We start from the raw sequence: 106391 nt of genomic DNA, 5'->3' as shown, positions 1-106391 counted from the left end.
GTTGGCGACGACGAACACGACGATCGTGCAGAAGAAGGATGTGTTGGCGGGGTTCCTGGCGGGAACGGCGGGGTTCGCGAACGAGGCGTCGGACTTCCTGGAGGCCAATGGGGGTCGGATCATCCAGGTGGGGCAGGTGCAGCGGCCGACGTTGGCGGTGCTGGCGAAGTACTCGCCGCAGTACCCGTGCTTCACCGAGGCGTTGGTCAACTGGCAGCCCCGCATCGACGAGGCGTTCCGGGACTCGCAGTTCCACATCACGGTGGAGGTCGCGCCGCAGCGTCCGGGGTACACCCCGGGGGAGGAGCCGCGCTGGGGCGAGAGCCGCGGGCCGAACTGCCTCGGGCTGCCCAACCCCGGTGGCAGCCAGGCCAACCCCCACCAGGGGCCGCACTTCGACGACGGCACCCGGTCGGGCGGCACCAGCGCAGGCAGTGCCCTGCCCACCGCCTTCACCGGTCCGTCGGGCTCCAGCATCGTCGGACCCGACGCGGGCCTGGCCGGTACCGAGGAGGAGCAGCGCGTCGTGGCGGCACTGCTGTCCGGGAACGGCTCTGCCGAGCCGTCCGCCATCACGACCCTGCTCGCCGGGCCGATGCTGCGCGGAACGGTGGTGAGCCAGCGATGAACACCACCCCACAAGGTTCTTCCCTCCTTCGTCGCTCCGATACTTCGCGGGGGCCCCGATGAGCACTCGCTCCAGCCTCGTGAAGTTCATCGTGTTCGTCGTGGCGACGCTGCTCGCGACGGGCACCCTGGCCGCGACCATCGCCAACATCCAGTTCGGTGAGAAGGCGACGTACACCGCCGTGTTCAAGGACGTCACCGGCCTGGCCGCGGGCCAGGAGGTGCGGATCGCCGGCGTGCGCGTCGGGGAGGTCAAGGCCATCAAGGTCGCCCGCGACCGGGTGCACGCCGACGTCCAGTTCAAGGTGCTCAAGACCAGCGTCCTCACCCAGGGGACCAAGGCGACGATCAAGTACCGCAACCTCGTCGGGGAGCGCTACATCGCCCTCACCCAGGACGTGGGGGGCGCCACCCCCCTCAAGGACGGCGCCACCCTCGGGCTCGACCACACCCAGTCCGCGCTCGACCTCACCGTGCTCTTCAACGGGTTCAAGCCGCTGTTCGCCGCACTCTCGCCCAAGGACGTCAACGAGCTGTCCGCCAACATCGTCAGCGTCCTGCAGGGCGAGGGCGGCAACATCAACTCGCTGCTGGCCAAGACCGCGTCCCTGACCTCGACGCTGGCCGACCGCGACGCGGTCATCGGGCGCACCATCAGCAACCTCAACACCGTGCTCGGCACGGTCGACGACCGCGACGCCGCGCTCAAGGAGCTGATCGACCAGCTCCAGCGGTTCGTCTCCGGCCTGGCCGCCGACCGCAAGACCATCGGTGCGTCGCTGACCAACATCAACTCGCTGACGGCCCAGACCGCGGACCTGCTCAAGGTGACCCGCTCGCCGCTGAAGTCGGACATCGCCAACCTGCGGTCCCTCGCGACCAACCTCAACGAGCCCGCCAACACGGCCACCTTCGAGAAGTTCCTGTCGACCTCACCCGGGAAGATCTCCACGATCACCCGGACCGCCACGTACGGCTCGTGGTTCAACTTCTACCTGTGCGACTTCAGCGGCACGATCAAGCTGCCGGTCGGCCCTGCGGTCAACCTCGGCAAGCCCGAACAGCTGTCGGCTGCGAGGTGCTCCTGATGGCCATCCCGTTCCGTGAGCGCAACCCCGTCCCGATCGGGGCGGTCGGCCTGCTCTCCATCGCCGTGCTGCTGTTCCTGGCCTTCAACATCCAGAGCATCCCCTTCATCGGTGGGGGCGACTCCTACCGGGCCGCCTTCAGCGAGGCAGGTGGCCTGCTCAAGGGCGACGACGTCCGCATCGCCGGCGTCAAGGTCGGCAAGGTGAAGTCCGTCGACCTCGCGGGCGACCACGTCGTCGTGCAGTTCAAGGTCACCGAGCCGGCCGCATTCGGCACGGAGACCGCCGCGTCGGTGCGGATGAAGACCCTGCTGGGCCAGAAGTACCTCGCGCTCGAGCCCGCCGGTCCGGGGCAGCTCAAGGCGGACAGCGAGATCCCGATCGACCGCACGGTCTCGTCCTACGACATCATCAACGCCTTCAGCGACCTCGCGACGACCACCGAGCGCATCGACACGGGTCAGCTGGCCGACTCCCTGACGACCCTGGCCACGGAGTTCAAGGACAGCCCGAAGGACGTCAAGGCCGCTCTCGACGGCCTCAGCCGGCTGTCGCGGACGATCGCCTCGCGGGACGCCGAGCTGAAGAAGCTGCTCGCCTCGGCGAACAGCGTCTCGGGCACGGTCGCCCAGCGGAACAAGGCGATCGAGTCGATCATCAAGAACGCCGACCTGCTGCTGGTCGAGCTCGAGGCGCGTCGGGAGGACATCCACACCCTCTTCGTCAACACCTCGGCGATGGCCCAGCAGGTGACCGGCCTGGTCCGGGACAACCGGGCACAGCTCAAGCCGGCCCTGGACCAGCTGACCAAGGTCCTCGCGGTGCTGCAGAAGCACGAGAAGGACCTCAGCGACACGATCGCCGCCATGGCGCCCTTCACCCGGCTGTTCGCCAACGTCCTGGGCAACGGCCGGTGGTTCGACACCTACATCGAGAACCTCACCACGCCCGTCGAACTCGGAGGCAAGTGATGGCCCGCCGTACCCCGTCGCTCGGGGGCTTCGTCCCGAAGGCCGTCGCCGCGCTCACCGTGGTGGCGCTGGCTGCAGGCGCGTACGCGTTCTGGCCCCGCCACGAGACCGTCCGGGTCACGGGTGAGTTCTCCCGCGCCGTGGGTCTCTTCCCTGGCTCCGACGTGCGCATCCTCGGCGTGCAGGTCGGGCAGGTCAAGGACGTCACCCCGAAGGGCGACAAGGTCGAGGTGGTCTTCGAGTACGACGCGAAGTACAAGGTGCCCGCCCAGGCCCAGGCCGCCGTGGTCGCTCCGTCGCTGGTCAGCGACCGGTACGTCCAGCTCTTCCCTGCCTACACCGGTGGGCCGGTGATGAAGGACCACGCGCAGATCGGCCTGGACCGCACCGCCGTCCCGGTCGAGCTCGACCGGATCTCCACCAGCCTGGACGACCTGCTCGTCGCCCTCGGTCCCACGGGTGCCAACAAGGACGGTGCCCTCCAGGCCGCCCTCGACACCGGAGCCAGGAACCTCGACGGCCAGGGCCAGAAGATCCACGACACCAACCACGACCTCAGCCTCGCCCTGCAGACCCTGTCGGGCGGGCGCAACGACCTGTTCGGCACGGTGAAGAACCTGCAGACCTTCACCTCGATGCTCGCCACCAACGACAGCCAGGTGCGCCGACTCAACGCCGACCTCGCGAGCGTCTCGACCCAGCTCGACGCCGAGCGGGACGACCTCGCCGCCGCCCTGAAGAACCTCGCGGTGGCGCTGAGCGAGGTGAGCTCGTTCGTGCACGACAACCGGGCGTCGCTGACGACCAACATCGGCCAGCTCGCCTCCGTCACCGGGACGGTCGCCAAGCAGCGTGACGCCCTGGCGGAGACGCTGACCGACGCCCCGGTCGCGATCAGCAACCTCCAGAACGCCTACAACCCCAAGAGCGGCACGCTCGACACCCGCGCCAACCTCAACGAGAACCTCAAGCTCCAGACGTTGCTGTGCAACCTCATCACCGCGAGCGGCCAGCCGCCGAGCGTCTGCACCACCGTGGCGGGCGTGCTCAAGCCCGTGACCGACCTCCTCGACAAGCTCAAGGGGCTGGGCGTGGTCCTCCCGACCAACCTGCTCAGCGCCATACCGAGGTCGCAGGGGGGCACCGGGCCCGAGGCGACCACCGCCGGGGCGCCAGCCCCGACCACTCCCGCCGTGCAGCTGCGCGGCGCCGACCCCACCCTCGGTGGGCTCCTCGAGGGGGACCGGTGACCACCATGGCGCACTCCAGCGACCCCACCACCCGGACGCGTATGCCGCGTGGCCGCCTGTTCGCCGCCGCGCTGGCGGCCGGCGCGGTGCTGACCACGACGGGCTGCCAGGGTGCGTTCGACCTGCCCCTGCCCGGTGGCGCCGCCAACAGCGGCGACATCATCCGCGTCACCGCCGAGTTCGCCGACGTGCTCGACCTCGTCCCGCAGTCCTCGGTGAAGGTGGACCAGGTGACCGTGGGCTCGGTGGAGAAGATCGAGCTCAACGGCTGGACCGCCCGGGTGACGCTGCGCCTGCCCAAGGACGTGAAGCTCCCCGACAACGCGGTGGCCGAGCTCAAGCAGACGTCCCTGCTGGGGGAGAAGTACGTCGAGCTCTCACCGCCGACCACGGGCACCCCCGAGGGCGCCCTCGGCGACGGCGACAACATCCCCCTCGACCGGACCGGCCGCAACCCCGAGGTCGAAGAGGTCCTCAGTGCGATGTCGTTGCTGCTCAACGGTGGTGGCGTCGCCCAGCTGAAGGTGATCGAGACCGAGCTCAACCACGCCCTGACCGGCAACCAGGCCGAGATCAAGGACCTGATCAAGCAGCTCGACACGTTCGTCGGCGGGCTCGACCAGCAGAAGAGCGAGATCGTCCGGGCCATCGACAACATCGACAAGCTCGCCAGCCGACTCGCGGCCCAGAAGGACGACATCGACCGGGCCCTGGCCACGATGCCGCAGGGCCTGAAGGTGCTCGCCGACCAGCGCAAGCAGCTGGTCCAGCTGCTCGCTGCGCTCAGCCGCCTCGGCGCGGTGGGTACCGACGTCATCGCGCAGAGCAAGGCCGACACCACGGCCAACCTCAAGGCCCTTGAACCCATCCTGGCCCAGCTCACCAAGGCCGGTGACAACCTGCCCAAGTCCCTGCAGCTGTTCCTGACCTACCCGTTCCCCGACAGCGCGACCGGGGCGATCAAGGGCGACTACACGAACCTGTCGGCCGACCTGGACCTCAACCTCAAGAACCTCGCGGGCAACCTCGGCCTGCCGACGACCCTGCCCACCGGCGGTCTCCCCACCGGCGGGCTGCCCACGGGTGGCCTCCCCGGGCTCCCGGGTCTGCCGACGCCGTCGCTGCCGGTGACGCCGTCGCTGCCCACCCCGTCCATCTCGGTGCCGAGCGTCCCCGGGGTGCCCCTGCCCAGGAGCACGTCGTCGAGCCGGACGTCGAGCGGGAACCCCGTCTGTCCGCCGCTCTGCCTGAGCCCGCAGCAGTCGCAGTCGAGCTCCGACGGCTCCTGGCGCTCCCTCTACGGAGGTGACGCATGATCCGCCGCTCGGTGAAGGTGCAGCTGTTCGCCTTCATGCTCATCACCCTCCTCACGGTCTCGGTACTGTCGGCGCGCTACGTCGGCCTCTACGACCGGGTGGTCGGCGGTCAGTACCACGTGTCGGCCGACTTCGCGCAGTCCGGTGGCATCTTCATCGGCTCCGAGGTGTCCTACCGGGGGGTCACCGTCGGCCGCGTGGACGACCTGCGCCTGTCCAAGGACGGCGTCGTCGTCGACGCGAAGATCCAGCGCGGCGTCAAGATCCCCAAGGACACCAAGGTCGTCGTGGAGAACCGCTCGGCGGTGGGGGAGCAGTACCTCGACTTCCAGCCGCGCAGCGACGGTGGGGCGGTGCTCGCCGACGGCGACACGATCCCGCGCAAGGACACCCAGTTCCCCCTGCGCGTCGACACGCTGCTGCTCGACCTCGACCACACCGTCAACTCCGTTGACCGGCAGGACCTGTCCACGGTGGTCGACGAGCTCGGGAACGGGTTCGCCGACGGCGGGCAGGACCTCCAGCGGCTCATCGACAGTGGTGACGCCCTCACCCAGGCGGCCACCGAGGCGCTGCCCGAGACCAAGAAGCTGCTCGACGACGGCCGGATCGTCCTGGACACCCAGCGCGACACGTCCGGCCAGGTCAAGACCTTTGCGAAGAACTTCGCCGACCTCGCCGACACCCTCAAGTCCTCGGACGGCGACCTGCGGCTCGTGCTCGACCGTGGCGTCGTGGCCTCGACCGAGCTCGAGGCGCTGATCCGCGACAACAAGGGCAACCTCGCGGCCCTGCTGGCCAACCTCATCACCGTCGGCCAGGTCACCACCGCGCGCGTCGACGGCATCCAGCAGCTGCTCGTGACGTACCCCGACGTCGTGGCCGGCGGCTTCACCGTCGTGCCCGGTGACGGCACCGCCCACTTCGGGCTGGCCCTCGCGCAGAACCCGCCGGTCTGCACCCAGGGCTACGGCGGCACGAAGCGGACCAACCCGAAGACGACGACCAACCTGCCGCCGGTGAACACCAGCGCCCGCTGCACCGCCCCCCGTGGGTCGGGGACGACCGTGCGCGGTGCGCAGAACGCGCCCCCGGCCTCGGGCGGGGCCGCCAACGCGACCGTTCCGCTCGCTTTCGGCGACCAGCCCGTATCGCCGGGCATGGCCGCGTCGTTGGGCATGGCGACACCACAGGTCTCCGTGCCCGTCCCCCCGACGGACGGTGCGGGCGGTGAGGCCTCGTGGTTGTGGATCATGAAGGAGGCCGCTCGATGAGCACCACCACCACCGCGCCCGTCACGACGCCCACCACAATGGCGGGCATGACCGACGCCGACGCCGAACCCGCCACCGGGTCGACCACCGACCCCGCGGGCCGCGCAGCGCCCACCGCGGGCGTCGCCCGCATCACCCCCCGCCTCGTGTGGGTGGTGGTGGCCCTCGCCCTCGTCGCCTCGGTGGCCCTCGGGGCCACCCGCGGCCGGGACTGGTATGCCGCGCGGCAGACCTCGGCGGCCAACGCCGCCGCCACGGCTGCGGCCAGGCAGCTGGCCATCAACTTCGTCAGCGTCGACTACGCCAAGGTCGACGCAGACACCGCACGGGTCCGGGCCGGTGCCACGGGGGAGTTCCTCAAGAGCTACACGACCTCGGTCGACCAGCTCAAGAAGGTGCTGGTCGCCAACAAGACGGTCTCGACCGTCCAGCGGTCCGAGGCCGCCCTCGTCTCCGGTGACCTCGACTCTGCGGTCGCGCTCGTCGGGGTGGTCGCGCCGACGAAGAACACCGCCGTCCCCGCGGGGGAGACCAAGACCTACCGGATGCGGCTGGAGCTCCGGAAGGTCGGATCGGCATGGAAGGTGGAGAACCTTGAGTTCGTCGGCTGACACCCCTCGTCCCCGCCCCAAGGTCGCCGGGCACCGCTCACGCGCCCGCACGACGGGCACCGCCACCGCGGCCCCAACGGCCGCGTCCCCCGCGACCGGCTCCACGGACGCACCTGCGGTCGAGCGCAGCGGCGACCCGGCCGAGGGTGCCACGGCTGGTCCCCGACGCCGGCTGACCCTGCCCCCGCGGCACCAGGGCGCCGCGGCAGAGCCCACGTCCGAGGCGACGTCCGAGGCGACGTCCGGGCTCGAGGCGGGAGAGGGCACGGCCTCCTCGGAGGTGCCCGCCGGCCGTCGACGCCGCTGGGTGGCCCCCTCGGTGGCCCTCGTGGCCAGCCTCGCCCTGCTCGGCACCGTCGCCGGCCTCAGCCTCCAGGACACCGGCGCCGACGCGCGCGCCGAGCGCGCAGCGACCAGCCAGGCGCGCACGTCGATCGAGCAGATGCTCAGCTACAACTACAAGACCATCGACGCGCAGTCCGCCCAGATCGAGGGCCTGCTCACCGGGTCGTTCAAGACCGAGTTCACCACCGCCATGGACAAGGAGATCAAGCCGCTGGCCGTCAAGAACCAGACCGTCGTGCAGGCCCGGGTCTCCGACGTCGGCGTGATGAGCTCGTCCCCGACGACGGTGAAGGTGATGGCCTTCGTCAACCAGGCGCGGGTCGGCACCGACCAGAAGCAGCCCGTCGTCGACCAGAACCGCGTCCTCGCGACGCTGTCCAAGGTCGGCGACCGGTGGTTGATCAGCCGGGTGGACGCGTTCTGACGATCCTCGGAGCACCCCGCTGACCTGCGGCGACGTCCCCTACGGGGCGTCGCCGCAGTCGTGCCGGGGGACCGTTCGGCTCCTTCTCGGGGTGGCGCCCTTGACGCAGGGGCGCGGGCGCGTCATCCTCGTCTGCGTCGACCCGCCCCTTGTGGGGGCGAGACCCCCGTCAAGGCTGTGGCTCTGCCCGCTGGACACGGTTGGACGAGGCTGCCCTCCTACGTGTATGCTCATCCTTTGCGCTGCCCTCTTTCGCGCCCCCACCTCGGACAGAAGCTCTTCGTCGTGCCCTCCGGCACGGAAAACGAGCCACCTCCTGGCGGGATCGTGACGGCGGCCGGCGCCAATTCGGTTTCGAACCATCAGTTTTAAGACAGGCCCGTGGAAGGACCCCTCCTTGGCTGCCTCGCGCAACGCGACTCAGACTGTGTCCACCGCACGGACGGCTTCTGGCCGTCTGTCGTTCGCGAAGATCCGCGAACCCCTCGAGGTCCCCGACCTCTTGGCGCTGCAAACGGAAAGCTTCGACTGGCTGCTCGGTAACGAGCGCTGGCAGGCCCGTGTCGCAGAGGCCAAGGCCGCGGGTCGGGGGGATGTGCCGGATCGCTCCGGCCTCGAGGAGATCTTCGAGGAAATCTCTCCCATCGAGGACTTCAGCGGCTCCATGTCGCTGTCGTTCCGTGACCACCGCTTCGAAGAGGTCAAGTACTCCATCGAGGACTGCAAGGAGCGCGACCAGACCTACTCCGCGCCCCTGTTCGTCACCGCGGAGTTCATGAACACCACCACCGGCGAGATCAAGAGCCAGACGGTGTTCATGGGTGACTTCCCGCTCATGACCGAGCGCGGCACCTTCGTCATCAACGGCACCGAGCGTGTCGTCGTCTCCCAGCTGGTCCGCAGCCCGGGCGTCTACTTCGAGCGCACGCCCGACAAGACGTCCGACAAGGACATCTACACCTCGAAGATCATCCCGAGCCGCGGTGCGTGGCTCGAGTTCGAGATCGACAAGCGCGACATGGTGGGCGTCCGCGTCGACCGCAAGCGCAAGCAGTCGGTCACGGTGCTCCTCAAGGCCCTGGGCATGTCCGAGGCCGACATCCTCGAGGAGTTCGGCGACTACGAGTCGATGCGGCTCACCCTGGAGAAGGACCACACGGCCGGCCAGGACGACGCGCTGCTCGACATCTACCGCAAGCTGCGCCCGGGCGAACCGCCGACCCGTGAGGCCGCCCAGACCCTCCTGGACAACCTCTACTTCAACCCCAAGCGCTACGACCTCGCCAAGGTCGGCCGCTACAAGATCGACCGCAAGCTCGGCGTCGCCGCCGAGCTCGGCGACTCGGTCCTGTCCGTGGATGACATCGTCGCGACGATCAAGTACATCGTCTCCCTGCACGCCGGCGAGACGACCCTGAACGGCAAGAACGGTGACGAGGTCGTCGTCGAGGTCGACGACATCGACCACTTCGGCAACCGTCGCCTGCGCAACGTCGGCGAGCTCATCCAGAACCAGGTCCGCACCGGCCTGTCCCGCATGGAGCGCGTCGTCCGCGAGCGCATGACCACGCAGGACGTCGAGGCGATCACGCCGCAGACCCTGATCAACATCCGCCCCGTGGTGGCCTCGATCAAGGAGTTCTTCGGCACCTCGCAGCTGTCGCAGTTCATGGACCAGAACAACCCGCTCGCGGGCCTGACGCACAAGCGGCGTCTGTCGGCCCTCGGCCCGGGTGGTCTGTCCCGTGACCGCGCCGGCATGGAGGTCCGTGACGTCCACCCGTCGCACTACGGCCGCATGTGCCCCATCGAGACCCCGGAAGGCCCGAACATCGGCCTGATCGGCTCGCTGGCGTCCTACGGTCGGATCAACGCCTTCGGCTTCATCGAGACCCCGTACCGCAAGGTCGTCAAGGGTCGCGTCACCGACGACATCCAGTACCTGTCCGCCGACGAGGAGGACCGCCACGTCATCGCGCAGGCCAACGCCGTCATCGACGCCGAGGGCAACTTCACGGACGAGCGCGTCCTGGTCCGCACCAAGGGCGGCGAGGTCGACTACATCCCGGGTGAGGACGTCGACTTCATCGACGTCTCGGCCCGCCAGATGGTGTCCGCCGCGACCGCGCTGATCCCGTTCCTCGAGCACGACGACGCCAACCGCGCGCTCATGGGTTCCAACATGCAGCGCCAGGCGGTGCCGCTCGTCAAGTCCGAGGCGCCGCTGGTCGGCACCGGCATGGAGTACCGCGCCGCGCTCGACTCGGGCGACGTCGTCCGTGCCGAGGCCGCTGGTGTGGTCACCGAGGTCTCTGCCGACCTCGTCACCGTCGCCGGTGACGACGGCTCGACCCGCACCTACCGCATCGCCAAGTTCGCGCGCTCCAACCAGGGCACGTCGTACAACCAGGTCGTCGTCGTCAACGAGGGCGACCGGGTCGAGACCGGCGGCGTCATCGCCGACGGTCCCGCGACCGACGGTGGCGAGATGGCGCTCGGGCGCAACCTGCTCGTGGCGTTCATGCCGTGGGAGGGCCACAACTACGAGGACGCGATCATCCTCAGCCAGCGCCTGGTGCAGGACGACGTCCTCTCCTCGATCCACATCGAGGAGCACGAGGTCGACGCCCGTGACACCAAGCTCGGGCCGGAGGAGATCACCCGGGACATCCCGAACGTCTCCGAGGAGGTCCTGGCCGACCTCGACGAGCGCGGCATCATCCGCATCGGCGCCGAGGTCCGCGACGGCGACCTGCTCGTCGGCAAGGTCACGCCCAAGGGTGAGACCGAGCTGACGCCGGAGGAGCGCCTCCTGCGCGCCATCTTCGGTGAGAAGGCCCGCGAGGTCCGCGACACGTCCCTGAAGGTGCCCCACGGCGAGACCGGCACGGTCATCGGCGTGAAGGTGTTCGACAAGGACGAGGGCGACGACCTGCCCCCGGGTGTCAACCAGCTCGTGCGCGTCTACGTCGCCAACAAGCGCAAGATCACCGACGGTGACAAGCTCGCCGGCCGTCACGGCAACAAGGGCGTCATCTCCAAGATCCTGCCCGTCGAGGACATGCCGTTCCTCGAGGACGGCACCCCCGTGGACGTCGTGCTCAACCCGCTCGGTGTCCCCGGTCGAATGAACGTCGGCCAGATCCTCGAGCTGCACCTCGGCTGGGCCGCCTCGCGCGGCTGGGAGATCGCCGGCAACCCGGACTGGGCCAAGCTCATCCCGGAGGACGCCCGCAAGGCGCCCGCCGGCACGCGCGTGGCCTCCCCGGTGTTCGACGGTGTGCGCGAGGACGAGATCGTGGGTCTGCTGGACTCCACGACCAAGACCCGCGACGACGTGCGCCTCATCGACGGTTCCGGCAAGTCCCGGCTCTTCGACGGCCGCTCCGGCGAGCCGTTCCCCGAGCCGGTGTCGGTGGGTTACATGTACATCCTCAAGCTGCACCACCTCGTGGACGACAAGATCCACGCCCGCAGCACCGGCCCGTACTCCATGATCACGCAGCAGCCGCTGGGTGGTAAGGCGCAGTTCGGTGGCCAGCGCTTCGGTGAGATGGAGGTGTGGGCCCTCGAGGCCTACGGCGCCGCCTACGCGCTGCAGGAGCTGCTCACCATCAAGTCCGACGACGTCCAGGGCCGCGTGAAGGTCTACGAGGCGATCGTCAAGGGCGACAACATCCCCGAGCCCGGCATCCCCGAGTCCTTCAAGGTGCTCATCAAGGAGATGCAGTCGCTGTGCCTCAACGTCGAGGTGCTCAGCAGCGACGGCACGTCCATCGAGCTGAAGGAGTCCGACGAGGACGTCTTCCGCGCGGCGGAGGAGCTCGGAATCGACCTGTCCCGGCGCGAGCCCAGTTCGGTCGAAGAGGTCTAAGGCGTCGGTATGCCGCGCGGGCACCCCTGGTGAGCGCGCGGCATACCGCCCCTCCTCCCGACCAACCCCAGATTTAAAGCTAGAGACACGGAAGAAGGAACCACGTGCTCGACGTCAACTTCTTTGACGAACTGCGCATCGGCCTGGCCACTGCTGACGACATCCGTCAGTGGAGCCACGGTGAGGTGAAGAAGCCGGAAACCATCAACTACCGCACGCTCAAGCCCGAGAAGGAGGGCCTGTTCTGCGAGCGCATCTTCGGCCCCACCCGGGACTGGGAGTGCAACTGCGGCAAGTACAAGCGAGTCCGCTTCAAGGGCATCATCTGTGAGCGCTGTGGCGTCGAGGTCACCCGCGCCAAGGTGCGTCGTGAGCGGATGGGCCACATCGAGCTCGCCGCCCCCGTCACCCACATCTGGTACTTCAAGGGCGTCCCGTCGCGCCTGGGCTACCTGCTCGACCTGGCCCCGAAGGACCTCGAGAAGGTCATCTACTTCGCGGCCTACATGATCACGTCCGTCGACGACGAGCAGCGCCACAAGGACCTGCCGTCGCTCGAGGCGCAGATCGAGGTCGAGAAGAAGGAGTTCTCGAACAAGCGCGACTCCGAGGTCGAGGCCCGTGCCAAGCGCCTCGAGTCCGACCTCGCCGAGCTCGAGGCCGAGGGTGCCAAGGCCGACGCGCGCCGCAAGGTCCGCGAGTCCGCCGAGCGCGAGATGAACCAGATCCGCAAGCGTGCGGACCAGCAGATCGAGCGCCTCGAGCAGGTCTGGGACCGGTTCAAGAACCTCAAGGTCCAGGACCTCGAGGGCGACGAGATCCTCTACCGCGAGATGCGCGACCGGTTCGGCCTCTACTTCGAGGGCGGCATGGGCGCCGCGGCGATCCAGAAGCGCCTGCAGACCTTCGACCTCGAGGCCGAGGCGGAGCTGCTGCGCGAGATCATCGCCACCGGCAAGGGCCAGAAGAAGACCCGTGCCCTCAAGCGGCTCAAGGTCGTCACCGCGTTCCAGGTCACGACCAACAAGCCCGACGGCATGGTGCTCGACGCCGTCCCGGTCATCCCGCCGGACCTGCGTCCGATGGTGCAGCTGGACGGTGGCCGCTTCGCGACCTCCGACCTGAACGACCTGTACCGCCGCGTGATCAACCGCAACAACCGCCTCAAGCGGCTGCTCGACCTCGGTGCTCCCGAGATCATCGTCAACAACGAGAAGCGGATGCTCCAGGAGGCTGTCGACAGCCTCTTCGACAACGGCCGTCGTGGTCGCCCGGTCACGGGCCCCGGCAACCGTCCGCTCAAGTCGCTGTCCGACATGCTCAAGGGCAAGCAGGGTCGTTTCCGCCAGAACCTGCTCGGCAAGCGCGTCGACTACTCCGGCCGTTCGGTCATCGTCGTCGGCCCGCAGCTCAAGCTGCACCAGTGCGGTCTGCCCAAGCAGATGGCCCTGGAGCTCTTCAAGCCGTTCGTGATGAAGCGCCTGGTCGACCTCGACCACGCGCAGAACATCAAGTCGGCCAAGCGCATGGTCGAGCGCGCCCGTCCGGTCGTGTGGGACGTCCTCGAAGAGGTCATCACCGAGCACCCCGTGCTGCTCAACCGTGCACCCACGCTGCACCGACTCGGCATCCAGGCGTTCGAGCCCCAGCTGGTCGAGGGCAAGGCCATCCAGATCCACCCGCTCGTCTGCTCGGCCTTCAACGCCGACTTCGACGGTGACCAGATGGCTGTCCACGTGCCGCTGAGCACCGAGGCGCAGGCCGAGGCCCGCATCCTCATGCTCTCGAGCAACAACATCCTCAAGCCGGCCGACGGTCGTCCGGTGACCATGCCCACCCAGGACATGATCATCGGCCTCTACCACCTCACCTCCGAGGTGGAGGAGGGTCGCGGCACCGGTCGCGCGTTCTCCTCGGTCCACGAGGCGCGGATGGCGTTCGACGCGGGCTCGCTCGAGCTCGGCAGCAAGATCAAGCTGCGCCTGGTCGACGTCGTGCCGATCCCGGGCACCGAGCTGCCCGAGGGTGTCGAGGCGGACGCGCAGGGCCAGGTGCCTTCGCTGACGTTCGAGACCACCCTGGGCCGCGCGCTGTTCAACCAGACGCTGCCGGTGGACTACCCGTTCGTCGACGCCGTCGTGGACAAGAAGCGCCTCTCGACGATCGTCAACGACCTCGCCGAGCGCTACAGCAAGGTGCAGGTCGCGGCCAGCCTCGACGCGCTCAAGGAGTACGGCTTCCACTGGGCGACCCGCTCGGGCACCACGGTCGCCATCTCCGACGTCGTGACCCCGCCGCGCAAGCTCGAGATCCTCGAGGCGTACGAGACCAAGGCCACCAAGGTCCAGGTCCAGTACGAGCGCGGTCTGATCACCGACGACGAGCGTCGCCAGGAGCTCATCGAGATCTGGACCCAGGCCACCAACGAGGTCGCCAAGGAGATGGAGGCCAACCTCCCGAAGACCAACACCATCTACAAGATGGTGTCCTCGGGTGCGCGTGGTAACTGGATGCAGCTGCGTCAGATCGCCGGTATGCGTGGTCTGGTGTCCAACCCGAAGGGCGACATCATTCCCCGCCCGATCCGCGCGAACTTCCGCGAGGGTCTGTCGGTGCTCGAGTTCTTCATCTCCACGCACGGCTCGCGCAAGGGTCTGGCCGACACCGCGCTGCGTACCGCCGACTCGGGTTACCTGACCCGTCGTCTGGTGGACGTCTCGCAGGACGTCATCATCCGCGAGGACGACTGCGGCACCGACCGTGGCCTGACCATGCCGATCGCGCAGAAGAACGCGGCCGGTGCGCTGGTCGAGCACGACGACGTGGAGACCTCGGTCTACGCGCGGACGCTCGCCGCCGACGTCGAGAAGGACGGTTCCGTCCTGGCCGAGGCCGGTATCGACCTCGGTGACGTGGTCATCGACGCCCTCGTCGCCGCCGGCGTCGAGGAGGTCAAGGTCCGCTCGGTGCTCACCTGTGAGTCCCACGTCGGCACCTGCGCCGCCTGCTACGGCCGTTCGCTGGCCACCGGCAAGCTCGTCGACATCGGTGAGGCGGTCGGCATCATCGCCGCGCAGTCCATCGGTGAGCCCGGCACCCAGCTGACGATGCGTACCTTCCACACCGGTGGTGTGGCCGGTGACGACATCACCCAGGGTCTGCCGCGTGTCGTCGAGCTCTTCGAGGCACGTACCCCGAAGGGTGTCTCCCCGATCGCCGAGGCCTCCGGCCGCGTCGTGATCGAGGACACGGACAAGACGCGTCGCCTGATGCTGACCCCCGACGACGGCTCCGAGGAGCACGCCTACCCCGTGAGCAAGCGTGCGCGCCTGCTCGTCGCGGACGGCGAGCACGTCGAGGTCGGCCACCAGCTGACGGTCGGTTCGATCGACCCGAAGCAGGTCCTGCGCATCCTCGGCCCGCGTGCGGTCCAGATGCACCTGGTCGACGAGGTCCAGCACGTCTACCGCCAGCAGGGTGTGTCGATCCACGACAAGCACATCGAGGTCATCGTGCGGCAGATGCTGCGCCGGATCACGATCATCGAGTCCGGTGACGCCGACCTGCTCCCCGGTGAGCTGGCCGAGCGTGGCCGCTTCGAGAACGAGAACCGTCGCGTCGTCGCCGAGAACGGTCGCCCGGCCTCGGGTCGCCCCGAGCTCATGGGTATCACCAAGGCGTCGCTCGCGACCGACTCGTGGCTGTCGGCCGCCTCCTTCCAGGAGACGACCCGCGTGCTCACCGAGGCTGCGATGAACGGGAAGTCGGACCCGCTGCTGGGTCTGAAGGAGAACGTCATCCTCGGAAAGCTCATCCCGGCCGGCACGGGTCTCCCGCGCTACCGGAACATCAAGGTCGAGGCGACGGAAGAGGCCAAGGCTGCGATGTACTCGATGCCGAGCTACGAGTACGACTACCCGGTCTTCGGCCCGGGCTCCGGCGAGGCCATCCGCCTCGACGACGCCGAGCTGGGCCTCGACTGAGGTTCCCGCAGAGCGTGACCCGAGGGGGTCGGTCCGGTTCGCCGGGCCGGCCCCCTCGGTCGTGCCGCCCCGCGTCCCGGACGTTCGCGTGCCGGCCACCCGCACGCCGGGTGGGCGACGCCCGCCGGGGAGCAGGCGGCATACACGGGGCCGCGCCGGTGTTGACCGGGGTGCCGCGCAGCGGGGGAGCGGGCCCATACCGATTTGGTGGGCCACCACGCAGGCGGTATCTTTGAACACTGTGTCTGAGGTCCAAACCTCGGGCACGCCCGCTGGAGCCGCCGCCGTCACCGGCAGGTGGGCCAGCACCACCTCTCGCCGGGCAATCCACGTCAGATCCGCATGGGTCCGTTGTGGGGAGTGCAGGGGGGAGCGCCGAGTCCGACACACCCGAGTGCGGGGGTCGGGCGGAGCACCACACCAAGGAGTGCCGGACGGCTGCTGGTCAGCCAGTCGGCGCAGAACATCAACTACGTACGGAGAACAGGTTGCCTACGATCAACCAGCTTGTGCGCAAGGGGCGTCAGGACAAGGTCACCAAGACCAAGACTCCTGCCCTCAAGGGCTCGCCCCAGCGCCGTGGTGTGTGCACGCGTGTGTACACCACCACCCCCAAGAAGCCGAACTCTGCCCTGCGCAAGGTCGCCCGCGTGCGCCTCACCAGCGGCATCGAGGTCACGGCCTACATCCCCGGCGTCGGCCACAACCTGCAGGAGCACTCGATCGTGCTCGTGCGTGGCGGTCGTGTGAAGGACCTTCCCGGCGTGCGCTACAAGATCGTCCGCGGCTCGCTCGACACCCAGGGTGTCAAGAACCGCAAGCAGGCCCGCTCCCTTTACGGCGCGAAGAAGGAGAAGAAGTAATGCCTCGTAAGGGACCCGCGCCCAAGCGCCCCCTCGTCGTCGACCCGGTCCACAACTCCCCGTTGGTGACCCAGCTGGTCAACAAGATCCTCCTCGACGGCAAGAAGTCCATCGCCGAGACGATCGTCTACGGCGCCCTCGAGGGCGTCAAGGAGAAGACCGGCTCCGACCCCGTGGTCACGCTCAAGCGTGCCCTCGACAACATCCGTCCCACCCTTGAGGTCAAGTCCCGCCGTGTCGGTGGCGCGACCTACCAGGTGCCGATCGAGGTCAAGCCCAACCGCGCGACCACGCTGGCCCTGCGCTGGATGGTCGGCTACTCGCGTCAGCGTCGTGAGAAGACCATGACCGAGCGCCTCATGAACGAGATCCTCGACGCGTCCAACGGCCTCGGTGCCGCGGTCAAGCGTCGCGAGGACACCCACAAGATGGCCGAGTCCAACAAGGCCTTCGCGCACTACCGCTGGTAACAGCACCGGGGTGCCGCGCGCTGCAGACCGCGCGCGCGGCACACCGGAGGTGCGTGGTGCTCACGCGCCACCCGCACCACCACGAATTTTCGTAACGAGCGAGATGAGACGATCACATTGGCACTCGACGTCCTGACGGACCTGACCAAGGTCCGCAACATCGGGATCATGGCGCACATCGACGCCGGCAAGACGACGACGACTGAGCGCATCCTCTTCTACACCGGGGTCAACCACAAGATCGGTGAGACCCACGACGGTGCCTCCACCACCGACTGGATGGAGCAGGAGAAGGAGCGCGGCATCACGATCACGTCTGCCGCCGTGACCTCCTTCTGGGAGGGCACCCAGATCAACATCATCGACACCCCCGGGCACGTCGACTTCACCGTCGAGGTGGAGCGTTCGCTGCGCGTGCTGGACGGCGCCGTCGCGGTGTTCGACGGCAAGGAGGGCGTCGAGCCCCAGTCCGAGACCGTCTGGCGTCAGGCCGACAAGTACGACGTCCCCCGCATCGCGTTCGTCAACAAGATGGACAAGCTCGGCGCGGACTTCTACTTCACCGTCGACACCATCAAGGACCGCCTCGGCGCGGAGCCCCTCGTGCTCCAGCTGCCGATCGGCGCCGAGAACGACTTCGTCGGTGTCGTCGACCTCATCTACCGTCGCGCCCTCGTGTGGCCCGGTGACGCCAAGGGTGACGTCACCATGGGTGCCAAGTACGAGATCCAGGAGATCCCGGCCGACATGGTCGAGAAGGTGGAGGAGTACCGCCACGCCCTGGTCGAGCGCGTCGCCGAGTCCGACGACGTCCTCATGGAGAAGTACCTCGGTGGCGAGGAGCTGACGCCCGAGGAGATCAAGGGCGCGATCCGCAAGCTCACGGTCAACTCCGAGCTCTACCCGATCCTGTGCGGCTCCGCCTTCAAGAACCGCGGTGTGCAGCCGATGCTCGACGCCGTCGTCGACTACCTGCCGTCCCCGCTCGACGTCCCCCCGATGGTCGGCCACAAGCCGAACCACGAGGAGATCGAGATGACGCGCAAGCCCGACACCACGGAGCCGTTCTCGGCCCTGGCGTTCAAGGTCGCGACGCACCCGTTCTTCGGCACGCTGACCTTCATCCGCGTCTACTCCGGCCAGATCTCCAGCGGCTCCGCGGTCGTCAACACGACCAAGGGCCGCAAGGAGCGCATCGGGAAGCTCTTCCAGATGCACGCCAACAAGGAGAACCCGGTGGACGAGGCCCTCGCGGGTCACATCTACGCGGCGATCGGCCTCAAGGACACCACGACCGGTGACACCCTGAGCGACCCGAACGAGCAGATCGTGCTCGAGTCGATGACGTTCCCGGACCCGGTCATCCAGGTGGCCATCGAGCCGAAGACCAAGGGTGACCAGGAGAAGCTCTCCACCGCCATCCAGAAGCTCTCCGCCGAGGACCCGACCTTCCAGGTCCACCACGACGAGGAGACCGGCCAGACCATCATCGCCGGCATGGGCGAGCTCCACCTCGACATCCTCGTGGACCGCATGAAGCGCGAGTTCAAGGTCGAGGCCAACGTCGGCAAGCCGCAGGTGGCCTACCGCGAGACGATCCGTCGCACCGTGGAGAAGCTCGACTTCACCCACAAGAAGCAGACGGGTGGCTCCGGCCAGTTCGCCAAGATCCAGATCTCGATCGAGCCGCTGGACACCGCCGAGGGCGAGCTCTACGAGTTCACCAACAAGGTCACCGGTGGTCGCGTCCCGCGCGAGTACATCCCGTCGGTGGACGCCGGAATCCAGGACGCCATGCAGTACGGCGTGCTCGCCGGCTACCCGCTCGTCGGGATCAAGGCGACCCTGCTCGACGGTGCCTACCACGACGTCGACTCCTCGGAGATGGCGTTCAAGATCGCCGGTTCCATGGCGCTCAAGGAGGCCGTCCGCAAGGCCGACCCCGTGCTCCTCGAGCCGATGATGGCCGTCGAGGTGCGTACGCCCGAGGACTACATGGGCGACGTCATCGGTGACATCAACTCCCGTCGTGGCCAGATCCAGGCCATGGAGGACATCAGTGGTGCCAAGGTCGTCCGCGGCCTCGTCCCGCTGTCGGAGATGTTCGGCTACGTCGGTGACCTGCGGTCCAAGACCCAGGGTCGCGCGAGCTACTCGATGGAGTTTGACTCCTACGCCGAGGTCCCCAAGGCTGTGGCCGAGGAGATCATCAAGAAGACCCGTGGTGAGTGACCGCTAGGATCAACGGTCGAACCACGATCTGACTCACCCCAGCTCCACCCCCATATCGCGTCACGTCCCACCTGGGCACGCGGCGTACCACCAAGTACAGAGTCCTGAGGAGGACACCAAGTGGCGAAGGCAAAGTTCGAGCGGACCAAGCCGCACGTCAACATCGGCACCATCGGTCACATCGACCACGGTAAGACGACGCTGACGGCTGCGATTTCCAAGGTCCTGCACGACAAGTACCCGGACCTGAACCCGCAGTTCGCGTTCGACGACATCGACAAGGCGCCGGAAGAGAAGCAGCGCGGCATCACGATCTCGATCGCGCACATCGAGTACCAGACGGAGGGTCGTCACTACGCCCACGTCGACTGCCCCGGCCACGCCGACTACGTGAAGAACATGATCACGGGTGCGGCGCAGATGGACGGTGCGATCCTCGTGGTTGCGGCCACCGATGGTCCGATGCCGCAGACGAAGGAGCACGTCCTGCTGGCCAAGCAGGTCGGCGTCCCCTACATCGTCGTTGCGCTCAACAAGGCTGACATGGTCGACGACGAGGAGATCATGGAGCTCGTCGAGATGGAGGTCCGCGAGCTGCTGTCCTCCTACGAGTTCCCCGGCGACGACCTCCCGGTCGTCAAGGTCTCGGCGCTGAAGGCGCTCGAGGGCGACGCCGAGTGGGGCAAGTCGGTCCTCGACCTCATGGACGCCGTGGACAACTACATCCCGGAGCCCGAGCGCGAGGTCGACAAGCCGTTCCTCATGCCCGTCGAGGACGTCTTCACGATCACCGGTCGTGGCACCGTCGTCACCGGTCGTATCGAGCGCGGCATCCTCAAGGTCAACGAGGAGGTCGAGATCGTCGGCATCCACACCGGCCCGCCGGCCAAGACCACCGTCACCGGTGTCGAGATGTTCCGCAAGCTCCTCGACGAGGGTCGCGCTGGCGAGAACGTCGGCCTGCTCCTTCGTGGCACCAAGCGCGAGGACGTCGAGCGTGGCCAGGTCATCGTGAAGCCGGGTTCCATCACCCCGCACACCGACTTCGAGGCCAACGTCTACATCCTGTCCAAGGACGAGGGCGGCCGTCACACGCCGTTCTACGACAACTACCGTCCCCAGTTCTACTTCCGTACGACTGACGTGACGGGTGTCGTGCACCTCCCCGAGGGCACCGAGATGGTCATGCCCGGTGACAACACCGAGATGAACGTCGAGCTCATCCAGCCCATCGCCATGGAGGACGGCCTCAAGTTCGCCATCCGCGAGGGCGGTCGCACCGTCGGCGCCGGTCGCGTCACCAAGATCACCAAGTAACACCCGGCGACTTCGCCACCGGTGATCTGACGCGACACCGCACCACCTGGAGGGCCCCGCAGCTTCGGCTGCGGGGCCCTTCGCGTTGCGCTCGGGCCCCCGGGGAGCCTCGTCGTCCGCAAGATGTTCCGCGGACTGGCCGAAGATCGTGACATTTGCCATGGGTGGGGCGGTCGAACGGGATGACACTGCGCAGGGGTCGTCGACCGGTCGACCCGGCTCACGACCTCGGAGGTCACATTCGGATGAGAAGTCCCAGCAGGAGTCAGACAGGACTTGCGGTCACGGGGGCCCTGGCCCTCGCCATGGCGGTCCCCACCATCGCGCAGGCCTCGGGGGAGACCAGCCGCCACGTGGTGGGCAGCGCCCCCTCGTGGACGGCGCACGCCCAGCGCGTCGCGCCTGTGGCCTCCTCGGCCACGCAGCACCTCACCTTCGTCCTCAACCTGCGTGACGCCGCCGGCGCCCAGGCGCTGGCCGACGCCGTCTCCACGCCGGGCTCGGCGCAGTACGGCCACTTCGTCTCGGCAGCCTCCTGGCGCTCACGGTTCGCCCCGACGTCGAGCCAGGTCGCCTCCGTGACCAGCTGGCTGCGAGGCCAGGGCTTCACGATCGGCTCCGTGCCCGCCAACCACCGCTACATCGAGGCGACCGCACCGGCCGCCACGGCGCAGAAGGCGCTGGCCACCAAGCTCTCCTCCTTCAGGAAGGCAGGCCAGACGGTCACCGCGCCCACCACGGCATACTCCGTCCCGGCCTCGCTCGCCGGCCTCGTCGCGGGCGTCGCGGGCCTGGACACCTCGGCCCGCAAGACGCCGATGCGGGCCGTGCCCGACACGACGGCGCAGCAGCAGAAGGCGGCCGCGCACGCCGCGTCCGGCAGCACCCGGCCCGCCGAGGTGCTGCCGCCGCCGGACGCCGTGTTCCGCAACGCCCGGCCCTGCTCCTCGTACTACGGGGAGAAGATGGCGACGACGCTGCCGCAGCTCGTCAAGAACCCCCAGCCGTACGCACCGTGCGGCTACAAGCCGCCGCAGGTGCGGGGCGCCTACGGCACCAACGTGGCCCAGTCCCAGGGGTACGACGGTCGGGGCACCACGGTCGCCGTCGTGGACGCCTACGCGTCGCAGTACATCCTCGGCGACGCCACGCGGTACGCCCAGCTGAACGACCCCAGCCACCCGCTGCGCAGCTACCAGCTCGACCAGAACCTCCCGGCGAACTTCACCCACACCGACGAGTGCGGCGCGAGCGGCTGGTACGGCGAGGAGACCCTCGACGTCGAGGCGGTCCACGCCACGGCACCGGGCGCGAAGATCCTCTACGTCGGCGCCGAGAGCTGCTTCGACGACGACATCAACGCCGCCGTCAACACGGTCGTGGACAACGAGCTCGCCCAGGTCATCACCAACTCCTACGGCGAGACCGATGACGTGGTGGCCCCGGCCGACCTCGTCAACAGCCACCAGACCGCTCTGCAGGCTGCGGCCGAGGGCATCTCGATGGTCTTCTCCAGCGGTGACGACGGCGACGAGATCGCTGCCAGCGGCCAGCGCCAGACGGACTTCCAGGCCTCCGACCCGATGGTCACCGCCGTCGGCGGGACGGCCCTGGCCGTGACGCAGGGCAACGGGTACGGCTTCGAGCAGGGTTGGGGCACCGGCAAGTCCTCGCTCGTCAACGGCGCCTGGTCGCCCAGCAAGCCGGCCTACCTCTACGGCGGTGGCGGTGGCACGACGCACCTGTTCGCCGAGCCGAGCTACCAGAAGCCGGTCGTCCCCGCGGCGTTGGCCAACTACTTCCGCGAGGGCCCGCACCGGGTCGTCCCGGACGTGGCGATGGTCGGCGACCCCAACACCGGGTTCCTCGTGGGCCAGAGCCAGACCTTCCCCGACGGCAGCATCAAGTACTCGGAGTACCGCATCGGCGGAACGTCCCTGTCCTCGCCGCTGTTCGCCGGCATGGTGGCGGTCGCCGACCAGGTCAACCGTGGTTCGCTGGGCTTCCTCAACCCGAAGCTGTACTCGCTGTCCGGCACCTCGGCCTTCCGGGACGTCAACCACGGGCGCAGCGTCACCGACGCCGTCGTCCGGGTCGACTACGCCAACGGCTTCGACAGCAGCGACGGCCTGCTCACCTCGCTGCGCACGCTCAACCAGACGGGGACGATCTACACCCGCAAGGGGTACGACGACGTCACCGGCGTCGGCAGCCCGAACGGCATCTCGTTCCTCATGTCGATGGCGCTCAAGCGCTGACGACCCGGACCGCCTGACGACGGCGCGGCGCTCCCCTCGTGGGGGCGCCGCGTCGTCGTGTCCGGTATGCCGCTTGCGCCCCTTCCTGCCTACGCCCGGTGGGGGAGGCGCGAAGTGGGGGCAAGCCCCTACGTTCAGGGACATGACGGGCCGCCTCCGTCGCGTGGTCGTTGCCGCGGCGGTACTCCTCACAGCAGTAGCCCTCCCCGGGTCCTCGGCCCCGGGTGACCCCACCCTGCGGTTCAGCGCCGCAGGGGACTTCTCGTCCTCGGCCGCGGCGCAGTCCGTCTTCAGCACCATCGGCGGCCTGCACAACGACCTGCACCTGGCCCTGGGCGACCTGTCGTACGGCGTCGTCGGCGCCGAGCAGCAGTGGTGCGACCTGGTCAAGGCCGGGGTGGGCGAGGGGTACCCGTTCGAGCTCGTGTCGGGCAACCACGAGAGCAACGGCCAGAACGGCAACATCAACGACTTCTCCGCCTGCCTGCCCAACCAGCTGCCCGGCGCCAAGGGCACCTACGGCCGGCAGTACTTCATGGACGTGCCGCAGTCGGCGCCCCTGGTGCGCTTCATCCAGATCTCCCCGGACCTGCCGTTCCCGGACAGCACCTGGTCCTACGCCGCCGGGACGCCGCGCTACCAGTGGACGGCTGCGGCGATCGACAGCGCCCGGGCCGCAGGGATCCCGTGGGTCGTGGTGTCGATGCACAAGCCGTGCCTGAGCATGGGCGACTACGCGTGCGACCCCGGCGCCGACCTGCTCAACCTGCTCCTGACCAAGCGGGTGGACCTCGTGCTCACCGGTCACGAGCACCTCTACCAGCGCACCAAGCAGCTCGCCCTGCGCACCGGCTGCACGAGCGTGACGCCGGGGACCTTCACCAGTGCCTGCGTCGCCGACTCCGACAGCACGATGCTCAAGGGCGCCGGGACGGTCTTCGCCACCGTGGGCACCGGGGGCATCAACCTGCGCGACGTCAATGCCGCCGACTCCGAGGCGGGGTACTTCGCGACCACCTCGGGCCTGAACCAGAACCCCACGTGGGGGGTGCTCGACGTGTCGGCGACGTCGACCCAGCTCAGCGCCTCCTTCGCGCGGGCCTCCGGCGGCACGTTCGCGGACGCGTTCACGCTGACGGCCGGCCCGCCCCCGCCCAACCAGGCCCCGGTCGCCGTCTTCACCCCGACCTGCGCGCAGCTGGCCTGCACCGGTGACGCGTCGGCCTCGGGCGACCCCGACGGCACCGTCACCGCGTGGGCGTGGCAGTGGGGCGACGGGACGACCGGCAGCGGTCAGACCGCGACCCACACGTATGCCGCGGCCGGCACCTACACGATCACCCTCACCGTCACCGACGACGCCGGAGCGACGGGCACCACCACCCAGCAGGTCACCGTGGCCGCGGCCAACCAGTCACCCACGGCCGCCTTCACCCGGGACTGCGACGACCTCAGCTGTGCGTTCGACGCCGGCCCGTCGACCGACCCCGACGGCACGATCGCCTCGTGGGCCTGGCAGTTCGGTGACGGCGGCACCGCCACGACGGCCTCGGCGGTGCACGCCTACGCCGCAGCGGGCACCTACACGGTCCGGCTCACCGTCACCGACAACCAGGGCGCCACGGGGACGACCACCACCGCTGTCACCGTCACCACACCACCGCCGCCGGTCACGGTGGTCGCCGCCGACGCGTTCGGCCGGACCCTCGCCAGTGGCTGGGGCACCGCCGACACCGGCGGGGCCTGGACCTCGACCGGGGCCGCGGCCAACCTCTCGGTCGGTGGTGGCTTCGGACGTCTCCGCCTGGCCGCGGGCAGCGGGCAGACGGTCGCGCTAGGTTCGGTGAGCTCGTCGGGGGTGGACATCCTCACGACCTACGCCCTGGACAAGGTGCCCACCGGCAGCGGCCACTACGTCTCGGTGCTCGGCCGCCGCATCAGCACTGCCGGCGACTACCGCGCGAAGGTGCACCTCACGTCCAACGGTGGGGTGGGCCTGTCCCTGCAGCGGGCGACGACGGCCGGCGCCGAGACGGCACTGGCCGCCGAGACGACCGTCCCGGGCGTGACACTGGCAGCCGGGGACCAGCTCCGGGTGCGGGTGCAGGTCGTCGGGACCTCTCCCACGACCGTCCGAGCCCGGGTCTGGAAGGTGGGGGCCACCGAGCCCGCGACGTGGCAGAAGACGGTCACGGACGCGACGGCCGGGTTCCAGGTCGCGGGGAGCCTGGGGTTCTACGGCTACCTCTCGGGATCGGCGACCAACGGCCCGGTCACGATGTCGGTCGACGACCTGGTCGTGAACCCCTCACCCTGACCGCCGAGCGGCCTCAGTCCCCAGCGAGGACGTGGGCGCCCAGCTCGGCCACCGAGCCCACGCCGCACAGCCCCAGCGTGAGGTCCAGCTCCGCCACGACGTTGGTGACGACGTCACGGACCCCGTCCTGGCCCGCGAGGGCCAGCCCGTACACGTACGGGCGGCCCAGGGCCACGGCGTCGGCTCCGCAGGCGAGCGCCTTGACCACGTCGGCACCGGTGCGCACCCCGCTGTCCAGCACCAGCGGCATACCTGGTCCCACTGCTGCCCGGATCGGACCGAGGGCGTCGAGCGAGGCCACCGCCCCGTCGACCTGACGGCCTCCGTGGTTGCTGACCACGATCCCGCCGACCCCCAGCTCGGCGGCGCGGCGCGCGTCGTCGGGGTGCAGGATCCCCTTGAGCAGGATCGGCAGGTGGGTGCGTCGGGACAGGGTCGCGAGCAGGTCCCACGACAGCCCGGGGTTGGAGTAGCTGTCCAGGAAGGCCTCCACAGCGGCGCGCGGCGCGGGCGAGCGGAGGTTGTCGCGCAGCGTCCCGGGGTGCTCGCGGCTGATCGACAGCAGCGACCGGATGGCGCCCAGCGTCACCTTCACGTCGTCCGAGCCCCCCGAGCCCCCCGAGCCCCCCGAGCCAGCGGCCTTGGCTGCAACGCGCTCGCGGACGATCTCCTGGAACCGCGGGTCGGAGGTGTACTGCGCGATCCCGATGCCCTGCGAGAAGGGCAGCGACCCGAGGTTGAGGTCCTGGGGACGCCAGCCGAGCATGGTCGTGTCGAGCGTGACGACGATGGCGCTCGCGCCGGCCTGCTCGGCCCGGCCCACGAGGCTGTCGACGAGTCGTTCGTCGGTGGACCAGTAGAGCTGGAACCACCAGGGCGTGTCGCCCAGGGCCGTGGCGACCTCCTCCATCGGGGAGCAGCCCTGGTTGGAGACGATGTAGGGGACGCCCGTCTGCGCCGCCGCGCGGGCGACCTGCAGGTCGCTGCCCCGTGACACCAGGCCGAGCGCCCCGACCGGCGCCAGCAGCAGCGGCGTGGCCAGCCTCGTCCCGAGAAGGGTCGTCGACAGGTCGCGGGTGGTGTGCCCCGAGGCCATGCGCGGCACCAGTCGGCGACGGTCGAAGGCCTCCCGGTTGGCCCGCACGGTGGCGCCCTCCCCGGCGCCACCACCGACGTAGGCCCAGGCGCGCGGGGTCATCGCCGCGCCGGCGCGGCGCTCGAGCTCGGCCGCGTCGGCGGGGACGGCCGGCCGGTGCCCGAGCACCCCGGCGCGGTAGATCAGCCCCTGCCGTCGACGGCCCGGACCCTCGGGTGGGGCGTCCGGGCCGGTGGGGGACTGGGGTGCGGTCGTCATGCGCCGATCTTGTCACCGGCTCGGCGGCCGAACCCGTGTCCGGGCACGGGAACCTGTGCGTCGCCGGCCCCCGCTGACAGGTTCGTGACAGGTGGCGCACTGCTCGCCACAAGGACCTGTGCGCACGGTGGTGGGACGGCGGGACGTCGCAGAGGCCGTCCCCACCACGAGAGGAACCACGCATGTCTCCAGTCCGCACGTCCGTGAAGATCGCCGGCGCCGCCGGGGTGACCGCCATCGCCGCGGGCCTCGGGGCCAGCCAGGCCCTGGCCGACACCAGCACCCCCACCCCGAGCGGGACGACGAGCTCGGCTCCTGCCCAGGGCGACGCCGGCCCGGCGGGGAAGGGCGGACCGGGCGGGCCCGGCGGCCGCGGACGCGGCCCGGACGGCGCCGACGCGGCTGCCCTGGCGAAGGAGCTCGGGGTCACGGAGGCCAAGCTCCGCACCGCGCTCGACGCCGTCCGCGACGCGAACCGGCCGGCCCGCCCCGCGACGCCGCCGGCCCAGGGCACCAAGCCGACCCCACCGACGGCGGCTGAGCGGACCGCCCACGAGAAGGCCCGGGTGGCTGCCCTCGCGAAGCAGCTCGGCCTCTCCGAGGCCAAGGTCCAGGCCGCCTTCGACGCGGTCAGGGCCGACCACGAGGCGGCCCGCCGCACCGACCTGTCCAGCCGTCTGGACGGTGCGGTCAAGGACGGCAAGCTCACCGCCGCCGACAAGGCGTCGGTCCTCAAGGCCTTCGACGCCGGAGTGCTCGGGGGCCCCCGCCCCTGACGCGGCCCATCCTGTCGCCGACGCCCACCGTTCACCGTGAACGGTGGGCGTCGCGCGTCGGGTTTCGCGTGGACCGTCCACCGTGGTCCGCAGCGGTCGTGGCGGGTGAGCGTGGCCGCGGGATCCTTGACCGTGAACGGGTCCCGCGGCACACGGGGGTCGATCGGTGGGGGGCCGGCAGGGGACTGGTCAGGGACTCGCGGGGGAGGCCGTACAGTGGAGGGACGTGGTGTGACGCGCCACGTGGCACCAGTTGCCGAGCGGCCCGACCTCGATTTGGTAGGTCACGGGGGGCTCTGGCACACTGGACCGGTTGCTTGACGCGCGCCGTTGACCCATGTCGACGCCGCCACCCCCGGTGACACACCTCGAACCGAGTGCCTGAGCGCTCGGGGCGACACTCCAGGGAAGCGCAAGCCCCGGCTCTGCCGGAAACTATTCGATCTGTGTGACCACTGCGTGCAAACGCATGTCGCCGGACCGCGAAGCGGGTGCGACACACCCGACCGCGGGGGTCGGAGAAGACCACAGGGCCGGTTAGATGTTCGGCGAGAGAGAGACGTAACGGAGATGGCGGGACAGAAGATCCGCATCCGCTTGAAGTCGTATGACCACGAGGTCATCGACAACTCGGCGCGCAAGATTGTCGACACGGTCACCCGTGCTGGCGCGACGGTGGTCGGCCCTGTGCCGCTGCCCACGGAGAAGAATGTCTTCGTGGTCATCCGTTCGCCCCACAAGTACAAGGACAGCCGCGAGCACTTCGAGATGCGCACCCACAAGCGCTTGATCGACATCATCGACCCGACGCCGAAGGCCGTCGACTCGCTGATGCGCCTCGACCTGCCGGCTGACGTCAACATCGAGATCAAGCTCTGAGGCTGGCGACAATGACCGACACTGCTACCAAGACCGTGAAGGGTGTGCTGGGCAAGAAGCTCGGCATGACCCAGGTGTGGGACGCCGAGAACCGGCTCATCCCCGTCACCGTCATCGAGGCCGGCCCCTGCGTCGTGACGCAGGTGCGCGATGCCGCCACGGACGGCTATGCCGCCGTCCAGATCGCGTTCGGCGCGATCGACCCCCGCAAGGTGACCAAGCCCCTCACCGGCCACTTCGAGAAGGCCGGCGTGACCCCGCGTCGCCACCTCGTGGAGCTCCGCACCGCTGACGCCGCCGAGTACTCGCTCGGCCAGGAAGTCACGGTCGAGACCTTCGAGGCCGGCCAGGACATCGACGTCACCGGCACGACCAAGGGCAAGGGCTTCGCCGGCGTCATGAAGCGTCACGGCTTCCACGGCGTCAGCTCCTCCCACGGTTCGCACAAGAACCACCGCAAGCCGGGCTCGATCGGTGGCTGCGCCACCCCGGGTCGCGTCTTCAAGGGCATGCGCATGGCCGGCCGTATGGGCGGCGTGCGTCAGACCACCCAGAACCTCACGATCCACGCCGTGGACGTCGAGCGCGGCCTGCTGCTCGTCAAGGGTGCCGTTCCCGGCCCCCGTGGCGGCACCGTCCTCGTCCGCACGGCCGCGAAGGGAGCCTGATCATCATGGCTACCAAGACTGTCGCTGCTGACCTGCCCGCCGAGATCTTCGACGTCCAGGTCAACGTCCCCCTGATCCACCAGGTCGTCGTCGCCCAGATGGCTGCCGCTCGTCAGGGCACGCACTCGACCAAGACCCGCGGCGAGGTCCGCGGCGGTGGGCGCAAGCCCTACCGCCAGAAGGGCACCGGCCGCGCCCGTCAGGGCTCGACCCGTGCTCCGCAGTTCGCCGGCGGTGGCGTCGTCCACGGCCCGCAGCCGCGTGACTACTCGCAGCGGACGCCCAAGAAGATGAAGGCCGCCGCCCTGCGCGGTGCCCTCTCCGACCGGGCCCGCAACGGTCGCGTCCACGTGGTCGACTCCCTGGTGACCGCAGCCGCTCCGTCCACCAAGGACGCTGCCGGCCTGCTGGCCGCGCTGACCACCCGCACCAACGTGCTCGTGGTCCTCGACCGCAGCGACCTCGTGTCGCTGAAGTCGGTGCGCAACCTCGAGGGCGTCCACGTCCTCGCGGCCGACCAGCTCAACACGTACGACGTGCTGATGTCCGACGACGTGGTCTTCACCACGGCGGCCCTGGAGGCGTTCGTCTCCGGTGCGCAGCCGGTGGGTGGCGTCATCGAGATCGAGGTCGAGGCTGCAGAGCCCGCCGCGGTCGAGAAGCCCGCCACGAAGACCGAGAAGAAGGCCGACAAGGCTGAGAAGGCCGACAAGCCCGCAAAGGCTGAGAAGCCGGCGAAGGCCGAGAAGGCCGACAAGCCCGCGAAGACGACGAAGGCTGCCAAGGCCGCCGAGTCTGCGGATGAGGAGGAGGGCAAGTGAGCTCGCTCGCTGCAGGCAAGGACCCCCGCGACATCCTGATCGCTCCGGTCGTTTCCGAGAAGTCGTACTCGCTGCTCGACCAGGGCAAGTACACCTTCATCGTCGACCCGCGGGCCAACAAGACCGAGATCAAGATCGCCGTTGAGCGTGTCTTCGGTGTCAAGGTCGACTCCGTGCACACCCTCAACCGTGTCGGCAAGACCCGTCGCACGCGGTTCGGCATCGGCAAGCGCAAGGACACCAAGCGTGCGATCGTCACCCTCCGCGAGGGCTCGATCGACATCTTCGGTGCCGGCGCCTGACCAGGACGCTGAAGAGACGTTAGGGACTTTCAAACATGGGTATCCGCAAGTACAAGCCGACGACGCCTGGCCGTCGAGGCTCCAGCGTTGCCGACTTCGTCGAGGTCACGCGCTCCACTCCGGAAAAGTCGCTGGTTCGTCCACTGACCAAGTCCGGTGGACGTAACAGCAACGGCCGCATCACGACCCGTCACATCGGTGGAGGTCACAAGCGCGCCTACCGCGTCATCGACTTCCGTCGCCACGACAAGGACGGCGTGCCGGCCAAGGTCGCTCACATCGAGTACGACCCCAACCGCACCGCACGCATCGCCCTGCTGCACTACGCCGACGGTGAGAAGCGCTACATCCTGGCCCCCAAGGGCCTGGAGCAGGGCGCCAACATCGAGAACGGGCCCGGTGCCGACATCAAGCCCGGCAACAGCCTGCCGATGCGCAACATCCCGACCGGTACGGTCATCCACGCTGTCGAGCTCAAGCCCGGCGGCGGCGCGAAGATCGCCCGATCGGCCGGTGTCCGTGTCCAGCTCGTCGCCAAGGACGGCCCCTACGCCCAGCTGCGCATGCCGTCCGGCGAGATTCGCAACGTCGACCTGCGCTGCCGCGCCACGGTCGGCGAGGTGGGCAACGCCGAGCAGTCCAACATCAACTGGGGCAAGGCCGGCCGCATGCGGTGGAAGGGCAAGCGCCCGACCGTCCGTGGTGTCGCCATGAACCCGGTCGACCACCCGCACGGTGGTGGAGAGGGCAAGACCTCCGGTGGACGCCACCCGGTCAGCCCGTGGGGACAGGCCGAGGGCCGCACCCGCCGCCCCGGCAAGCCGAGCGACAAGATGATCGTCCGTCGCCGTCGTACTGGCAAGAAGCGCTGAGAAGGAGCCTGAGAAACCATGCCTCGTAGCTTGAAGAAGGGCCCCTTCATCGACGGCCACCTTCAGAAGAAGGTCGACGTCCAGAACGAAGCGGGCACCAAGACAGTCATCAAGACCTGGTCACGTCGGTCGGTCATCAGCCCCGACATGCTCGGTCACACGTTCGCCGTCCACGACGGCCGCAAGCACGTCCCGGTGTTCGTCACCGAGTCGATGGTCGGCCACAAGCTCGGCGAGTTCGCGCCGACCCGCACGTTCAAGGGTCACGTGAAGGAAGACAAGAAGGGGCGTCGTCGCTGATGGCCGCCCCCACCGAGAACAAGGACAACGTGATGGAAGCCAAGGCGATTGCGCGGTCCGTCCGCGTCACGCCCCAGAAGGCGCGTCGCATCGTCGACCTCATCCGCGGCAAGCAGGCCGTCGAGGCCATCGGCGTGCTGAAGTTCGCGCCGCAGTCCGCGTCCGACCCGATCCAGAAGGTGCTCGAGAGCGCCATCGCCAACGCCCGGGTCAAGGCCGACAAGGCGTCGGAGGCCTTTGACGAGCGCAACCTCGTCATCAGCGCCGCCTACGTCGACGAGGGCCCGACGATGAAGCGGTTCCGCCCGCGTGCCCAGGGCCGCGCGGCCCGCATCAACAAGCGGACCAGCCACATCACCGTGGTCGTCACGCCGAAGACCACCAAGGGAGGCACCCGCTAATGGGCCAGAAGGTCAACCCGCACGGCTTCCGCCTCGGCATCACCACCGAGCACAAGAGCCGCTGGTTCGCTGACTCCACCAAGGAGGGGCAGCGTTACCGCGACTACGTCAAGGAAGACGTCGCCATCCGCAAGCTCATGTCCGAGGGCATGGAGCGAGCCGGCATCTCCCGCGTCGAGATCGAGCGCACCCGTGACCGCGTCCGTGTGGACATCCACACCGCGCGTCCCGGCATCGTCATCGGTCGGCGCGGCGCAGAGGCCGACCGCATCCGTGGCGAGCTCGAGAAGCTCACGGGCAAGCAGGTGCAGCTGAACATCCTCGAGGTCAAGAACCCCGAGGTCGACTCCCAGCTCGTCGCGCAGGGCATCGCCGAGCAGCTCTCTGCTCGTGTGTCGTTCCGTCGTGCGATGCGCAAGGGCATGCAGTCCGCCACCCGCGCCGGCGCCAAGGGCATCCGTGTCCAGGTCTCCGGTCGCCTCGGCGGCGCCGAGATGTCCCGCACGGAGTTCTACCGTGAGGGTCGCGTCCCGCTGCACACCCTGCGTGCGCAGATCGACTACGGCTTCTACGAGGCCCGCACCACCTTCGGTCGCATCGGCGTCAAGGTGTGGATCTACAAGGGCGACGTCACCGCTCGCGAGCTGGCCCAGCAGCAGGCTGCTGCGCCGCGCCCGAGCCGTGGCCCGCGTCGTGACGGCGCCGACCGTCCGGCCCGCGCTCGTCGCGAGCGTCCGGAGGGCACCGCCACCGAGACCGCTGCCGCAGCACCCGCCACCGAGGCCCCGGCCCCGGCAGCCGCTGCCAGCACTGAGGGAGAGCAGTCCTGACATGTTGATTCCTCGTCGAGTCAAGCACCGCAAGCAGCACCACCCGGGTCGCTCGGGCGCTGCGAAGGGTGGCACGAAGATCGCGTTCGGCGACTACGGCATCCAGGCCCTCGAGCCCGCCTACGTCACCAACCGTCAGATCGAGTCCGCTCGTATCGCGATGACGCGTTACATGAAGCGTGGTGGAAAGGTGTGGATCAACATCTACCCCGACCGCCCGCTGACCAAGAAGCCCGCCGAGACCCGTATGGGTTCCGGTAAGGGTTCCCCCGAGTGGTGGATCGCCAACGTCAAGCCTGGTCGCGTGATGTTCGAGATCTCCGGTGTGTCGGAAGAGGTCGCCCGCGAGGCGATGCGTCTGGCGATGCACAAGCTCCCCATGAAGTGCCGCTTCGTTCGGCGTGAGGGTGGTGACATCTGATGGCAGTCGGATCCAAGGACCTGACGTCCGAGAACATGCGTGGTCTCGATGACGAGCGCCTGGTGGACGAGCTCCGCAAGGCCAAGGAGGAGCTGTTCAACCTCCGGTTCCAGTCGGCCACCGGCCAGCTGGACAACCACGGTCGCCTGCGTGCGGTCCGCAAGGACATCGCCCGCATCTACACCGAGCTGCGTGAGCGCGAGCTGGGTATCGGCGCACCCGCGAAGGAGGAGTCGGCATGACCGAGAACGTGAAGGATGAGGCCGTGACGGCTGCAGACCGCAACTACCGCAAGACCCGTCAGGGTTACGTGGTCAGCGACAAGATGGACAAGACCGTCGTGGTCGAGGTCGAGGACCGCGTCAAGCACGCGCTCTACGGCAAGGTCCTGCGTCGCTCGAGCAAGGTCAAGGCCCACGACGAGCAGAACGCCGCCGGTATCGGCGACCGCGTGCTGATCATGGAGACCCGACCGCTGTCGGCCACCAAGCGCTGGCGCGTGGTGGAGATCCTCGAGAAGGCCAAGTAACACCACGACATACCGTCACCACCGCGGCGCCCGGCCACCTGGCCGGGTATGCCGCGGCGGGACGGAAACAAGACCACCCACAGTTCGGCAAGGCTCACCGCGCGTGAGAACCAGCTCGACGACAGGAGTTAGACAGTGATCCAGCAGGAGTCGCGACTGCGTGTCGCCGACAACACTGGTGCCAAGGAGATCCTTTGCATCCGTGTTCTCGGTGGTTCGGGTCGTCGTTACGCCGGCATCGGTGACGTGATCGTCGCCGCCGTCAAGGACGCCATCCCCGGCGGCAACGTCAAGAAGGGCGACGTCGTCAAGGCCGTCATCGTCCGGACCACGAAGGAGCGTCGTCGTTCCGACGGCAGCTACATCAAGTTCGACGAGAACGCCGCCGTCATCCTCAAGGGTGACGGGGACCCGCGTGGTACCCGCATCTTCGGCCCGGTGGGCCGCGAGCTGCGCGAGAAGAAGTTCATGAAGATCATTTCGCTGGCGCCGGAGGTGCTCTGAGCCATGGCAGCCCCCAAGAAGATGAAGATCAAGAAGGGCGATCTCGTCCAGGTCCTCACGGGCAAGGACAAGACCAAGCAGGGCAAGGTCATCGCCGTGTACCCCGAGACCGAGCGCGTGCTCGTCGAGGGCGTCAACCGGGTGACCCGCCACACCAAGGCCGGCCAGACCGCTCGCGGCAGCCGCACCGGTGGCCTGGTCGTCCAGGAGGCCGCGATCCACGTGAGCAACGTGGCCATCGTCGACCCCACCGACAAGAAGCCGACCCGCGTCAAGACCCGTGTCGAGACCGTCGAGCGCAACGGGCGCGAGAAAACCGTCCGTACCCGCGTCGCGGTGCGCTCGGGCAAGGACCTGTGAGAGACATGACTGAGACTGCAACCAAGCAGGCGCCGCGTCTGAAGACGCGCTACGCCGAGGAGATCAAGGGCCAGCTGCAGCAGCAGTTCGGCCACGAGAACGTCATGCAGGTCCCCGGCGTCGTCAAGGTCGTCGTCAACATGGGTGTCGGTGACGCCGCCAAGGACGCCAAGCTCATCGAGGGCGCCATCCGCGACCTCTCGGCGATCACCGGCCAGAAGCCGCTCGTCACCAAGGCCCGCAAGTCGATCGCCCAGTTCAAGCTGCGTGAGGGCATGCCGATCGGCGCGCACACCACGCTGCGCGGCGACCGCATGTGGGAGTTCCTCGACCGTCTGGTGTCCACGGCGCTGCCCCGCATCCGTGACTTCCGTGGTCTGTCGCCCAAGCAGTTCGACGGCAACGGCAACTACACCTTCGGTCTGACCGAGCAGTCGATGTTCCACGAGATCGACCAGGACCGGATCGACCGCGTGCGTGGCATGGACATCACCGTGGTGACCACCGCCACCAACGACGACGAGGGCCGCGCACTGCTCAAGGCGCTCGGCTTCCCCTTCAAGGAGAACTGACATGGCGAAGACCGCCCTGGTCAACAAGGCCAACAAGAAGCCGAAGTTCAAGGTGCGTGGCTACACCCGTTGCCAGCGCTGCGGCCGACCGCACTCGGTCTACCGCAAGTTCGGACTGTGCCGCATCTGCCTTCGCGAGATGGCTCACCGCGGTGAACTGCCCGGCGTCACCAAGAGCTCCTGGTAAGCAGCTCAGCACCACCCCACCCATTGATTTCGTTCTACATCGCAGGTCGCAGCGCACAGCGCAGTGAAACCGCGGTGAGAGAGGGCCGGAGAAGCCCATGACCATGACTGACCCGATTGCGGACATGTTGACGCGCGTCCGGAACGCCAACTCGGCGCACCACGACGCTGTCTCCATGCCGTTTTCCAAGCTGAAGTCCCACGTTGCCGAGATCCTCCAGGCTGAGGGCTACATCGCCTCCTGGAAGGTCGAGGATGCCGAGGTCGGCAAGACGCTGACGATCGAGCTGAAGTACGGCCCCAACCGCGAGCGTTCCATCGCTGGCGTGCGCCGTGTCTCCAAGCCCGGTCTGCGCGTCTACGCCAAGTCGACGAACCTTCCCAAGGTTCTCGGCGGACTCGGCGTGGCCATCATTTCCACCTCGTCTGGACTCCTCACGGATCGTCAGGCGGCTTCCAAGGGTGTGGGCGGGGAAGTCCTCGCCTACGTCTGGTAAGGGGTATTCGACATGTCGCGTATTGGACGACTCCCGGTCTCCATCCCCAGCGGTGTCGACATCACCATCGACGGTCAGACCGTCAAGGTGAAGGGCCCCAAGGGCGAGCTCAGCCACCGTGTGGCCGAGCCGATCACCGTTGAGAAGGGTGACGAGGCCCTCGAGGTCAAGCGGCCCAACGACGAGCGCCAGTCCCGTGCCCTGCACGGCCTGACCCGCTCGCTGATCAACAACATGGTCCTCGGTGTCACCGAGGGCTACGAGAAGAAGATGGAGATCCACGGCACGGGTTACCGCGTGGTCAACAAGGGCGGCACGCTCGAGTTCGCCCTCGGCTACAGCCACTCGATCACCGTCGAAGCCCCCGCGGGCATCTCCTTCACCGTCGAGAACCCGACCCGCTTCGCGGTCCAGGGCATCGACAAGCAGCTGGTCGGCGAGGTTGCCGCGAACATCCGCAAGCTGCGCAAGCCCGACCCGTACAAGGGCAAGGGCGTGCGCTACGCGGGCGAGACCATCCGTCGCAAGGTCGGAAAGGCCGGTAAGTAAGTCATGGCAATGATCGTCAAGCGCGCCAAGGGCAAGTCCGCTGCACGCGGCCGTCGCCACCTGCGCCTGCGCAAGAAGGTGACCGGCACCGCGGTTCGTCCGCGCCTGGTCGTCTCCCGTTCGTCGCGCCACGTCTTCGTGCAGGTCGTCGACGACACCCTCGGCAAGACCGTGGCGTCGGCCTCCACCATGGAGGCGGACCTGCGCTCGTTCGAGGGCGACAAGACCGCCAAGGCCCGCAAGGTCGGCGAGCTGCTGGCCGAGCGTGCCAAGAGCGCCGGCGTCGAGGCCGTCGTGTTCGACCGTGGCGGCAACCGCTACCACGGTCGCGTCGCGGCCATCGCCGAGGGCGCCCGCGAGGGTGGGTTGTCCCTGTGAGCACCGTGACCGCAACTGTTATTGAGATGAGGAACATCTGATGCCCGGACCCCAGCGTCGAGGCACTGGTGCCGCTGCTGGCGGCGACGCAGCTCGTGGCGAGCGCGGCGACCGCCGCGGTGGCCGCGACAACCGTCAAGGTGGCCGTGACCAGGCCGAGAAGAGCGCCTACGTCGAGCGCGTGGTGACCATCAACCGCGTCGCCAAGGTCGTCAAGGGCGGCCGCCGCTTCAGCTTCACCGCCCTCGTGGTGGTGGGTGACGGCGACGGAACCGTCGGTGTCGGCTACGGCAAGGCCAAGGAAGTTCCCGCAGCGATCGCCAAGGGTGTCGAGGAGGCCAAGAAGGAGTTCTTCAAGGTCCCGCGCATCCAGGGCACCATCCCGCACCCCGTGCAGGGTGAGGCCGCTGCCGGTGTCGTCATGCTGCGCCCCGCCGCTCCCGGTACCGGTGTCATCGCCGGCGGTCCGGTGCGCGCGGTGCTCGAGTGCGCCGGCATCCACGACGTGCTGAGCAAGTCGCTCGGCTCGGACAACGCGATCAACATCGTCCACGCGACGGTCGCGGCCCTCAAGGGCCTCGAGCGTCCGGAGGAGGTGGCTGCACGCCGCGGCCTCCCCGTGGACCGGGTCGCCCCGGCCGCCATGCTGCGCGCCCAGGCTGCTGGCCGCGAGGCCGCCAAGGCAGGTGCCTGATGCGTCTGAAGGTGATCCAGACCCGTTCCGAGATCGGCGGCAAGCAGAACCAGCGTGACACCCTGCGCAGCCTCGGTCTGAAGCGCATTGGCGACGTCGTCGTCAAGGAGGACCGTCCCGAGATCCGCGGGATGGTCAAGACGGTGGCCCACCTGGTCGCCGTCGAGGAGGTTGACTGACCATGGCAGAGAAGAAGGCCACCAAGGCCGCTGCTGCGAAGTCGGAGAAGTCCGTCGAGGGCACCGCTCTCAAGCTGCACCACCTGCGTCCCGCTCCCGGAGCCAAGACCGCCAAGACCCGCGTGGGTCGCGGTGAGGGTTCCAAGGGCAAGACCGCCGGTCGTGGCACGAAGGGCACCAAGGCTCGTTACCAGGTGCCCGAGCGCTTCGAGGGTGGCGCCATGCCGCTGCACATGCGGCTGCCGAAGCTTCGCGGCTTCAAGAACCCGTTCAAGGTGGAGTACCAGGTCGTGAACCTGGACAAGCTCTCCGCCCTCTACCCGCAGGGCGGCGACGTGACCGTCGACGACCTCGTGGCCAAGGGTGCCGTCCGGGACAACCTCCCGGTCAAGGTGCTCGGCGACGGCGAGATCAGCGTCAAGGTCTCCGTGACCGCTGACAAGTTCTCGGCCAGCGCCAAGGAGAAGATCGAGGCCGCCGGCGGCTCGGTCACCTCCGCCTGATCCACCCAGCTCCACGGTATGCCGCGGGCTCACCGCAGAAGGTGAGCCCGCGGCATACCTGTTTTGCATGCACACCCCTCACCATCGGTCGGGGTATCGTGCCTAGGATTGCCTGACCGTCTCACCGCGTGCCGCTCGGCCCGCGTCACCCAGGAGGACCTGTGCTCACCGCCTTCACCCGTGCGTTCAAGACGCCGGACCTGCGCAGGAAGCTGCTCTTCACGCTCGCCATCGTGCTCATCTTCCGGATGGGTTCGCACGTGCCCGTCCCGGGCGTCAGCTACACCGCCGTGCAGGCGTGCATCAAGGGTGCCGACGCGACGACCGGCGTGCTGGGCCTGGCCAACCTCTTCAGCGGTGGCGCGCTCCTGCAGCTGTCGATCTTCGCGCTCGGGATCATGCCGTACATCACCGCGAGCATCATCGTGCAGCTCCTCACCGTGGTCATCCCGCGGTTCGAGGCCCTCAAGAAGGAGGGCCAGCAGGGCCAGACGAAGATGACGCAGTACACGCGTTACCTCACCATCGGCCTGGCGATCCTGCAGTCCTCGACGCTGATCACCTTCGCGCAGAACCCCTCGGCCCTCTTCGGTCCCCAGTGCACGAGCATCCTGCCCGACGACTCGATCCCGACCCTGGTCATCATGGTGCTCACCATGACCGCCGGCACCGGTGTCGTCATGTGGCTCGGTGAGCTCATCACCGACAAGGGCATCGGCAACGGCATGTCGCTGCTGATCTTCACCTCGATCGCCTCGAGCTTCCCCAGCTCGCTGTGGGCCATCCAGCAGCAGGACGGCCGCTGGGACGTCTTCATCGGCGTGATCCTGCTCGGGTTCCTCATCATCGCCCTCGTCGTCTTCGTCGAGCAGAGCCAGCGACGCATCCCGGTGCAGTACGCCAAGCGCCAGGTCGGGCGCCAGATGTATGGCGGTACGTCCACCTACATCCCGCTCAAGGTCAACATGGCCGGCGTCATCCCCGTGATCTTCGCCTCGTCGCTGCTCGCGCTGCCGACGCTGCTGGCACAGTTCAACAGGTCGACCACCGGGAACCAGCCCGGCTGGGTGACGTGGATCGACCAGAACCTCACCAGGGGAGACCACCCGATCTACATGCTGATGTACGTCGGCCTCATCCTGTTCTTCACGTTCTTCTACGTGTCGATCACGTTCAACCCCGTCGAGGTCGCCGACAACATGAAGCGCTACGGCGGCTTCATCCCAGGTATCCGCGCCGGGCGACCCACGGCCGAGTACCTCGACTACGTGCTCACCCGCATCACGGTCCCCGGGGCCATCTACCTGGGCCTCATCTCGCTCATCCCGCTCATCGCGCTCGTGGCCGTCGGCGCCAACTCGAACTTCCCGTTCGGTGGCACGTCGATCCTCATCATCGTCGGCGTCGGCCTGGAGACGGTGAAGCAGATCGAGAGCCAGCTCCAGCAGCGTCACTACGAAGGGTTCCTCCGCTGATGCGTCTGATCATCCTCGGCCCCCCGGGCGCCGGTAAGGGCACCCAAGCCGCCAGGATCGCCGAGTCCTTCGGCATCCCCGCGATCTCCACCGGTGACATCTTCCGCGCCAACATCAAGAACGAGACCCCCCTGGGCAAGCAGGTCAAGGAGGTGCTGGCGTCCGGTGGCTACGTCACCGACGACATCACCAACGCGATCGTGCGCGACCGCCTGTTCGAGGACGACGCCGAGAAGGGCTTCCTCCTCGACGGCTACCCCCGGACCTCGGCCCAGGTCGACGCCCTCGACGCGATCCTCGCCGAGCACGGCCACACCCTCGAGGTCGTCCTCGAGCTGACCGTGGACGAGGACGCCGTCGTGGCCCGGCTGCTCAAGCGGGCCGAGATCGAGGGCCGTGACGACGACACCGAGGAGGTCATCCGCGAGCGTCAGGCCATCTACCGCCGCGAGACCGCCCCGCTGACCGACGTGTACTCCGAGCGCGGGCTGCTCGTGAAGGTCGACGGCATGGGTTCGGTCGACGAGGTCTTCGCACGTATCTCCGAGGCCCTCGAAGGGGTTGCTCGCTCCTGATGTTCGGCCGGTCCAAGATCGACACCAAGACCACCGACCAGCTCCTGCTGATGCGCAGGGCCGGGCTGGTCGTGGGCCAGACCCTGCAGCTCATGGCGCAGACCGTGCGCCCGGGCATGACCACCAAGCAGCTCGACGAGCTGGCCGAGGAGCACATCCGGGGCTGCGGGGCGACGCCGTCGTTCCTGGGCTACCACGGCTTCAAGGGCTCGCTGTGCACCTCGGTGAACGACGAGGTCGTCCACGGCATCCCGGGCAGCCGGGTGCTGGCCGAGGGCGACCTCATCTCCATCGACTGCGGAGCCATCGTCGAGGGCTGGCACGGCGACGCGGCCATCTCCGTGATCGTCGGCGGTCGTGAGGCCGGGCGCCCGGAGGACCTCGAGCTCATCGACGCCACCGAGGACTCCATGTGGGCCGGGATCGCCGCCCTCCGCGTGGGGGAGTCGCTCTACGAGGTCGGCGCCCGCGTCGAGGACAGCGTCGTCGCGTCGGGGGAGCGGGTCGGCCGCGACTACGGGATCATCGAGGACTACGTCGGGCACGGCATCGGCACCGCCATGCACATGGACCCGCAGGTCCCCAACTACCGCGTCCGTGACAAGGGCCCGGTCGTGCGGTCCGGGGTCACCGTGGCGATCGAGCCGATGGTGACCCTCGGTTCCGCGGAGACCCGCGTGCTGGCCGACGACTGGACGGTCGTCACCACCGACGGCTCGCGTGCGGCCCACTGGGAGAACACCGTGGCGGTCACCGACGACGGGCTGTGGGTCCTCACCGCCCTCGACGGCGGCAAGGAGCGGCTGGCAGCCGCCGGCGCACCATACGCACCGCTCGACCAGGGCTGAGACCGCACTGGGGCCCCGGCGCGATTTCGTCGCTGAGGGGGGCCTGACGTAGACTGTTACGTCGGCATGCGTGTGTGCGCGTGCCGACGTCGATGTGTCTGTTCCAGCCTGGAGCAGACCGATGCAGCAGATTGTGGAGTCTATGGCCAAGAAGGACGGTGTCATCGAGATCGAGGGCACGATCGTCGAGGCTCTCCCGAACGCGATGTTCCGGGTCGAGCTCACGAACGGTCACAAGGTTCTCGCTCACATCTCGGGCAAGATGCGACAGCACTACATCCGGATCCTCCCCGAGGACCGCGTGGTGGTGGAGCTCAGCCCGTACGACCTGACCCGTGGCCGGATCGTCTTCCGCTACCGCTGAGCACGACCCCGCAAGACCTGCAGACCCGTCCGGGTCCGCAGTGCCAGATCGACTCGAAGCAGAGGCTATGAAGGTTCAGCCGAGCGTCAAGAAGATCTGCGACAAGTGCAAGGTGATCCGCCGTCACGGTCGGGTCATGGTCATCTGCGAGAACCTGCGCCACAAGCAGCGCCAGGGCTGAGCATGACCTGGGTCCCCACCAGGGACCTCCGCCCCGGGTTCGCCCGGAGCACGAGTCGCATCTCTTCGAGAAGCGCAGACAAGTGAATGACGCAGTACCCGGCCCCTGTGCGCGGCGTCGTCGACAGACGACTTCCATGCCGACCAGGACGTCACCCCCGGCCCGGAGGCCGAGGACCGGTGCCCCGAGGAAAGCTTCGGGACCAAGCCCGGAACGGTACTGCCCCAGACCTCCGGTGAAACAAAAGGAACACACAACATGGCACGTCTTGTTGGTGTGGATCTTCCGCGCGAGAAGCGCGTCGAGATCGCTCTCACCTACATCTTCGGAGTGGGTCGCACCCGCTCCCAGCAGGCGCTGGCAGCCACGGGTGTCAACCCGAACACCCGCGTCCGCGACCTCTCCGACACCGAGCTGGTCCAGCTCCGTGACTACCTCGAGGCCAACGTCAAGATCGAAGGTGACCTCCGCCGTGAGGTCGCCGCCGACATCCGCCGCAAGGTCGAGATCGGTTCCTACGAGGGTCTGCGCCACCGTCGCGGCCTTCCCGTGCGTGGTCAGCGCACCAAGACCAACGCGCGCACCCGCAAGGGCCCGAAGCGCACCGTCGCCGGCAAGAAGAAGGTTGGTAAGTAATGCCTCCCAAGGCTCGTACCGCTGGCGCCAAGAAGGTGCGCCGCAAGGAGAAGAAGAACGTCGCCCACGGGCACGCTCACATCAAGAGCACGTTCAACAACACCATCATCTCGATCACGGACCCCTCGGGCGCCGTGATCTCGTGGGCCTCTGCCGGCCAGGTCGGCTTCAAGGGCTCGCGCAAGTCCACCCCGTTCGCGGCGCAGATGGCTGCCGAGGCTGCCGCCCGTCGCGCGATGGAGCACGGCATGCGCAAGGTCGACGTCTTCGTCAAGGGCCCGGGCTCCGGTCGTGAGACCGCCATCCGCTCCCTGACCGCCACCGGCCTCGAGGTCGGCGCGATCAGCGACGTCACCCCCTCGCCGCACAACGGCGTCCGCCCGCCCAAGCGCCGTCGCGTCTGAGAACTGGGAGATAGAGAAAACTCATGGCTCGTTACACCGGCCCCATCACCAAGAAGTCGCGTCGCCTCAAGGTCGACCTCGTCGGCGGCGACAAGAACTTCGAGCTCCGTCCCTTCCCGCCCGGCCAGCACGGCCGTCGCCGAATGCAGGAGAAGGAGTACCTCACCCAGCTGCAGGAGAAGCAGAAGGCCCGCTTCACCTACGGCGTCATGGAGAAGCAGTTCCGCGGTTACTACGAGGAGGCCTCGCGCCGCTCGGGCAAGACCGGTGAGACCCTGCTGCAGATCCTCGAGTCCCGCCTGGACAACGTGGTCTACCGCGCCGGCCTGGCCCGCACCCGTCGTGCGGCTCGCCAGCTCGTCACGCACGGCCACTTCGAGGTCAACGGCGTGCGCGTGGACGTCCCGTCCTACCGCGTCGAGCAGTACGACATCATCACCGTTCGCGCCAAGTCCGTGAACACCTTCCCGATCGAGCTGGCTCGCCAGACCTTCGGCGAGCGCCCCACCCCGGCCTGGCTCCAGGTCGTCCCGGGCACGCTGCAGATCATGATCCACTCGCTGCCCGTCCGTGAGCAGATCGACACGATCCTCACCGAGCAGCTGATCGTCGAGCTCTACTCGAAGAACTGATCCACGCCTCCGTATGGCGCGGGCGCCGCGTGCGCCCGCGCCATACGGAGCGGATCTGGTCCGGACCACAGACAGAGGTGGGCCGGCCGGCCGGTTGAGAACCGGCGACTTCATCGGCGTCATATAGCGGTCGCCGACGAGAAAGGAACCACCCCGTGCTCATCGCACAGCGCCCCTCACTCAGCGAAGAGGTCGTTGCGGACAACCGCAGCCGCTTCGTCATCGAGCCCCTCGAGCCCGGCTTCGGCTACACGCTCGGCAACTCCATGCGCCGCACGCTCCTGTCGAGCATCCCCGGTGCCGCCGTGACCAGCATCCGCATCGACGGTGTGCTGCACGAGTTCTCCACGATCCCCGGGGTCAAGGAAGACGTCACCGAGATCATCCTCAACATCAAGGGCCTGGTCGTCTCCTCGGAGCACGACGAGCCCGTGGTCATGTACCTGCGCAAGACCGGCTCCGGCCCGGTCACCGCCGCCGACATCGCGCCCCCGGCCGGTGTCGAGGTCCACAACCCCCACCTGCACATCGCCACGCTCAACGGCAAGGGCAAGGTCGAGATGGAGCTGACCGTCGAGCGCGGTCGCGGTTACGTCTCGGCCAACCAGAACAAGTCCGGCGACCAGGAGATCGGCCGCATCCCGGTCGACTCCATCTACTCGCCCGTGCTCGCCGTGACCTACAAGGTCGAGGCGACCCGTGTCGAGCAGCGCACCGACTTCGACAAGCTGATCGTGGACGTCGAGACCAAGAACTCGATGGCTCCCCGTGACGCCATGGCCTCCGCCGGCAAGACCCTGGTCGAGCTGTTCGGCCTGGCCCGCGAGCTCAACGTCGAGGCCGAGGGCATCGACATGGGCCCGTCGCCGACCGACGCCGCCCTGGCCGCCGACCTGGCGCTGCCGATCGAGGACCTCGACCTCACCGTGCGTTCGTACAACTGCCTCAAGCGCGAGGGCATCCACACCGTGGGTGAGCTCGTGGGTCGCAGCGAGGCGGACCTGCTCGACATCCGCAACTTCGGTGCGAAGTCGATCGACGAGGTCAAGGCCAAGCTCGTCGGCATGGGCCTGGCGCTCAAGGACAGCCCGCCCGGGTTCGACCCGAGCGCGATCGCTGACAACTACGGCGACTACGACGACGACTTCGCTGACGACGGCCGCGCGCTGGCCGAAGACGAGCAGCTCTGACCAACCGCCGCTGAGGTGGCGGTCTGAACACCGCCACCTCACACACCAAGGAGAACCCAAACATGCCTACGCCCACCAAGGGTCCCCGTCTCGGCGGCGGTCCGGCTCACGAGCGCCACATCCTGGCGAACCTGGCCGCTTCCCTGTTCGAGCACGACTCCATCACCACCACCGAGGCCAAGGCCAAGCGCCTTCGCCCGCTGGCCGAGCGTCTGGTGACGTTCGCCAAGCGCGGTGACCTGCACGCGCGTCGCCGCGTCATGTCGGTCATCGAGGACAAGGGTGTCGTCCACCGCCTCTTCACCGAGATCGCGCCCGACATGGCCGAGCGTCCCGGTGGCTACACCCGCATCACCAAGATCGGCGCCCGCAAGGGTGACAACGCGCCCATGGCCGTGATCGAGCTCGTCCGCGAGCCCATCGCGAAGAAGGCCACGGTCAAGGAGGCGGAGGCCGCCACCAAGCGCTCCGCCAAGCAGGCCGAGGCCAAGGAGGCCGCGGTCGAGACCAAGGTCGCCGAGGACGAGGCGAAGGCCCAGACCACCGAGGCGACCGAGACCACCGAGGCGGCTGCGCTGCCCGAGGGTGCGATCGCTGCCAACGAGGACGGTTCCACCCCCGACGAGGCCTACGTCGTCAAGGGCAACGCCGACTCCGGCAAGTACCACGAGGCCGACGGCCAGTGGTTCGAGCAGACGCACGCCGAGTTCTGGTTCAAGTCCGCCGAGGACGCCGAGAAGGCTGGCTTCACCAAGGCCGGTTCCTGATCCGGTAGCCACTGGCTGACCGTCGAAGGGCCGCTCACCCCCACGGGGTGGGCGGCCCTTCGCCGTGCCCGGGCACCCTACGGACGCGCGCCCGGGCGTCGGGTCGCCGAGATTGAAGCGTCAGCGACGTCAGGACGTCGCTGACGCTTCAAACTCGCCGGGTGGGGACGCCGGGTCAGGTGCGGCGGGCCCGGAAGACGCCGGCGAGGGGGAGGATGAGCAGGACCAGCACCATGGGGACCGCGAAGCCGACGCGCAGGGAGTCCTGGCCGACGGCACCGGTGAGCACCGCCCCGAGCAGGCCCCCGACGTAGTTGAACTGGTTGAAGCGGGCGATGACCGCGTCCACGCGGGCACGACGCGCCTCCCCGTCCACGCCGTCACCGGCCACCACCGCGGCGGCGGAGAAGCTCAGGGGGGCGATCACCGCGACGGAGGCGCCCACGACGGTGAAGCCGACCACCGCCACGGGCCAGGTGGGTGAGAAGACGATCACGGCCAGACCCAGGCTCGCCGCCACTGCGCCCCCGCGCACGAGGGGGACCGCGCCGAACCGTTCCACGGCCCGGTCGCCGAGGAGCCGTGTCAGGCCGCTGGCGACGAGGTAGGGGAGCGTGGCCAGCGGGAGCAGCCAGGCCGGCGCGTCGTGGGCGGACTTGAGGAAGACCGGTCCCCACGTCGTCGCGGCCGTGTCGACCATGTAGAAGAGCACCATCGCGGCCCCGAGCAGGCCGATCCGTCGCCACGGGATGTCGATCGCCACGGCCGGGGGTGCGTCGCCGACCGCGGAGACGGCGTGGGGCAGCAGTGGTGCACCGATGGCCAGGGCTGCCACGGCAGCGAGGGGGAGGAGCCCTGCGGTGAGCTCGGCGTTCGTCACGGCGATGGCGACGAGCGTGCCGATGATGCCGCCGACCGTCCACGCACCGTGGAAGGAGGGCAGGATCGTGCGTCCCCACCGGTGCTCGAGGGCCACGGCCTGCATGTTGCCCGCTGCGTCCACCGCACCGAGCCCGAGGCCGTAGACGGCCAGTCCCGCGACGAACACCGGCCGCTGGGGAGCGAGGGCGACCAGGGCGAGCCCCACCGTGATCAGGCCGAAGGCGACCCGCAGCACGGTCGCGCTGCCCAGCCGGCGGGCACCGGGTTCGGTGAGGACCGAGCCCACCCCCGCGAGCAGGACGACCATGAGCAGGAGCCCGGTGATGAACAGCTCGTCGAGGTCCCAGCGGTCCTGGAAGCGTGGCAGGCGGGTCGTCACCGAGATGAACAGCAGTCCTTGCGTGGCGAACGTCGCGGCGATGCCCAGCCGCTGCCGGGTCAGGGCGGCCTCCGAGGTGGCCGGGGTCGTGGTCCGCGGATCGCTCACCGGGACACTGTGGCAGACGGGGCCGGGCGGTGGGGTGCAGTCGCCCCGGACCGAGCCGTCCGGCCCGAGCCGTCGGCTCGACCCGACCCACCACGTACCCCGACCGAGCCGTCGGGGTACGTGCTGCGCGTCGCTAGGCTGGCGGCATGGTCGAGGACGCGGGGTCGGGCGGTGGCACGCTCCGGGTCCGGCTGGACCTCGCCTACGACGGGACCGACTTCTCCGGGTGGGCCGCCCAGCCCGGCCTGCGCACGGTCGAGGGCGAGCTGTCGGCGGCGTTGACGACGTTGCTCCGCGCGCCTGCTCCCGTGCGGCTCACGGTCGCCGGGCGCACCGACGCGGGGGTCCACGCCCGCGGGCAGGTGGTGCACGCCGACGTGGACGCCGAGGCCTGGGCCCGCGTCCCTGGTCGGTCCGACCGTGAGCCGGGGGTCGCAGCCCGGACCCGCCTCGGCGGGATCCTGCCACCGGACGTGGTCGTGCACGCGGTGACCGAGGCCCCGGACGGGTTCGACGCCCGCTTCTCGGCCCTGCGCCGCCGCTACCTCTACCGGTTGTGTGACGACCCCGCCGCCGCCGACCCCTTGCGTCGGCGGGACACCGTGCACACCAAGCGCGGGCTGGACGTGGCTGCCATGGATGCCGCGGCCCGGACTCTCGTGGGGCTCAACGACTTCGCGGCGTTCTGCAAGAAGCGGGAGGGGGCCACGACGGTCCGCACCCTGCTGGAGTACTCGTGGGAGCGGCAGGAGGACGGGACCCTGGCAGCGACGGTGGTGGCCGATGCGTTCTGCCACTCCATGGTGCGGTCGCTCGTGGGGGTCGTGGTGCCCGTGGGCGAGGGGCGCCGACCGCTCGACTGGCCCGCCGAGGTGCTGCGCGCCTCCCGGCGGGACGCGGCCGTCAGCGTGATGCCGCCCCACGGGCTCTCCCTCGAGGAGGTCGTCTACCCCGACGCCGCGGGTCTCGCGGCGAGGGCGTCCGAGTCCCGCTCGGTGCGCTCGCTGCCGGGCCCGGGGGACTCCGGGAGCGGCGGCCCCACCACCTCGAGGCCGTAGCGCGGTCCGACCTCGTTCCACCGGGCGATCTCCTCGCCCATGGGACGGCCGTCGGGGCCGGGCAGGCGTCGCTCGGCGGCCGGCAGGCCCACCTCCGGGTAGAGGTCGAAGAGGTGCCCGGGATCGCTGAGGCCGACGAAGCGGACCGCCTGCTCGCCGGTGACGCGGAAGGCGTGCGGGATGCCGGCGGGCAGCCAGATGAGGTCGCCGGCACCGAGCTCGAACACCTCGTCGCCCGCGCGGTAGGTCATCGAGCCGTCCAGGAGGTAGAAGCCCTCGGCCTCGTTCGTGTGCCGGTGCAGCGGTGTGGCGGTGCCGGGCGGTTGCGTCACGAGGGCGACACCCACCCGTCCGCCGGACTCTTCAGCGGTGAGGAGGTGCTCGAACAGGCTCCCCATCGCCCAGGTGGCCGGACCGGTGCCGGCGCGGCGGTGGACCACCCGGCCGGCGGTGCCCACGGGTTCGGGTCGAGCCATGACGGCCTCCTCGCAGATTTCGTCCGAACCAGATTCAGGCGAATATTGGTACGGTAGGGGCGATGTCCGAGACCGTCAAGACCCGCGCCTACCGCTCGACGGTGCGTGCCGAGCGAGCCGCCCGGACCCGCCACCGCGTCCTGGTGGCCGCTCGGGAGCTGCTGGGGCAGCTCGGGTACGACGCCACGACGGTGGCCATGGTCGCCGAGCGCGCAGGCGTCTCCGTCGACACCGTGTACGCCAGCGTGGGCCGCAAGCCCCAGCTCGCCGTCGCGGTGGTGGACATGGTGCTGGGGTCGTCCGACGAGACGCTGGCCGCCGAGGAGCGTGCGTACGTCAAGGCGGTCCGTGCCGCTGAGGGTGCTCGCCGCAAGCTCGAGCTGTATGCCGCTGCCGTGGGTGAGGTGGTCCCCGGCACGGCTCCCCTCATGGACGCCCTGCGGCGCGCCGGCGAGAACGACGACGAGTGCGCCCGAGCCTGGGCTGCGGTGGTGGACCGGCGCGCGGCGAACATGATGCTGCTGGCAGCCGACCTGCGGGCAACGGGTGAGCTGCGTGCGGAGCTCGTCGACCGGGACGTCGCGGACATCATCTGGTCGACCAACGCCCACGAGTACTGGTTGCTGCTGCAGTCCCGAGGTTGGTCACGACAGCGTTATGCCGACCTCCTCGCGGACCTGTGGTGCCGGCTGCTCCTGGTCGGGACGGCCCCACCCACCCCGTGAACGGCCGCGTCCCGTCGGGCTCAGTCCCGGATGGCGGCGTAGCCGATGGCGTCGTGGATCGCGAGGCCGGCGAACGACGGTGAGCCGGAGTAGGCCCCCACGACGAGGTCGAGCTGCACCTCCATCTGCGCCATCGTCCCACCGTAGAAGGACTGCTTCACCGACACCGGGTCGTCACCGAGGTGGTTGGTCTCCTGGCCGATGCGGACCGGGACGCCGAGCTCGGCGCCGGCGCGGACCTCGTTGGCGGACAGCGCGATCGACCCGTCGACGCCGCTCGCGAGGCGACGGTAGGCCATCACCGTGACGCCGTCCGTGCGCTTCATGACCTCCCGGTCGAAGGTCGACCTGTTGGCCGGGATCTCGTTGAACCAGAACGGGATGTCCGCCTCGAGGGGGGTGCTGCCCGCGGTCGCACGGAAGGCGTCGAGGGTGGCCAGGTACTTCGTCACGACGGTGGACCGCTTCTTCGTCCACGCGGGGGTGTTGTAGGGCTCGATGTCGACGTGGACACCGGTGAACAGCCCGGTGGCGAGAGCGGGGCGCAGCCAGCTCGTGACGGCGGCCGAGGGGTTGTCGACCCAGCCGGGGTCGCCGCCGAGCGCGTCGACCCTCAGGCCTGACGCCTGGGCCAGGGTGACCAGCGCACGCAGCTCCGCGAGCTTCGGCGAGCTGTCCACGTGGGCGGGGACGGCGGCATACAGCTGGCCGATGCCGCGGGAGGTGGCCAGGGCGACGACGGCCTGCGCGTCGGAGGTGTCCCACACGTACATGGCGCGCGCGACAGGGATCGCGGGGGTGGCGGCGGCGACGGCGCCCGGGACGGGCCGGGTTCTGCGGACCTTGGTGGCCTTGGTTCCCTGGGGGCTCTTCGCGCGGGTCGGCAAGGCCGTCCCGGCGGCCGGGGCGGTCTTCGGGCCGTTCTGGGCGGCACTGGCCTGCGCGGCAGCGCTCACGCCGATGATGCCGATGAGGGACACGAGGCTGACCATAACGACGGCGCGCAACGCGGTGGTGGGACGGGGCACGAGGAGACCTTTCGACGACACCTCGATGGTTGCCGTGGTGGGCGGGTCCCCCGAGCCGACTTGGGCAAGCCTTGACCGTTGCCTCGTCCGTACGGTCACCCGCGCACCCCCCTTGTGGTGCGGATGTCCGCGCGGGCTTGCGCCGACGGCCGGGGCCGGGCACGGGGGAGCCCGGCCGGCGCCAGCCGGCGATATCGAGGTGACGGCAGGGCCCGCGGTGCAGCACCCTTGTCCCGTGGGCCACATCGACGTCAACTCCGTCAGCTTCGTCCTGCCCGACGGCAGGCCGCTGCTCGGCGACGTCTCGCTCCGGGTGGGGGAGGGCGCCAAGGTCGCGCTCATCGGTCCCAACGGCACGGGCAAGACGACCCTGGGGCGGATCATCGCCGGGGACCTGACGGCGAACGACGGTGCCGTGACGCGTTCTGGCGGGCTCGGGGTGATGCGCCAGTTCATCGGCTCGGTCCGGGACGACTCCACCGTCCGCGACCTGCTCGTCTCCGTGGCACCGGCCGCGATCCGCGCCGCTGCCGCCGAGATCGACCGGACCGAGCTGGCCATGATGGAGCGCGACGAGGAGTCGGACCAGATGGCCTACGCGCAGGCGCTGGTCACGTGGGGCGACGTCGGAGGCTACGACTACGAGACGCTCTGGGACGTGTGCACCGTGGCAGCCCTCGGTATGCCGTTCGACAAGGCCCAGTGGCGCAAGGTCACCACCCTCTCGGGCGGGGAGCAGAAGCGCGTGGTCCTCGAGGCGCTCCTGCGCGGGCCCGAGGAGGTCCTGCTGCTCGACGAGCCGGACAACTACCTCGACGTCCCCGCCAAGCGCTGGCTCGAGGACCAGCTCATCGCCTCGCCGAAGACGGTGCTGTTCGTCAGCCACGACCGCGAGCTGCTCGACCGCGTCGCCACCCGCATCGCGACGCTCGAGCCCGGGAGCGCCGGGTCGAGCCTCTGGGTGCACCCGGGCCGCTTCGCGACCTACCAGCAGGCTCGTGAGGACCGGAACTCCCGCCTCGAGGAGCTCGCCCGCCGCTGGGACGAGGAGCACCTCAAGCTCAAGGCGCTGGTCGTCATGTACCGGCAGAAGGCCTCGTACAACTCCGACATGGCGCCCAAGCTGCAGGCGGCCGAGACGCGCTTGCGGCGGTTCGTCGAGGCGGGGCCGCCCGAGGCGATCCCGTTGCGGCAGAACGTCAGGATGCGCCTGCAGGGTGGGCGCACGGCCAAGCGCGCGGTCATCGCCGAGGGTCTCGAGCTCACCGGGTTGATGCGTCCCTTCGACCTCGAGGTCTGGTTCGGGGAGCGGGTCGCGGTCCTCGGGAGCAACGGGTCGGGCAAGTCGCACTTCCTGCGCCTCGTGGCGTGCGGCGGCAGCGACCCCGACGTGGAGCACCAGCCGGTCGGCGACGTCGTCCCCCGCCCCGTCGAGCACACCGGGCGGCTCCGCCTCGGGTCGAGGGTGCGGCCGGGGTGGTTCGCCCAGACGCACGAGCAGCCCTCGCTGACCGGACGGACGCTGCTGGAGATCCTGCACCGCGGTGACGAGCACCGGGCCGGGAAGCCTCGCGAGGAGGCAGCCCGGGCGCTGGACCGCTACGGCCTGGCGCGGGCCAGTGAGCAGACCTTCGAGTCGCTCTCCGGTGGGCAGCAGGCGCGGTTCCAGATCCTGCTGCTCGAGCTGTCAGGTGCCACGTGCCTGCTGCTGGACGAACCCACGGACAACCTCGACCTGCACTCGGCCGAGGCCCTGGAGGAGGGGCTGGCCGCGTTCGAGGGGACGGTGATCGCGGTGACCCACGACCGCTGGTTCTCCCGCGGCTTCGACCGGTTCCTCGTCTTCGGCGCCGACGGCCGCGTCTACGAGAGCGACGAGCCGGTCTGGGACGAGGGTCGCGTCGTCCGCAGCCGCTGAGCTGCCCGGTGCTGGGCGGGCCAGGACGCTGGGATCCCCGACGTCCTGGCCCGCGTGGTGGCGAGGGTCAGGTCCTGTTCTGCCGGTCGAGCGCCACCGCGCCGGTGGCTCCCACGGTGACCGTGGCGTACCCGCGGCCGTTCACCTGGACGGGTGCGCTGCCGTTGGCGCAGCCGGCCCGTGTCGCCTTGCCCTCGAGCACGTTGCAGTAGCGGCCCCGGGCCAGTCCGGTCTGCACGGTGATCGTCTTCGCCGCTGGACCGTTGTTGAACGCCACCCATCCCCGGTCGCCCCGGCTGAAGGAGATGACGTTGTCGCCGTCGGTCCAGAAGTTGCCCCGGCGAGCGGTGCCGACGTAGTTGTGCCAGCCCACCATCCCGAGGATGCCCGGGTTGCGGTGCGTGCAGGTCCACTGGCCGTTGGCGCAGTCGGTGTTGGTGATGATCCCGTTGGCGTCGGAGGGCGGGGAGTCGTCCGTCGTGTTCCAGGTGAAGCCCGAGAAGACCTGCGGATGGCCGTACCCGTCGGCGAGGAGCCACTCGTTGGCCAGCACGTAGCGCGCGCCGTCCTTGTAGTTGAGGGCGTCGCCGTTGCGCTCCGTGTCGTGGTTCGTGACGAAGGACAGCGTCTTCGCCGCCGGGGTGAGCCCCGAGCCGGAACCGAAGACCTGCAGGGTCGCGAGGCTGCCGATGTGCTCTGCCGGGTAGCTCTTGAAGGCATCGCGGATCTGCTTGACCCCGTCGAGGCCGAGCACGTCACCACTGCTCGTGAAGGCCTGGGGCGACAGGACGCCGGGTCCGCCGCCGAACACCTCGAGGGCCCAGTACGGCTTCACCTTGTCCCGCGTGCGGTGGAGCTTGGCGTAGATGGCATCGAGGTCGGTCTGGCCGACGTGCTTCGCCGCGTCGACGCGGAACCCGGAGACGCCGTAGCCGATCAGCGTGTTGAGGTAGGCGGCAAGTCGGTCCTGGACCGTCGGGCTCGACGTGTCGAGGTCCGCCAGTCCCACCAGCTCGCAGGTGAACACCTGGTGCCGGTTGTTGAAGTCCTCGATGCCACCCGAGGCGGAGGTGCAGTCGTCGGGCCCGGTGCCCTTGTGGTGGAAGTCGGTCTCCGAGTACACGCCCGGGTAGTTGAAGTGGGTGTAGGTCTGGCCGCCGTAGGACGTGCTGCCCTGCCCCGTCATGTGGTTGATGACCGCGTCGACGTAGACCTTCACGCCTGCCTTGCGACAGGTGGTGACCATGGACCTGAACTGCGCCTCGGAGCCCATCCGGCTGGTGAGGGCGTAGTCGACGGGCTGGTAGACCTCCCACCAGGGGTGGAGGACGGTGTTGCTGCCGTCGCCCAGGGCGATCCGCTTGAGGGAGTCCGCCGGCGCCGAGACCTGGACGCCCTGGTAGCCCCCGGGCCCGAGCACCGTGGTGCACTCGTTGCCGACCGAGTCCCAGTTCCACTCGAAGAGGTTTGCCGTGACGCCGGGAACCTCGGTGCGGTTGCCGTCGCCCTGGGCGGAGGTGACCGATGACGGGATGCCCATCGCGAGCCCGACGGTCAGGACGGTCCCGGCCACGAGGGCCGTCCGTGTGCGGGTGCCTCGGGGCATCCGTGGTGTGACTTTCCTGGACATGGCACTCCTTTGTGCTCGGCGGAGGCTGCGGGATGGCAGCGGCCCATCGTTCATGGTGACCCAGGTCACACCGTGACGCCACCGTGGCGACGGCGATCGCGTTGCCGCAGGTCAAGAGATCGCAATTTCTTGCAGCAAGTTGCAACGCACTCTGGCGAGTCGGACGAACAGGGTCATAGGGTGTGCCGGCACCCCCGCAGCAAAGGAGCTGTCAATGGTCCGTTCGTCCGTCGTCGCCGCCGTCAGCGGCGCAGCGCTGGTCCTCTCCGGGGCGCTCGTCCCGCTCACCGCGGCCCCGGCCGCAGCGGCCGAACGGACGGTGACCCTCGTCGGGTCGCTCCAGTCCGAGCTCGGCTGCGATGCGGACTGGGCCCCCGCATGCACCGCGACCGACCTGACGCGGGTCGGCGCCGGCACGACCTACGCGAAGACCGTGACCGTCCCCGCGGGCACCTACGAGTACAAGGTCGCCATCGACCACTCGTGGGACGAGAGCTACGGCGCCGGTGGCGCCAAGGGCGGAGCGAACCTCCCGCTGGTCCTCAAGGGGCCGGCCAGGCTCGAGTTCACCTACGACGACGTGTCGCACCAGGTCGGTGTCCGCCCCGTCACCCTGTCCGGGCCGGCCACCACCGCCGACAAGGCGTATGCCGCGGACTCGCTGCGCCAGCCGCTCACCAAGGAGCGCTACTACTTCGTCATGGCGGACCGGTTCGCCAACGGGGACAAGGGGAACGACCTCGGCGGGCTCACGGGCGGACGGCTCGCGACGGGGTACGACCCGACGGACAAGGGCTTCTACCACGGTGGTGACCTCAAGGGAATCGAGGGCAAGCTCGACTACATCAAGGGCCTGGGCACGACGGCGATCTGGCTGACCCCGTCGTTCAAGAACAAGCCGGTTCAGGGTTCCGCGGGCAACGAGAGCGCGGGCTACCACGGCTACTGGATCACCGACTTCACCCAGGTCGACCCGCACCTCGGCACCAACGCCGACCTCAAGGCCCTGATCGCCGCGGCGCACGCCAAGGGGATGAAGGTCTTCTTCGACATCATCACCAACCACACCGCGGACGTCATCAACTACAAGGAGAACCAGTACACCTACCGCGACAAGACGGCCTTCCCCTACAAGGACGCCGACGGCACCGTCTTCGACGACAAGGCGTACGCGGGCAAGCCCGGCTTCCCGAAGCTCGACCCCAGGACCTCGTTCCCCTACACCCCGGTCTTCACCAACGCCGGCGACTCCACGGCCAAGGTCCCGGCGTGGCTCAACGACCCGACGAACTACCACAACCGTGGTGACTCGACCTTCGCCGGTGAGTCCTCGGAGTACGGCGACTTCGTCGGCCTCGACGACCTGTTCACCGAGCAGCAGGACGTCGAGAAGGGCATGGAGGACATCTACAAGGCGTGGGTCGACTTCGGGGTCGACGGCTTCCGCATCGACACGGTCAAGCACGTCAACATGGAGTTCTGGCAGTCGTTCAGCCCGGCGATGATCGCCCAGGCCAAGGCCCGCAAGAACGACGACTTCTTCATGTTCGGCGAGGTCTACGACGCACGCCCCTCGTACATGTCGCAGTTCACGACGACCGGGAAGCTGCAGGCCACCCTCGACTTCGGGTTCCAGGCGCAGGCCACCAACTGGGCCCAGGGCAAGGCGGGGACGGACCTGCGCGACCTCTATGCCGACGACGACTACTACACGGACACCGACTCGAACGCGTACGAGCTGCCGACCTTCCTCGGCAACCACGACATGGGTCGCGTCGGCTACCTCCTCAAGGGGGCCGACCCGGTCGGACCGGCGCTGATGTCGAAGGTCAAGCTCGCCGACTCCCTGATGTACCTCACGCGTGGCCAACCCATCACCTACTACGGCGACGAGCAGGGCTTCGTCGGCTACGGCGGTGACAAGGACGCCCGGCAGGACATGTTCGCCTCCAAGGTCGCCGACCGGCCCAAGGCGGGTGGTGGCACCGACCCCGGCTACACCACGCAGCCCGTCCTCGGCGGGACCGCCGGCTCCAAGGACCGCTACTCGACGAGCGCCCCGCTCTACCAGCACATCAAGTCGCTGGCGGCGGTCCGCGCCGCGAACCCGGCCCTCGCCGACGGAGCCCAGGTCCACCGCTACGCCAGCAGCAACGCCGGTGTCTTCGCCTTCTCCCGGATCGACGAGGGCAAGCGCGTGGAGTACGTCGTCGCCGCCAACAACGCGACCACCACGAAGTCGGCGACGTTCGCCACGTACGGGCACAACCAGACCTTCAAGCCCGTGTACGGGACCTCGCGGCTGGTCCGGTCGGCCAAGGACGGTCGCGTCACGGTGAGCGTCCCCGCCCAGTCCGTGTCGGTCTGGAAGGCGACGTCCCCGATGGACAAGCCGAAGTCGGCCCCGGCGGTCTACCTCACCTCGCCCGGCGCCGGCGACGTCGTCGGCGGTCGCGCCGAGATCGGCGCCGCCATCCCGGACAACACCTTCGCCCAGGTGAGCTTCCTCTACCGCCCGGTCGGCACCACGGCCTGGCAGAAGCTCGGCACCGACGACAACGCGCCGTACCGCGTCTTCCACGACGTGAGCGGGATGGCCAAGGGGACCCTGCTCGAGTACCGCGCCGTCGCCAAGGACAGCGCCGGGCACGTCTCTGCCTCCTCGTCCTACGGCATCGTCGGCGACCCCAAGCCCGCTGGTGGCGGCGACGGTGGTGGCGTCGGTCCGGTGACCCAGCCGGCGAACGTCAGCGTTCCCGGTGACCACAACAGCGAGATGGGCTGTGCCGCCGACTGGGCGCCCGACTGCGACCAGGCCCAGCTCACGCTCGACCCGAAGGACCACGTCTGGAAGGGGACGTACACGCTCCCTCCGGCCGAGCACGCCTACAAGGCGGCGATCGACAAGAAGTGGGACGAGAACTACGGCGCCGGCGGCCGCCCCAACGGCGACAACATCAGCTACACCGCGCCGAGCGGACCGGTGACGTTCTACTACGACCACGCCACGCACTGGGCCACCTCCGACGCCCAGGGACCGATCATCACGGCCCCGGGTGCCTTCCAGAGCGAGCTGGGCTGCCCAGCTGACTGGAGCCCGGACTGCATGCAGCCGTGGCTGCAGGACCCGGACGGCGACAAGACGTACACGTGGTCGACCGACCAGCTCCCGCCCGGCACCTACGAGTTCAAGATCGCCCACGGCCTGAACTGGGACGAGAACTACGGCGCGGGTGGCGCACCCGGCGGAGCGAACCTCTCGGTGACCGTCCCCGCGGCCGGGATGATCACGTCGATCTCCTACGACCTCGCGACGCACGTGGCGACCACCAAGGTGGTCCGGGCCGGCTCGGCTCCCGACCTGACCAAGCAGCGCGCCATCTGGGTCGACCGCGACACCGTCGCCTGGCCCGCCGACATGGTCCCCGACGGTGCCAACCCGGCCCTGCTCAAATGGCGCCTCGCATGGTCCGCCAAGGGTGGGCTCACGGTCGATGCCGAGGACATCACCGGTGGCTCCTCCGCCCCGCTGACGTTCGACCCCGCGGGCCTGCCTGCGAAGGTCACGACGGCGCACCCCGAGCTCAAGGGCTACCTCGCCCTGAACCTCGACAAGCGCACCGCGAACGCCGTCCCCGTGATCCTGCGCGGACAGGTCGCCGTCGGCATGTACGACTCGCTGAACCGGCTGCTCGACGCCACCGGGACCCAGAACGCCTACGCCCTGGACGACCTGTATGCCGCCGGGGCGAGCAAGCGCGCCTACGGCGTCACCTTCCAGGGTCGCAAGCCGGTGTTCCGGCTGTGGGCACCGACCGCGCAGAAGGTCGACGTCCTCACCTGGGCGCCCGACGCGAAGGCGAACGCCCCGACCAGTGCTGCCAAGCGCACCGCGATGACCCGGGCGGACGACGGGTCGTGGTCGGCCATGGCCGGATGGCGCAACGCGCGCTACCTGTACGAGGTGACCGTCTGGGTGCCCTCCACGGGCAAGGTCGAGACCAGCCAGGTCACCGACCCCTACTCGGTGGCCCTGACGCTCAACTCGACCCGGTCGGTCGCCGTGGACCTGCGGGACCCGGCGTACCGTCCGGCCCTGTGGTCGACGACGAAGGCGCCCGCGCTGAAGCAGGACGTCGACTCGACCATCTACGAGCTGCACGTGCGCGACTTCTCCGTCAACGACACGACGGTGAGCGCCGAGAACCGCGGCTCCTACCTCGCGTTCGCGGAGAACGGCAACGGCACCAAGCACCTCAAGGCGCTCGCGGCCGCCGGACTCAACACGGTGCACCTGCTGCCGACCTTCGACATCGCCTCGATCGAGGAGGACCCGGCCAAGCAGGCCAAGCCCGCGTGCAACCTGAAGTCGTACGCCCCGGACAGCGAGCAGCAGCAGGCCTGCATCGAGCCCACCCGCTCGGGCGACGCCTTCAACTGGGGCTACGACCCGTGGCACTGGATGGCGCCCGAGGGCTCGTACGCCTCCACCCCGGCCAAGGCCGACGGTGGCACCCGCGTCGCCGAGTTCCGCACCATGGTCGGTGCGCTGCACCGCGACGGGCTGCGGGTCGTCCTCGACCAGGTCTTCAACCACACGCCCAGCTCGGGCCAGGCGCCGACCAGCGTCCTCGACAAGGTCGTCCCCGGGTACTACCAGCGACTGAACGCCACGGGCGGCGTCGAGACGTCGACCTGCTGCCAGAACGTCGCCACCGAGCACGCCATGGCCCAGAAGGCCATGGTCGACGCCGTCGTCCTGTGGGCCAAGGACTACAAGGTCGACGGGTTCCGCTTCGACCTCATGGGTCACCACAGCAAGGCGAACATGCTCGCGATCCGGGGCGCCCTCGACAAGCTGACCCTGGCCCGGGACGGGGTGGACGGGAAGAAGGTCTACCTCTACGGCGAGGGCTGGAACTTCGGCGAGGTCGCCGACAACGCGCGCTTCGTGCAGGCCACCCAGGGACAGCTCGGGGGCACCGGCATCGGGACGTTCTCCGACCGCCTGAGGGACGCCGTCCGTGGCGGTGGGCCGTTCGACGACGACCCGCGCACCCAGGGCTTCGGCAGCGGGGAAGCGACCGACCCCAACGGTGACAGTGGGGCAAACCCTTCTGCCGCAACGCGACTCAAGCACGACACCGACCTCGTCCAGCTCGGTATGGCGGGCAACCTGCGTTCGTTCGCCTTCCGGCTCAACGAGAACGGCAAGGTCGCCCAGGGCAAGGACGTCGACTACAACGGCGCGCCGGCGGGGTACGCCGACCAGCCCGACGAGGTCATCAGCTACGTCGACGCCCACGACAACGAGACGTTGTTCGACAGCCTGGCCTTCAAGCTGCCGCAGGCCACGACGATGAAGGACCGGGTGCGGATGAACTCGGTCTCATTGGCCACGACGGCCCTCGCGCAGACGCCGTCGTTCTGGCACGCGGGCGCCGACCTGCTGCGCAGCAAGTCGCTCGACCGCAACAGCTACGACAGCGGTGACTGGTTCAACACCCTCGACTGGACCGGTGCCGACAACGGCTTCGGGCACGGTTTGCCGCTCAAGGGCGACAACGAGGCGAAGTGGCCGTACATGAAGCCGCTGCTCGCCGACCCGGCGCTCAAGCCGACGGCGAACGACGTGCAGTCCGCCAGCGCCCAGGCGCAGGAGCTGCTCCGGCTGCGGTTCTCCACCCCGCTGTTCCGGCTCGGCAACGCCGACGCGATCCGGGCCAAGGTCTCCTACCCGGCGAGCGGCACGGCCGACGCGGTGTCCGGCGTGATCGCCATGCGGATCGACGACACCGTCGGCGCCGACGTCGACCCGCGGCTCAAGGGCCTGGTCGTCGTCATCAACGCCTCGCCGACGGCCGTGACCCAGAAGGTGCCCGGCCTGGCCGGTGCCTCCCTGGCGCTGTCCCCGGTGCAGGCGTCCGGAGCCGACCCGGTCGTCAAGTCCTCATCGTGGAACGCGACGGCCGGCACGGCGACGGTCCCGCCGCGCACCGTCGCGGTGTTCGTCCAGCGCTGACCGACGACACCACCGAGGCCCCCTGAGCGAGCGCGCTCAGGGGGCCTCGGTCGTGCGACGGGCCGCTGCCTACTGGGTGAGGACCACGTCGGTGCCGGACAGCGTGGCCCGGAACCCGTTCTGCTGCACCGAGACCCCGGTCAGACGCATGCCGGCGGGCAGCCCGGTCACCGTGTGGCGGATCGTCACGAACCGCCGGGCGGCGGCGGACAGGGCCGTGTCGACCAGGCCGGGGCCGCCCAGGTCGACGCTCTCGGGCTCGATGACCAGCTGGCCGTCGACGGCTCGCACCGTTCCCGTGGCGCGGACGGAGAGGTCGCGCCCCAGGATGCTCGCAGTCCGGCGGACGCCCGCCCGGCCGTTGCCGGCGGCATACAGCTCGACGTCACCGATCTGGCGCGCGGCGGTGGCGAACGGGAGGACCGCCCCGAGGTCGAGCCGCTGGGCCCTCAGCCCGTCGGCGGTGAGGCGCACTCCGGCGCCGGTCGCCCGCACGTCGGTGAGGGGGCCGTCGGAGGTCAGGACCGTGCTGCTGGTGAGGTCGACGTCGCTGAGCCAGGTCTCACCCTCCGCGACGCTCGCCGGTGCCCCCGAGGGGGCGGGGGAGGGCGACGACGTCGCTGGAGCCGGGTCGGCGACGGGCAGCGTGCCCACGACGACCACGGCCGCCACGGCGAGGGCCACGAGGGTGGTGAGGACTCCGGCGAGGAAGGAACGCATGTCCCCAGTCTGTGGGCTCAGGCGGGGGCTGGCTCGGTGACGGACCGGTCCTGGTGACGTTCCTGGCGGATGGCGGGGAGGTACAGGGCGGCGCCGATGATGCTGAAGGCTCCCGCCACGATGATGGCCATCGCCGTGCTGGTGCTCTCGGCGAACGGGCCGAGGACGAGCATCCCGAGGCTGAATGCGCCGCCGGCGATCATCGAGTTCATCGACAGGACCGTGGTGCGGTTGCGGGCCTCGGCCTGGCGGTGCAGCAGGGTGCTGTGCACCGGGCCCCCGGAACCGTGCAACGTGTAGGTGACGAGGAAGGCGGTGATCAGGCCGACCGTCCCGAGCATCAGGCCCATGACGACGATGAAGGCGCCGTTGAGCACGCGGGCGAGGACCGCGGTCCAGGCGACGCCGATGCGGCGGCTCGCGAGCCCCGCTGCAGCCGAGCCGACGGCGAACAGGCCCCAGGCGGCGGCCGACACCGGCCCCATGAGCGCGCCCGCCTCCGTCTCGCCCCCGGCGAGCTCGGCCAGCCGCACCGGCATGAACGTCTCGAACGCGATCATGCCGACCGACCAGAACACCTCGACGAGCACGAGCGCCAGCAGCACGCGTGATGTGCGGAGCGTGCGCAGGCCGTCGACGACGACCGTCGGTGCCTGCCTGGCCGAGGCCAGGGCGCGGTGGAACCCGGTGGAGTCGACGTGGGTCACGGGCTCGCGCACGAGCACCGACACGGCGGCGAGGTGGACGACGTAGAAGCCGATGGCGCACCAGTACGGGAACTCCAGGGCCGTCAGCGCCCGCACCGGGTGCCAGGCGATGAGGCCGCCGGAGACCAGCGCGCCGGAGGCGATGGCCAGCCCGAGGACCGTGCCCGCGCGGGAGAGCCCGTCCTCGACCGGGATGGCCGGGTCCTCGGCGTGGGCGGTGTCGACGTACCAGGACTCCAGCGGCCCGGAGTCCAGCGCACGGAACACGCCCTGCAGCAGCAGCGCCACGACGAACCCCGTGAAGGTGTGGGAGGTGATGAACACGAGGCCCGAGACGAGGGCGACCACGGCCGAGGCCACGAGCACCGGGCGGCGGCCCAGCGCGTCGGCGAACCCGCCCGTCGGCAGCTCGAGGCCGAGGACGACGAAGCCCTGCATCGAGAAGATGACACCGAGCTGGGCCAGGCTCATGCCGCGCTCGAGGACGAGCAGTGTCGTGACACCGATGGTGAGTCCCACCGGGAACCACCGGGTGAAGGTGAGCAGCAGCAGGACCCGGCGGGCCTGCAGGGCGGTCACGGGGGAGGTGGTCATGACTGGTCCGTCCCCCGGGGGACCCGGTCGAGGTCCAGCGGGTAGGTGGCGGTGTAGACGGCAAGGCGACGCGCGTTGGGGTTGCCCTGTCCCACCCGCCGGTAGCGGGCGATGAGCTCGTCGATCTCCACCTTGAGCTCCTCCACCTGCGCGGCCGTGGCGACGATGAAGGAGTCGTTGAGCCCCACGGCGTCGCGCCACTCCATGGGCCAGTCGGCCTCGACGTCGAGCCACTTCTCGAACCGCTCGGAGAAGTGCCGCGCGTAGTCGCGGACCAGCCAGTTGAGGGCCGTCTCGGAGTCCTCGTCGCCGGCGAAGTCGCTCGGCTCGAACTGGTGGCTCTCGGTGGCCGCCTGCCACAGCCGCCGCTTGCCCTCACCGTCACCGGTGTCGCTCACGAGGCCCACCGACTCCAGCTTGCGCAGGTGGTACGAGGTGGCGCCGGAGTTGGTGCCGAGCTGGGTCGCCAGGTCGGTCGCCGTGGCCGGACCCCCGATCCGCAGGCGCGAGAGCAGGCGCGAGCGCAGGGGATGGGCGAGGACCTTCAGTGAGGTCGCATCGAGCCGGAAGCCGGTCAGGCCGGCACTCGTGGAGGGTTCATCGGGAGCCATGCGTGCACAATACATGTGCACACTCTGTTTGCACAAGATCTGTGCACGGGTGCTCGGAAAGCGTGTTCTCGCAGGTCAGGTGCCATTCCCGGCTGCCCCGGGGACGATTTGGGTCCACCGCACCCCACCCGTAAACTTGAGCACTGTTGTGCCGTGCGCCCTCGCAAGGCGACACATCAGCGCCTCGGGCGCCCACGGCACACGGATCCTTCCCAGCAAGCAAAGGGCCAGTACATTGCGCACTTTTACCCCGAAGCCGGCCGAGGTCACTCGGACCTGGCACGTCATCGACGCCACGGACGTCGTCCTGGGTCGCCTGGCGAGCCAGACCGCGATCCTCCTGCGCGGCAAGCACAAGACCACCTTCGCGCCGCACGTCGACGGTGGTGACTTCGTCATCATCATCAACGCCGACAAGGTCGCCCTCACCGGCGCCAAGCTCGAGCAGAAGAAGGCGTACCGCCACTCCGGTTTCCCGGGCGGCCTGCGGAGCACCTCCTACACCGAGCTCCTCGCCAAGAGCCCCGAGAAGGCTGTGGAGAAGGCCGTCCGCGGCATGCTTCCCCACACGACCCTCGGGCGCGAGCAGCTGACTCACCTCAAGGTCTACGCCGGCGGCGAGCACCCCCACGCGGCCCAGCAGCCGAAGCCCTTCGAGATCTCACAGGTCGCGCAGTAAGTCCGCAAGGACCTGTGCAAGAAAGCGAATTGAGGACATCACGTGGCTGACACCACCGAGAACATCGACTCGACCGACGAGGTCGAGCTCACCGAGTACACCTCCGAGTCCGAGGGTCCCGTCTCCGACGAGCCCACGCGACGTGCGAGCGCCACGGCGCCCGGCGCGGCGACCGGCCGACGCAAGCAGGCCATCGCCCGCGTGCGCATCGTCCCCGGCACCGGCGAGTGGAAGATCAACGGGCGCACGCTCGAGCACTACTTCCCGAACAAGGTCCACCAGCAGATCGTCAACGAGCCGCTCACGCTGCTCGAGCTCGACGGTGCCTACGACGTGCTCGTGCGCGTCCACGGCGGTGGCCCCTCCGGCCAGGCCGGCGCGGTGCGCCTCGGCGTCGCCCGCTCGCTGAACGGGATCGACGAGGAGCTGAACCGTCCCGCACTCAAGAAGGCCGGCTTCCTCAAGCGCGACTCCCGCGTCCCGGAGCGCAAGAAGGCTGGTCTCAAGAAGGCCCGCAAGGCGCCTCAGTACTCCAAGCGCTGATCCTGGCTGGCGCCAGGCTCACCCGCTTGGCTCCTCCGCGCTGACAGATCAGCGTGGGCGTCGCTTCGGCGCCTGCCGTCTCACCACCGCGATGGCGGCACCCGCACGTCGGGTGCCGCCATCGCGGCGTTCGGGGGAGTAGGTTCCTCGAGATGCCCGTGTTCGCGGGCGCCCACCCCGGTTGCGGTCCTCCCGTATGCCGCGTGGGCGCTTGACCACCGAAAGGTTCACCACCCATGGCCACTCCGGCACGACTGTTCGGGACCGACGGGGTCCGCGGCCTCGCCAACGTCGACATCACCGCCGAGCTCGCCCTGAAGCTGAGCGTCGCCGCGGCCCACGTCCTCGGGGACGGGGCCCGCAGGAACGGGCGCCGCCCCAAGGCCGTCGTCGGTCGCGACCCCCGGGCGTCCGGCGAGTTCCTCTCGGCCGCGGTCATCGCCGGCCTCGCCTCAGCAGGGGTCGACGTCTACCACGCCAACGTCCTGCCGACCCCGGCGATCGCGTTCCTCACCGCAGACACCCACGCCGACTTCGGCGTGATGTTGTCCGCCTCGCACAACGCCATGCCGGACAACGGCATCAAGTTCTTCGCCACCGGTGGGCACAAGCTCGACGACGCCGTCGAGGACGAGATCGCGGCGCTGCTCGACCAGGAGTGGGACCGCCCGACCGGCGCAGACGTGGGCCGGGTCGTGACCATGCCCGACGGCCACACGCGCTACATCTCCCACCTGCTCGCCGTCCTGCCGAACCGGCTCGACGGGATCACCGTGGTCATCGACGGCGCGCACGGGGCCGCGAGCTCGGTCTCGCCCGAGGTGTTCCGCCTCGCCGGCGCCACGGTGCACGAGATCGGCACCGAGCCGGACGGGCTCAACATCAACGACGGGTACGGCTCGACGCACCTCGACCACATCAAGGCCGCCGTCAAGGCCAAGGGGGCCGACCTCGGCATCGCCCACGACGGTGACGCCGACCGCTGCCTGGCCGTCGACGCCGACGGCAACGAGGTGGACGGCGACCAGATCATGGCCATCCTCGCGGTCGACATGAAGGAGCGCGGCGCGCTCGCCCAGGACACCCTCGTCGCCACGGTGATGAGCAACCTCGGGCTCATCCAGGCGATGGAGCGTGAGGGCGTCGCCGTCCGCCAGACCGGCGTCGGCGACCGCTACGTCCTGGAGGAGATGCGGTCCTCCAACCTGTCCCTGGGCGGCGAGCAGAGCGGCCACGTGATCTTCCTCGACCACGGCACCACCGGGGACGGGGTCCTCACCGGCCTCATGCTGGCGGCCCGCGTCTGCGCCACCGGGCGTTCACTCGCCGACCTCGCCACCGTGATGCGCCGGCTGCCGCAGGTGCTGATCAACGTCAAGGGTGTCGACAAGTCCCGTGTCGAGAGCGACGTGGAACTCCAGGAGGCCGTGGCCAAGGAGGAGGCGGCCCTGGCCGGTACGGGCCGCGTGCTGCTGCGCAAGTCCGGCACCGAGCCGGTCGTGCGCGTCATGGTGGAGGCCGCAGACGAGGCCGAGGCGCACGCCGTCGCCGGTCGCCTCGTCGACGTCGTCACGGCGCGCCTCTCACTCTGAGCCGCCAGGCCCCCGGGCCACCCGGCCGCGGGCTCAGCGGTCGTGGGGTCCCGCGAGGTCGTCGACGATGTGGCGCGCGATCTCCAGGGCGCTCGTCGCGGCCGGCGAGGGAGCGTTGAGGACGTGCACCACCGTGCCGACCCGCTCCACGAGGAAGTCGTCGACCAGCGTGCCGTCGTGGCGCACGGCTTGGGCCCGCACCCCGGCCGCGGCCGGCACCAGGTCGTCGTCGTGGATCTCCGGGACCAGCCGGCGCAGGCTGTCGGCGAAGAGGTGCCGGGAGGCCGACCGGGCCACCTCGCGCGCGCCGGCCCGGTAGTGCCGACCCGCGAGGCGCCAGAACCCGGGGAAGGTCAGGGTGCCGCGCAGGTCCTCCCAGGAGGCGGTGCGCCAGTCGTACCCCTCACGCGCGAACGCCAGCACCGCGTTGGGCCCGGCGTGGACGTGACCGTCGATGCCGCGGGTGAGGTGCACGCCGAGGAACGGGAAGTCGGGGTCGGGGACGGGGTAGACCAGGCCCCGGACGAGCGGGGTGGCCGAGGGGGACAGCTCGTAGTACTCCCCGCGGAAGGGCACGATCCGCGCCGAGGGCTCGTGCCCCAGACGCCGGGCGACGGCATCGGCGTGCAGCCCGGCACAGGCGACCACGAGGTCTGCAGGCAGGTCGCCTCGGGTGGTGCGGACGACCGTCCCACCGGTGACGGTCTCGTGGGCGCCGAGCACCTCGGTGCCGAGCAGCAGCTCGGCACCGCCGGACTCGAGGCGATGCACGAGCGCCGCGCAGACCGCGCCGTAGTCGATGATCCCCGTCTCGGCCACGTGCAGGGCAGCCAGCGCCGCGACGTGTGGCTCGTGCTCGCGGGCCTCCTCGGGGCCGAGCTCACGGACCTGCAGCCCGTTGGCGAGGCCGCGTTCGTGCAGGCGGCGCAGGCCGGCGAGCTCGTCCTCACGGGTGGCCACCACGAGCTTCCCGCACACCTCGTGCGCGATGCCGTCCTCGCGGGCGAGGGCGACCATGGAGGCGGACCCGGCCCGGCACATCCTCGCTTTGGCCGACCCGGGCGGGTAGTACAGGCCGGAGTGGATGACGCCGCTGTTGCGCCCCGTCTGGTGCCGCGCCCAGCCCTGCTCCTTCTCGACCACCGTGACCTCGGTCCCCGGCCGCGTGCGCAGCAACCGCTCGGCGACCGCGAGGCCCAGGATCCCGCCACCGATGACGACGACGCGGACTGGTGGGGACATGCCACCAACCTAGCGAGCAGCAGGTGGGGAGGGGCTCGGGCGTGGCCGACCGGTGTGTGCAGGCACACGTCTCGGGACGTGGACCACCGGGAATTGCCCCACCTCCCCACGAGTTGCCGCAGACGTACCCGTACACCGACAGACAGGACAGCCATGCCTTTCGAAGCAGTCAACGAGACCCTCTACACCATCGCCGCCTCCGCCCAGGGCGGACGTGAGGGCCGCGTGCAGAGTGAGGACGGCGTCGTCGACCTGCCCCTGGGCAAGCCCGGCAGCAAGAGCAACCCCAAGGCCAACCCGGAGACGCTGTTCGCGTCCGGCTACGCCTCGTGCTTCAACGGCGCGCTCGCAGCCGTCGCCGGCCGTGAGGGTGTCGACGCCAGCGCGTCCACCACCACCGCCGACGTGACCTTCGGCAAGACCGACACGGGCTTCGGCCTCGCGGTCACCCTCGTCTCGGAGGTCCCCGGGGTCGATGACGCGACGGCCCAGCGCCTCGCCGAGCTCGCCCACGAGTTCTGCCCCTACTCCAAGGCGACGCGCGGCAACATCGACGTCACCATCTCGGCCAAGGGNNNNGGTATGGCGCGTGGTCACACGCGCCATACCCCGCCTCTGTGTGTGTGCCTCCGTCCCCGGGTCCCGTCGTGGGGACCGACGGTCAGAACAGCTGGTCGAGCAGGCCGCTGTCGACGTCGTAGAGGAAGCCGCCGACGGAGACCGTGCCGGGGATGAGCGGGTGGCTGCGGACCGCGGCGACGTCCGCACCGAGCGCGGCCCGCTGGTCGGTGACCACGTGGAAGCCCTGCCAGGAGGCGTCCTGCCCGGACGACTCGCCGATCTTCGCCCGCAGCTCCTGCTCGCTGTTCGAGGCCATGGCGCACCGGGTGTGGGGCACGATGAGGATGCGTTCGACGCCGAGCAGGTGGACGCCGAGGACCAGCGCCTCGAGGGCGTTGGAGGTCACCCGCCCGCCGGGGTTGCGGAAGATCTTGGCGTCGCCGGGCTGGAGGCCGACGAGTCGCAGCGGGTCGATCCGCGAGTCCATGCAGGTGACGATCGCGACACCTGCGTGCGCGATGCCGTCGAACCCGCCGGTCGAGAACTCGGTCTCGGCGTAACGCTTGTTCGCCTCGATCAGGTCGTCGAATCCTTGTGCACTGATGGGTGATTCGCTCACAGCAGCCCCGGTCTCTTAGGGATGGACATGGCCATCGGCTTGGTGGTGGAGGCAAAGAAGTCGTTGCCCTTGTCGTCGACCACGATGAAGGCGGGGAAGTCCTCGACCTCGATCTTCCAGACCGCCTCCATGCCGAGCTCGGCGTACTCGAGGACCTCGACCGACTTGATGCAGTCCTGCGCGAGGCGGGCCGCCGGGCCACCGATCGACCCGAGGTAGAAGCCGCCGTGGGCGTCGCACGCGTCGGTCACCTGCTTGGAGCGGTTGCCCTTGGCCAGCATGACCATCGACCCGCCCGCGGCCTGGAACTGGTCGACGTAGGAGTCCATCCGGCCGGCGGTCGTCGGGCCGAACGAGCCGCTGGCGTAGCCCTCGGGCGTCTTGGCCGGACCCGCGTAGTAGACCGCGTGGTCCTTGAGGTACTGCGGCATGCCGTCGCCGGCGTCGAGGCGTTCCTTGATCTTGGCGTGCGCGATGTCGCGCGCGACGACGAGGGGGCCGCTGAGCGAGAGCCGCGTCTTGACAGGGTATTTCGTCAGCTCGGCACGGATGTCGTCCATCGGGCGGTTGAGGTCGATGCGCACGACGTCGTCCTCGCCCTCGAGGTGCTCGTCGGTCGTCTCCGGGAGGAAGCGGGCCGGGTCCGTCTCGAGGACCTCGATGAAGACGCCCTCGGGAGTGATCTTGCCGAGGGCCTGGCGGTCCGCGGAGCAGGACACCGCGATGGCGACCGGGAGGGAGGCCCCGTGGCGGGGGAGGCGGACGACGCGGACGTCGTGGCAGAAGTACTTGCCGCCGAACTGCGCCCCGATCCCGAAGTTGCGGGTCAGCTCGAGCACCTGCTCCTCGAGCTCGGTGTCACGGAACCCGCGGGCGGTCATCGCCCCCTCGCGTGGGAGGTCGTCGAGGTACTTCGCGCTCGCGTACTTGGCTGTCTTCAGGGCGAACTCGGCACTCGTGCCGCCGATGACGATGGCCAGGTGGTAGGGCGGGCAGGCGGCCGTGCCGAGGGAACGCAGCTTCTCGTCCAGGAACGCGAGCATGCGCTCGGGGTTCAGGATCGCCTTGGTCTCCTGGTAGAGGAAGGACTTGTTGGCGCTGCCGCCACCCTTGGCCATGAAGAGGAACTTGTAGGTGTTCTCGTGGCCCTCGGCGGTGTCGGCGTAGAGCTCGATCTGCGCGGGGAGGTTGGAGCCGGTGTTCTTCTCCTCCCACGTCGTCAGCGGCGCCATCTGCGAGTAGCGCAGGTTGAGGCGGGTGTACGCGTCGCTGACACCGCGGGCGATCGCGCGCTCGTCGGTGCCCTCGGTGAGGACGTGCTGGCCGCGCTTGCCCATGACGATCGCGGTGCCGGTGTCCTGGCACATCGGCAGCACGCCCCCGGCGGCGATGTTGGCGTTCTTGAGCAGGTCGAGCGCGACGAACTTGTCGTTGTTGCTCGCCTCCGGGTCGTCGAGGATGCGCCGCAGCTGTGTCAGGTGGGCCGGCCGCAGGTAGTGGGCGATGTCGTGCATCGCCGTGTCGGTGAGCAGCCGCAGCGCCTCGGGCGCCACCTCGAGGAAGGTGCGACCCCCGGGCCCCTCGACCGTCCGGACGCCCTCGGTCGTCAGCAGGCGGTACCCCGTCTGGTCGGGACCGATCGGCAGCAGGTCCTCGTAGGGGAACTCGGGCTCCGGCGGGTTCTCCGGCGTGTCCGGCATGGTGCTCCTGTCCTCAGGTCGCCGCAGCGACAACAGCTCGTGACTACCGCTCGTGACTAGAGCTCGTCGAGGCTGGGGGCGTAGGCCCCGGCCTTCCCGACGGTGACTCCACTCGTGGCCAGCCCGCGGTCGACGGCGGGGCTGACGTCCTCCAGTGTCGCGCTCCGCAGCCGCTCGCGTGCACCCGGGTCACCCAGCAGCCCGGCGACGACGAGCCCGGACACGAGTCCGGCCATGAAGGAGTCGCCGGCACCGACGGTGTCGACGACCCGGTCCGCCCGCGCGGGCTCGGTCACGACCTGCTCACCGGCGGCCACGCGGTAGACCACGCCCTCACCGCCGAGCGTCACCAGGGTCATGCCTGCGCCGAGCTCGACCCACCGGGCCATGACCTGCTCGGGGGAGCGGTCGGGGTAGAGCAGGTCGAGGTCGTCCTCGCTCGCCTTGACGACGTCGGACAGACCGACCAGCTCCTCCACGCGGTCGCGGACGGCGTCGAGGTCGCCCATGATGCTCGGGCGGATGTTGGGGTCGTAGGACACGGTGCCGACCTCGCGGACCGCGCGCAGGGCCGCGGTGACGCTCTGCGCCCCCGGTTGGAGCACCGTGGCGATCGAGCCGGTGTGGACGTGGCTCGTGCCCGGCTCGAGGACGACCTCCGGCAGCTCCCAGAGGAGGTCGAAGTCGTAGCTCGCTGCGCCACCCTGGTCCAGGGTCGCCGCTGCGACGGAGGTGCGGGCCGCGCCCAGGCTCGCCGGCAGCACGTGCACGCCGTGCCGCTTGAGGTGACCGGCGATGCGGGAGCCGCGTTCGTCGTCGCCCAGCCAGGTCGCGAAGTCGACCCGGTGGTCGAGCCGGGCCAGGCCGACGGCGACGTTGGCCGGGCTGCCGCCGATGTGCTCTGCGGACTCGCCGTTGGCATCGGTGACGATGTCGACGAGTGCCTCGCCGACGACGAGCAGGCGCTGGCTCATGGGGCGTCCTGGAGGTGGGGGGTGGCGTGGTCGAAGTCGATGGAGCTGTAGGCCCGCAGCTTGGCGAGCTGGTGGTGGCTCTCGATCAGCCGGATCGTGCCGGACTTGCTGCGCATGACGAGGGAGTGCGTCGTCACGCCGCCGGCTCGGTAGCGGACCCCGCGGAGGAGCTCGCCGTCGGTGATCCCGGTGGCGACGAAGAAGCAGTTCTCGCCGCTGACCAAGTCGTTCGTCGACAGCACGCGGTCGAGGTCGTGACCGGCGTCGATGGCGCGCTGGCGCTCCTCGTCGTCCTTGGGCGCGAGGCGTCCCTGGATGACGCCACCCATGCACTTGATGGCACACGCGGCGATGATCCCCTCGGGGGTGCCGCCGACACCGAGCAGCAGGTCGATGCCGGTCTCGTCGCGGGCGGCCATGATCGCCCCGGCGACGTCGCCGTCGGAGATGAGGCGCAGGCGCGCCCCCGCCTCGCGGACCTCGGCGGCCAGCTTGTCGTGGCGCGGGCGGTCGAGCATGACCACCGTGACGTCCTCCACGGTCTCGCGCTTGGCCTTGGCGACCCGGCGGATGTTCTCGGCGACGGGGAGGCGGATGTCGACCGCGTCGGCGGCCTCGGGGCCGGTGACGAGCTTGTCCATGTAGAACACCGCAGAGGGGTCGTACATGCTGCCCCGGTCGGCCACGGCCAGCACCGCGACGGCGTTGGACTGGCCTTTGGCCGTCAGCGTCGTCCCGTCGATGGGGTCGACCGCGACGTCGCACTCGGGACCGTTGCCGTCGCCGACCTCCTCGCCGTTGTAGAGCATGGGCGCGTCGTCCTTCTCGCCCTCGCCGATGACGACGACGCCCTTCATCGAGACCGTCGAGATGAGGGTCCGCATGGCCTCGACCGCTGCACCGTCCGCGCCGTTCTTGTCACCCCGCCCGACCCAACGGCCACCGGCCATGGCGGCGGCCTCGGTGACGCGGACGAGCTCGAGCGCGAGGTTGCGGTCAGGGGCCTCCCTGCCGACGCGAAGGGATGAGGGGAGGTGCTGCTCGGACATGCATCAGATCCTTCACGCGGCGGCGGGTGAGTGCCCCGAGACTATCGGTGGCAGGGGCAGTTGGCGCCCAGCGGTCCGCGTCAGGGACGATGGTGCCGTGAGCACCCAGGCACCCCGCAGTTCCTACGCCAACGGCTCCGTGCCCAACATGATCCGGTCCCTGCTCGTGATCGGTGCCCTGGTCGCGGTCCTCGTGGCGGTGGTGCCTCGCGTCAACAACGTCACCCAGCCGCCGGTCGACGTCGCTGGCGCGTCCGTGGAGGTCGCGCGCGAGAGCGGCTGGCCCATCGAGGTGCCGACGAACCTGCCCGACGGGTGGCGGGCGACGAGCGTGCGGTACGAACGCTCCACCGACGGCCTGATGGTCTGGCACGCCGGCTACCAGTCGCCCACGGGGAACTACGTCGCGATCGAGCAGACGAAGGACGCCACCGCGAAGTGGATCGAGGCGCAGACCAACCGCGCCGCGGCGAAGGGCACGGTCGAGGCCGGTGGCCGCACGTGGACGACGTACGTTCGCAGCGGCAAGGTCCAGAACAGCCTCGTCCACGAGGCGGGTGCGGGTGACGAGCTGACGACGATCATCACCGGGACCGGCACGCTCGACGAGCTGAGTGCCTTCGCCGGGACCCTGCAGAAGGCTCCTGCAGGCTGACGCCGCGGTGCCCCGCCGGCTCAGGAGCCGTCGACGTCCTCGGTGAGGGCTGCCTCGGCGTCGTCGAGCCAGGTGCTGCAGTGGGCCGCGAGCGCCTCGCCGCGCTTCCAGAGCCGCATGCTCTCCTCGAGACCCACCTGGCCCCCCTCGAGCTGGGCGACGATGCCGATGAGCTCGTCGCGAGCCGCCTCGTAGGACAGCTCCGCCACGTCGGGGAACTGGTCGGTGGACGAGGTCTGCTCTGCTCCCTTGGCCATGGGGCAGGAGCCTAACCGGCCTCGGCCGGCTGGCCCGCCGGCAGGCCCACGACGCGGGTCGCGAAGTCACCGCGGGCCACCCGGACCCGAAGGAGCTCGTCGGGGGCGACGTCGTCCTGGTCCATGACCACGCGGCCGTCGCGGTGCTGCACCACGGCATACCCACGCTCGAGGGTGGACAACGGCGAGAGGGTGCGGACCTGTGCACGGAGGTGGCCGATGTGGTCGGTGGCCCGGTGGACGGAGGCGAGGACGCGGCGCTGCGAGCGTGCGGTGAGCGCATCGAGCTCGGCCCGCCGCGCGTCGATCATCGCGGCAGGGTTGGCGACGACGGGCCGCGAACGCAGCGCCACGAGGTGACGTCGCTCGCTCGCGACGTGACCCGCGAGGGCCCGTCGGGCCCGCTCACGCGACTGGCGTATGCCGTGCCGCTCCTCCTGCGCGTCCGGCACCACCCGCTTGCCGGCGTCGGTGGGGGTGGAGGCGCGCCAGTCGGCGACGTGGTCCAGCAGCGGGGTGTCCACGTCGTGGCCGATGGCCGAGACGACAGGGGTGCGGGCGGCGGCGACGGCGCGCAGGAGCGCCTCGTTGCTGAACGGCAGGAGGTCCTCGACCGAACCCCCACCGCGGGCGATGACGATGACGTCGACCCCGGCGACGGCGTCGAGCTCGGCGAGCGCGGCCATCACCTCCTGCACGGCCTGCGGCCCCTGGACGGCGACCTCACGGACCTCGAAGCGGACGGTGGGCCAGCGCCGCCGGGCGTTCTCGACGACGTCCTTCTCCGCCGCGCTCGCCCGCCCGCAGACGAGGCCGACGGTCCGCGGGAGGAAGGGCAGCGGCTTCTTGCGGTCGGGGTCGAACAGGCCCTCGGAGGCGAGCGTGCGTTTGAGGTGCTCGACCCGCGCGAGCAGCTCGCCGACCCCGACCGGTCGGATCTGCCGGGCGTCGAGCATCAGCGAACCGCGCTGGGTCCAGAAGACGGGCTTCGCCTGCAGGACGACCCGGGCCCCCTGGGCGACCGGGACCGGCATCGCGTCGAGGGCGTTGGTCGAGATCGCGACCGACAGGGACATGTCGACGTCCGGGTCGCGCAGGGTGAGGTAGGCCGTCCGGGACCCCGGTCGGCGGGTGAGCTGCACGACCTGGCCCTCGACCCACAGGACCGACATCTTCTCGACGTACTCGGCGATCTTCATGCTCAGCAGCCGCACCGGCCAGGGCGACTCGGCCGTCGTGTCGCCTGCCCGCTCGGGCAGGGTCGGGCGCTGCTCGGGGCCGGTCACGGGGCTCACTCTAGGAGACGGCACCGACGGGCTCGCGTGTCGACGCCCCTGCCGGTCGCCCTGGGCGCAGGATCGGCCCATGAACACCTTCGTGTGGATCCTCCAGGTCGTGCTGGCGCTGGTGTTCCTGGCCACGGGCGCCCTCAAGCTCGTCCAGCCGAAGGAGAAGCTGCGCGAGCAGATGCGCTGGGTCGACGGCTTCTCCCAGGACACGATCCGCGGGATCGGGCTGGCCGAGGTCCTGGGGGCGCTGGGCCTGGTGCTCCCCGGGTGGCTGGACGTGCTGACGTGGCTGACGCCGCTGGCTGCCAGCGGCCTGGTGCTGGTGATGGTGGGCGCCATCGCGACCCACCTGCGGTTGCGCGAGTGGCCCATGGTCGCCGGCAACGTCGTCCTGGCCGTCCTCGCGCTCGTGGTGGCCTGGGCGCGGTTCGGGTCCTACCCGCTCTGACCGCGGGTCTGGCGCCGGCGGGCGGCCCGCAGCATCGCGCGCTGCAGGGCGATCGGCTCAGGCGCCGGTGGGAGCGGGGTGGCCGCGATCGGGCGACACGCGTCGAGGAACAGCGCGACGTGCCGCCGCCACGCTTCCGGGAGGTCGTCACGGGTCGTCTCGATCACGCCCGCGACGGCGAACGTGAGGACGGGGAGGTCCTCCGGGCTGAAGTCGGCCCGCAGGACGCCGGACGACTTGGCCCGGTCGATGACCTCGACGACGGTGCGGTAGCCACGCTCGCGACGTCCGGACGAGCCGCGCTCGCGACGCCCGGACGAACCATGCGCCGCCGTCGACGAACCACGCCCCAGCGGGACGGACTGGATGAGGTGGGTGAACCCGCGGTTCTCGGCCTGCAGGGCCGCCATCCGTTCGACCAGGCCCACGAATCCGGCCCACGGGTCGTCGTCCGTGAGCGCCAGGTCGGCACTGGCCTCGTACTGCCGGAGGGCGTCGTCGAACGCCTCGGCCACGAGGTCGGCACGGTCGGGGAAGCGGCGGTACAGCGTCGCGATCCCGACACCCGCCCGTGCGGCGACCTCGGTCAGTGGAGCGGACACGCCCTGCTCGGCGAACACCGCCTGCGCGGCCTGGACGATGCGGGCCCGGTTGGCCTCGGCATCGACGCGCAACGGGGGTGGGGTGGTCACGTCCACACACTAACCGGAATAGGTCCTCCACTTCTTGCGTTGTGCCTCCCGACAGAGTGGAGGATGGCCTCCACTTGATGACTCGAAGGACGTCGACCGATGAACACCGTGCTCTGGATCCTGCAGATCGTGCTCGCCCTCTTCTTCGCGATGGCCGGGGTGACCAAGCTGAGCCAGCCCAAGGAGAAGCTGCGCGCCCGACTCCCCTGGGTGGAGGACTTCTCGGCGGGGACGGTCCGGTTCATCGGCGCCGTGGAGCTCCTCGGCGCCATCGGGCTGGTCCTCCCGGCAGCCACCGGGATCGCCGTGGTCCTGACCCCGCTCGCCGCTGTCGGCCTCGCCGTCGTCATGGCCCTGGCCGCGGTGACCCACCTGCGCCGTGGCGAGACCCAGGCGCTGGCGATCAACGTGCCGGTCCTGCTCGTCGCAGCGTTCGTGGCGTGGCAGCGCTTCGGGCCGCAGGCGTTCTGAGCGGTGGTGGGCGATTGGGGTGCCCCGGCTCGGCAACCTACGATGGAGTCATGACTGACACCATCGGACAGCCCACCCAGCGCGTGCTCCTCGCCGCGCCCCGCGGCTACTGCGCCGGCGTCGACCGCGCCGTCGTGACGGTGGAGAAGGCCCTCGAGCTCTACGGTCCGCCGGTCTACGTCCGCAAGGAGATCGTCCACAACAAGCACGTCGTCACCACGCTCGAGAAGCGCGGGGCGATCTTCGTGGAGGAGACCGACGAGGTCCCCGAGGGTGCGACGGTCATCTTCAGCGCCCACGGTGTGGCCCCCGTCGTCCACGAGGAGGCCAAGGCGCTGAGCCTGAAGACCATCGACGCCACCTGCCCGCTGGTCACCAAGGTGCACCGTGAGGCGGTCCGGTTCGCCGGCGACGACTTCGACATCCTGCTCATCGGTCACGAGGGCCACGAGGAGGTCGTCGGGACGTCGGGGGAGGCGCCTGAGCACATCACCCTCGTCGACGGCCCCGACGACGTCGCCAACGTCACCGTGCGCGACCCGGAGAAGGTGGTCTGGCTGTCCCAGACCACGCTGTCCGTCGACGAGACCATGGAGACCGTCCGCCGACTGCGCGAGCGGTTCCCGTCGCTGCAGGACCCGCCCAGCGACGACATCTGCTACGCCACCCAGAACCGCCAGCTCGCCGTCAAGCAGATGGCCCCCGACTGTGACCTCATGATCGTCGTCGGGTCGCGCAACTCGTCCAACTCGGTCCGACTCGTCGAGGTGGCTCTCGAGCACGGCTCGCGCGCCGGTCACCTCGTCGACTATGCCGACGAGATCGACCCCACCTGGCTGGAGGGCGTCTCCACCGTGGGGGTGACCTCCGGTGCGTCGGTGCCCGAGGTCCTCGTGCGCGACGTCCTCACCTACCTGGCCGAGCGCGGATACGTCGACGTCACCCCGGTGGTGGCCGCCCAGGAGAGCCTGCTCTTCTCGCTGCCCAACGAGATCCGTCGTGACCTCAAGGCCCGTGGGCTGAGCGACAAGATGCGTCACGACGGCGCGTTCGAGGAAGCCGGCTCCCTGCACTGACGGATGCCGCGCGGCGCCGTGCGCGGGCACTGCACGGATCCGGACGCCCGCGCGGGTACGGTCTGACCATGATCGACCTGTCGGCGACCAAGCGCCGCATCCTGCAGCGGCTCGTCGCCCGCGGGCCCGCCGTGGTCGACCTGTCCCTGCTGGACTCCGTGCCGCGGCGGCTGCTGCGCCCGCTGCGCCGGGACGGCCTGGACCCGGTGCGCCGCTCGGGGCCGGGGTCCGGTGACCCGGTCCACCGCCTCGCGCACATGTTCGGGATGAACATCTGGCTCGTCTCCGGCCACCCGGAGGGCAAGGCGGTGCTGGCCGACCAGAAGCGCTACAGCAACGACGTCCGGCCGTACGTCGGTGCCAGCGGCGGAGCCGTCGGCGGTCTGGGGTTCACCGACCCGCCGGAGCACACCCGCCTGAGGGGTCTGCTGACGCCGGAGTTCACGATGCGTCGGATCCAACGGCTGACCCCACGGATCGAGCAGATCATCGACACCCAGCTCGACCTGATGGCCGCCAAGGGCGCGGACGTCGACATCGTCGAGGACTTCGCCTTCCCGATCCCGTTCCTCGTCATCTGCGAGCTCCTGGGGCTGCCGGCCGAGGACCGCGCCCGCTTCCAGGCCCTGTCGCACGCGAGGTTCGACGTGTCCGCCGGTGGCGCGGGGGCCTTCGGCGCGATCTCGTCCTCGAGGGAGTTCCTCCTGGAGGCGACGCGGCGCCAGCGCAGGGACCCGGGGGACGGCCTGCTGGGGAGGATCATCGCCGAGGCGGGCGACGAGGTGAGTGACGAGGAGATCGCGGGGCTCGCCGACGGCGTCTTCACCGGCGGGTACGAGACCACGGCCAGCATGCTCGCCCTCGGAACCCTGGTCCTGCTGCGCGACCGACCGCACTTCGAGCTCGTCCGCGACGACCCCACGGCGATCGACCGGGTGGTGGAGGAGATGCTGCGCTACCTGTCCGTGGTCCAGATCGCCTTCCCCCGGTTCGCCCTCGAGGACCACGAGCTCTTCGGTCGCAAGGTCCGCAAGGGTGACGTCGTCATCGTCCAGCTCGCCCGCGGTGACCGGGACGCCAGGATCGGGCCGAACCTCGACACCTTCGACCCGCTCCGCCCGCCGTCACCGCACCTGGCCTTCGGCTACGGGTTCCACCGGTGCGTTGGCGCGGAGCTCGCGCGCCTCGAGCTGCGGATGGCCTTCCCCCGGCTGGCCCGCCGGTTCCCCGACCTCGAGCTGGCGGTCCACCCGTCGACGCTGCGGTTCCGCGACCAGTCGATCGTCTACGCGGTCGACTCCCTGCCGGTCCACCTGGGCGTACCGTCGTCGCCGAGCACCTCGGGAGCCCGCCCGAGCGACTCGGGCGACAGGTCCAGCTGAGGGCGGGCGTCCTCGGCGGTGGCCGCGTCGAGCAGCTCCACGGCGGTGAGCACCCGTGGGCCGGTCTCGACGGGGCGTGCGACGGGCAGCTCGTCCTCGACGACCTGGAGCTCGTGCATCCGCCGGGCCGTGACGAGGACCCGCGACTCGAGCGCCCCCACCATCTGGTTGTAGGCCTCGACCGAACGCTGCAGCGCTCCACCCATGCGGGCGGTGTGGGCACCGAGGGTGCCGAGCCTCGCGTAGAGCTCGCGGCCCACCGACATCAGCTCGCGGGCGTTGGCCGTGAGGGCGTCCTGCTGCCACGTGAACGCCACGGTGCGCAGCAGGGCCATCAGCGCGCCCGGGCCGACGAGGACGACGCGTCGTGCCATCGCGTCCTCGTGCAGGCTGGGGTCGGCGGCGAGTGCCGCGGACAGCATCGCCTCGCTCGGCACGAAGCACACCACCATCTCGGGTGAGGTCTCGAACGCCGACCAGTAGTCCTTGGCCGCCAGGGCCCGGACGTGCCCTTGGAGTGCCGTCGCGTGCTCGCGCAGCAGCCGGGCCCGCTCGTCGGCGGGGAGGTCGTCGGCCTGGGCCTTGAGGAACGAGACCATCGGCGCCTTGGCGTCCACGACGAGGAACTTCTGCCCGGGGAGTCGCACCACCACGTCGGGGCGCACCTGCCGGTCGTGCCGGCTGACGCGGTGCACCTGCTCCTCGAAGTCGCACCGGGAGAGCAGGCCGGCGTGCTCCAGCACGCGGCGCAGCTGGACCTCGCCCCAGGCGCCTCGCACGGTGGACGCGTTGAGCGACCCGGCCAGGCTCTGCGTCTGACGGCCCAGGGCCGAGGTCGAGGCGTGGACCTGCGCGATCGTCTGCTCGAGGGCTGCGTACTGGTGGGTCCGGTCGCGCTCGAGCGTGCCCACCTGCTGCTCGACGCGGCCCAGTGCGTCCCGCAGGGGGACGAGCGCGGCGGCGGTCTGGGCGTCGTCCGACAGGGCGGCCTCGAGGTCGATGACGCGCTCGCGCAGCAGGTCGCGCTCGGCGCTCACGCCGGCCGCCCGGGCCGTCCCGAGCTGGCGGCACACCGCGACAGCCACGACGGCACCGAGGGCGAGGCCGACGAGGAGGGCGAGGACGAGTTCCATGTCGAGGACTGTGGCAGACCGCACCGACAGCGAGAGGGAGGCGCTCGGCGGGTAGCGTTCCGGCATGTCCGAAACCGCTGCCGACTCCCGCCGACCCCTCCTGGCTGATGGCGACGTCGTGGTGCGCGGGGTCGAGGACGGAGCGGATCCCGCCGACCTGCGCGCCTTCGAGGTGCGTTGGCAGGACGAGCGGGTCGGACGGGTCGAGCTGCTCCTCGGCGAGACCGGGGACGCCGAGGTCATCTGGGTGTTCGTCCCCGAGTACCGCGCCGTCGGCATCGTCGAGCGGGCCCTGCGGCTGGTCCTGCGGTGGGCCTTCGACGACCTCGGCCTGCTGCGCGTCGAGGCGAGGGTGCAGGACGCGGACCGCGACGGGGTGCGGGCCGCGATGCGGGCCGGGCTGCGCAAGGAGGGCGTGAGCCGCTCCCAGAACGTGCCCGGAGGGAGGGGCGACGTGGTGGTCCTCGGTGGGCTCGCCGACGACCCGTCGCCGGACAGCCGCGAGGGGTTCATCGCCCAGCTCAACTCGGCGCTGCCCACCAAGCGGGCCATCGCCCAGGGTGTCCTGCGCGACCGGCAGGACCGTGTCCTGCTGTGCGAGCTCGTCTACAAGCAGGAGTGGGACCTGCCCGGTGGTGTCGTGGACCCGCACGAGTCACCCGCCCACTGCGTCGTCCGGGAGGTGCGTGAGGAGCTGGGTGTCGAGGTCGAGGTCCGCGGCCTGATCGCCGTGAACTGGCTCCCGCCGTGGCGCGGCTGGTCCGACGCGACCGTGTTCGTCTTCGACCTCGGGGTCGTGGACGCCGACTTCGTCGCCTCGACGACGTTGCAGCCGAGGGAGATCCGGGCCGTGCACTGGGTTGGCGAGGAGGACCTCGAACACCGCGTCGCGCCATACAACCAACGCCTGCTCGCCTTCCTCGCGACGCACACCGGACCCACTGCCTACCTCGAGGACGGCCTGCCGGCCCTCTGAGGTGAGCCTCTTCACGTCGGCCGCGCGGCACCCGCGGTCGTGGGTGAGACTGTGCGGGTGAGCGAGTTCGACGACGGTTCAGCAGTGGCGGCACGGGCGCAGGAGCAGGGAGCGTACGACGCCGCGCTCGGGGACGGGTGGCGCATCGGTGGGGGCGTGAACGGCGGGATGCTGCTGTCGATCGCCGGTCGGGCGCTCGCCGTGGAGCTCGGCACCTCCGACGGCGACCGGCCACCCCACCCGCACCCGCTCGCGATCAGCGCCTACTACCTGACTCCCGGCGTCCCCGGCCCTGCCACGGTGCGCACCTCGGTCCTGCGCCGAGGCCGGGCCGTGTCGAACGGCCAGGCGTCCCTCCTCCAGGACGACGGCGCGGGCGGTGAGGTCGAACGCATCCGGGTGCTGGCCACCTACGGTGACCTCGCCACCATGGACGACGAGGCGACGACGACGGCCACGCCGCCGGAGCTCCCGCCGCCGGACGAGTGCCTCACGACCGAGCAGGCGCCGCCGCAGTTCCTCAAGGCCGCCTCCCTCCTCGAGCGGCTCGACCTGCGGCTCGACCCCGCCACGACCGGGTGGGCGATGGGCAGGCCCTCGGGCAACGGGGTCATCCGCGGCTGGCTGCGGATGGTCGACGGCCGTGAGCCCGACCCGCTGCTGCTCCTGCTCGCCGTCGACGCGCTGCCGCCCGTGGCGTTCGAGCTGGGCCTGCCGGGGTGGGCGCCGACCCTCGAGCTCACCGCCCACGTACGCGCGCGTCCGGCACCGGGCTGGCTCCGCGTCAACCTCACCAGCCGCACCATGTCGGGCGGCTACCTCGAGGAGGACGCCGAGGTCTGGGACAGCCGGGGACGGCTCGTCGCCCTGTCCCGCCAGCTGGCAAGGGCCGCCACACCGCGACGGTAGACTCTCGGCCTTGTGGCTCTCACTATCGGAATCGTCGGTCTGCCCAACGTCGGCAAGTCCACGATGTTCAACGCCCTGACCAAGAACAACGTGCTCGCCGCGAACTACCCGTTCGCGACCATCGAGCCCAACGTCGGGGTCGTGCCCCTGCCGGACGCCCGCCTGGGCAAGCTCGCCGAGATCTTCTCCTCGGAGAAGATCCTCCCGGCGACGGTGTCCTTCGTCGACATCGCCGGGATCGTCCGCGGCGCCTCCGAGGGGGAGGGGCTGGGCAACAAGTTCCTCGCCAACATCCGTGAGGCCGACGCGATCTGCCAGGTCGTCCGTGCGTTCGAGGACGGCGACGTCGTCCACGTCGACGGCAAGGTCTCGCCGGCGTCGGACATCGAGACGATCCACACCGAGCTCATCCTCGCCGACCTGCAGACCCTCGAGAAGGCCGTGCCGCGCCTCGAGAAGGAGTCGCGGATCCAGNCCCTGTATGCCGCGGGGGCGGCCGCCGGGGTCGACCTCGCCGATGCGCGTCAGCTCGGCCTGCTGACGACCAAGCCGTTCATCTACGTGTTCAACCTCGACGAGGACCAGCTCGGCGACGCCGAGCTCCACGCCTCGCTGCGCTCGCTGGTCGAGCCGGCGGACGCGGTGTTCCTCAACGCCAAGCTCGAGATGGACCTCATGGAGATGGAGGCGGACGAGGCGATGGAGCTGCTGGAGTCGTTCGGTGCCACCGAGTCCGGGCTCGACCAGCTCGCCCGCACCGGGTTCCACACTCTCGGCCTGCAGACCTACCTCACCGCGGGTCCCAAGGAGTCGCGCGCCTGGACGATCGGCCGGGGCTGGACCGCCCCGCAGGCCGCCGGGGTCATCCACACCGACTTCCAGCGCGGGTTCATCAAGGCCGAGATCGTGTCGTTCGACGACCTCGTCGAGGCGGGGTCCATGGCGGCGGCCAAGTCCGCCGGCAAGGTCCGCATCGAGGGCAAGGAGTACGTCATGGCCGACGGCGACGTGGTGGAGTTCCGCTTCAACGTCTGACGAGGACGTCCGGCAGCGGCGGGGTCAGCGCGACGCCCTCGCACCGATGTCGGCGAGCAGGTCGAGGACGCTTCGCACGGCCACTCGCTGGGCGACGTCCCGGCGCGAGAGGGCGACGATCCGTCGGGCGGCGCGAACCCCGACCAGCGGCTTGCTGACCACGCCGGTCCGGGGGCGCGTGGTGAACCGGGGCAGCAGGGCGATCCCGAGGCCGTGGGCCACCATCGCCTCGACCACCCGGTTGTCCCGCAGGCGCTGGACCCGTTCGATCCGGCGCCCGGTGGCGTTCTCCATCGCCACGAGCACCGTGTCGAACGGATAGCCCTCCGGCACGCCGACCCAGCGTTCGCCGACCACGAGCTCAGGGGTCAGGTGTCGTCGCCGCGCGAGGTGGTGGTCGACGGGCAGGGCGACGTCGAGGGGCTCCTCGGCGAGGGTGCGGTGGTGCAGGTGGGCCGAGCCCTCGGGAGCGTCGCCGGTGATGGTGTGGCCGATGACGATGTCGTGGTCCGCCGCCAGTCTCGCGAAGTCCGACTCCGCCACGTCGAAGTCGTCGACCGTGACGAGCAGCCCGCTGCCCTCGAGGCGGGCGAGGAGCTCGGGCACGAGGACCTCGGCGGCACTGGGCAGGGCCCCGATCGTGACGGTGCCGACCGGGGCGTCCCGCAGGGTGTCGAGCTGCGCGCGCACCCGGGCCAGGGCGGTGGCGACGTCGACGGCACCCTCGGAGAGCAGGAGCCCGGCCCGGGTCAGCCGCACGCCGCGCCCGTGGGGCTCCACGAGCGGCATACCGGCCTCGCGCTCGGCCGCGCGCAGCTGCTGGGACACCGCGGACGGGGTCCGGTGGGTCGCGGTGGCGACGGCGGTGAGGGTGCCACGGTCGGCGAGCTCGCGCAGCAGGTCCAGGTGACGAACGTCCATGTAGTACACCTTAAGTGTCTCTGCAGAAGTTTGTGATTGTGCTACGACGTTGCGTCACGCATGCTCGGCTCATGACCCAGGGACTGCCACCGCTGCACCGTGCCCTGGCCTGCGTGGTCGCGGCCATCTGGGGCGTGAACTTCCTGGCGATCCACCTGTCGCTGGCGCAGTTCCCGCCGTTGTTCCTCGTGGCCCTGCGCTTCGCGCTGCTGGCGGTCCCGACCCTGCTCTTCGTGCCTCGCCCGCAGGTGCCCACGCGCTGGCTGGTGGGGTACGGCCTGGGGTTCGGGGTCCTCCAGTTCACCTTCCTGTACACCGGGATGGCTGCGGGGATGCCGTCCGGTCTGGCGTCGCTGGTGCTGCAGGCCTCCGGCCCGTTCACCCTCGTCCTGGGCGCCCTGCTGCTGGGGGAGGGGGTGGGGCGACGGCAGTGGCTCGGGGTGGCCCTGGCCGCGGTCGGCATGCTCGTCGTGGGGGTGTCGCGAGCGGGCGTCGCCCAGCTCGTTCCCTACGTCCTGGTGCTGCTCGGTGCGCTCGGGTGGGCGCTGGGCAACCTGTCCAGCCGGCTCGCGGCGCCACCCAACCCGTTGCACCTGACGCTGTGGATGTCCGTGGTGGTGCCCGTGCCGATGCTCGCGCTGTCCCTGGCCCTCGAGGGTCAGGAGGCGATCGGGCGGTCGCTGTCCACCTCGTTCACCGCCGAGGCGGCCCCCGCCTGGGCCGGGCTGGCCTACACCGTGCTCGTCGGGACGGTCGTCGGCTCGGGGATCTGGACCTGGTTGCTCGCCCGGCACCCTGCTGGCGTCGTCGGGCCGTTCTCGATGCTCGTCCCGGTGGTCGGGATGGCCACCGCGGGGCTGGTCCTGCACGAGCGACCCACGCTCGTCGAGGTGGCCGGAGGGGTGGTCGTGGTCGCGGGGGTCCTGCTCGGGGCGTCCGGCGCGCGAGGGGCGGGGGCGGCTGTCAGGCGGAGGGAGCGGCGGTCTCGCGAGCGAGGCGGCCTGCGTCCATCGACAGTGCGACGCGTGCCGCGGTCTGGGTGGGCACTCCGCGGTCGCTGAGCTGTTGCACCACCTGCACCCGGCAGATGTCCAGGTCGGTGTAGCGGCGGTGGCCGCCGCTGGTGCGCTGCGACGGTCCGATGCCGTACCGGCGGTCCCAGCTGCGCAGGGTCGCCGTCGGGATGCCGCACTGCTCGGAGACCGCGCCCACCGACCACTCGACCTCAGGTGGTGCCGTGTCGTCGGTGCGGACCACGAGCAGTGACGGGCGGACGAGGAGCGGCGTCGAGCCGGCGATTCGGAGCCCGGGTGCCTGCCCCGGGATGGAGGCGGTGACGTCGTTGGGCATGGCTCGACTGTAGAACTTGTTCAGGCGGGTTGCATGTTGAATAGGTTTTGCATAAGTTGTGAACCACTTCACCGCCACATGAGAAGAGTTCAGACATGGCCAGCATCAAGCGACTGCCCCAACCGCTGTTGAGCTCCTACGAATGGCAGGTCGAGGGCGCGTGCCGCGACACCGACCCCAACGAGTTCTTCGCCGAGGAGGCCGAGCGCGGCAACCGACGCCTCAGCCGCGACGAGCGGGCCAAGGCCCTGTGCCGCGAGTGCCCCGTGGTCAAGCAGTGCTTCGAGCACGCCATGTCCGTGCGTGAGGCGTATGGCGTGTGGGGCGGCACGACGCCGGAGGAGCGCGAGCTCATCCGCCTCGGCCAGAGCGCGCGCCAGGCCGTCTGACCCTTCGAGGGAAGGCGTCCGGGCTACGCGCCAGCGCTGTCCGGCCGGCAGGGCCGCAGCCGCTCACGGGCGGTGAACCGTGCTGCGCGACGGTGCCGACCGTGCGTGTGCGGCCGGGGAGGCGGCGAGGGGCTTGCCGGGGGCGTGGCCACGAGGCGGTGGAACCACGGCTTCGCCGCCTCGACGAGCGGGGCGCTGGGCGGGCTCCTGAAGGGAAACCCCCCGCGTGCCGTTCGGTCGCGGCCCGGCGACCTCGTGGAGGGTGCTACCCGTCGCGGCAGGCCATGGGGCCCCGCCTCGACGCCCACCACGCGTACCGGCAGGGGCCAAGGTCCCGGTCCCCGCGCCATACCCGGGGGTTTGGGGTGGGGGTGCGGGGGTAAGGACACAGGGTCGGGCCGCGTGGCCCGACCCCTTCACGTCTGGAGCCCCCATGTCGACCGACGCCATCACCATCCTGCGAGCCGACCACAAAGAGGTCCGAGCGCTCTTCCGCGAGTTCGAGAAGTCGACGACGACGCCTGCCCGCCAAGGGGCGATCGTCAAGAAGTGCATCGAGCTGCTGACGATGCACACCTACATCGAGAACGAGGTGATGTACCCCGAGGTGCGTCGCCTGCTGCCCGACCTTGAGGACGACGTCCTCGAGTCCTACGAGGAGCACCACGTCGCGGACGTGCTGGTCATGGAGCTCATGCCGATGAAGCCGTCGGACGAGCGGTTCCACGCCAAGACCACCGTCCTCATCGAGAACGTGCGGCACCACATGGACGAGGAGGAGAACGACTGGTTCCCGAAGGTCCGGGAAGGGCTGGGGCGCAAGCAGCTCAGCGAGCTCGGCGAGCGGCTCCTCGAGGCCAGGAAGACCGCTCCCCGGTCCCCGGCGCAGCCCAGTGCGCTGAAGAAGGTCGTCGACGCGGTGGTCTCCTGACGGTGACCGAGGCACTCCACCCGAACCACGGCGGCGAGCCCGGCCTCGACGAGCTCACCCGTGAGCTGGCCCTCGACCCCGACCGCCGCAGCCCGCACGAGGTGGCCGGCGCGCTCGAGACGATGGTGCTGCACCCGGACTACCCCTGCCTGGGCGCTCGTTCGGTCTTCAACCGCGACCGGGCGACCGTCGTCGCCCTCGGCGAGATGGCGACCGAGGGCGCGACGGCCCTGTTGTACGACGCCCTGTGCGCCTTCGGCCGGGACACCGACCAGGGGGCGGGGTTCGCGTCCCTCGTCGCGGTCTTCCCGGACACGGTGGTGGACAGCGAGACCGCCTTCGAGTCGCTGCTGTGGCGTCAGCTCGAGCAGCTGCACGAGGCCGACCAGCAGCCGTGGAGCCCGCACGTGTCCGACGACCCGGCCAACCCCCACTTCGCGTTCAGCGTCGCGGGGACCGCGTACTTCGTCGTCGGTCTGCACCCCGCCGCCTCGCGCATCGCCCGGCGAACCCCGCTGCCCACCCTGGTGTTCAACCTGCACCAGCAGTTCGAGGACCTTCGCGCGTCCGAGCGGTTCGAGCGCATGCGTGACACCATCCGGCGTCGGGACACCGCCCTGCAGGGCGACGTCAACCCCATGGTCGCCGACCACGGGGCCGGCTCGGAGGCCCGGCAGTACTCGGGCCGAGAGGTCCCGACCGACTGGACGGCCCCAGTGAGCTTCGACGAGGAGAACCCGTGACCACGCACGACACCGACGGCCAGGACACCGGGACTCGGGACGGGGGAACCGGCCTCGAGCGACTCGCGCCCCAGACGGGCACGGGCTTCCTACTGCGCGCCGGGGAGCAGCTCACGGTGGTCGACCCGACCGGCGGCCAGGTCAGCGACCTCTTCTGCTTCAACGCCGAGGACCACGACGAGTGGTTGTCGAGCGGCCGGACGATCGACTTCGCCAACACGATCTTCCTGACCACCGGGCACACCCTCTACAGCAACCGGAGCACTCCCATGCTCACGGTCGTCGAGGACACCTGCGGCCGGCACGACTTCCTGCTCACGCCGTGCAGCCAGCAGACCTTCGACCTGCTCTACCCCGAGTTCGAGGGCGCCTACCACCCCAGCTGCCTGGAGAACCTCGTGACCGGCCTGTCGCCGTTCGGGATCACCTCCGACATGGTGTCCACGACGCTCAACATCTTCATGAACGTCTTGCCCGAGCCCTCGGGAGAGCTGCACATCGACCCTCCCACGTCGTCCGCGGGGGACCGCTTCACGGTCCGGGCCGAGATGGACCTGCACGTGGGCCTGACGGCCTGCTCGGCGGAGAAGTCCAACGGCGGGACGTGCAAGCCGATCGACTACTCGGTCCGGGCGTCCTAGGGCTCGTCGAGCTCGGCGGCTTCGCGTCCGAGCTTCACGCCGAGGGCGATCGTGCCGATCAGGGCGAACGTGCCGCCCGCCACGACGATCACGAGGCCGACGAACGTCCAGAACACCCCCCAGCCCCCGCCGACGCTGACGAGCGCCCACACCACCACGGCCACACCCACGGCCCATACCAGACCGCCGATCACTGCGCGTTCCCAGAGCAGCTGCACCTTGTCCGTCATGAGGTCATGTGTAGCGCCTGGGCGTGGCCGGGGGGAGCGGACCGGCCGGACCATCCGATCCTCGTCTCTTCGGTCAGGCTTGTCGGGTTCGCAGGGACGGGGGTCGGTGAGGACGTAGCGTGAAGCGTCCCCCATCGAAAGTGTCTGTCCCTCCTGATGATTCGCCGTCCCGAGCTCCGCTGGCCAGCGGCCGCAGGCTGGGTCCTGCTCGTCGTCGCGGTCTCGGGCTGCGTGCCGGCGAACGCGGACTCCCCGGCCTTCTCGACGCTCACGGGCCCCACGAGCTCCACGAGCTCCACGCCGCCAGGCGAGGAGGCGCAGCCGGCGTCGGCCCCGGCGCCGACCACCACCACGACGCCGACGACGAACCCGGCGCGCTCGGCGACGACCGACACCTCCCGTCCCGCCGCCTCGACCACCCCTGCCCCGGACGCGGCGACCGCGACGGTACGGCCGGGCACCGCCGTGACGACGTTGGCCACCCTGCCGGTCAAGGGTCGGGCGGCCAGGACGGGCTACGACCGCGACCGATTCGGCCAGGCCTGGGCCGACGTCGATCGCAACGGCTGCGACACCCGCAACGACATCCTCCGCCGCGACCTCACGCGCTTCACCCTCAAGGCGGGCACGAACGGTTGCCTGGTCCTGTCCGGCACCCTCGCGGATCCCTACACCGGCACGGCGATCGACTTCGTCCGTGGGCGGGGTACCTCCAACGCCGTCCAGATCGACCACGTCGTCGCACTCTCGGACGCGTGGCAGAAGGGCGCCCAGCAGTGGTCGACCGCCAAGCGAACGGCGTTCGCCAACGACCCGCTCAACCTCCTCGCCGTGGACGGCCCCACGAACGCCGGCAAGGGCGACGGAGACGCCGCCACCTGGCTGCCTCCGCGCAAGGCCGGTCGCTGTTCCTACGTCGCGCGACAGGTGGCGGTCAAGCACCGGTACGGCCTGTGGGTCACGGCGGCCGAGCGCGACGCGGTCATCCGGGTGCTCCGGGCGTGCCCCGGCCAGGCGCTGCCGACGGCCAGGGCGATCCCGCTCGGTGGCGGACCCACCGGGGCCACCCCCACCCCGACACCGACCCCGGCCCGCAGCCGGAGCACCCCCAAGCCGTCGACCCCCAAGCCCTCCCACACCGACCCGCGGTTCGGGACGTGCCGGGAGGCGAACGCCGCCGGCTACGGCCCCTACCGGCAGGGCGTGGACCCGGAGTACGACTGGTACCAGGACCGTGACCACGACGGGCTGGCCTGCGAACGCTGAAGCGCAGGCGGGCCCCGCGCGGTGGTCCGCCCCTCACAGGAACGGCACAGTGGCGGCACACCCGCGCGCCAGCGCCTGCCACCACGGTGGTGCCATGAACATCGCCGCAGCCACCCTCCGTCGCCCCCACCTGACCGCGCGCGGGCTCACGTCCGCCGCGGTCCTCGCCGCAGCCCTGTCCGTGCCGGTCACCGGCACCGGCTCCTCGATCGAGGCGGTGCACGCGCCGCCGCAGGTCCGGGTCGCCGCGGTCTCGACCCTCCTGTCGCTGCCGGCCATGGGCAAGCTCGACGTCTGACGACGTGGGGGTCAGCTCTTCAGGGTCCCCCGGACCAGGCTGTCGCCGGAGTGCTCGGGTCGCTCGTCGAACCCCTCCCGCGAGATGTCGACGATGACGTATCCCTCGTCGATCAGCTGCTGGGTGACGGGGAAGGACGACCGGCCGTCGGACCGGAGCACCCCGAGGGACACCATTCGCTTTCCGTCGCGGTTGAGCAGCCACACCTCGAGGTAGCCGGAGCCGGCGTCGAGTCGCTCGGTCCGGACCGAGAGGAGCTCCTGGTCGTCCTCGCGCAACAGCGTGGCCATCCCCTGCCACTGCCGGGTGTCGAGGGTGTCGAGCCGGGTGCTCGCGACCTCCACGGGTGCCGGGGGTGCGGGTTCGTTCCACACCGCGTACCCCGCGAGCAACCCGATGGCGATCCCGGCAGCAGCGGCGCCCGCCGCCCACCCGACCGGGCCCCAGCGGCGTCTCGCCCGGGCTGCGACCGGTTGCGTGGGAGGGGACTGCGCGATGGCGGGTGACGGAGCGACGGCGTGAGCCTGGTCGAGGACCTCGGAGTCCCGCTCCTCGTCGTCGATCTGGGCCTCGATGCGGTCGAACAGGCCGGCGGGAGGAGCAGCGAGGTCGAGGCGTCGGGGCGACACGGACACCGCGTCGGCCACGCGGCGGAGGTCGGCCACCGTGGCGCTGCAGGACGGGCACGTGGCCACGTGGGCGAGGTCGTCGGACGCCCCTGCGGCATCACCCAGGGCCAGCCCGGCCAGGGTCTCCTCATCGGGGTGAGTCATCGTCCACCTCCTCCAGTCGTGATCGCAGCTGCACCAGTCCTCGGCGGACGTGGCTCTTCACGGTGCCCAGCGGCAAGCCGAGCCGCTCGGCGATCTCCTCCTGCGGCCGGTCCTCGATGAAGGCCAGCCGCAGCACCGACGCCCGTGGCTCGCCCAGGCGGTCGACCTCGTGGGCGACGAGCAGACGCTGGGCGATGTCGGGCTCGGGTGGCGGGGACCCGGCCTCGGGCGTGACGGAGGCGACGGCGGCCAGGTTGCGAGCCCTGCGGTAGCGCTGGGTGCGGACGTCGGCGACCTTGTGGCGGGTGATGCCCACGAGCCAGGCCGGTATGGCGCCCTCGCTCGGCCGCAGGGTGTGGCGGCTTCCCCACGCCGACACGAAGACCTGCTGGGTGACGTCCTCGGCGTCGTGCGCGTCGTCCAGGGCCCGCAAGGCCACCGTGTAGACGAGTGCCGACCAGCGTTCGTAGACCTCGGCGAGAGCCTCGCGCGAACCCGAGGCGAACCGGGCGGCGAGGTCGTCCTGCTCCGCGACCAGCTCGTCCAGGGCCAACACGCCTTCCACTGTAGTCATGGGGATCTCAGCCCACCGGTGTCGCCACGACGACGATGTTGTCCTCGTAGTGCCCGGTGGTTCGGTCGAACGCGCCACCGCAGGTGACCAGGTGCAGGCGAGCCGGTCCGTCCCGGTCGAACAGGTCGTCGGTGTCCAGCTCTCCCTTGTCGAGACGCAGCACCCTGGTGACGCGGTAGCGCAGCTCGTCTCTTCCGGCGGTCAGCGTCACGGCGTCGCCGCGCTGCAGCGTCCCCAGGCGGGCCAGGGGACCGATGCCGTAGCGCGCGCCGTCGACGTGCGCCGCGATCACCGTCGCCCCGGACGAGCTCCCCGGTGCGGCCCCGAACCGGTACCACCCCGCCACGCGCGGGTCCGCGGGAATGACCATGTCGCCGCGCTGGTCCACCCCGACGGGAGCCACCCGCATCGTCGCGTCGAGCCGGGGGACGACGATGCGGGTGGGTGGTGGAGGTGTGGAGCGGACCGTCGCGCCCACTCCGGCGGCCGGTATGGCGTCGCGCCCCGTCTCCGAGCGTGTCGGCGTGGGCGACGACGTGGGCAACGGGCGGTATAGCGGCGCGGCCGTCGTGCCCGTCGAGGCCGTGCGCGCGAGCGCCCGAGGGTCGTCCTCACCGGCGTCGCGCGTCAGCCAGGCCGTGAGGGCCCCCGCGAGGAGGGCGGCGACCACCGCGGCCGCCACCCTCCTGTGGGAGGCCCTCACGAACACCGTCGGCCCGCCTCAGCCGCGGGCGACGGCGGGGCGACGACGCAGCAGCACCACGCCACCGGCGACGACCGCTGCGGCGGCCACCAGGGCGGCGCGAGAGAGGTCCGCCGACGCGGCCGCCTGCCCGCCGTTGCCGGCAGGGACGCCACCGGGCGAGGAGTGCAGTCCGGAGATGGTCTGGACGGCCAGGGCAAGGGTGTCGTCCGTGGCGCTGCCGTAGGCGTACACGATCGTGTTGCTCCCCTCGGCCAGCGTCACGTCGGCGGGTCCGACCGCGACCGTGTCGGTGCCTGCGAGCACCACGTCCGCGCTGATCGTGCCGGCAGGGAGATCGGCCTTGGCCTCCTTGGGGTTCGTCAGACCCTTGAACGCCACCGCACCGTTGGCCCGCACGTCGACCGCCGGGGCGGCAGCCGTGTGCCGGACCGTCAGGCGGGCCTTCCCCGCCGCCACCCTGGAGACGTCGTTGACGAAGGGGGTGAGGACGGGCTTGCCGTCGGCCGTGAGGTGCGCGACCACGGACACGTTGGCCCCGGCCGGTACGGCGACACCCTTGGCCTCGACGACGGCCTTGCCGTCGGCACCGGCGTTGGCCGCGGTGACCTTGAGGTCGTACGTGCCGGCCGGGAGCTTCACCGGGTCGGTGACGGTCCCGGGCTTGAAGTCGGTGAGCAACGCGTCACCGTTGGCGTAGACGTCGACCGTGGCGCCGGGGATGCCGTGGACGACGGTGACGGTGGCTTCGCCGGCGGCCTGCGCCGGCAGGGCCGACCCGGTGGCTGCCACCGCGAGGAGCGCGGCGGCGAGGAAGCGGGTGATCTTCATGGGGGTTCCTCAGCTCTCGAAGGGTTCGGTGGAATGGTCTGGTCAGAGGTCGACGGGTCGGAGGACGAAGACGATGCCGTGGGCGATCTGCCGGTTGCCCTTGTTGATGTCCAGGGCGCGGGGGTTGAGGATCGGGTTGACGTCGTTCTTGTCGTTGTCGCGCAGCACCACGAGCTTGAAGCGGGCGGAGAGGACGTCGACGGTGAAGGACGCGCCCGGGAGGGCGGTCGAGAGCGAGGCCCCGTCGGACCTCAGCGCCGTCCGGGAGTCGATCGTCACGCCCGGGACGACGTGGTAGAGCAGCACCTTCTCGATCGCGTCGATGCCCACGGTGCTCGCCAGCGTGCTGAACGTCTTCTGCTCCGTGCTCGGCCACGACCTGGTGAGGTCGGCGACGAGGACCTGGAACGCGCGGTCGTTGGGCAGGAACGCGGTCAGGGGGACGGTGCCGTCGGCGAGGACCCCGACCGGGCTGTCCGGCTTGGCAGCGAGCACGGCGAGGACCGCCTCGGTGAGGATGTCGTAGTCGTACCAGTTGCGGTCGAAGGTGTTGCCGTCCGCCGTGAGCACGGCGGCCAGGCTCCTCGTCCCGGTGGACGCGGTCGTGGTCGGCGCCGCGCTCGCCGCTGGCGCGACGAGCGCGGTGGCGAGGGCGGCAGTGGCGAGGACGGAGCTGACTCTGCGGCGCAGGTACATCGGTGGACCTCCAGGGCTCGGGGCGGTCCGTCGTGGGCCGCCTGCCCCTACTTCCGCCGTACCCCCGTCCCGGGATGCACTCGGGCGCGAGAAGTTGGTCGACGACCCGCTCCCGGGCCCGTGCCACCGTGGGACCCGACCCGTACCTCGGTACGGGCGTGGCGTCCGTCGCGTCCTTACAGCTGGGTGCCCACCAGGGCGCCGATGCCGTAGGTGACCGCCATAGCGAGGACGCCTCCCGCGACGTTGCGCAGGACGGCGCGCTGTCGCGGTGCACCCCCGAGGCCGGCGCTCACCGCGCCGGTGACGGCGAGGGCGACGACGACGGCCAGCGCCGTGACGACGACCCGGGCACCCTGCGGCGGCAGGAGGATCGCGACCAGGGGGAGCAGCGCCCCGCCCGTGAAGGCAGACATCGAGGCCCACGCCGCGTGCCAGGGGTTGGTCAGCTCGTTCGGGTCGATGCCGAGCTCGGCCTCGGCGTGGGCGCCCAGGGCGTCGTGCTTCGTCAGCTGCACCGCTACCTCGTGGGCGAGCTCGGACGACAGACCCTTGCCCTCGTAGATCTCCGCGAGCTCGCGCAGCTCCTCCTCGGGCATCTCGCGCAGCTCTCGGGTCTCCTTGTCCAGCAACGCCTTCTCGGTGTCCCGCTGGGTGCTCACCGAGACGTATTCGCCCGCGGCCATGCTCATCGCACCCGCAGCCAGGCCTGCGACACCGGCCGTCACGATGGCGCCGCGGTCGGTCGTCGCGGCGGCCACGCCGATCACGATGCCGGCCGTCGAGACGATGCCGTCGTTGGCGCCGAGGACGGCCGCCCGCAGCCAGTTGAGCTTCGCGCCGATGCCCTGGTCGTGCTCCTCGCCCTCGTGGGGGACGACGTCGGTCTCCACCTCAGCCACGCGGCTGCGCCCCGATCCGGTCCGCGGCCTGGTTGATCTGGTGGGCGAGCTCGACATCGAGCTGGGTCAGGCCCCCCTGGTCGTGGGTCGAGAGCACGAACCGCACCGAGCGCCAACGGATGTCGATGTCGGGGTGGTGGTTCATCGACTCGGCGTCGAGGGCTACCTCGTCGACGAGGCGGATCGCGGCGGGGAAGTCGGGAGCCTCGAACGTCGCCACGATCTGGGTGCCGTCGACCGCCCACCCGGGCAGGTCGTTCAGCTGGCGGTCGATCTCCTCGTGCGTGAGCAACCTGGACATGCGCCCACTCTGGCAAGGAACGCCCCCTCTGTCACCGAAGCCCAGCCTCACCTCACCCACCCGACGCAGGCCGACGGGCGACCGCACCCCCCAGGGACGGGTGTGCCGCGTGCGCGAGGTGCACACGCGGCATACCCGCGGTCTTCGGTCGGCCGGTCAGGCCCGGTGGCTCCTCAGAGGGCCTCCTGGACCGAGGCCGGCCCGAGGAAGTCGTCCCCACCGGAGGTGTGGTCCGTCTGCGACGTCAGGGAGGCCTTGACGGTGTGCATCGCGACCTCGCCGGACTCGATCTGCTCGGCCCAGTGGCAGGCGACCCGGTGCGAGTCGGGGACACCGGCGATCTGCAGGGTGCGCAGCTGGGGGCGCTCGGTGTCGCACTTCGTGTCCTGCCGCCACGGGCAGCGCGTGTGGAACCGGCAGCCGGTGGGCGGGTTGGCGGGGGAGGGCAGGTCGCCCTGCAGCAGGATCCGCTCGCGTCGGTCCTCGATCAGCGGGTCGGGGACCGGCACGGCGGACATGAGCGCCCGCGTGTACGGGTGCAGCGGCTTCGTGTAGAGGTCCTCCGCATCGGCCTCCTCCGCGATCGCCCCGAGGTACATGACCCCGATGCGGTCGCTGATGTGGCGCACGACGGCGAGGTCGTGGGCCACGACGAGGTAGGTCAGCCCGAACTCGTCCTGGAGCTCCTCGAGGAGGTTGATGACCTGCGCCTGCACCGACACGTCGAGCGCCGAGACGGGCTCGTCGGCGACGATGAGCTTGGGGTTCACCGACAGGGCCCGGGCGATGCCGATGCGCTGGCGCTGGCCGCCGGAGAACTCGTGGGGGTACTTCTTCAGCGCCGCCACCGGCAGGCCGACGGCCTTGAGCAGGTCCCGCAGCCGTGTGGCCGCCTGCTTCTCGTCCTTGGTCAGCCCGTGCGCCTTCATGCCCTCGAGCAGCAGGGACTCGACGGTCTGGCGCGGGTCGAGGCTGCCCATCGGGTCCTGGAACACCATCTGGATGTCCTGGCGCTTGTGCCGCAGCTCCTCGCCCTTGAGCGCGGCGATGTCGATCCCGTCGAACTCGACCGAGCCCGAGGTGGGCGGTTCGAGGTTGAGGATGGCCCGCCCCAGGGTCGACTTCCCGCAGCCGGACTCGCCGACCAGGCCGTAGGTCTCTCCCTTGCGGATCTGCAGGTCGACGCCGTCCACGGCGTAGACGTGGCCGATCGTCTTGTCGAAGATGACCCCCCGCTTGATGGGGAAGTGGACCTTGACGTCCTTGACGTCGACGAGGATCTCGTCGCTGACGGTCACCGGGACACCTCCACGGGGTTGTGGCAGCGGAGCGCCCGCGGGCCGTCCTCCACGAACTCAGGGGTCTTCTCGACGCAGACGTCGATGGGCTGCGAGCACCGGGGCGCGAACGCACACGCGTTCGCCCACGGCAGGTTGTCCGACACCGAGCCGGGGATCGGGGTCAGCTTGGTGCCCCGCTCCCCGTCGAGCCGGGGTATGGAGCTGAGCAGGCCGTGCGTGTACGGGTGCCGCGGCTGCGCGAAGAGCGGGTGGCGGTCACCGCGCTCGACGATGCGACCGGCGTAGAGGACGTTGATCCGGTCCACCAGCCCGGCGACGACGCCGAGGTCGTGGGTGATCATGACCAGGGCCGTGCCGCTGTCCTCGACCAGCTCCTTGAGCAGGGCGAGGATCTGGGCCTGGATCGTCACGTCGAGGGCCGTGGTCGGCTCGTCGGCGATGAGGACCTTGGGGGCGCACGCCAGCGCCATCGCGATGAGGGCGCGCTGGCGCATCCCGCCGGAGAGCTGGTGCGGGTAGTCCTTGAGGCGGCGGTTCGGGTCGGGGATGCCGACCTTGTCGAGCATCTCGCGGGCCAACGGGGTGGCCGCCTTGCGGGACAGGCCCTTGTGGCGCTCCAGCACCTCGGTGACCTGGACGCCGATCGGCACGACGGGGTTCAGCGACGAGAGCGGGTCCTGGAAGATCATGCCGAGGTCGCGTCCACGACGGTCGCGCATCTGCTCGTTGGACTGGGTCAATAGGTTGGTGCCGCCGTAGAGGACCTCGCCCTCGACGCGGACCCCGCGCTGGGGGAGCAGCCCCATGATCGCCAGGGACGTGACGGACTTGCCGCAGCCGGACTCGCCGACGAGGCCGACGGTCTGGCCGGGGCGGACGTCGAAGCTCACGCCGTCGACGGCCACGAACGGCTTCTCGCCCTGCCGCGTGAAGGTGACCGTGAGGTCGCGCACCGACAGCAGCGGTTCCTCGCTGTGTCCTCGGGTGCGGGTGTTCTCGATGGTTTCGGTCATGCCTCCCTCATCTCCTGCTCTTGGGGTCGAGGGCCTCGCGCAGCGACTCACCCATGAGGGTGAAGCCGAGCGCCACGACGATGATGCACAGTGCCGGCCAGATGGCCAGGGCCGGGTTGTCGAAGATGTTGTTCTGGGCCTTGCCCAACATCTGGCCCCACTCGGGCTGCCGGTCGTCGGGGTTGCCGAGACCGAGGAAGGACAGCGCCGCGGCGTCGATGATCGCTCCGGCGATGACGAGCGTCGCCTGGACGATGACCGGGCCGAGCGAGTTGGGCAGCATGTGCCGGAACACGATGGCCGACCGCTTCACGCCGAGCGCCCTCGCTGCGAGGACGTGGTCGCTGGAACGCTGCGCCAGCATCGAGCCCCGCAGCAGTCGGGCGAAGATCGGGACCTGGACCGTCGCGATGGCGATGATGACCGTCCACTGGCTCGGTCGCGAGGCCAGCGCCGCGATGGACACCGCGAGCAGCAGCGACGGGATCGAGAGCATCACGTCCACGATGCGCATGACGAGGGAGTCGACCCACCCGCTGAAGGCACCGGCGAGGACACCGAGCGACATGCCGCCCGCCAGGCCGAAGAGCGTGGCGAAGACACCCACGATCAGCGTCTGGCGGCTCCCGACGATGAGGCGGGAGAGGACGTCACGTCCTGAGGTGTCGGCGCCGAGGGGGAAGCCGGCTTCCGGACCCGGGACGGGGTTGCTCTGCGGACGGACCTTGTCGAGCAGCAGCCCCTTGGTGGGGTCGTGCGGCGCGATGAGGGGGGCGAAGATCGCCAGCAGGACGAACAGGAGGGTGATGCCGGCGCCGAGGAGGAAGACCGGGTTGCGCCGGAGCCGCCGCCACGCGCTCGCGATGAGCGAGACGCCGGTGCTCTCCTCGATGTGACCGGCGTCGTCGACGGTGAGCGTCGCGGTGCCGCCGGAGCGGGCTGCGAGCTCGTCGATGCGCTGCTTCTTGTTCCTGGGGTCCAGGTTGTCAGGGTTGAGGGGATTGGACACCGGGGTCACCTCGTCCGGACTCGGGGGTCGATCACGGCATACGCGATGTCGACGAGAAGGTTGATGACGACGAACGTGATCGCCGCCATGAGGATGCACACCTGCAGGACGGCGTAGTCGCGACGGGTGAACGCCACCGCCACGGCCTCGCCGATCCCGCCCCAGGAGAACACCCGCTCGGTCAGCACCGCGCCGACGAGCAGGCCACCGGTCTGCAAGCCGATCGTCGTGACCACGGGCAGGAGGGCGTTGCGCAGGATGTGCCGGCCGCGGATGACCTTGTTGGTCAGGCCCTTCGACTCCGCGGTGCGCACGTAGTCCTCGTCCATGACGTCCAGGACGGACGCGCGGGTGATGCGGAAGATCACCGCGAAGGGGATGGTCGCCAGCGCGAGGCTCGGCAGGATCAGGTGCTTCAGCGCGTCCCAGGCGGCGTCGTACTCACGCGTGAGGAGCCCGTCGAGGACGAAGAACCCGGTGACTCGGGTCGCGTCGAGGCTCGGGTCCTGGCGACCGGACACCGGCAGCCAGTGCAGGTTGATCGCGAACCAGTACTTCAGCAGGAAGGCGAGGAAGAAGACCGGGACGGCGACACCGATGAGGGAGCCGACCACCGACAGGTTGTCGAACCACGACGTGCGGCGCCGAGCGGCCATGTACCCGAGGGGAATGCCGGCGGCGATCGCGAAGAGCAGGGCGAAGAAACTCAGCTCCAGGGTCGCGGGAAACCGCTGCACGAACACCTGCATGGCGTCGACACCCGGCTGCACGCCGGTGCTCGACCCGAACTGGCCCTGGACGGCCCGCTTGAGGAACTGCCAGTACTGGACGTAGAGGGGCTGGTCGAGGCCGAGGGCCTTCTCCAGGGCGGCCCGTCGGGCCGGTGTCGCCTTCTCGCCGAGGATGGCGGACACGGTGCCGCCCGGCAGCGAACGCAGCCAGAGGAAGACCAGCAGGGACAGGACGACGACCACCCCCACCATCTGCAGCAGTCTTCGCAGGATGAATCTCAGCACAGGGGCTCAATCTCCTTCACGGTCGACCATCGGCGTCGACGGACGGGTTCGCACGGGGGGAAGTGCATGTTCGACGAACGTTCATACACGACTGTGGCCGTCCCAGCGATTCTGCTGGGACGGCCACAGTCTTAGGAAGTGCTGTCCGAGGTCTACCTCAGATCACTTGCTCACCGTCACCGAGGAGAACGTCTCGGCGGTCAGCGGGCTGGCGACCAGGCCCTTGAGCTTCTTGCTCACGACCAGGGCCGGCGGGGAGTGGCTGATCGCCAGACCCGGCAGGTCGTCTTCCATGATCGTCTTGTTGAGCTTCTCGTAGGCAGCGGTGCGCTGGCCCTCGTCCACGATGGCGTCAGCCGCCTCGAGGTCCTTGGACAGCTGGGCGCCGTACGACGTCGCACTGGTGTGGAAGTCGTTGGTCTTCAGGCTGCCGAAGAAGGTGCCGATGAAGTTGTCGGGCGAGTTGTAGTCACCGGTCCAACCGAGCAGCCACGCGTCGTAGCCACCGTTGTCGACGGTGTCGAGGTAGCCACCGTTCCACGGCTTGGTGACCACGTTGACCTTGATGCCGACGGCCTCGAGGTCGGTGCGCAGGGCTTCGTAGATCTTCTGGGGGTCCGGCATGTACGGACGCGACACCTCGGACGGGTAGGCGAACGTCAGGCTCATGCCCTCGGCGCCGGCCTCCTTGAGGAGCGACATGGCCTTGGCCTTGTCGTAGGCGTACGGCTGCAGGTCCTTGTTGTAGCCCTTGATCGTCTCGGGGACGAACTGCGTGGCGACGGTCGCGCCCTCGGGCAGCTGGGTCTTGACCAGCTGCTCACGGTTGAGGGCGTAGTAGAGGGCCTGGCGGACCTTGAGGTCCTTCAGCTTCGGGTTCTTGGCCGGGTTGAGGCCCATGTAGAGGATGTTGAACGCGGGGCGGACGAGCACGTCGTTGCCGGCGTCCTTCAGGCCCTTCCAGTCAGCCGGGTTGGGGAGGTCGTAGCCGTCGATGCTGCCGGCCTCGAGCTCCTGGCGACGGGTGCTCTCGTCGGGGATGATCTTGAAGACGAGCTTGGCCGTCTTCGCCTTCTCGCCCCAGTAGGCGTCGTTGCGCACGAGCGTGACCGTCTTGTTGGCCTCGTCGTACTTGTCGAGCTTGTACGGGCCGGTGCCGACCGGGTTCTTCGAGTACGCGGGGTAGCCGAAGCCCTCACCCTGCTTGGTGACGTTGTTCGCGTCGCCGTCCTTGAGCGCCTTCGGCGACTGCATGGAGAACGAGTCGAGCGACAGGGCCGTCGGGAACTTCGACGTCGGGCGCAGGATCTTGATGACCGCGGTCATGTCGTCCTTGGCCGTGCAGCCCTGGTAGAGGGCGTTGGCCGCGTCGGTCTTGAACGAACCCATGACGTCGGCCCAGTAGCCGGCGGGGCCGCCCTGGGCGACCTCGTTCTGATCGAACATGCGCTCGAAGTTGTAGCAGACGGCTGCGGCGTTGAAGGCCTCGCCGTCCCAGAACTTGACGCCCTCGCGGAGCTTGAACGTCCACTCCTTGCCGTCGGCCGAGGCCTCCCAGCTGGTGGCGAGCTCGGGCTCGATGTCGGCGGTGCCCGGCTTGATGCCGACCAGGCCCTCCATCATCTGGCGGGTGACGCGGAACGTCTCGCCGTCGGTGGCGTAGAAGGGGTCGAAGAGCTCGGGGGCGCCTGCCGCGCCGAACGTGATGGTGTCCTTGGTGTCACCACCGCTGGAGGAACCGCTGCCAGACCCGCGGTCTGACTGGGCGCAGGCCGTCAGGGTGAGGGCCAGCGTCGTCGCCAAGACGACCGGAGTCGTCCTTCGCGTGAGCTTCATGAATACCTCGCTTGTGTGCGAACTTTGGTCGACCCGGTCGGGCGCCAGGGGTGGAGCAGGGGTGGTGCAGGTGGTGCGGTCCGAAGGGGCATGCGTGCGCAAACCTTCTACGGTTGGTGCGAGACCCTAGCGAGAACTGCGGTGCCCGCACCGCTCCGCCGCGGAAATTAACAAAAGTGAGACACATGCCGGAAAGAGCACGGTTCCCGTTGGTGCGCGCCGTCGTCGGCGCCGCGATCGTCGACGACCTCGACCACCCGACGCGCCTGCTGAGCGCCCGTCGGACCGAGCCCCCGGCGCTGGCCGGCGGGTGGGAGTTCCCCGGTGGCAAGGTCGACCCGGGCGAGACCGACGAGCAGGCCCTGCACCGCGAGCTGCGCGAGGAGCTGGGGGTGACGGTGCGCCTCGGAGCCGTGCTCCGCGGGCCCCGGGACGGCCGGTGGCCGCTGGGGGAGGCGTACGCGATGACGGTGTGGTGGGCCGTGGTCGAGTCGGGCGAACCTGCCCCGTTGGAGGACCACGACGCCCTCCGGTGGCTCACCGCCGACGACCTCCACGACGTGCCGTGGCTGCCCGCCGACCTCCCGATCGTCGACGTGATCGCCACCCGGCTGCGCTGAGTCGCGCCAACCGCAGCCAAACAACCGACAGCGCCGCCTCCCGGGCGCTCAGGGACCCGTCCGGTGGTGAGCCGGCACCACCGGGAGGTATGGCGGCGGGCGGCCCCGCCGCACACCCCGCTTGTGGGGGTGGTCACCACGTACGGGCGGGGTGGTCCTGACGTGCTCGAAAGCCTGAGACAATGGTGCTCATGCCCATGAAGACCCGCGGTGACATCCGCAATGTCGCCATCGTTGCCCACGTCGACCACGGAAAGACCACCCTGGTCGACAAGATGCTCTGGGAGGCCGGCGCGTTCGGCGAGCACCAGCACGTCGACGAGCGCGCGATGGACTCCGGTGACCTCGAGCGCGAAAAGGGCATCACGATCCTCGCGAAGAACACCGCGATCCACTACGCCGGCAAGGCCGCCGCAGAGGCCGGCCTCGCGGATGGCGCCACGATCAACATCATCGACACCCCCGGCCACGCCGACTTCGGTGGCGAGGTCGAGCGCGGCCTGTCGATGGTCGACGGTGTCGTCCTGCTCGTCGACGCGTCCGAGGGCCCGCTGCCCCAGACCCGCTTCGTGCTGCGCAAGGCGCTCGCCGCCAAGATGCCCGTCGTCCTGTGCATCAACAAGGTCGACCGCCCCGACTCGCGCATCGCCGAGGTCGTCGACGAGGTCTACGAGCTGTTCATGGACCTCGACGCCGACGAGCACCAGATCGAGTTCCCGATCGTCTACGCCTCCGCCAAGAACGGCCGCGCGTCGATGACCCGTCCCGAGAACGGTGGCCTGCCGGACGCCGACGACCTCGAGGCACTCTTCGAGACGATCCTGTCGACGATCCCCGCGCCGACGTACGACGACGAGGCGCCCCTGCAGGCGCACGTCACCAACCTCGACGCCTCCAACTTCCTCGGTCGCCTCGCCCTCCTGCGCGTGCACAACGGCACGATCAAGAAGGGCCAGCACGTCGCCTGGTGCAAGGTCGACGGCACCGTGGAGCGCGTGAAGATCACCGAGCTCCTCATGACCGAGGCCCTCGAGCGCAAGCCCGCCGAGTCGGCCGGCCCCGGCGACATCATCGCCATCGCCGGCATCCCCGAGATCATGATCGGCGAGACCCTCGCCGACGCGGAGAACCCCATCCCGCTTCCGGTCATCACCGTCGACGAGCCGGCCATCTCCATGACCATCGGCACCAACACCAGCCCGATGGTGGGCCGTGTCCGTGGCTCGAAGGTCACCGCCCGCATGGTCAAGGACCGCCTCGACAAGGAGCTCATCGGCAACGTGTCGCTGCGCGTCCTGACGACCGAGCGTCCCGACGCGTGGGAGGTCCAGGGCCGTGGAGAGCTCGCGCTCGCCATCCTCGTCGAGCAGATGAAGCGTGAGGGCTACGAGCTCACGGTCGGCAAGCCCCAGGTGGTCACCCGCGAGATCGACGGCAAGACCCACGAGCCGGTCGAGCGCCTCACGATCGACACCCCCGAGGAGTTCCTCGGCCCGATCACGCAGATCATGGCTGCCCGCAAGGGCCGCATGGAGCAGATGACCAACCACGGCACCGGCTGGATCCGCATGGAGTTCCTCGTGCCGTCGCGCGGGCTCATCGGCTTCCGCACCGAGTTCCTCACCGAGACCCGCGGCACGGGCATCGCCCACCACGTGTTCGAGGACTACGAGCCGTGGTTCGGCCCGATCGTCACCCGCACCAGCGGTTCGCTCGTCTCCGACCGCACCGGTGTCGTCACGGCCTACGCCATGGTCAACCTCCAGGAGCGCGGGACGCTGTTCGTCGACCCGACGACCGAGGTCTACGAGGGCATGATCATCGGCGAGAACTCCCGCGCCGACGACATGGACGTCAACATCACCAAGGAGAAGAAGCTCACCAACGTGCGCGCCTCCTCCTCGGACAACTTCGAGAAGATCGTGCCCCCGCGCAAGCTGAGCCTCGAGCAGTCGCTCGAGTTCTGCCGCGAGGACGAGTGCGTCGAGGTGACCCCGGAGGCCGTGCGCATCCGCAAGGTCGAGCTCGACCAGACCCTGCGCGCCCGCGCCGCGTCCCGGGCGCGCAACGCCTGATCGCGGCAGGCTGGTGAGCGTGCTCCACCGACGCCTGCTGCCATCACGCCGGTCGGGCCTGCCCCCGTGCAGGCCCTTCCGGCGACCCGGGGTGGTGACCGCCCTCGTGGCGGTCGCCCACATGGTGTCCGGGTGCACCGCCGGCGACGCCTCGGCGCCGGACACGGGTGTGGCCGGGCAGCTCTCGGTGCTGTCCCTGGGGCCCGTGGCGAGCTGGGACCCCCAGCGCATGACCACGCCGCAGGACGTCGCCTTCGCGGGGCGGACCTTCATCCGCACCCTGACGGCCCACCCGGCGGGCACCGACGCGGCAGCCCAGCGGGACGTCGTCGGCGACCTCGCCACCGATGCCGGCCGACCCGACGACTCGCTGAAGGTCTGGGCGTTCACGCTGCGCAGCGGGACCACGTGGCAGGACGGTTCGCCGGTCACCTGCGAGGACGTTCGCTACGGCGTCTCACGGTCGTTCGCGAAGCCGTGGGCTGACGAGGGCCTCAACTACCCCCTGGCCTACCTCGACATCCCGCGCAAGGCCGACGGGACGTCGACCTACGCCGGACCGTTCGGCGGCTCGGGCCAGGCGGCGTTCGACAAGGCGGTCACCTGCGACGGGTCCAAGATCACCTTCCGCCTCAGCACACCGATGGTCGACTTCAACCAGGTCGTGGCGCTGCCCGCCTTCGCGCCCGTCAAGAAGTCCCGGGACGGCAAGGCCGACGCCACGTATGCCGTGTTCTCCAACGGGCCCTACCAGCTCAAGGGCGAGTGGGATCCCAGCACCGGTGGGGTCTTCGAGCGAAACCCCAAGTGGGACAAGGGTTCCGACCCCATCCGCCGCGCCGCGCCTGAATCGATCCGGTACGTCGAGGGCACCGAGTCCCAGACGGCCGTCCAGCAGGTCATCAACGACGAGGGCGACCGCCGACGCGCCGTCACCCTCGACTCGGCTCCGCCGGCGATGCAGCAGCAGGTGCTCGCCGACAAGGGGTTGACCCGCCGTTCGATCAACCCCACCGCGCAGTTCGTCGACTACCTCGCGCCGAGCTTCGCCTCGCCGGTCATGCGCAACGCGGACGTGCGACGGGCCCTGGCGCTGGCGACCAACCGTGACGGGTACGTCACCGCCCTGGGCGGAACGAGCGCAGCCGAACCCACGTCGACCCTGCTGGGCCCCGCCATCGCCGGTCACCGCGACACCGACCCGCTCGGTGTCTCACCGACGGGCGACCCGGCCGGGGCCCGGGCGGCCCTCCAGGCGTCGGGGCTGACGCTCCCGGTGAAGATCACGGTCGCCTACCGCTCGACCCCGACCGCGGACAAGGCGATGGCGGCGCTGCTCAACGGCTGGGAGCAGGCCGGTTTCCAGGTCACGCTGCAGCCCATCGAGAAGGACTACTTCTCGGCGGCGTCCAGGCCCGGCCGCGCGGCCGACACCGATGTCTTCTGGGCCAACTGGGCGCCGGCCTGGCCGGCGGCCTCCACGGTGATCCCCCCGCTGTTCGACAGCCGCCTGAACCTCTCGGACAGCGGGACCGGCCGCGACCTGGGCGCCTTCGCGGACGACGGCGTCGACAAGGAGATCACCCGGATCTCGACGGTGAAGGACCCTGCGGCGCAGGCGGCGGCGTGGGCCGACCTCGACACCTCGCTGGCCAAGCGTGGCGCCTACATCGCCTTGGCGCAGCGCCGTTCGTTGTTCATCGCCGGGAGCGCCGTGAGCGGGCTCAGCGCCAACGAGGCCCTGGGTGGGTTCGTGGACCTGGCGACCATCGGTGTGGAATAGCCAGGTGACGACCCCCGACCCTGCGCCCGCGGCACGCCTGCTGTTCGTCCACGCGCACCCGGACGACGAGACCTTGACGACGGGCATCACCATGGCCCGTCATGCGCAGGAGGGGCACCCGGTCCACGTCCTCACCTGCACCCTGGGGGAGGAGGGCGAGGTGATCCCGCCCGAGCTGCTGCACCTCGACGTGCACCACGACGACGCCCTCGGGCCGTACCGCCGCGAGGAGCTGCGCGCCGCCATGGCCGCCCTCGGCGTGAGCCACGAGGTGCTGGGGGAGGACGAGAGCCGCCTGTCCGCCTACCGCGACTCCGGGATGGCCGGGTTGGACTCGCCACCCGGCCCCGGGACCTTCGTGCGCGCCGACCCGGAGGAGGCCGTGTCCCTGGTCGTCGACGTCCTGCGACGGGTCCGGCCCGCCGTCGTCGTCACCTACGACGAGCACGGTGGCTACCTCCACCCGGACCACGTCCAGACCCACCGCATCACGTGTGCGGCCGTGGCCTCCCTGCCCCGCGAGCAGCGCCCCCTCCTGTATGCCGTGCTGACGCCGCGCTCGTGGGCCCGTGAGGACCGGCAGTGGCTGGCAGAGCACCTCCCACCCGACTCCCCGTGGTCGCTGCCGGACCCCGACGGCGAGTACCCGCCGTCGGTGGTGGCCGACGAGCTCGTGACCCACGAGGTCGTCGAGCCCACCCTCGTCCCGGTCCAGGCCCGGGCGCTTCGCGCCCACGCCACCCAGGTGACCGTGGACGGTGAGACCTACGCCCTGTCCAACGACATCGCGGCCCGGCTGTCGGGGCGTGAGGGCTTCGCCCTGCTCGACCCCGAGACCGGACACCTCGTCACCGGCGCGGACCTGCGCCCGGTCGACCACTCCCGGACGGGCGCCCCGCCGGGGTCCCGTCGCACCGACCTGACAGGAGCTCCCGCGTGAGCACCGACCTCCCGGCCGTCGACACCGACCAGTTCCGCCTGGCGATGGGGCGGTTCGCCACCGGTGTGACGGTGCTGACCACCCGCAGCGGCGAGCACGACCACGCGATGACGGCCAACGCCATCACCTCCGTCTCGATCGACCCCCTGCTGGTGCTCGTGTGCGTCGAGGTCGACGCGCGCTTCCACGAGGCCGTCACCGACGCAGGCATCTGGGGTGTGAGCATCCTGGGGGCCGAGCAGCGGCCCGTGGCGCAGTGGCTCTCGACCCAGGGCCGACCCCTGCACGGCCAGCTCGACCGCATACCCCACCACCGCGGTGCGGCCACGGGCGTCGCCCTCCTGGACGGCGCGATGGCAACGATCGAGTGTCGAACCACGGACGTGCACCCCGCCGGTGACCACAGCATCGTGGTCGGCGAAGTAGTGTCCCTCTCGAGCAACGAGCACCCCGCGGCCGCGCTGGTGTACTACCGCAGCCGCTACCAGGCGCTGAAGTGATGGGAGGGCAGGGCGTGAAGGAGAGCGGCTCCGCCGGTCTGAGGTTCGGGGTCGCGCTGGCGGTCCTGTTCGCCGCCTACCTCGGCACGGCCTGGTTCCTCGGGCGGCACGTGCCCGCCAACACGTCCGTGTCGGGCGTGCCGATCGGCGGGATGTCGCCGGCGGCCGCAGAGCGGACCCTGTCGCGCTCGTTGGGTGCCCGGCAGGACGCCGCGATCATCGTCACCGCCGGCGATAAGTCGGCCCAGCTGAGCCCCACGGACGCCGGCCTCGCGCTCGACCTCCCGGGCACGGTGGGGGAGCTCACGGGGTTCAGCCTCAAACCCTCCGACCTCTGGAACCACCTCACCGGTGGGGACGCGGAGCAGCTCAAGACGTCAGTGGACCGCGCGAAGCTCGAGGTGGCGGTCAAGGGCATCGAGTCGACGCTCGACACCCAGGTCGTCCAGGGCGCCATCACGTTCCCCGATGGCAGGGCCGCGGTGGTGCAGCCGGTGGCCGGCGCGACCCTCTCGGTGCCCGGCACCGCTGACGAGGTAGCTGCCCGGTGGCCCGCCAAGGGACCGATCGGGGCCAAGTTCGACACCGTCGAGCCCGACGTGACTGCTGACGAGGTGCAGCGCGCCGCAACGGAGTTCGCGACGCCGGCCATGTCCGGTCCCGTCACGGTCGAGGTCGCCGACAAGAAGTTCCCGGTGAAGCCGGCCGACTACGCTCCGGCCCTGTCGATGAAGGTCCAGGACGGCAAGCTCGTCCCTGCTGTGGACGACACCAAGCTCGTGGCCGCCGTCCGCGCGGCCGCCTCAGCCGCCGGTCTGGAGACCAAGGCCCGCGACGCGAAGATCACGTTCAGCGGCACCAAGCCCGTCGTCATACCGTCCGCCACGGGCTCCACCCTCGACGACGCCTCGGTCGTCGCCGCCGTGGTCCCGGCCCTGACGTCGCCGTCGCGGACGGCCACCGTCACCGCGAAGGCCGTCCAGCCCAAGCTCACGACCGCGCAGGCGAACAAGATCAAGCCCAAGGAGATCATCTCCTCGTTCACCTCGGTCTTCCCGTTCAACCCCCCGCGCACCGAGAACATCACCATCGCCGCGCGGACCCTCAACGGCACGTACGTCGCGCCGGGGGAGACGTTCAGCCTCAACCAGCGACTCGGCCAGCGGACGGCGGCCAAGGGCTACAACTCGGCGCCGGTCATCGTGAACGGCCGACTGACCAAGGACTACGGCGGCGGCATTTCGCAGCTGTCGACCACGCTGTTCAACGCGGTGTTCTTCTCGGGCGTGAAGATCGAGGAGCACCATCCCCACAGCTTCTACATCTCGCGCTACCCCGAGGGACGCGAGGCCACGATCTCCTGGCCGGACGTCGACAACCGGTTCACCAACGACAGCGGCTACGGCATCCTCATCCAGGCGTACGTGTCGGGCAGCTCGGTGACGGTGACCTTCCACGGCACCAAGGTCTGGGACGTCGAGGCCTCCAAGGGGGATCGGCGCAACGTCGTCCAGCCGAAGACCATCGTCGACGACTCCAAGGGCTGCGTGACGCAGACCCCGACGCCCGGCTTCGACGTCACGGTGACGCGAATCTTCAAGAAGGCCGGCAAGACCGTGCGGACGTCGCAGTTCAACACCCACTACATCCCCGAGGACAAGGTCACCTGCACCGGCGGGTGACGGGCGGCTGACCAGCCGAAACGTCCCGATCCGGGGACAGGGGTCGGGCCGTGTCGGGAG

At 69.9% G+C, this 106391-nt stretch carries 106 protein-coding genes and 4 pseudogenes; 78 read left to right on the top strand and 32 right to left on the bottom strand.

Features of this window, described 5'->3' with window-relative positions:
• The 16 genes from ASD62_RS07865 to ASD62_RS07790 form a co-directional block, all read left to right on the top strand.
• Positions 1–628: MCE family protein (locus ASD62_RS07865; protein ID WP_200956862.1), on the top strand; the 628-nt coding region annotated here is incomplete at its 5' end.
• A gap of 58 nt (positions 629–686) precedes the next feature.
• Positions 687–1715 (top strand): MCE family protein, encoded by a 1029-nt coding sequence (locus ASD62_RS07860; RefSeq protein WP_056915481.1) that lies wholly within the window; start codon positions 687–689, stop codon positions 1713–1715.
• The gene (locus ASD62_RS07855; protein WP_056915480.1) at positions 1715–2686 is read left to right on the top strand and encodes an MCE family protein; all 972 of its coding nucleotides are present in this window, start codon (positions 1715–1717) and stop codon (positions 2684–2686) included. Before ASD62_RS07860 ends, ASD62_RS07855 begins: the two co-directional genes overlap by 1 nt.
• Complete coding sequence (locus ASD62_RS07850) at positions 2686–3936, top strand: MCE family protein (protein ID WP_056915479.1); 1251 nt, start codon at positions 2686–2688, stop codon at positions 3934–3936. The genes ASD62_RS07855 and ASD62_RS07850 overlap by 1 nt, the downstream gene beginning before the upstream one ends.
• 5 nt (positions 3937–3941) lie before the next feature.
• On the top strand, positions 3942–5252 hold the full coding sequence (locus tag ASD62_RS07845; protein WP_235530763.1) for an MCE family protein: 1311 nt from the start codon (positions 3942–3944) through the stop codon (positions 5250–5252).
• Complete coding sequence (locus ASD62_RS07840; protein WP_056915478.1) at positions 5249–6526, top strand: MCE family protein; 1278 nt, start codon at positions 5249–5251, stop codon at positions 6524–6526. The genes ASD62_RS07845 and ASD62_RS07840 overlap by 4 nt, the downstream gene beginning before the upstream one ends.
• Positions 6523–7137 (top strand): hypothetical protein, encoded by a 615-nt coding sequence (locus ASD62_RS07835; RefSeq protein ID WP_235530662.1) that lies wholly within the window; start codon positions 6523–6525, stop codon positions 7135–7137. The genes ASD62_RS07840 and ASD62_RS07835 overlap by 4 nt, the downstream gene beginning before the upstream one ends.
• The gene (locus tag ASD62_RS07830) at positions 7121–7906 is read left to right on the top strand and encodes a hypothetical protein (RefSeq protein WP_056915477.1); all 786 of its coding nucleotides are present in this window, start codon (positions 7121–7123) and stop codon (positions 7904–7906) included. Before ASD62_RS07835 ends, ASD62_RS07830 begins: the two co-directional genes overlap by 17 nt.
• Before the next feature lie 397 nt (positions 7907–8303).
• On the top strand, positions 8304–11780 hold the full coding sequence (rpoB, locus tag ASD62_RS07825; RefSeq protein WP_056915476.1) for a DNA-directed RNA polymerase subunit beta: 3477 nt from the start codon (positions 8304–8306) through the stop codon (positions 11778–11780).
• A 104-nt stretch (positions 11781–11884) separates the two neighbouring features.
• On the top strand, positions 11885–15763 hold the full coding sequence (locus tag ASD62_RS07820; RefSeq protein WP_056915475.1) for a DNA-directed RNA polymerase subunit beta': 3879 nt from the start codon (positions 11885–11887) through the stop codon (positions 15761–15763).
• A 488-nt stretch (positions 15764–16251) separates the two neighbouring features.
• Positions 16252–16626, top strand: a complete 375-nt coding sequence (rpsL, locus tag ASD62_RS07815) for a 30S ribosomal protein S12 (RefSeq protein WP_056915474.1) — start codon at positions 16252–16254, stop codon at positions 16624–16626.
• Positions 16626–17096 (top strand): 30S ribosomal protein S7, encoded by a 471-nt coding sequence (gene rpsG, locus ASD62_RS07810; protein WP_056915473.1) that lies wholly within the window; start codon positions 16626–16628, stop codon positions 17094–17096. Before rpsL ends, rpsG begins: the two co-directional genes overlap by 1 nt.
• A gap of 117 nt (positions 17097–17213) precedes the next feature.
• Complete coding sequence (gene fusA, locus ASD62_RS07805) at positions 17214–19328, top strand: elongation factor G (RefSeq protein WP_056915472.1); 2115 nt, start codon at positions 17214–17216, stop codon at positions 19326–19328.
• 120 nt (positions 19329–19448) lie between these two features.
• The gene (gene tuf / locus ASD62_RS07800) at positions 19449–20645 is read left to right on the top strand and encodes an elongation factor Tu (RefSeq protein ID WP_056915471.1); all 1197 of its coding nucleotides are present in this window, start codon (positions 19449–19451) and stop codon (positions 20643–20645) included.
• Positions 20646–20950: 305 nt separating this feature from the next.
• On the top strand, positions 20951–22903 hold the full coding sequence (locus ASD62_RS07795) for a protease pro-enzyme activation domain-containing protein (RefSeq protein WP_082580624.1): 1953 nt from the start codon (positions 20951–20953) through the stop codon (positions 22901–22903).
• Between the two features lie 142 nt (positions 22904–23045).
• Positions 23046–25220: a PKD domain-containing protein gene (locus ASD62_RS07790; RefSeq protein ID WP_056915470.1), complete on the top strand. Its 2175-nt coding sequence runs from the start codon at positions 23046–23048 to the stop codon at positions 25218–25220.
• A 13-nt stretch (positions 25221–25233) separates the two neighbouring features.
• Here the strand turns inward: ASD62_RS07790 and ASD62_RS07785 are convergent, their stop codons facing one another.
• Positions 25234–26574, bottom strand: coding sequence for an alpha-hydroxy-acid oxidizing protein (locus ASD62_RS07785; protein ID WP_056915469.1), 1341 nt, complete (start codon positions 26572–26574; stop codon positions 25234–25236).
• A gap of 182 nt (positions 26575–26756) precedes the next feature.
• On the opposite strand from ASD62_RS07785, the gene ASD62_RS07780 reads away from it, so the two are divergent.
• From ASD62_RS07780 to rplQ, 32 genes and pseudogenes are all read left to right on the top strand, one after another.
• Positions 26757–27350 (top strand): hypothetical protein, encoded by a 594-nt coding sequence (locus ASD62_RS07780; protein ID WP_082580623.1) that lies wholly within the window; start codon positions 26757–26759, stop codon positions 27348–27350.
• A 570-nt stretch (positions 27351–27920) separates the two neighbouring features.
• On the top strand, positions 27921–28229 hold the full coding sequence (gene rpsJ, locus ASD62_RS07775; RefSeq protein ID WP_009775966.1) for a 30S ribosomal protein S10: 309 nt from the start codon (positions 27921–27923) through the stop codon (positions 28227–28229).
• A gap of 11 nt (positions 28230–28240) precedes the next feature.
• Positions 28241–28897: a 50S ribosomal protein L3 gene (gene rplC, locus ASD62_RS07770; protein ID WP_056915467.1), complete on the top strand. Its 657-nt coding sequence runs from the start codon at positions 28241–28243 to the stop codon at positions 28895–28897.
• A 5-nt stretch (positions 28898–28902) separates the two neighbouring features.
• Positions 28903–29493 (top strand): annotated as a pseudogene (gene rplD, locus ASD62_RS07765) (50S ribosomal protein L4); the annotation flags it as partial.
• Between the two features lie 221 nt (positions 29494–29714).
• Positions 29715–30020 (top strand): 50S ribosomal protein L23, encoded by a 306-nt coding sequence (gene rplW / locus ASD62_RS07760; protein WP_056915466.1) that lies wholly within the window; start codon positions 29715–29717, stop codon positions 30018–30020.
• Positions 30021–30055: 35 nt separating this feature from the next.
• Positions 30056–30892: a 50S ribosomal protein L2 gene (rplB, locus tag ASD62_RS07755; RefSeq protein WP_056883298.1), complete on the top strand. Its 837-nt coding sequence runs from the start codon at positions 30056–30058 to the stop codon at positions 30890–30892.
• An 18-nt stretch (positions 30893–30910) separates the two neighbouring features.
• Positions 30911–31192 carry a 30S ribosomal protein S19 gene (gene rpsS, locus ASD62_RS07750; RefSeq protein ID WP_056915465.1) on the top strand — a complete coding sequence of 94 codons (282 nt, stop codon included), beginning with the start codon at positions 30911–30913 and terminating at the stop codon, positions 31190–31192.
• 32 nt (positions 31193–31224) lie between these two features.
• Entirely contained in the window at positions 31225–31593 is a 369-nt protein-coding gene (rplV, locus tag ASD62_RS07745; protein WP_056917241.1) for a 50S ribosomal protein L22, read from the top strand.
• Positions 31593–32423, top strand: coding sequence for a 30S ribosomal protein S3 (gene rpsC, locus ASD62_RS07740; protein ID WP_056915464.1), 831 nt, complete (start codon positions 31593–31595; stop codon positions 32421–32423). Before rplV ends, rpsC begins: the two co-directional genes overlap by 1 nt.
• Before the next feature lies 1 nt (position 32424).
• A complete protein-coding gene (gene rplP, locus ASD62_RS07735; RefSeq protein WP_056915463.1) occupies positions 32425–32844 on the top strand; it encodes a 50S ribosomal protein L16 in 420 nt (139 codons plus the stop codon).
• Positions 32844–33062: pseudogene (gene rpmC, locus ASD62_RS07730) on the top strand (50S ribosomal protein L29); the annotation flags it as partial. The gene rplP and the pseudogene rpmC, both read left to right, overlap by 1 nt.
• A gap of 20 nt (positions 33063–33082) precedes the next feature.
• Positions 33083–33373 (top strand): 30S ribosomal protein S17, encoded by a 291-nt coding sequence (gene rpsQ, locus ASD62_RS07725; RefSeq protein ID WP_056915461.1) that lies wholly within the window; start codon positions 33083–33085, stop codon positions 33371–33373.
• Positions 33374–33508: 135 nt separating this feature from the next.
• Complete coding sequence (gene rplN, locus ASD62_RS07720) at positions 33509–33877, top strand: 50S ribosomal protein L14 (protein ID WP_056883304.1); 369 nt, start codon at positions 33509–33511, stop codon at positions 33875–33877.
• Positions 33878–33880: 3 nt separating this feature from the next.
• Entirely contained in the window at positions 33881–34237 is a 357-nt protein-coding gene (gene rplX / locus ASD62_RS07715) for a 50S ribosomal protein L24 (protein WP_056915460.1), read from the top strand.
• Positions 34238–34242: 5 nt separating this feature from the next.
• Positions 34243–34809, top strand: a complete 567-nt coding sequence (gene rplE, locus ASD62_RS07710; protein ID WP_056915459.1) for a 50S ribosomal protein L5 — start codon at positions 34243–34245, stop codon at positions 34807–34809.
• A gap of 1 nt (position 34810) precedes the next feature.
• Positions 34811–34996: a type Z 30S ribosomal protein S14 gene (locus tag ASD62_RS07705; RefSeq protein WP_035902511.1), complete on the top strand. Its 186-nt coding sequence runs from the start codon at positions 34811–34813 to the stop codon at positions 34994–34996.
• Between the two features lie 97 nt (positions 34997–35093).
• A complete protein-coding gene (rpsH, locus tag ASD62_RS07700) occupies positions 35094–35492 on the top strand; it encodes a 30S ribosomal protein S8 (RefSeq protein WP_056915458.1) in 399 nt (132 codons plus the stop codon).
• A 12-nt stretch (positions 35493–35504) separates the two neighbouring features.
• Positions 35505–36041 carry a 50S ribosomal protein L6 gene (gene rplF / locus ASD62_RS07695; protein ID WP_056915457.1) on the top strand — a complete coding sequence of 179 codons (537 nt, stop codon included), beginning with the start codon at positions 35505–35507 and terminating at the stop codon, positions 36039–36041.
• Positions 36042–36044: 3 nt separating this feature from the next.
• Positions 36045–36419 (top strand): 50S ribosomal protein L18, encoded by a 375-nt coding sequence (gene rplR, locus ASD62_RS07690; RefSeq protein WP_056915456.1) that lies wholly within the window; start codon positions 36045–36047, stop codon positions 36417–36419.
• A 40-nt stretch (positions 36420–36459) separates the two neighbouring features.
• Complete coding sequence (gene rpsE, locus ASD62_RS07685) at positions 36460–37113, top strand: 30S ribosomal protein S5 (protein WP_056915455.1); 654 nt, start codon at positions 36460–36462, stop codon at positions 37111–37113.
• Positions 37110–37292 (top strand): 50S ribosomal protein L30, encoded by a 183-nt coding sequence (gene rpmD / locus ASD62_RS07680; protein ID WP_056917240.1) that lies wholly within the window; start codon positions 37110–37112, stop codon positions 37290–37292. Before rpsE ends, rpmD begins: the two co-directional genes overlap by 4 nt.
• A gap of 2 nt (positions 37293–37294) precedes the next feature.
• Positions 37295–37795, top strand: coding sequence for a 50S ribosomal protein L15 (rplO, locus tag ASD62_RS07675; RefSeq protein WP_082552894.1), 501 nt, complete (start codon positions 37295–37297; stop codon positions 37793–37795).
• Positions 37796–37956: 161 nt separating this feature from the next.
• The gene (gene secY / locus ASD62_RS07670; protein WP_056915454.1) at positions 37957–39270 is read left to right on the top strand and encodes a preprotein translocase subunit SecY; all 1314 of its coding nucleotides are present in this window, start codon (positions 37957–37959) and stop codon (positions 39268–39270) included.
• Positions 39270–39845 carry an adenylate kinase gene (locus tag ASD62_RS07665; protein ID WP_056915453.1) on the top strand — a complete coding sequence of 192 codons (576 nt, stop codon included), beginning with the start codon at positions 39270–39272 and terminating at the stop codon, positions 39843–39845. The genes secY and ASD62_RS07665 overlap by 1 nt, the downstream gene beginning before the upstream one ends.
• Positions 39845–40693, top strand: coding sequence for a type I methionyl aminopeptidase (gene map / locus ASD62_RS07660; protein ID WP_056915452.1), 849 nt, complete (start codon positions 39845–39847; stop codon positions 40691–40693). Before ASD62_RS07665 ends, map begins: the two co-directional genes overlap by 1 nt.
• Positions 40694–40835: 142 nt before the next feature.
• Positions 40836–41057: a translation initiation factor IF-1 gene (infA, locus tag ASD62_RS07655; RefSeq protein ID WP_006946284.1), complete on the top strand. Its 222-nt coding sequence runs from the start codon at positions 40836–40838 to the stop codon at positions 41055–41057.
• Between the two features lie 67 nt (positions 41058–41124).
• Entirely contained in the window at positions 41125–41238 is a 114-nt protein-coding gene (gene rpmJ / locus ASD62_RS07650; RefSeq protein WP_010148647.1) for a 50S ribosomal protein L36, read from the top strand.
• Positions 41239–41496: 258 nt separating this feature from the next.
• Complete coding sequence (gene rpsM / locus ASD62_RS07645; RefSeq protein ID WP_056915451.1) at positions 41497–41874, top strand: 30S ribosomal protein S13; 378 nt, start codon at positions 41497–41499, stop codon at positions 41872–41874.
• Entirely contained in the window at positions 41874–42278 is a 405-nt protein-coding gene (gene rpsK / locus ASD62_RS07640) for a 30S ribosomal protein S11 (protein WP_056915450.1), read from the top strand. The genes rpsM and rpsK overlap by 1 nt, the downstream gene beginning before the upstream one ends.
• Positions 42279–42301: 23 nt before the next feature.
• Positions 42302–42910 carry a 30S ribosomal protein S4 gene (gene rpsD, locus ASD62_RS07635; RefSeq protein WP_056915449.1) on the top strand — a complete coding sequence of 203 codons (609 nt, stop codon included), beginning with the start codon at positions 42302–42304 and terminating at the stop codon, positions 42908–42910.
• Between the two features lie 155 nt (positions 42911–43065).
• The gene (locus tag ASD62_RS07630) at positions 43066–44100 is read left to right on the top strand and encodes a DNA-directed RNA polymerase subunit alpha (protein ID WP_056915448.1); all 1035 of its coding nucleotides are present in this window, start codon (positions 43066–43068) and stop codon (positions 44098–44100) included.
• 62 nt (positions 44101–44162) lie between these two features.
• Complete coding sequence (rplQ, locus tag ASD62_RS07625; protein WP_056915447.1) at positions 44163–44867, top strand: 50S ribosomal protein L17; 705 nt, start codon at positions 44163–44165, stop codon at positions 44865–44867.
• A gap of 175 nt (positions 44868–45042) precedes the next feature.
• Here the strand turns inward: rplQ and ASD62_RS07620 are convergent, their stop codons facing one another.
• Positions 45043–46236 (bottom strand): MFS transporter, encoded by a 1194-nt coding sequence (locus ASD62_RS07620; protein WP_056915446.1) that lies wholly within the window; start codon positions 46234–46236, stop codon positions 45043–45045.
• 146 nt (positions 46237–46382) lie between these two features.
• On the opposite strand from ASD62_RS07620, the gene truA reads away from it, so the two are divergent.
• A complete protein-coding gene (truA, locus tag ASD62_RS07615) occupies positions 46383–47294 on the top strand; it encodes a tRNA pseudouridine(38-40) synthase TruA (protein WP_056915445.1) in 912 nt (303 codons plus the stop codon).
• Here truA and ASD62_RS07610 read toward each other — a convergent pair.
• Complete coding sequence (locus ASD62_RS07610) at positions 47183–47770, bottom strand: cupin domain-containing protein (RefSeq protein ID WP_056915444.1); 588 nt, start codon at positions 47768–47770, stop codon at positions 47183–47185. The two genes, truA and ASD62_RS07610, sit on opposite strands and share 112 nt — an antisense overlap.
• Before the next feature lie 62 nt (positions 47771–47832).
• Between ASD62_RS07610 and ASD62_RS07605 the strand changes: the two genes are divergently transcribed.
• On the top strand, positions 47833–48495 hold the full coding sequence (locus ASD62_RS07605; protein WP_056915443.1) for a TetR/AcrR family transcriptional regulator: 663 nt from the start codon (positions 47833–47835) through the stop codon (positions 48493–48495).
• Between the two features lie 20 nt (positions 48496–48515).
• Here the strand turns inward: ASD62_RS07605 and ASD62_RS07600 are convergent, their stop codons facing one another.
• On the bottom strand, positions 48516–49523 hold the full coding sequence (locus ASD62_RS07600) for a hypothetical protein (protein ID WP_056915442.1): 1008 nt from the start codon (positions 49521–49523) through the stop codon (positions 48516–48518).
• Positions 49524–49758: 235 nt separating this feature from the next.
• Here ASD62_RS07600 and ASD62_RS07595 point away from each other — a divergent pair, with 235 nt between their 5' ends.
• The gene (locus ASD62_RS07595; protein ID WP_056915441.1) at positions 49759–51441 is read left to right on the top strand and encodes an ABC-F family ATP-binding cassette domain-containing protein; all 1683 of its coding nucleotides are present in this window, start codon (positions 49759–49761) and stop codon (positions 51439–51441) included.
• A gap of 67 nt (positions 51442–51508) precedes the next feature.
• Here the strand turns inward: ASD62_RS07595 and ASD62_RS07590 are convergent, their stop codons facing one another.
• The gene (locus ASD62_RS07590; protein WP_162254756.1) at positions 51509–53071 is read right to left on the bottom strand and encodes an alpha-amylase family protein; all 1563 of its coding nucleotides are present in this window, start codon (positions 53069–53071) and stop codon (positions 51509–51511) included.
• Between the two features lie 214 nt (positions 53072–53285).
• Here ASD62_RS07590 and pulA point away from each other — a divergent pair, with 214 nt between their 5' ends.
• Positions 53286–59093 carry a pullulanase-type alpha-1,6-glucosidase gene (gene pulA, locus ASD62_RS07585; RefSeq protein ID WP_056915439.1) on the top strand — a complete coding sequence of 1936 codons (5808 nt, stop codon included), beginning with the start codon at positions 53286–53288 and terminating at the stop codon, positions 59091–59093.
• Positions 59094–59162: 69 nt separating this feature from the next.
• On the opposite strand, the gene ASD62_RS07580 is transcribed toward pulA, so the two are convergent.
• From ASD62_RS07580 to ASD62_RS07570, 3 genes are read right to left on the bottom strand one after another with little or no spacing between them, the layout of a single operon-like run.
• On the bottom strand, positions 59163–59813 hold the full coding sequence (locus ASD62_RS07580) for an LmeA family phospholipid-binding protein (protein WP_056915438.1): 651 nt from the start codon (positions 59811–59813) through the stop codon (positions 59163–59165).
• Between the two features lie 17 nt (positions 59814–59830).
• Positions 59831–61114 (bottom strand): MFS transporter, encoded by a 1284-nt coding sequence (locus ASD62_RS07575; protein WP_056915437.1) that lies wholly within the window; start codon positions 61112–61114, stop codon positions 59831–59833.
• Entirely contained in the window at positions 61111–61725 is a 615-nt protein-coding gene (locus tag ASD62_RS07570; RefSeq protein ID WP_056915436.1) for a winged helix-turn-helix domain-containing protein, read from the bottom strand. Before ASD62_RS07570 ends, ASD62_RS07575 begins: the two co-directional genes overlap by 4 nt.
• Before the next feature lie 235 nt (positions 61726–61960).
• Here ASD62_RS07570 and rplM point away from each other — a divergent pair, with 235 nt between their 5' ends.
• From rplM to glmM, 3 genes are all read left to right on the top strand, one after another.
• On the top strand, positions 61961–62404 hold the full coding sequence (rplM, locus tag ASD62_RS07565; protein ID WP_056915435.1) for a 50S ribosomal protein L13: 444 nt from the start codon (positions 61961–61963) through the stop codon (positions 62402–62404).
• A gap of 42 nt (positions 62405–62446) precedes the next feature.
• Positions 62447–62947, top strand: a complete 501-nt coding sequence (rpsI, locus tag ASD62_RS07560) for a 30S ribosomal protein S9 (RefSeq protein ID WP_056915434.1) — start codon at positions 62447–62449, stop codon at positions 62945–62947.
• Positions 62948–63183: 236 nt separating this feature from the next.
• The gene (gene glmM / locus ASD62_RS07555; RefSeq protein WP_056915433.1) at positions 63184–64539 is read left to right on the top strand and encodes a phosphoglucosamine mutase; all 1356 of its coding nucleotides are present in this window, start codon (positions 63184–63186) and stop codon (positions 64537–64539) included.
• Between the two features lie 33 nt (positions 64540–64572).
• On the opposite strand, the gene lhgO is transcribed toward glmM, so the two are convergent.
• On the bottom strand, positions 64573–65781 hold the full coding sequence (gene lhgO, locus ASD62_RS07550; protein WP_056915432.1) for an L-2-hydroxyglutarate oxidase: 1209 nt from the start codon (positions 65779–65781) through the stop codon (positions 64573–64575).
• A gap of 153 nt (positions 65782–65934) precedes the next feature.
• Here lhgO and ASD62_RS07545 point away from each other — a divergent pair.
• A pseudogene (locus ASD62_RS07545) lies at positions 65935–66356 on the top strand (Ohr family peroxiredoxin); the annotation flags it as partial.
• Between the two features lie 86 nt (positions 66357–66442).
• Here the strand turns inward: ASD62_RS07545 and ASD62_RS07540 are convergent.
• From ASD62_RS07540 to glpX, 4 genes are read right to left on the bottom strand one after another with little or no spacing between them, the layout of a single operon-like run.
• Positions 66443–66961 carry a carbonic anhydrase gene (locus ASD62_RS07540; protein ID WP_056915431.1) on the bottom strand — a complete coding sequence of 173 codons (519 nt, stop codon included), beginning with the start codon at positions 66959–66961 and terminating at the stop codon, positions 66443–66445.
• The gene (locus ASD62_RS07535; RefSeq protein ID WP_056915430.1) at positions 66958–68661 is read right to left on the bottom strand and encodes a fumarate hydratase; all 1704 of its coding nucleotides are present in this window, start codon (positions 68659–68661) and stop codon (positions 66958–66960) included. The genes ASD62_RS07540 and ASD62_RS07535 overlap by 4 nt, the downstream gene beginning before the upstream one ends.
• Before the next feature lie 56 nt (positions 68662–68717).
• Positions 68718–69635, bottom strand: coding sequence for a carbohydrate kinase (locus ASD62_RS07530; RefSeq protein WP_056915429.1), 918 nt, complete (start codon positions 69633–69635; stop codon positions 68718–68720).
• Positions 69632–70684 (bottom strand): class II fructose-bisphosphatase, encoded by a 1053-nt coding sequence (gene glpX, locus ASD62_RS07525; protein WP_056915428.1) that lies wholly within the window; start codon positions 70682–70684, stop codon positions 69632–69634. The genes ASD62_RS07530 and glpX overlap by 4 nt, the downstream gene beginning before the upstream one ends.
• Before the next feature lie 97 nt (positions 70685–70781).
• On the opposite strand from glpX, the gene ASD62_RS07520 reads away from it, so the two are divergent.
• Positions 70782–71339, top strand: coding sequence for a DUF4245 domain-containing protein (locus ASD62_RS07520; protein WP_056915427.1), 558 nt, complete (start codon positions 70782–70784; stop codon positions 71337–71339).
• A 20-nt stretch (positions 71340–71359) separates the two neighbouring features.
• On the opposite strand, the gene ASD62_RS07515 is transcribed toward ASD62_RS07520, so the two are convergent.
• A complete protein-coding gene (locus ASD62_RS07515) occupies positions 71360–71596 on the bottom strand; it encodes an exodeoxyribonuclease VII small subunit (protein WP_056915426.1) in 237 nt (78 codons plus the stop codon).
• Between the two features lie 11 nt (positions 71597–71607).
• Complete coding sequence (gene xseA / locus ASD62_RS07510) at positions 71608–72882, bottom strand: exodeoxyribonuclease VII large subunit (RefSeq protein WP_056915425.1); 1275 nt, start codon at positions 72880–72882, stop codon at positions 71608–71610.
• Between the two features lie 79 nt (positions 72883–72961).
• Here xseA and ASD62_RS07505 point away from each other — a divergent pair, with 79 nt between their 5' ends.
• Positions 72962–73333 carry a DoxX family protein gene (locus tag ASD62_RS07505; protein ID WP_056915424.1) on the top strand — a complete coding sequence of 124 codons (372 nt, stop codon included), beginning with the start codon at positions 72962–72964 and terminating at the stop codon, positions 73331–73333.
• Here the strand turns inward: ASD62_RS07505 and ASD62_RS07500 are convergent.
• The gene (locus ASD62_RS07500) at positions 73321–74025 is read right to left on the bottom strand and encodes a TetR/AcrR family transcriptional regulator (protein ID WP_200956861.1); all 705 of its coding nucleotides are present in this window, start codon (positions 74023–74025) and stop codon (positions 73321–73323) included. The two genes, ASD62_RS07505 and ASD62_RS07500, sit on opposite strands and share 13 nt — an antisense overlap.
• Positions 74026–74124: 99 nt before the next feature.
• Between ASD62_RS07500 and ASD62_RS07495 the strand changes: the two genes are divergently transcribed.
• The 3 genes from ASD62_RS07495 to ASD62_RS07485 all read left to right on the top strand — a co-directional run bounded on the left by ASD62_RS07495 (position 74125) and on the right by ASD62_RS07485 (position 76954).
• Positions 74125–74496, top strand: a complete 372-nt coding sequence (locus ASD62_RS07495) for a DoxX family protein (RefSeq protein ID WP_056915422.1) — start codon at positions 74125–74127, stop codon at positions 74494–74496.
• Between the two features lie 50 nt (positions 74497–74546).
• On the top strand, positions 74547–75572 hold the full coding sequence (locus ASD62_RS07490; protein ID WP_056915421.1) for a 4-hydroxy-3-methylbut-2-enyl diphosphate reductase: 1026 nt from the start codon (positions 74547–74549) through the stop codon (positions 75570–75572).
• A gap of 68 nt (positions 75573–75640) precedes the next feature.
• Entirely contained in the window at positions 75641–76954 is a 1314-nt protein-coding gene (locus ASD62_RS07485) for a cytochrome P450 (RefSeq protein ID WP_157581396.1), read from the top strand.
• Here the strand turns inward: ASD62_RS07485 and ASD62_RS07480 are convergent.
• Positions 76858–78087 carry a DNA recombination protein RmuC gene (locus tag ASD62_RS07480; RefSeq protein WP_056917238.1) on the bottom strand — a complete coding sequence of 410 codons (1230 nt, stop codon included), beginning with the start codon at positions 78085–78087 and terminating at the stop codon, positions 76858–76860. The genes ASD62_RS07485 and ASD62_RS07480 overlap by 97 nt on opposite strands.
• A 64-nt stretch (positions 78088–78151) precedes the next feature.
• Here ASD62_RS07480 and ASD62_RS20305 point away from each other — a divergent pair, with 64 nt between their 5' ends.
• From ASD62_RS20305 to ASD62_RS20635, 4 genes and pseudogenes are all read left to right on the top strand, one after another.
• Complete coding sequence (locus ASD62_RS20305; RefSeq protein ID WP_082580616.1) at positions 78152–79063, top strand: NUDIX hydrolase; 912 nt, start codon at positions 78152–78154, stop codon at positions 79061–79063.
• 57 nt (positions 79064–79120) lie between these two features.
• On the top strand, positions 79121–79972 hold the full coding sequence (locus ASD62_RS07470; RefSeq protein WP_200956860.1) for a thioesterase family protein: 852 nt from the start codon (positions 79121–79123) through the stop codon (positions 79970–79972).
• Between the two features lie 12 nt (positions 79973–79984).
• Positions 79985–80446, top strand: a pseudogene (locus tag ASD62_RS20640) (GTPase); the annotation flags it as partial.
• Position 80447: 1 nt separating this feature from the next.
• A partial coding sequence (locus ASD62_RS20635; protein ID WP_235530661.1) for a DUF933 domain-containing protein occupies positions 80448–81007 on the top strand: 560 nt, incomplete at its 5' end.
• A gap of 24 nt (positions 81008–81031) precedes the next feature.
• Here the strand turns inward: ASD62_RS20635 and ASD62_RS07460 are convergent.
• Positions 81032–81928, bottom strand: coding sequence for a LysR family transcriptional regulator (locus tag ASD62_RS07460; protein ID WP_056915418.1), 897 nt, complete (start codon positions 81926–81928; stop codon positions 81032–81034).
• Positions 81929–81999: 71 nt separating this feature from the next.
• On the opposite strand from ASD62_RS07460, the gene ASD62_RS07455 reads away from it, so the two are divergent.
• Positions 82000–82989 carry an EamA family transporter gene (locus tag ASD62_RS07455; protein WP_200956859.1) on the top strand — a complete coding sequence of 330 codons (990 nt, stop codon included), beginning with the start codon at positions 82000–82002 and terminating at the stop codon, positions 82987–82989.
• On the opposite strand, the gene ASD62_RS07450 is transcribed toward ASD62_RS07455, so the two are convergent.
• A complete protein-coding gene (locus ASD62_RS07450) occupies positions 82892–83278 on the bottom strand; it encodes a MerR family transcriptional regulator (protein WP_056915417.1) in 387 nt (128 codons plus the stop codon). The genes ASD62_RS07455 and ASD62_RS07450 overlap by 98 nt on opposite strands.
• A 95-nt stretch (positions 83279–83373) precedes the next feature.
• Here ASD62_RS07450 and ASD62_RS07445 point away from each other — a divergent pair, with 95 nt between their 5' ends.
• From ASD62_RS07445 to ASD62_RS07430, 4 genes are all read left to right on the top strand, one after another.
• On the top strand, positions 83374–83667 hold the full coding sequence (locus ASD62_RS07445; protein WP_056915416.1) for a WhiB family transcriptional regulator: 294 nt from the start codon (positions 83374–83376) through the stop codon (positions 83665–83667).
• Between the two features lie 433 nt (positions 83668–84100).
• On the top strand, positions 84101–84598 hold the full coding sequence (locus tag ASD62_RS07440; RefSeq protein ID WP_056915415.1) for a hemerythrin domain-containing protein: 498 nt from the start codon (positions 84101–84103) through the stop codon (positions 84596–84598).
• 2 nt (positions 84599–84600) lie between these two features.
• Positions 84601–85341 carry a guanitoxin biosynthesis heme-dependent pre-guanitoxin N-hydroxylase GntA gene (gene gntA / locus ASD62_RS07435; RefSeq protein ID WP_056915414.1) on the top strand — a complete coding sequence of 247 codons (741 nt, stop codon included), beginning with the start codon at positions 84601–84603 and terminating at the stop codon, positions 85339–85341.
• Positions 85338–85982 (top strand): DUF1989 domain-containing protein, encoded by a 645-nt coding sequence (locus ASD62_RS07430; protein WP_056915413.1) that lies wholly within the window; start codon positions 85338–85340, stop codon positions 85980–85982. The genes gntA and ASD62_RS07430 overlap by 4 nt, the downstream gene beginning before the upstream one ends.
• On the opposite strand, the gene ASD62_RS07425 is transcribed toward ASD62_RS07430, so the two are convergent.
• Positions 85979–86212 (bottom strand): hypothetical protein, encoded by a 234-nt coding sequence (locus ASD62_RS07425; RefSeq protein ID WP_056915412.1) that lies wholly within the window; start codon positions 86210–86212, stop codon positions 85979–85981. The two genes, ASD62_RS07430 and ASD62_RS07425, sit on opposite strands and share 4 nt — an antisense overlap.
• Positions 86213–86368: 156 nt before the next feature.
• On the opposite strand from ASD62_RS07425, the gene ASD62_RS07420 reads away from it, so the two are divergent.
• Together ASD62_RS07420 and ASD62_RS07415 are read left to right on the top strand one after the other, a co-directional pair.
• Positions 86369–87478 carry a DUF1524 domain-containing protein gene (locus ASD62_RS07420; RefSeq protein WP_056915411.1) on the top strand — a complete coding sequence of 370 codons (1110 nt, stop codon included), beginning with the start codon at positions 86369–86371 and terminating at the stop codon, positions 87476–87478.
• A 94-nt stretch (positions 87479–87572) separates the two neighbouring features.
• Entirely contained in the window at positions 87573–87776 is a 204-nt protein-coding gene (locus tag ASD62_RS07415) for a hypothetical protein (RefSeq protein ID WP_056915410.1), read from the top strand.
• Between the two features lie 11 nt (positions 87777–87787).
• On the opposite strand, the gene ASD62_RS07410 is transcribed toward ASD62_RS07415, so the two are convergent.
• From ASD62_RS07410 to ASD62_RS07355, 12 genes are all read right to left on the bottom strand, one after another.
• Complete coding sequence (locus ASD62_RS07410) at positions 87788–88549, bottom strand: anti-sigma factor domain-containing protein (RefSeq protein ID WP_056915409.1); 762 nt, start codon at positions 88547–88549, stop codon at positions 87788–87790.
• On the bottom strand, positions 88533–89105 hold the full coding sequence (locus ASD62_RS07405) for an RNA polymerase sigma factor (protein WP_235529073.1): 573 nt from the start codon (positions 89103–89105) through the stop codon (positions 88533–88535). The genes ASD62_RS07410 and ASD62_RS07405 overlap by 17 nt, the downstream gene beginning before the upstream one ends.
• A gap of 25 nt (positions 89106–89130) precedes the next feature.
• Entirely contained in the window at positions 89131–89826 is a 696-nt protein-coding gene (locus ASD62_RS20630) for a class F sortase (protein WP_235530660.1), read from the bottom strand.
• Between the two features lie 18 nt (positions 89827–89844).
• Entirely contained in the window at positions 89845–90657 is an 813-nt protein-coding gene (locus tag ASD62_RS07395; protein WP_056915407.1) for a DUF4397 domain-containing protein, read from the bottom strand.
• Positions 90658–90699: 42 nt separating this feature from the next.
• Positions 90700–91353, bottom strand: coding sequence for a fasciclin domain-containing protein (locus ASD62_RS07390; RefSeq protein ID WP_056915406.1), 654 nt, complete (start codon positions 91351–91353; stop codon positions 90700–90702).
• Positions 91354–91529: 176 nt separating this feature from the next.
• Positions 91530–92255, bottom strand: a complete 726-nt coding sequence (locus ASD62_RS07385; protein ID WP_369818762.1) for a VIT family protein — start codon at positions 92253–92255, stop codon at positions 91530–91532.
• Positions 92248–92556, bottom strand: a complete 309-nt coding sequence (locus ASD62_RS07380) for a 4a-hydroxytetrahydrobiopterin dehydratase (protein WP_056915404.1) — start codon at positions 92554–92556, stop codon at positions 92248–92250. Before ASD62_RS07380 ends, ASD62_RS07385 begins: the two co-directional genes overlap by 8 nt.
• Positions 92557–92729: 173 nt before the next feature.
• The gene (locus ASD62_RS07375; protein ID WP_056915403.1) at positions 92730–93854 is read right to left on the bottom strand and encodes an ABC transporter ATP-binding protein; all 1125 of its coding nucleotides are present in this window, start codon (positions 93852–93854) and stop codon (positions 92730–92732) included.
• Complete coding sequence (locus ASD62_RS07370) at positions 93851–94870, bottom strand: ABC transporter ATP-binding protein (protein ID WP_056915402.1); 1020 nt, start codon at positions 94868–94870, stop codon at positions 93851–93853. The genes ASD62_RS07375 and ASD62_RS07370 overlap by 4 nt, the downstream gene beginning before the upstream one ends.
• A 7-nt stretch (positions 94871–94877) precedes the next feature.
• Positions 94878–95888: an ABC transporter permease gene (locus tag ASD62_RS07365; protein WP_056915401.1), complete on the bottom strand. Its 1011-nt coding sequence runs from the start codon at positions 95886–95888 to the stop codon at positions 94878–94880.
• Complete coding sequence (locus ASD62_RS07360; RefSeq protein WP_056915400.1) at positions 95885–96895, bottom strand: ABC transporter permease; 1011 nt, start codon at positions 96893–96895, stop codon at positions 95885–95887. Before ASD62_RS07360 ends, ASD62_RS07365 begins: the two co-directional genes overlap by 4 nt.
• 162 nt (positions 96896–97057) lie before the next feature.
• Positions 97058–98731, bottom strand: a complete 1674-nt coding sequence (locus tag ASD62_RS07355; RefSeq protein ID WP_056915399.1) for an ABC transporter substrate-binding protein — start codon at positions 98729–98731, stop codon at positions 97058–97060.
• 185 nt (positions 98732–98916) lie between these two features.
• On the opposite strand from ASD62_RS07355, the gene ASD62_RS07350 reads away from it, so the two are divergent.
• The 6 genes from ASD62_RS07350 to ASD62_RS07325 all read left to right on the top strand — a co-directional run bounded on the left by ASD62_RS07350 (position 98917) and on the right by ASD62_RS07325 (position 106331).
• Positions 98917–99351, top strand: a complete 435-nt coding sequence (locus tag ASD62_RS07350) for a (deoxy)nucleoside triphosphate pyrophosphohydrolase (RefSeq protein ID WP_056915398.1) — start codon at positions 98917–98919, stop codon at positions 99349–99351.
• Between the two features lie 191 nt (positions 99352–99542).
• Positions 99543–101426 carry a translational GTPase TypA gene (gene typA, locus ASD62_RS07345; protein ID WP_056917234.1) on the top strand — a complete coding sequence of 628 codons (1884 nt, stop codon included), beginning with the start codon at positions 99543–99545 and terminating at the stop codon, positions 101424–101426.
• 94 nt (positions 101427–101520) lie between these two features.
• Positions 101521–103209, top strand: coding sequence for an ABC transporter substrate-binding protein (locus ASD62_RS07340; RefSeq protein ID WP_235530658.1), 1689 nt, complete (start codon positions 101521–101523; stop codon positions 103207–103209).
• 4 nt (positions 103210–103213) lie between these two features.
• Positions 103214–104149 (top strand): N-acetyl-1-D-myo-inositol-2-amino-2-deoxy-alpha-D-glucopyranoside deacetylase, encoded by a 936-nt coding sequence (mshB, locus tag ASD62_RS07335; RefSeq protein ID WP_056915396.1) that lies wholly within the window; start codon positions 103214–103216, stop codon positions 104147–104149.
• Positions 104146–104649, top strand: coding sequence for a flavin reductase family protein (locus tag ASD62_RS07330; RefSeq protein WP_056915395.1), 504 nt, complete (start codon positions 104146–104148; stop codon positions 104647–104649). Before mshB ends, ASD62_RS07330 begins: the two co-directional genes overlap by 4 nt.
• Positions 104650–104663: 14 nt before the next feature.
• Complete coding sequence (locus tag ASD62_RS07325; RefSeq protein ID WP_157581394.1) at positions 104664–106331, top strand: VanW family protein; 1668 nt, start codon at positions 104664–104666, stop codon at positions 106329–106331.
• The last annotated feature ends 60 nt before the right edge of the window (positions 106332–106391 follow it).

Origin of the sequence: Phycicoccus sp. Root563 (assembly GCF_001427915.1) — a bacterium.
Classification (GTDB): Bacteria; Actinomycetota; Actinomycetes; order Actinomycetales; family Dermatophilaceae; genus Pedococcus.
This window is presented reverse-complemented; position numbering and strand designations above follow the sequence as displayed.

Coding starts and splice junctions, on each gene's coding strand:
- ASD62_RS07845 (WP_235530763.1), top strand. CDS start 3,942: ATGGCGCACTCCAGCGACCCCACCACCCGGACGCGTATGCCGCGTGGC.
- infA (WP_006946284.1), top strand. CDS start 40,836: ATGGCCAAGAAGGACGGTGTCATCGAGATCGAGGGCACGATCGTCGAG.
- rpsJ (WP_009775966.1), top strand. CDS start 27,921: ATGGCGGGACAGAAGATCCGCATCCGCTTGAAGTCGTATGACCACGAG.
- rpsS (WP_056915465.1), top strand. CDS start 30,911: ATGCCTCGTAGCTTGAAGAAGGGCCCCTTCATCGACGGCCACCTTCAG.
- ASD62_RS07505 (WP_056915424.1), top strand. CDS start 72,962: ATGAACACCTTCGTGTGGATCCTCCAGGTCGTGCTGGCGCTGGTGTTC.
- ASD62_RS07390 (WP_056915406.1), bottom strand. CDS start 91,353: ATGTACCTGCGCCGCAGAGTCAGCTCCGTCCTCGCCACTGCCGCCCTC.
- truA (WP_056915445.1), top strand. CDS start 46,383: ATGGTCGAGGACGCGGGGTCGGGCGGTGGCACGCTCCGGGTCCGGCTG.
- rplV (WP_056917241.1), top strand. CDS start 31,225: ATGGAAGCCAAGGCGATTGCGCGGTCCGTCCGCGTCACGCCCCAGAAG.
- map (WP_056915452.1), top strand. CDS start 39,845: ATGTTCGGCCGGTCCAAGATCGACACCAAGACCACCGACCAGCTCCTG.
- ASD62_RS20305 (WP_082580616.1), top strand. CDS start 78,152: ATGTCCGAAACCGCTGCCGACTCCCGCCGACCCCTCCTGGCTGATGGC.
- rpsC (WP_056915464.1), top strand. CDS start 31,593: ATGGGCCAGAAGGTCAACCCGCACGGCTTCCGCCTCGGCATCACCACC.
- ASD62_RS07575 (WP_056915437.1), bottom strand. CDS start 61,114: ATGACCACCTCCCCCGTGACCGCCCTGCAGGCCCGCCGGGTCCTGCTG.
- ASD62_RS07860 (WP_056915481.1), top strand. CDS start 687: ATGAGCACTCGCTCCAGCCTCGTGAAGTTCATCGTGTTCGTCGTGGCG.
- ASD62_RS07705 (WP_035902511.1), top strand. CDS start 34,811: ATGGCGAAGACCGCCCTGGTCAACAAGGCCAACAAGAAGCCGAAGTTC.
- ASD62_RS07570 (WP_056915436.1), bottom strand. CDS start 61,725: ATGGCTCCCGATGAACCCTCCACGAGTGCCGGCCTGACCGGCTTCCGG.
- ASD62_RS07850 (WP_056915479.1), top strand. CDS start 2,686: ATGGCCCGCCGTACCCCGTCGCTCGGGGGCTTCGTCCCGAAGGCCGTC.
- ASD62_RS07840 (WP_056915478.1), top strand. CDS start 5,249: ATGATCCGCCGCTCGGTGAAGGTGCAGCTGTTCGCCTTCATGCTCATC.
- rplQ (WP_056915447.1), top strand. CDS start 44,163: ATGCCTACGCCCACCAAGGGTCCCCGTCTCGGCGGCGGTCCGGCTCAC.
- lhgO (WP_056915432.1), bottom strand. CDS start 65,781: ATGTCCCCACCAGTCCGCGTCGTCGTCATCGGTGGCGGGATCCTGGGC.
- rpsG (WP_056915473.1), top strand. CDS start 16,626: ATGCCTCGTAAGGGACCCGCGCCCAAGCGCCCCCTCGTCGTCGACCCG.
- glpX (WP_056915428.1), bottom strand. CDS start 70,684: ATGTCCGAGCAGCACCTCCCCTCATCCCTTCGCGTCGGCAGGGAGGCC.
- ASD62_RS07410 (WP_056915409.1), bottom strand. CDS start 88,549: ATGACTCACCCCGATGAGGAGACCCTGGCCGGGCTGGCCCTGGGTGAT.
- ASD62_RS07455 (WP_200956859.1), top strand. CDS start 82,000: ATGACCCAGGGACTGCCACCGCTGCACCGTGCCCTGGCCTGCGTGGTC.
- ASD62_RS07855 (WP_056915480.1), top strand. CDS start 1,715: ATGGCCATCCCGTTCCGTGAGCGCAACCCCGTCCCGATCGGGGCGGTC.
- ASD62_RS07535 (WP_056915430.1), bottom strand. CDS start 68,661: ATGCCGGACACGCCGGAGAACCCGCCGGAGCCCGAGTTCCCCTACGAG.
- ASD62_RS07780 (WP_082580623.1), top strand. CDS start 26,757: ATGTCTCCAGTCCGCACGTCCGTGAAGATCGCCGGCGCCGCCGGGGTG.
- ASD62_RS07415 (WP_056915410.1), top strand. CDS start 87,573: ATGAACATCGCCGCAGCCACCCTCCGTCGCCCCCACCTGACCGCGCGC.
- ASD62_RS07480 (WP_056917238.1), bottom strand. CDS start 78,087: ATGGAACTCGTCCTCGCCCTCCTCGTCGGCCTCGCCCTCGGTGCCGTC.
- ASD62_RS07380 (WP_056915404.1), bottom strand. CDS start 92,556: ATGTCCAGGTTGCTCACGCACGAGGAGATCGACCGCCAGCTGAACGAC.
- rplC (WP_056915467.1), top strand. CDS start 28,241: ATGACCGACACTGCTACCAAGACCGTGAAGGGTGTGCTGGGCAAGAAG.
- rplR (WP_056915456.1), top strand. CDS start 36,045: ATGGCAATGATCGTCAAGCGCGCCAAGGGCAAGTCCGCTGCACGCGGC.
- ASD62_RS07590 (WP_162254756.1), bottom strand. CDS start 53,071: ATGTCCAGGAAAGTCACACCACGGATGCCCCGAGGCACCCGCACACGG.
- rpsD (WP_056915449.1), top strand. CDS start 42,302: ATGGCTCGTTACACCGGCCCCATCACCAAGAAGTCGCGTCGCCTCAAG.
- rplO (WP_082552894.1), top strand. CDS start 37,295: ATGGCAGAGAAGAAGGCCACCAAGGCCGCTGCTGCGAAGTCGGAGAAG.
- rplF (WP_056915457.1), top strand. CDS start 35,505: ATGTCGCGTATTGGACGACTCCCGGTCTCCATCCCCAGCGGTGTCGAC.
- ASD62_RS07795 (WP_082580624.1), top strand. CDS start 20,951: ATGGCGGTCCCCACCATCGCGCAGGCCTCGGGGGAGACCAGCCGCCAC.
- ASD62_RS07580 (WP_056915438.1), bottom strand. CDS start 59,813: ATGCGTTCCTTCCTCGCCGGAGTCCTCACCACCCTCGTGGCCCTCGCC.
- rplE (WP_056915459.1), top strand. CDS start 34,243: ATGACTGAGACTGCAACCAAGCAGGCGCCGCGTCTGAAGACGCGCTAC.
- ASD62_RS07425 (WP_056915412.1), bottom strand. CDS start 86,212: ATGACGGACAAGGTGCAGCTGCTCTGGGAACGCGCAGTGATCGGCGGT.
- ASD62_RS07835 (WP_235530662.1), top strand. CDS start 6,523: ATGAGCACCACCACCACCGCGCCCGTCACGACGCCCACCACAATGGCG.
- ASD62_RS07495 (WP_056915422.1), top strand. CDS start 74,125: ATGAACACCGTGCTCTGGATCCTGCAGATCGTGCTCGCCCTCTTCTTC.
- ASD62_RS07395 (WP_056915407.1), bottom strand. CDS start 90,657: ATGAAGATCACCCGCTTCCTCGCCGCCGCGCTCCTCGCGGTGGCAGCC.
- ASD62_RS07610 (WP_056915444.1), bottom strand. CDS start 47,770: ATGGCTCGACCCGAACCCGTGGGCACCGCCGGCCGGGTGGTCCACCGC.
- ASD62_RS07355 (WP_056915399.1), bottom strand. CDS start 98,731: ATGAAGCTCACGCGAAGGACGACTCCGGTCGTCTTGGCGACGACGCTG.
- rpsQ (WP_056915461.1), top strand. CDS start 33,083: ATGACCGAGAACGTGAAGGATGAGGCCGTGACGGCTGCAGACCGCAAC.
- rpsE (WP_056915455.1), top strand. CDS start 36,460: ATGCCCGGACCCCAGCGTCGAGGCACTGGTGCCGCTGCTGGCGGCGAC.
- ASD62_RS07370 (WP_056915402.1), bottom strand. CDS start 94,870: ATGACCGAAACCATCGAGAACACCCGCACCCGAGGACACAGCGAGGAA.
- rpsH (WP_056915458.1), top strand. CDS start 35,094: ATGACCATGACTGACCCGATTGCGGACATGTTGACGCGCGTCCGGAAC.
- ASD62_RS07445 (WP_056915416.1), top strand. CDS start 83,374: ATGGCCAGCATCAAGCGACTGCCCCAACCGCTGTTGAGCTCCTACGAA.
- rpsM (WP_056915451.1), top strand. CDS start 41,497: ATGGCACGTCTTGTTGGTGTGGATCTTCCGCGCGAGAAGCGCGTCGAG.
- glmM (WP_056915433.1), top strand. CDS start 63,184: ATGGCCACTCCGGCACGACTGTTCGGGACCGACGGGGTCCGCGGCCTC.
- ASD62_RS07515 (WP_056915426.1), bottom strand. CDS start 71,596: ATGGCCAAGGGAGCAGAGCAGACCTCGTCCACCGACCAGTTCCCCGAC.
- pulA (WP_056915439.1), top strand. CDS start 53,286: ATGGTCCGTTCGTCCGTCGTCGCCGCCGTCAGCGGCGCAGCGCTGGTC.
- ASD62_RS07350 (WP_056915398.1), top strand. CDS start 98,917: ATGCCGGAAAGAGCACGGTTCCCGTTGGTGCGCGCCGTCGTCGGCGCC.
- ASD62_RS07605 (WP_056915443.1), top strand. CDS start 47,833: ATGTCCGAGACCGTCAAGACCCGCGCCTACCGCTCGACGGTGCGTGCC.
- ASD62_RS07420 (WP_056915411.1), top strand. CDS start 86,369: ATGATTCGCCGTCCCGAGCTCCGCTGGCCAGCGGCCGCAGGCTGGGTC.
- typA (WP_056917234.1), top strand. CDS start 99,543: ATGCCCATGAAGACCCGCGGTGACATCCGCAATGTCGCCATCGTTGCC.
- ASD62_RS07530 (WP_056915429.1), bottom strand. CDS start 69,635: ATGAGCCAGCGCCTGCTCGTCGTCGGCGAGGCACTCGTCGACATCGTC.
- ASD62_RS07490 (WP_056915421.1), top strand. CDS start 74,547: ATGACTGACACCATCGGACAGCCCACCCAGCGCGTGCTCCTCGCCGCG.
- ASD62_RS07785 (WP_056915469.1), bottom strand. CDS start 26,574: ATGACGACCGCACCCCAGTCCCCCACCGGCCCGGACGCCCCACCCGAG.
- ASD62_RS07450 (WP_056915417.1), bottom strand. CDS start 83,278: ATGCCCAACGACGTCACCGCCTCCATCCCGGGGCAGGCACCCGGGCTC.
- rplX (WP_056915460.1), top strand. CDS start 33,881: ATGGCAGCCCCCAAGAAGATGAAGATCAAGAAGGGCGATCTCGTCCAG.
- ASD62_RS07460 (WP_056915418.1), bottom strand. CDS start 81,928: ATGGACGTTCGTCACCTGGACCTGCTGCGCGAGCTCGCCGACCGTGGC.
- ASD62_RS07665 (WP_056915453.1), top strand. CDS start 39,270: ATGCGTCTGATCATCCTCGGCCCCCCGGGCGCCGGTAAGGGCACCCAA.
- ASD62_RS07440 (WP_056915415.1), top strand. CDS start 84,101: ATGTCGACCGACGCCATCACCATCCTGCGAGCCGACCACAAAGAGGTC.
- ASD62_RS07790 (WP_056915470.1), top strand. CDS start 23,046: ATGACGGGCCGCCTCCGTCGCGTGGTCGTTGCCGCGGCGGTACTCCTC.
- rplP (WP_056915463.1), top strand. CDS start 32,425: ATGTTGATTCCTCGTCGAGTCAAGCACCGCAAGCAGCACCACCCGGGT.
- rpmJ (WP_010148647.1), top strand. CDS start 41,125: ATGAAGGTTCAGCCGAGCGTCAAGAAGATCTGCGACAAGTGCAAGGTG.
- ASD62_RS07485 (WP_157581396.1), top strand. CDS start 75,641: ATGATCGACCTGTCGGCGACCAAGCGCCGCATCCTGCAGCGGCTCGTC.
- rpsK (WP_056915450.1), top strand. CDS start 41,874: ATGCCTCCCAAGGCTCGTACCGCTGGCGCCAAGAAGGTGCGCCGCAAG.
- rplB (WP_056883298.1), top strand. CDS start 30,056: ATGGGTATCCGCAAGTACAAGCCGACGACGCCTGGCCGTCGAGGCTCC.